General features: G+C 68.8%; 101 protein-coding genes and 1 pseudogene (1 of these 102 only partly in view). 51 read left to right on the top strand and 51 right to left on the bottom strand.

The features are described from left to right. A protein-coding gene (locus tag CEK29_RS12185; RefSeq protein WP_094800053.1) for a DedA family protein crosses the window boundary here: on the bottom strand, positions 1-152 show its start. 385 nt of this gene lie to the left of the window's left edge; only the first 152 of its 537 coding nucleotides appear in the window; the start codon lies at positions 150-152; its stop codon lies off the left edge, out of view. A gap of 242 nt (positions 153-394) precedes the next feature. Here CEK29_RS12185 and CEK29_RS12180 point away from each other — a divergent pair, with 242 nt between their 5' ends. Continuing rightward, on the top strand, positions 395-1,318 hold the full coding sequence (locus CEK29_RS12180) for an ADP-ribosylglycohydrolase family protein (RefSeq protein WP_094858247.1): 924 nt from the start codon (positions 395-397) through the stop codon (positions 1,316-1,318). A 130-nt stretch (positions 1,319-1,448) separates the two neighbouring features. Here CEK29_RS12180 and CEK29_RS12175 read toward each other — a convergent pair whose 3' ends face one another. From CEK29_RS12175 to CEK29_RS12155, 5 genes are all read right to left on the bottom strand, one after another. After that, complete coding sequence (locus CEK29_RS12175) at positions 1,449-2,717, bottom strand: M28 family peptidase (protein WP_094800055.1); 1,269 nt, start codon at positions 2,715-2,717, stop codon at positions 1,449-1,451. Between the two features lie 163 nt (positions 2,718-2,880). Further along, positions 2,881-3,870 carry a Bug family tripartite tricarboxylate transporter substrate binding protein gene (locus tag CEK29_RS12170; RefSeq protein WP_094800056.1) on the bottom strand — a complete coding sequence of 330 codons (990 nt, stop codon included), beginning with the start codon at positions 3,868-3,870 and terminating at the stop codon, positions 2,881-2,883. A gap of 164 nt (positions 3,871-4,034) precedes the next feature. Continuing rightward, a complete protein-coding gene (locus CEK29_RS12165; protein ID WP_094800057.1) occupies positions 4,035-4,958 on the bottom strand; it encodes a LysR substrate-binding domain-containing protein in 924 nt (307 codons plus the stop codon). 90 nt (positions 4,959-5,048) lie between these two features. Then, positions 5,049-6,167 (bottom strand): mechanosensitive ion channel family protein, encoded by a 1,119-nt coding sequence (locus tag CEK29_RS12160; RefSeq protein WP_094858246.1) that lies wholly within the window; start codon positions 6,165-6,167, stop codon positions 5,049-5,051. A 137-nt stretch (positions 6,168-6,304) separates the two neighbouring features. Then, positions 6,305-7,642 (bottom strand): NAD(P)/FAD-dependent oxidoreductase, encoded by a 1,338-nt coding sequence (locus tag CEK29_RS12155; RefSeq protein WP_094858245.1) that lies wholly within the window; start codon positions 7,640-7,642, stop codon positions 6,305-6,307. A 191-nt stretch (positions 7,643-7,833) separates the two neighbouring features. Here CEK29_RS12155 and CEK29_RS12150 point away from each other — a divergent pair, with 191 nt between their 5' ends. Continuing rightward, the gene (locus tag CEK29_RS12150; protein WP_094858244.1) at positions 7,834-8,457 is read left to right on the top strand and encodes a LysE/ArgO family amino acid transporter; all 624 of its coding nucleotides are present in this window, start codon (positions 7,834-7,836) and stop codon (positions 8,455-8,457) included. 21 nt (positions 8,458-8,478) lie between these two features. On the opposite strand, the gene CEK29_RS12145 is transcribed toward CEK29_RS12150, so the two are convergent. Beyond that, positions 8,479-9,369, bottom strand: a complete 891-nt coding sequence (locus tag CEK29_RS12145) for a LysR family transcriptional regulator (RefSeq protein WP_094858243.1) — start codon at positions 9,367-9,369, stop codon at positions 8,479-8,481. An 86-nt stretch (positions 9,370-9,455) separates the two neighbouring features. Between CEK29_RS12145 and CEK29_RS12140 the strand changes: the two genes are divergently transcribed. The 6 genes from CEK29_RS12140 (at position 9,456) to CEK29_RS12115 (ending at position 15,438) form a co-directional block, all read left to right on the top strand. Then, positions 9,456-10,286, top strand: coding sequence for an HpcH/HpaI aldolase/citrate lyase family protein (locus tag CEK29_RS12140; protein ID WP_094800062.1), 831 nt, complete (start codon positions 9,456-9,458; stop codon positions 10,284-10,286). 52 nt (positions 10,287-10,338) lie between these two features. Then, positions 10,339-11,559 (top strand): CaiB/BaiF CoA transferase family protein, encoded by a 1,221-nt coding sequence (locus CEK29_RS12135; RefSeq protein ID WP_094858242.1) that lies wholly within the window; start codon positions 10,339-10,341, stop codon positions 11,557-11,559. 95 nt (positions 11,560-11,654) lie between these two features. Further along, positions 11,655-12,659: a cyclase family protein gene (locus CEK29_RS12130; RefSeq protein WP_094858241.1), complete on the top strand. Its 1,005-nt coding sequence runs from the start codon at positions 11,655-11,657 to the stop codon at positions 12,657-12,659. A 97-nt stretch (positions 12,660-12,756) separates the two neighbouring features. After that, on the top strand, positions 12,757-13,731 hold the full coding sequence (locus tag CEK29_RS12125) for a tripartite tricarboxylate transporter substrate binding protein (protein ID WP_094800065.1): 975 nt from the start codon (positions 12,757-12,759) through the stop codon (positions 13,729-13,731). Between the two features lie 73 nt (positions 13,732-13,804). Beyond that, on the top strand, positions 13,805-14,254 hold the full coding sequence (locus CEK29_RS12120; protein ID WP_094858240.1) for a carboxymuconolactone decarboxylase family protein: 450 nt from the start codon (positions 13,805-13,807) through the stop codon (positions 14,252-14,254). A 209-nt stretch (positions 14,255-14,463) separates the two neighbouring features. Continuing rightward, positions 14,464-15,438 (top strand): threo-3-hydroxy-L-aspartate ammonia-lyase, encoded by a 975-nt coding sequence (locus tag CEK29_RS12115; RefSeq protein WP_094858239.1) that lies wholly within the window; start codon positions 14,464-14,466, stop codon positions 15,436-15,438. Between the two features lie 14 nt (positions 15,439-15,452). On the opposite strand, the gene CEK29_RS12110 is transcribed toward CEK29_RS12115, so the two are convergent. Together CEK29_RS12110 and CEK29_RS12105 are read right to left on the bottom strand one after the other, a co-directional pair. Continuing rightward, the gene (locus tag CEK29_RS12110) at positions 15,453-16,430 is read right to left on the bottom strand and encodes an ornithine cyclodeaminase family protein (protein WP_094858238.1); all 978 of its coding nucleotides are present in this window, start codon (positions 16,428-16,430) and stop codon (positions 15,453-15,455) included. Continuing rightward, a complete protein-coding gene (locus tag CEK29_RS12105) occupies positions 16,420-17,058 on the bottom strand; it encodes a helix-turn-helix transcriptional regulator (RefSeq protein WP_094858237.1) in 639 nt (212 codons plus the stop codon). The genes CEK29_RS12110 and CEK29_RS12105 overlap by 11 nt, the downstream gene beginning before the upstream one ends. 203 nt (positions 17,059-17,261) lie before the next feature. Here CEK29_RS12105 and CEK29_RS12100 point away from each other — a divergent pair, with 203 nt between their 5' ends. Both CEK29_RS12100 and CEK29_RS12095 read left to right on the top strand, forming a co-directional pair. Then, positions 17,262-17,543 carry a type II toxin-antitoxin system Phd/YefM family antitoxin gene (locus tag CEK29_RS12100; protein WP_094858236.1) on the top strand — a complete coding sequence of 94 codons (282 nt, stop codon included), beginning with the start codon at positions 17,262-17,264 and terminating at the stop codon, positions 17,541-17,543. After that, positions 17,540-17,878 (top strand): type II toxin-antitoxin system RelE/ParE family toxin, encoded by a 339-nt coding sequence (locus CEK29_RS12095; RefSeq protein WP_094858235.1) that lies wholly within the window; start codon positions 17,540-17,542, stop codon positions 17,876-17,878. The genes CEK29_RS12100 and CEK29_RS12095 overlap by 4 nt, the downstream gene beginning before the upstream one ends. Positions 17,879-17,908: 30 nt before the next feature. On the opposite strand, the gene CEK29_RS12090 is transcribed toward CEK29_RS12095, so the two are convergent. From CEK29_RS12090 to CEK29_RS12075, 4 genes are all read right to left on the bottom strand, one after another. Then, positions 17,909-18,661, bottom strand: a complete 753-nt coding sequence (locus CEK29_RS12090) for an amino acid ABC transporter ATP-binding protein (protein WP_094800268.1) — start codon at positions 18,659-18,661, stop codon at positions 17,909-17,911. Positions 18,662-18,689: 28 nt separating this feature from the next. After that, the gene (locus tag CEK29_RS12085) at positions 18,690-19,343 is read right to left on the bottom strand and encodes an amino acid ABC transporter permease (protein ID WP_094800073.1); all 654 of its coding nucleotides are present in this window, start codon (positions 19,341-19,343) and stop codon (positions 18,690-18,692) included. A gap of 80 nt (positions 19,344-19,423) precedes the next feature. Beyond that, positions 19,424-20,209, bottom strand: coding sequence for an amino acid ABC transporter substrate-binding protein (locus CEK29_RS12080; protein WP_094800074.1), 786 nt, complete (start codon positions 20,207-20,209; stop codon positions 19,424-19,426). Between the two features lie 293 nt (positions 20,210-20,502). Continuing rightward, the gene (locus CEK29_RS12075; RefSeq protein ID WP_094858234.1) at positions 20,503-21,102 is read right to left on the bottom strand and encodes a YceI family protein; all 600 of its coding nucleotides are present in this window, start codon (positions 21,100-21,102) and stop codon (positions 20,503-20,505) included. Between the two features lie 385 nt (positions 21,103-21,487). Here CEK29_RS12075 and CEK29_RS12070 point away from each other — a divergent pair, with 385 nt between their 5' ends. Further along, positions 21,488-22,414: a DMT family transporter gene (locus CEK29_RS12070; protein ID WP_255176144.1), complete on the top strand. Its 927-nt coding sequence runs from the start codon at positions 21,488-21,490 to the stop codon at positions 22,412-22,414. Positions 22,415-22,442: 28 nt separating this feature from the next. Here CEK29_RS12070 and CEK29_RS12065 read toward each other — a convergent pair whose 3' ends face one another. Then, the gene (locus CEK29_RS12065; RefSeq protein WP_176456891.1) at positions 22,443-23,552 is read right to left on the bottom strand and encodes a DNA-binding protein; all 1,110 of its coding nucleotides are present in this window, start codon (positions 23,550-23,552) and stop codon (positions 22,443-22,445) included. A gap of 370 nt (positions 23,553-23,922) precedes the next feature. Here CEK29_RS12065 and CEK29_RS12060 point away from each other — a divergent pair, with 370 nt between their 5' ends. Continuing rightward, positions 23,923-24,918, top strand: a complete 996-nt coding sequence (locus tag CEK29_RS12060) for a site-specific integrase (protein WP_094858363.1) — start codon at positions 23,923-23,925, stop codon at positions 24,916-24,918. Between the two features lie 146 nt (positions 24,919-25,064). Here the strand turns inward: CEK29_RS12060 and CEK29_RS12055 are convergent, their stop codons facing one another. Beyond that, positions 25,065-25,841 (bottom strand): alpha/beta fold hydrolase, encoded by a 777-nt coding sequence (locus CEK29_RS12055; RefSeq protein WP_094858232.1) that lies wholly within the window; start codon positions 25,839-25,841, stop codon positions 25,065-25,067. A 135-nt stretch (positions 25,842-25,976) separates the two neighbouring features. Between CEK29_RS12055 and CEK29_RS12050 the strand changes: the two genes are divergently transcribed. The 6 genes from CEK29_RS12050 to yddG all read left to right on the top strand — a co-directional run bounded on the left by CEK29_RS12050 (position 25,977) and on the right by yddG (position 33,705). Beyond that, positions 25,977-27,422, top strand: a complete 1,446-nt coding sequence (locus CEK29_RS12050) for an HD domain-containing phosphohydrolase (protein ID WP_094858231.1) — start codon at positions 25,977-25,979, stop codon at positions 27,420-27,422. Between the two features lie 297 nt (positions 27,423-27,719). Next, on the top strand, positions 27,720-29,138 hold the full coding sequence (locus tag CEK29_RS12045) for a c-type cytochrome (RefSeq protein ID WP_217903878.1): 1,419 nt from the start codon (positions 27,720-27,722) through the stop codon (positions 29,136-29,138). 2 nt (positions 29,139-29,140) lie between these two features. Beyond that, positions 29,141-29,725 (top strand): sugar dehydrogenase complex small subunit, encoded by a 585-nt coding sequence (locus CEK29_RS12040; RefSeq protein ID WP_094800080.1) that lies wholly within the window; start codon positions 29,141-29,143, stop codon positions 29,723-29,725. After that, on the top strand, positions 29,725-31,353 hold the full coding sequence (locus CEK29_RS12035) for a GMC family oxidoreductase (RefSeq protein ID WP_094800081.1): 1,629 nt from the start codon (positions 29,725-29,727) through the stop codon (positions 31,351-31,353). Before CEK29_RS12040 ends, CEK29_RS12035 begins: the two co-directional genes overlap by 1 nt. A 115-nt stretch (positions 31,354-31,468) precedes the next feature. After that, entirely contained in the window at positions 31,469-32,734 is a 1,266-nt protein-coding gene (locus CEK29_RS12030; protein WP_094858229.1) for an alpha/beta hydrolase, read from the top strand. A 56-nt stretch (positions 32,735-32,790) separates the two neighbouring features. After that, the gene (yddG, locus tag CEK29_RS12025) at positions 32,791-33,705 is read left to right on the top strand and encodes an aromatic amino acid DMT transporter YddG (RefSeq protein ID WP_094858362.1); all 915 of its coding nucleotides are present in this window, start codon (positions 32,791-32,793) and stop codon (positions 33,703-33,705) included. 12 nt (positions 33,706-33,717) lie between these two features. Here yddG and CEK29_RS12020 read toward each other — a convergent pair whose 3' ends face one another. After that, a complete protein-coding gene (locus CEK29_RS12020; protein WP_094858228.1) occupies positions 33,718-34,638 on the bottom strand; it encodes a LysR family transcriptional regulator in 921 nt (306 codons plus the stop codon). 180 nt (positions 34,639-34,818) lie between these two features. Here CEK29_RS12020 and CEK29_RS12015 point away from each other — a divergent pair, with 180 nt between their 5' ends. Together CEK29_RS12015 and CEK29_RS12010 are read left to right on the top strand one after the other, a co-directional pair. Next, positions 34,819-36,009: an MFS transporter gene (locus CEK29_RS12015; RefSeq protein WP_094858227.1), complete on the top strand. Its 1,191-nt coding sequence runs from the start codon at positions 34,819-34,821 to the stop codon at positions 36,007-36,009. 143 nt (positions 36,010-36,152) lie between these two features. Further along, positions 36,153-36,557: a sel1 repeat family protein gene (locus CEK29_RS12010; RefSeq protein WP_176456889.1), complete on the top strand. Its 405-nt coding sequence runs from the start codon at positions 36,153-36,155 to the stop codon at positions 36,555-36,557. Positions 36,558-36,578: 21 nt separating this feature from the next. Here CEK29_RS12010 and CEK29_RS12005 read toward each other — a convergent pair whose 3' ends face one another. From CEK29_RS12005 to galU, 4 genes are all read right to left on the bottom strand, one after another. Continuing rightward, positions 36,579-37,895 carry a cytochrome c gene (locus tag CEK29_RS12005; RefSeq protein WP_094858361.1) on the bottom strand — a complete coding sequence of 439 codons (1,317 nt, stop codon included), beginning with the start codon at positions 37,893-37,895 and terminating at the stop codon, positions 36,579-36,581. 14 nt (positions 37,896-37,909) lie between these two features. Then, positions 37,910-39,685: a GMC family oxidoreductase gene (locus CEK29_RS12000; RefSeq protein WP_094858226.1), complete on the bottom strand. Its 1,776-nt coding sequence runs from the start codon at positions 39,683-39,685 to the stop codon at positions 37,910-37,912. 3 nt (positions 39,686-39,688) lie between these two features. Continuing rightward, a complete protein-coding gene (locus CEK29_RS11995) occupies positions 39,689-40,408 on the bottom strand; it encodes a gluconate 2-dehydrogenase subunit 3 family protein (protein ID WP_094800087.1) in 720 nt (239 codons plus the stop codon). A 352-nt stretch (positions 40,409-40,760) separates the two neighbouring features. Then, complete coding sequence (galU, locus tag CEK29_RS11990; protein WP_094800276.1) at positions 40,761-41,606, bottom strand: UTP--glucose-1-phosphate uridylyltransferase GalU; 846 nt, start codon at positions 41,604-41,606, stop codon at positions 40,761-40,763. 247 nt (positions 41,607-41,853) lie between these two features. Between galU and CEK29_RS11985 the strand changes: the two genes are divergently transcribed. Next, positions 41,854-42,453 (top strand): DUF4142 domain-containing protein, encoded by a 600-nt coding sequence (locus CEK29_RS11985; protein WP_094800088.1) that lies wholly within the window; start codon positions 41,854-41,856, stop codon positions 42,451-42,453. A 68-nt stretch (positions 42,454-42,521) separates the two neighbouring features. On the opposite strand, the gene CEK29_RS11980 is transcribed toward CEK29_RS11985, so the two are convergent. The 6 genes from CEK29_RS11980 to CEK29_RS11955 all read right to left on the bottom strand — a co-directional run bounded on the left by CEK29_RS11980 (position 42,522) and on the right by CEK29_RS11955 (position 48,524). Beyond that, positions 42,522-42,791 (bottom strand): YunC family protein, encoded by a 270-nt coding sequence (locus CEK29_RS11980; protein ID WP_094858225.1) that lies wholly within the window; start codon positions 42,789-42,791, stop codon positions 42,522-42,524. A 94-nt stretch (positions 42,792-42,885) separates the two neighbouring features. Next, positions 42,886-45,207, bottom strand: a complete 2,322-nt coding sequence (locus CEK29_RS11975; protein ID WP_094858224.1) for a xanthine dehydrogenase family protein molybdopterin-binding subunit — start codon at positions 45,205-45,207, stop codon at positions 42,886-42,888. Between the two features lie 12 nt (positions 45,208-45,219). Further along, positions 45,220-45,849: an isochorismatase family protein gene (locus CEK29_RS11970; RefSeq protein ID WP_094858223.1), complete on the bottom strand. Its 630-nt coding sequence runs from the start codon at positions 45,847-45,849 to the stop codon at positions 45,220-45,222. A 46-nt stretch (positions 45,850-45,895) separates the two neighbouring features. Beyond that, the gene (locus CEK29_RS11965) at positions 45,896-46,927 is read right to left on the bottom strand and encodes a 2,5-dihydroxypyridine 5,6-dioxygenase (protein ID WP_094858222.1); all 1,032 of its coding nucleotides are present in this window, start codon (positions 46,925-46,927) and stop codon (positions 45,896-45,898) included. Between the two features lie 15 nt (positions 46,928-46,942). After that, the gene (locus CEK29_RS11960) at positions 46,943-47,761 is read right to left on the bottom strand and encodes an alpha/beta fold hydrolase (protein WP_094858221.1); all 819 of its coding nucleotides are present in this window, start codon (positions 47,759-47,761) and stop codon (positions 46,943-46,945) included. 10 nt (positions 47,762-47,771) lie between these two features. Continuing rightward, complete coding sequence (locus CEK29_RS11955; protein ID WP_094800278.1) at positions 47,772-48,524, bottom strand: maleate cis-trans isomerase family protein; 753 nt, start codon at positions 48,522-48,524, stop codon at positions 47,772-47,774. Positions 48,525-48,840: 316 nt separating this feature from the next. Here CEK29_RS11955 and CEK29_RS11950 point away from each other — a divergent pair, with 316 nt between their 5' ends. The 3 genes from CEK29_RS11950 to CEK29_RS11940 all read left to right on the top strand — a co-directional run bounded on the left by CEK29_RS11950 (position 48,841) and on the right by CEK29_RS11940 (position 53,547). Beyond that, positions 48,841-49,992, top strand: coding sequence for an FAD-dependent monooxygenase (locus tag CEK29_RS11950; protein WP_094800094.1), 1,152 nt, complete (start codon positions 48,841-48,843; stop codon positions 49,990-49,992). A gap of 130 nt (positions 49,993-50,122) precedes the next feature. Then, the gene (locus tag CEK29_RS11945) at positions 50,123-50,626 is read left to right on the top strand and encodes a (2Fe-2S)-binding protein (protein ID WP_094800095.1); all 504 of its coding nucleotides are present in this window, start codon (positions 50,123-50,125) and stop codon (positions 50,624-50,626) included. Then, the gene (locus tag CEK29_RS11940; RefSeq protein ID WP_094858220.1) at positions 50,623-53,547 is read left to right on the top strand and encodes a cytochrome c; all 2,925 of its coding nucleotides are present in this window, start codon (positions 50,623-50,625) and stop codon (positions 53,545-53,547) included. The genes CEK29_RS11945 and CEK29_RS11940 overlap by 4 nt, the downstream gene beginning before the upstream one ends. On the opposite strand, the gene CEK29_RS11935 is transcribed toward CEK29_RS11940, so the two are convergent. The 7 genes from CEK29_RS11935 to CEK29_RS11905 all read right to left on the bottom strand — a co-directional run bounded on the left by CEK29_RS11935 (position 53,493) and on the right by CEK29_RS11905 (position 60,726). After that, positions 53,493-53,927: a VOC family protein gene (locus CEK29_RS11935; protein ID WP_094800097.1), complete on the bottom strand. Its 435-nt coding sequence runs from the start codon at positions 53,925-53,927 to the stop codon at positions 53,493-53,495. The two genes, CEK29_RS11940 and CEK29_RS11935, sit on opposite strands and share 55 nt — an antisense overlap. 63 nt (positions 53,928-53,990) lie before the next feature. Further along, positions 53,991-54,812, bottom strand: coding sequence for an ABC transporter ATP-binding protein (locus CEK29_RS11930; protein WP_094800098.1), 822 nt, complete (start codon positions 54,810-54,812; stop codon positions 53,991-53,993). Next, positions 54,809-55,585 carry an ABC transporter ATP-binding protein gene (locus CEK29_RS11925; RefSeq protein WP_094800099.1) on the bottom strand — a complete coding sequence of 259 codons (777 nt, stop codon included), beginning with the start codon at positions 55,583-55,585 and terminating at the stop codon, positions 54,809-54,811. Before CEK29_RS11925 ends, CEK29_RS11930 begins: the two co-directional genes overlap by 4 nt. Beyond that, positions 55,582-57,537, bottom strand: coding sequence for an ABC transporter permease (locus tag CEK29_RS11920; RefSeq protein ID WP_094800100.1), 1,956 nt, complete (start codon positions 57,535-57,537; stop codon positions 55,582-55,584). The genes CEK29_RS11925 and CEK29_RS11920 overlap by 4 nt, the downstream gene beginning before the upstream one ends. Positions 57,538-57,634: 97 nt before the next feature. After that, positions 57,635-58,840, bottom strand: a complete 1,206-nt coding sequence (locus tag CEK29_RS11915; RefSeq protein WP_094800101.1) for an ABC transporter substrate-binding protein — start codon at positions 58,838-58,840, stop codon at positions 57,635-57,637. A gap of 324 nt (positions 58,841-59,164) precedes the next feature. Further along, on the bottom strand, positions 59,165-59,638 hold the full coding sequence (locus CEK29_RS11910; protein ID WP_094858219.1) for a MarR family winged helix-turn-helix transcriptional regulator: 474 nt from the start codon (positions 59,636-59,638) through the stop codon (positions 59,165-59,167). 77 nt (positions 59,639-59,715) lie between these two features. Further along, a complete protein-coding gene (locus CEK29_RS11905) occupies positions 59,716-60,726 on the bottom strand; it encodes an XdhC family protein (RefSeq protein ID WP_094800103.1) in 1,011 nt (336 codons plus the stop codon). Between the two features lie 123 nt (positions 60,727-60,849). Here CEK29_RS11905 and CEK29_RS11900 point away from each other — a divergent pair, with 123 nt between their 5' ends. Continuing rightward, positions 60,850-61,464 carry a nucleotidyltransferase family protein gene (locus tag CEK29_RS11900; RefSeq protein WP_094858218.1) on the top strand — a complete coding sequence of 205 codons (615 nt, stop codon included), beginning with the start codon at positions 60,850-60,852 and terminating at the stop codon, positions 61,462-61,464. 11 nt (positions 61,465-61,475) lie between these two features. On the opposite strand, the gene CEK29_RS11895 is transcribed toward CEK29_RS11900, so the two are convergent. Further along, positions 61,476-62,849: a DHA2 family efflux MFS transporter permease subunit gene (locus CEK29_RS11895; RefSeq protein ID WP_094800105.1), complete on the bottom strand. Its 1,374-nt coding sequence runs from the start codon at positions 62,847-62,849 to the stop codon at positions 61,476-61,478. A gap of 206 nt (positions 62,850-63,055) precedes the next feature. Between CEK29_RS11895 and CEK29_RS11890 the strand changes: the two genes are divergently transcribed. Continuing rightward, entirely contained in the window at positions 63,056-63,916 is an 861-nt protein-coding gene (locus CEK29_RS11890) for a LysR family transcriptional regulator (protein ID WP_094800106.1), read from the top strand. On the opposite strand, the gene CEK29_RS11885 is transcribed toward CEK29_RS11890, so the two are convergent. Further along, positions 63,913-66,204, bottom strand: a complete 2,292-nt coding sequence (locus CEK29_RS11885) for an ATP-dependent DNA helicase (RefSeq protein ID WP_094858217.1) — start codon at positions 66,202-66,204, stop codon at positions 63,913-63,915. The genes CEK29_RS11890 and CEK29_RS11885 overlap by 4 nt on opposite strands. After that, positions 66,201-67,955 carry a VRR-NUC domain-containing protein gene (locus tag CEK29_RS11880; protein ID WP_094858360.1) on the bottom strand — a complete coding sequence of 585 codons (1,755 nt, stop codon included), beginning with the start codon at positions 67,953-67,955 and terminating at the stop codon, positions 66,201-66,203. The genes CEK29_RS11885 and CEK29_RS11880 overlap by 4 nt, the downstream gene beginning before the upstream one ends. Before the next feature lie 372 nt (positions 67,956-68,327). On the opposite strand from CEK29_RS11880, the gene CEK29_RS11875 reads away from it, so the two are divergent. Beyond that, the gene (locus tag CEK29_RS11875) at positions 68,328-68,585 is read left to right on the top strand and encodes a hypothetical protein (protein ID WP_094800108.1); all 258 of its coding nucleotides are present in this window, start codon (positions 68,328-68,330) and stop codon (positions 68,583-68,585) included. Between the two features lie 6 nt (positions 68,586-68,591). Here the strand turns inward: CEK29_RS11875 and CEK29_RS11870 are convergent, their stop codons facing one another. Both CEK29_RS11870 and CEK29_RS11865 read right to left on the bottom strand, forming a co-directional pair. Beyond that, complete coding sequence (locus CEK29_RS11870; RefSeq protein ID WP_094858216.1) at positions 68,592-70,430, bottom strand: glycoside hydrolase family 15 protein; 1,839 nt, start codon at positions 70,428-70,430, stop codon at positions 68,592-68,594. Further along, positions 70,430-71,245, bottom strand: coding sequence for a glucose 1-dehydrogenase (locus CEK29_RS11865; protein WP_094858215.1), 816 nt, complete (start codon positions 71,243-71,245; stop codon positions 70,430-70,432). The genes CEK29_RS11870 and CEK29_RS11865 overlap by 1 nt, the downstream gene beginning before the upstream one ends. 303 nt (positions 71,246-71,548) lie before the next feature. On the opposite strand from CEK29_RS11865, the gene CEK29_RS11860 reads away from it, so the two are divergent. After that, positions 71,549-72,325: a 2-keto-4-pentenoate hydratase gene (locus CEK29_RS11860; RefSeq protein ID WP_094800111.1), complete on the top strand. Its 777-nt coding sequence runs from the start codon at positions 71,549-71,551 to the stop codon at positions 72,323-72,325. A gap of 67 nt (positions 72,326-72,392) precedes the next feature. Here the strand turns inward: CEK29_RS11860 and CEK29_RS11855 are convergent, their stop codons facing one another. Next, positions 72,393-73,301: a LysR substrate-binding domain-containing protein gene (locus tag CEK29_RS11855; RefSeq protein WP_094800112.1), complete on the bottom strand. Its 909-nt coding sequence runs from the start codon at positions 73,299-73,301 to the stop codon at positions 72,393-72,395. A gap of 150 nt (positions 73,302-73,451) precedes the next feature. On the opposite strand from CEK29_RS11855, the gene CEK29_RS11850 reads away from it, so the two are divergent. From CEK29_RS11850 to CEK29_RS11840, 3 genes are all read left to right on the top strand, one after another. Next, a complete protein-coding gene (locus CEK29_RS11850; protein ID WP_094858214.1) occupies positions 73,452-74,360 on the top strand; it encodes an NAD(P)-dependent oxidoreductase in 909 nt (302 codons plus the stop codon). Positions 74,361-74,428: 68 nt separating this feature from the next. Then, positions 74,429-75,394, top strand: coding sequence for a Bug family tripartite tricarboxylate transporter substrate binding protein (locus tag CEK29_RS11845; protein WP_094800114.1), 966 nt, complete (start codon positions 74,429-74,431; stop codon positions 75,392-75,394). Positions 75,395-75,418: 24 nt separating this feature from the next. Further along, positions 75,419-75,994, top strand: coding sequence for an amino acid synthesis family protein (locus CEK29_RS11840; protein WP_369597736.1), 576 nt, complete (start codon positions 75,419-75,421; stop codon positions 75,992-75,994). Between the two features lie 78 nt (positions 75,995-76,072). Here CEK29_RS11840 and CEK29_RS11835 read toward each other — a convergent pair whose 3' ends face one another. After that, positions 76,073-77,656, bottom strand: a complete 1,584-nt coding sequence (locus CEK29_RS11835) for a TerC family protein (RefSeq protein ID WP_094858213.1) — start codon at positions 77,654-77,656, stop codon at positions 76,073-76,075. 466 nt (positions 77,657-78,122) lie between these two features. Here CEK29_RS11835 and CEK29_RS24105 point away from each other — a divergent pair, with 466 nt between their 5' ends. After that, positions 78,123-78,758: an Hsp20/alpha crystallin family protein gene (locus tag CEK29_RS24105; protein ID WP_255176142.1), complete on the top strand. Its 636-nt coding sequence runs from the start codon at positions 78,123-78,125 to the stop codon at positions 78,756-78,758. Continuing rightward, complete coding sequence (gene lon, locus CEK29_RS11825; protein ID WP_094858211.1) at positions 78,755-81,157, top strand: endopeptidase La; 2,403 nt, start codon at positions 78,755-78,757, stop codon at positions 81,155-81,157. Before CEK29_RS24105 ends, lon begins: the two co-directional genes overlap by 4 nt. Positions 81,158-81,222: 65 nt before the next feature. On the opposite strand, the gene CEK29_RS11820 is transcribed toward lon, so the two are convergent. Further along, positions 81,223-82,878 carry a rhodanese-like domain-containing protein gene (locus CEK29_RS11820; protein WP_255176150.1) on the bottom strand — a complete coding sequence of 552 codons (1,656 nt, stop codon included), beginning with the start codon at positions 82,876-82,878 and terminating at the stop codon, positions 81,223-81,225. A gap of 78 nt (positions 82,879-82,956) precedes the next feature. Further along, positions 82,957-83,469: pseudogene (locus CEK29_RS24100) on the bottom strand (cysteine dioxygenase); the annotation flags it as partial. Between the two features lie 505 nt (positions 83,470-83,974). Between CEK29_RS24100 and CEK29_RS23690 the strand changes: the two are divergent. The 4 genes from CEK29_RS23690 to CEK29_RS11805 all read left to right on the top strand — a co-directional run bounded on the left by CEK29_RS23690 (position 83,975) and on the right by CEK29_RS11805 (position 86,625). Then, positions 83,975-84,274 carry a hypothetical protein gene (locus CEK29_RS23690; RefSeq protein WP_141217922.1) on the top strand — a complete coding sequence of 100 codons (300 nt, stop codon included), beginning with the start codon at positions 83,975-83,977 and terminating at the stop codon, positions 84,272-84,274. Further along, the gene (locus CEK29_RS11815) at positions 84,271-85,470 is read left to right on the top strand and encodes an EAL domain-containing response regulator (protein ID WP_094858209.1); all 1,200 of its coding nucleotides are present in this window, start codon (positions 84,271-84,273) and stop codon (positions 85,468-85,470) included. Before CEK29_RS23690 ends, CEK29_RS11815 begins: the two co-directional genes overlap by 4 nt. A 163-nt stretch (positions 85,471-85,633) precedes the next feature. Continuing rightward, positions 85,634-86,257: a response regulator transcription factor gene (locus tag CEK29_RS11810; protein WP_094800121.1), complete on the top strand. Its 624-nt coding sequence runs from the start codon at positions 85,634-85,636 to the stop codon at positions 86,255-86,257. A gap of 53 nt (positions 86,258-86,310) precedes the next feature. Beyond that, positions 86,311-86,625 (top strand): Hpt domain-containing protein, encoded by a 315-nt coding sequence (locus CEK29_RS11805; protein ID WP_176456888.1) that lies wholly within the window; start codon positions 86,311-86,313, stop codon positions 86,623-86,625. Between the two features lie 187 nt (positions 86,626-86,812). Here CEK29_RS11805 and CEK29_RS11800 read toward each other — a convergent pair whose 3' ends face one another. The 3 genes from CEK29_RS11800 to CEK29_RS11790 form a co-directional block, all read right to left on the bottom strand. Beyond that, positions 86,813-87,541, bottom strand: coding sequence for a TerC family protein (locus CEK29_RS11800; RefSeq protein ID WP_094800123.1), 729 nt, complete (start codon positions 87,539-87,541; stop codon positions 86,813-86,815). A gap of 109 nt (positions 87,542-87,650) precedes the next feature. Next, positions 87,651-88,442 carry an anti-sigma factor family protein gene (locus tag CEK29_RS11795; RefSeq protein WP_249279029.1) on the bottom strand — a complete coding sequence of 264 codons (792 nt, stop codon included), beginning with the start codon at positions 88,440-88,442 and terminating at the stop codon, positions 87,651-87,653. After that, on the bottom strand, positions 88,435-88,977 hold the full coding sequence (locus CEK29_RS11790) for a sigma-70 family RNA polymerase sigma factor (RefSeq protein ID WP_094800124.1): 543 nt from the start codon (positions 88,975-88,977) through the stop codon (positions 88,435-88,437). Before CEK29_RS11790 ends, CEK29_RS11795 begins: the two co-directional genes overlap by 8 nt. A 421-nt stretch (positions 88,978-89,398) precedes the next feature. On the opposite strand from CEK29_RS11790, the gene CEK29_RS11785 reads away from it, so the two are divergent. The 4 genes from CEK29_RS11785 to CEK29_RS11765 all read left to right on the top strand — a co-directional run bounded on the left by CEK29_RS11785 (position 89,399) and on the right by CEK29_RS11765 (position 95,850). Next, a complete protein-coding gene (locus tag CEK29_RS11785; RefSeq protein WP_094858359.1) occupies positions 89,399-91,174 on the top strand; it encodes an MFS transporter in 1,776 nt (591 codons plus the stop codon). Positions 91,175-91,759: 585 nt separating this feature from the next. Then, the gene (locus tag CEK29_RS11780) at positions 91,760-93,148 is read left to right on the top strand and encodes a glutamate decarboxylase (RefSeq protein WP_094858207.1); all 1,389 of its coding nucleotides are present in this window, start codon (positions 91,760-91,762) and stop codon (positions 93,146-93,148) included. 152 nt (positions 93,149-93,300) lie between these two features. Beyond that, the gene (locus tag CEK29_RS11775) at positions 93,301-94,989 is read left to right on the top strand and encodes an aspartate:alanine exchanger family transporter (protein WP_255176141.1); all 1,689 of its coding nucleotides are present in this window, start codon (positions 93,301-93,303) and stop codon (positions 94,987-94,989) included. Between the two features lie 393 nt (positions 94,990-95,382). Next, the gene (locus CEK29_RS11765; RefSeq protein ID WP_094800127.1) at positions 95,383-95,850 is read left to right on the top strand and encodes a hypothetical protein; all 468 of its coding nucleotides are present in this window, start codon (positions 95,383-95,385) and stop codon (positions 95,848-95,850) included. Positions 95,851-95,929: 79 nt separating this feature from the next. Here the strand turns inward: CEK29_RS11765 and CEK29_RS11760 are convergent, their stop codons facing one another. Genes CEK29_RS11760 through CEK29_RS11745 form a run of 4 tightly spaced genes read right to left on the bottom strand, consistent with a single transcriptional unit; the run spans position 95,930 to position 102,037 of the window. Then, a complete protein-coding gene (locus tag CEK29_RS11760; RefSeq protein WP_094800128.1) occupies positions 95,930-97,078 on the bottom strand; it encodes a hybrid sensor histidine kinase/response regulator in 1,149 nt (382 codons plus the stop codon). 20 nt (positions 97,079-97,098) lie between these two features. After that, positions 97,099-97,701: a chemotaxis protein CheB gene (locus tag CEK29_RS11755; RefSeq protein WP_094800129.1), complete on the bottom strand. Its 603-nt coding sequence runs from the start codon at positions 97,699-97,701 to the stop codon at positions 97,099-97,101. Beyond that, positions 97,701-98,540, bottom strand: coding sequence for a CheR family methyltransferase (locus tag CEK29_RS11750; RefSeq protein WP_094800130.1), 840 nt, complete (start codon positions 98,538-98,540; stop codon positions 97,701-97,703). Before CEK29_RS11750 ends, CEK29_RS11755 begins: the two co-directional genes overlap by 1 nt. 32 nt (positions 98,541-98,572) lie before the next feature. Further along, positions 98,573-102,037 (bottom strand): response regulator, encoded by a 3,465-nt coding sequence (locus CEK29_RS11745; protein WP_094858204.1) that lies wholly within the window; start codon positions 102,035-102,037, stop codon positions 98,573-98,575. Positions 102,038-102,486: 449 nt separating this feature from the next. On the opposite strand from CEK29_RS11745, the gene CEK29_RS11740 reads away from it, so the two are divergent. The 9 genes from CEK29_RS11740 (at position 102,487) to CEK29_RS11700 (ending at position 111,992) form a co-directional block, all read left to right on the top strand. Continuing rightward, a complete protein-coding gene (locus CEK29_RS11740; protein ID WP_094800132.1) occupies positions 102,487-103,221 on the top strand; it encodes a FadR/GntR family transcriptional regulator in 735 nt (244 codons plus the stop codon). 173 nt (positions 103,222-103,394) lie between these two features. After that, the gene (locus CEK29_RS11735; protein WP_094800133.1) at positions 103,395-104,381 is read left to right on the top strand and encodes a TRAP transporter substrate-binding protein; all 987 of its coding nucleotides are present in this window, start codon (positions 103,395-103,397) and stop codon (positions 104,379-104,381) included. After that, the gene (locus CEK29_RS11730; protein ID WP_094800134.1) at positions 104,381-104,854 is read left to right on the top strand and encodes a TRAP transporter small permease; all 474 of its coding nucleotides are present in this window, start codon (positions 104,381-104,383) and stop codon (positions 104,852-104,854) included. The genes CEK29_RS11735 and CEK29_RS11730 overlap by 1 nt, the downstream gene beginning before the upstream one ends. A 3-nt stretch (positions 104,855-104,857) precedes the next feature. Further along, positions 104,858-106,141 carry a TRAP transporter large permease gene (locus CEK29_RS11725; RefSeq protein WP_094858203.1) on the top strand — a complete coding sequence of 428 codons (1,284 nt, stop codon included), beginning with the start codon at positions 104,858-104,860 and terminating at the stop codon, positions 106,139-106,141. Beyond that, complete coding sequence (locus CEK29_RS11720; RefSeq protein ID WP_255176140.1) at positions 106,138-107,058, top strand: HpcH/HpaI aldolase/citrate lyase family protein; 921 nt, start codon at positions 106,138-106,140, stop codon at positions 107,056-107,058. The genes CEK29_RS11725 and CEK29_RS11720 overlap by 4 nt, the downstream gene beginning before the upstream one ends. Further along, complete coding sequence (locus tag CEK29_RS11715) at positions 107,055-108,761, top strand: thiamine pyrophosphate-binding protein (protein WP_094858202.1); 1,707 nt, start codon at positions 107,055-107,057, stop codon at positions 108,759-108,761. Before CEK29_RS11720 ends, CEK29_RS11715 begins: the two co-directional genes overlap by 4 nt. A 173-nt stretch (positions 108,762-108,934) precedes the next feature. Further along, on the top strand, positions 108,935-109,465 hold the full coding sequence (locus CEK29_RS11710; protein WP_249279031.1) for a hypothetical protein: 531 nt from the start codon (positions 108,935-108,937) through the stop codon (positions 109,463-109,465). Positions 109,466-109,612: 147 nt separating this feature from the next. Continuing rightward, complete coding sequence (gene asd / locus CEK29_RS11705; RefSeq protein WP_094858201.1) at positions 109,613-110,518, top strand: archaetidylserine decarboxylase; 906 nt, start codon at positions 109,613-109,615, stop codon at positions 110,516-110,518. 139 nt (positions 110,519-110,657) lie between these two features. Continuing rightward, entirely contained in the window at positions 110,658-111,992 is a 1,335-nt protein-coding gene (locus tag CEK29_RS11700; RefSeq protein ID WP_094858200.1) for an alpha-hydroxy acid oxidase, read from the top strand. Between the two features lie 16 nt (positions 111,993-112,008). Here CEK29_RS11700 and CEK29_RS11695 read toward each other — a convergent pair whose 3' ends face one another. Both CEK29_RS11695 and CEK29_RS11690 read right to left on the bottom strand, forming a co-directional pair. Then, complete coding sequence (locus CEK29_RS11695) at positions 112,009-112,761, bottom strand: MetQ/NlpA family ABC transporter substrate-binding protein (RefSeq protein ID WP_249279046.1); 753 nt, start codon at positions 112,759-112,761, stop codon at positions 112,009-112,011. Between the two features lie 152 nt (positions 112,762-112,913). After that, positions 112,914-113,480: a GNAT family N-acetyltransferase gene (locus CEK29_RS11690; RefSeq protein ID WP_094858199.1), complete on the bottom strand. Its 567-nt coding sequence runs from the start codon at positions 113,478-113,480 to the stop codon at positions 112,914-112,916. A 160-nt stretch (positions 113,481-113,640) separates the two neighbouring features. On the opposite strand from CEK29_RS11690, the gene CEK29_RS11685 reads away from it, so the two are divergent. Beyond that, positions 113,641-114,018 (top strand): DUF423 domain-containing protein, encoded by a 378-nt coding sequence (locus CEK29_RS11685; protein WP_094800141.1) that lies wholly within the window; start codon positions 113,641-113,643, stop codon positions 114,016-114,018. Positions 114,019-114,087 lie beyond the last annotated feature (69 nt).

Genomic DNA, 114,087 nt, shown 5'->3' with positions numbered 1-114,087 from the left:
AGTCCGAACAGGATCACGGTGGCCGGCAGCAGCAGCGACAGAAAAGCCAAGGATTCGCCGAAGGCGAGCAGAAGAACGATGCACGCCGCCCAGTTGGGATGCTGGGCGGTGGTGTCGAGCACCGTCTGGATGAAATTTTGCAGGTCTGGCATGGTCGGCCGCTAGCATACTCCGCCCGCGCGGCGCGGGGATCCGGCATTCGGTTTCGTCCGTCGTGCCGATTCGACAAGCGCGCCACGGACGCGCACAATGCCCCGGGCTCGGCACGCACGCGACGGCGCGCGGGTGCCAAGCAAACGCCGTTCCCGACGCGGCCTCGCGCCAGGTCCCGGATCGGATGGCCGCGCGCCGATGGCGTGCAGCCCGACCGCAACACGAACACCGAGTACATCGAATGACCCAACTTTCCCGTCGAGAGCGCCTGCGCGGCGGCCTGCTTGGCCTGCTGGTGGGCGACGCGCTGGGCGTGCCGTACGAATTCCACGATGCCGCGGCCATTCCCGCGGCCCACCTTATCGACATGACGCCGCCCAAGGGCTTCGCGCGGGCGCATGCCAGCGTGCCGCCGGGCACCTGGAGCGACGATGGCGCGCAGGCGCTGGCGCTGCTCGACGCGCTGCTGCAGGACCGCAAGCTCGATCTCGCCCACTTCGCCACCAATCTGCTCGCCTGGTATCGCCAGGGCGCCTACACGCCCGACGGCGTCGTCTTCGATGTCGGCATCCAGACGCGCGCCGCCCTCGACGCGCTCGCGGACGGCACGGCGGCGCCGCTCGCCGGCCCGGCCGGTGAACGGGACAACGGCAACGGTTCGCTGATGCGCTGCCTGCCCGCCGTGCTGGTCGCGGCCTCGTACGACGAAGCCGTGAGCCTGGCGCGGCGCCAGAGTCTGGTCACGCACGGTCATGCGCGCTCGCTGCTGACCTGCGCGCTCTACGCCCTGACCGCGATGCAATTGCTCGACGGCCGGGCCCCGGCCGACGCCGTGCGCGCCGCCGAAGACGAGCTGCTGGCGCGTTGCGACGGCACGACCGAGGAAGTCGAATTGAAGGTGGTGCTAGATGGCCGGTACGTCGCCCCGCAGGGTTCGGGCTATGTGGTCGACAGCTTCTGGTCGGCCATTCATTGCCTGCTTTCCACCGACACCTACGAGGCCTGCATGAAGCGGGCCGTGGCCCTGGGCAACGACACCGACACGACCGCGGCCATCGCCGGCGGCCTGGCCGGCCTCGCTTATGGCGAAGCCGCCCTGCCCGCTGCCTGGCTCGACGCCCTGCGCGGGCGCGGCCAGGTCGAACGCTGGCTCGTGCAACTCTGACCGGCAGCGGCCGCCGGCCGAGCCGCCGCGGATCGCGGGGCGGCCATCCGCGGGGCGGCTACTCGCGGGGCGGCGCTCTATGCGGCAAGACCCGCGGCAAACCCCGCGCCAAGACCCGCGCGTGAGCGCTTCAGCGCGCCGCCAGTCCGGCGAGGTCGGCGTCGCTCATCTTGAGCGCCACTTCGGCGAGCGCGCAGGTCACCGCCACGGCCTGACGCAGTTCGCGTTCTTCGATGATGCCCGGCACGTCGCCCGCCGACAGAATGCGGTTGACGCGCGACTCCGGCTTGCCGAAGCCGGCGGTCAGCCGCAGCGCCGGAATGCCATGACGCGCGAAGTTGGCGTGATCGGAGTTGGGCATGAGCGGCAGCCAGGTGCCCACAGGCACTGCGGCCGCGGCGCTGGCCTTGGCAACCACGCGCTCGAGCATCGGGAAGTCGCTGATCAAAGCCGTGAGCGACATGTCGCCCGCCACGGTGTCCAGGTTGATGTCGATCTTGATCCGCTCGCGTTCGGCCGGATCCATATCGGCGAGATAGCGCGCCGAACCGGTCAGTGCCCATTCCTCGGCGCAGAAGAAGCAGATCCGCAGGCTGGGCGTGTTGGGGCCCACGCGCTCGGCGAGGGCCCGCGCCGCGGCCAGCGCCGCCGCCACGCCGGTGGCGTTGTCCAGCGCGCTGGTGCCGAGGTCGTGGCCGTCCATGTGCGCGCTGATCACGACCACGCCGTCGCGGCCGCCCGGAATCTCGGCGATGCCCACGCTCGCCTGGGCACCGTCCAGCTCTTCGCCACGCAGCACGAGGCGCACACGCGCCTGTCCCTGCGCGCACGCGGCCGACAGACGCTGCGCGCTTTCGTAATCGGTATAGGCCGCCGGAATACCCACCGTGCCGCGCGCGCGGCCCGATGAACCGGACAGCACGCCCTGCCCCGGCACATTATTGGCGATCAGGAAACCCACCGCGCCGGCCTGCACCGCCGCGTCGTACTTGCGGCGGCGGTGCACGTGATCGCCGGTGAACGGAAACTCGTGGCGCACCAGCGCGATCTTGCCGCGCACCGCGTCGCCGACGCGCGCGAAGTCGTCGGGCCGGCCGCGCCCCAGATCGATCACCTCGGCCTCCAGCCCGCCATCAGGCGTGCTTTGCGAACGCAGCAGCGCGCGCACCGGCAAGGCCGTGTCGCCGAGCGCGAGCGTCGCCTCGAGACAGCGCCAGCCGTCATACGGCACATGCACGTGGCTGATGTGCGGCGCGATGGACCGCAGCCGGTCCAGCGCCCAGGCCATCGCGGCGTCGTCCTGGCCGCTGCCGGACATGCGGCCGCCAAAGGCGCAGAGGGTCTCGAAATCATTCATCAGGGCCGCGTCGGCGGCCGCGGCTTCCAGCCAGGCTTGCATCGTCTTGTCTCTCGATGGATGACGGGCGCTACTTGAGGCGCCCGTCGTATCGTCACTCAGGCACCGTGGCGAGCCACGGCGCCGGTATAAAAAAGCGTGTCTGGCGCAGGGTCAAACCGGCGGGGTAACTCCACGATGCCAGGCCACGCGGAAACGCATCGCGTCACTCGAACTTGATGTCGGCGCGCTTGACGACGTTTTCCCAGCGGGTGAAGTCTTCGGCGAGCAGGCCCTTGAGCGCGGCCGAGCTGGTGTCGGCGGGCGCGCTGACGCCCACGCTCACCAGCCGCTGCTGCACGGGCGCGGCCTGCATCACGGTTTTCATCGCGGCTTCGAGCTTGGCCTGCACGTCGCCCGGGGTGCCGGCCGGCGCCATCAGGCCCCACCACGTCTGCACCGTCATGTTGGGCACGCCCAGCTCCTGGAAGGTCGGCACGTTCGGCGTGTCCTTCATGCGCTCGGGCGAGGAGACCGCGATCGGCGTGATCTTGCCGCCCTGGAATAGCGCGGCGGCGGTCGGCATGGTCGTGAAGCTGACCTGAATCTGCCCGCCCGCCAGATCGTTCACCGAGGCCGAGGCGCCCTTGTACGGGATGTGCACCAGCTTGGTGGCCGTGTTCTGCATGAACAGCTCGGCCATCAGATGGGTCAGCGAGCCGTTGCCGCCCGAGCCGATCGAAATGCTGGCCGGCTTGTCCTTGGCGGCGGCGACCAGCGCCGGCACCGTCTTGGCCTCGAACGCCGGATTCACGAACAGGTACATGGGCGACACGCCGATCAGCGAAATCGGCGCGAAGTCCTTGCGGGCGTCGTACTTCACGCGGTCGGCATACAGGGCCGGCACGATGGTGAACGGCACGTCGGCCAGCAGCAGGGTGTAGCCATCGGGCGCCTCGTTCGCGACGTAGGCCGTCCCGATCATCGAGCCGGCACCGGCCCGGTTCTCCACCACCACGGGCTGACCGAGCTCTTTGGCGAGCTGATCGCTGATGCCGCGCGCCAGCACGTCGGAGCTGCCGCCGGCCGCGTACGGCACGATCACACGGATGGGCTTGTCGGGCCAGGCGGCCTGGGCCGGCGCGGCCGCGGCCAGCATCAGAGGGAACAGCGCCGGCAGCAGGCGCGTGGAGAGCGAGGTCTTGAGCTTGTGCATGAGAAGGGCCGATCAATTCGTAACTAGGTGCGACCATTCTGGCAAGCACCTCGGCGTCCGGCAAAGGAAGTTTTCGCATGCGCCATTCCGAACTGGAATATCGGCATGCTTGCGGCTCGCCCCTCCCGTCCGGCGGCGAGGCGCGGCGGACGCCCCGCGCCGGCTCAGCCCTGGGCCAGATGGGCCCGGACCGCCTCGTTGAGCGTCTGCGCGCGCTCGGTGACCCAGTCGCAGAACGCGTCGGCGTAGGCGCCGCCCACGTTGGGCCGCGGCTGCATCAGATAGTAGCCATGCCGGCTCTCGACGGTCTCGCCCAGCGGCCGCACGAGCGTGCCGTCGCGCAAGGCGTCCAGCACCATGCACAGCGGCACGATGGCCACGCCCAGCCCGTTCAGCACGGCCGGCATCAGCACCGAAAAGCCTTCGTACTCGGGCGCGGTCGCGGCCGGCCCGGACCACAGCGGCGCCACTTCCGCGCGCCACTCGTCCCAGCTGTACCCACGCTGCGCGCGCTTGAGCAGCGGCACGCCGTCGAGATCCTCGACCTGGCGCACCGGATGGCGCGCCAGCAGCCGCGGCGCGGCCACCAGCGTCATCTCCCGCCCGCACAGGTAATGGGCCGACATGCCCGCCACATGGCCGGAATGCAGCTGGATCTCGGCGTCGAAGCGCTCGCCCTGATCGCGGCCGTACAGCAGACGCGGCCGGATGTTCACGCGCACCTCGGGATGCTGCTCGAAAAACTCCGACAAGCCCGGGATCAGGCAGAACTGCGCGAAGGAAGGCGAGACCGCGATGTTGAGCGCCACGCGGCTCATGGGATGCGCGACCAGCGCGTCGGCCTCGTCGATCAGCCGCACCGCCGCGCTGATGCGCTCGTGATACAGCGCGCCGGCGTGGGTCAGGCGCAGGCCGTTGGGCAGGCGTTTGAACAGCGCGATGCCCAGCCGGGCCTCGAGCGCCCCGATGTGTTTGCTGACGGCGCTCTGCGTCAGGTGCAGGCTCTCGGCGCTGCGGCTGAAATTCAGGGTGCGCGCCGCGGCCAGGAAAATCCGTAACGTGATCAACGAGTTGCGCGAGCCCTTCATGACGTCGATACCCCTTTATCGTGCGATGCGCGGATCGTGGCGCCGCGTCGCGGGCAATGATAGCCCGGTCCGGCGCCGCGTCCGCCCCGCTCAGGGCGTCGGGCTGGTCAGTGCCTGTGCCGACGCGTCGGGCCGCGCGCCGGGCTTGCTCGGTTCGGTGCCGAGCTCGGCGCGCACGCGCGGCAGGCACTCGGGATAGTGCCGCTGGATGAAGTTCAGCAAGCCTTCGCGCACCTTGCAGCGCAGGTCCCAGGCCTGCCCGGAATCGCGCGCGCTGACCAGCGCGCGCAGCTGCATCGAACGTTCGCCCGCCTCGGTCACCTGAAGCACGCAGACGCGCTGGTCCCACTCGGGCGCCTCGCGCACCAGCCGGTCGAGCTCTTCGCGCAGGGGCGCGAGCGGCAGGCGGTAGTCCGACCACAGAAACACCGTGCCGATGATTTCCGCCGAGCGCCGGGTCCAGTTCTGAAACGGATTTTCGATGAACCACTGCAGCGGCACGATCAGGCGCCGCTCGTCCCAGATCCGCACGACCACATAGGTGCCGGTGATCTCTTCCACCCTGCCCCATTCGCCCTGCACGATCAACACATCGTCCAGCCGGATCGGCTGCGTCAGCGCGATCTGCAGGCCGGCGATGAGATTGCCCAGCACCGGGCGCGCCGCGAAGCCGGCCACCAGACCCATCAGGCCCGCCGAGGCCATCAGGCTCGCGCCGATCTGGCGCACCGCCGGAAACGTCATCAACATGGCGGCCAGGCCCACCATCACCACCGCCAGATTGACCACCCGCATCAGCACGCGGGTCTGGGTCTGGATGCGGCGGGCGCCCAGGTTGTCGGCCACGTCGGCCGGATTGAGCGCGACGATGCCCTCGCCCAGCCCGGTGCAGGCCCGCACCACCAGCCAGGTCGTCACCGCGATGAACACCAGCCGCAGCGCCTCGCGCGTGGCCAGGATGCCCGGCAGTGCGTTGGGCGCCGCCGCGGCGGCCACCGAGAGCACCAGCGCCAGCAGCACCCAGCGCCCTGGCGTGTAGGTGTAGCGCACGATCGAAGCCAGCAGCGGCCGGCGCCGGGTCAGCCGGGTCAGGATCATCGCCAGGACCCGGTGGGCCACCAGGGCGGTTGCCGCGGCGATCAGCGCCACCACGGCGGCGGCGATCCAGGGATGCCTGCCCTCGAAGAGCGAATACAGCGTGACGTCCATGCCAGCTCCAGCGGAAAAGTCTTCCGTGGTGCAGCAATTTCCGGACCTGGCCCCGTTTGCACGGGGCGCCGCCGCGCCGGGCGTCGATGCCCCGGGCGTCGATGCGCCGCTGCGCCCGGCGTCGAGCGGCGCCCGGCTCAGAAGCCCGCGTCGACCCGGATCGGCGTGCCGTCGAAAAACCGCGTCAGGCGGAACGCATGCGGGTCGACCAGCGGCGTGTCGTTCGCCACCAGGTCCGCCATCAGGTGGCCCGCGGCCGGCCCGATGCCGAAGCCATGACCCGAGAAGCCGGTGGCGATATAGAGACCGGGCACCCGCTCGGCCGGGCCGATCACCGGAATCGCGTCGGGCGTGACGTCCATGTAGCCCCCCCACTGCGTGGCGATGCGGGCGTCGGATAGTTGCGGCAGCAACTTGCGGAAGTTATCCAGGGGCGGCGCCACATAGCCCGGCAGGGCCTGCGGATCGAGCGTGCGCACGGCTTCGAACACCGTGGGCGCATCGAGATCCCAACGCCCGGGCCGGCGCCACTCGTCGATAAAGCGCCGCCCGACCGCCAGTTGCAGACTGCCCCAGGTGCTGCGCAGGGCCGGCACGAAGCGCATGAACTGTGTGAAGCAGTCGGGCGTGATCTCGGCATAGGTGCGCATGCCCCAGGCCAGCGTGTAGCCGCCGTCGGCGCGCTTGCGCAGCGCCACGCCGTGCGTGCTGACGCAGCCATCCGGCCCGCCCGCGAGCGGCTGAGTGTGCAGGACCGAGCCCCGCGTGAGCAACTGCGGCAGGTCGATGCCCAGGCTCTTGCAGAAATAGCGCGACCAGGCGCCGCCCGCCACGACCACCGCGCCGCAGGCGATACGGCCGCGCTCGGTGACGACGCCGGCGACGCGGCCGGCCTGCATGTCGATGCCGCGCACGGCGCAGCGTGTCAGCACATGGGCGCCCGGCAGGCCGGCCAACGCCCGCGCCATGGCCGGCACGGCCCGTTGCGGTTCGGCACAGCCATCGGTGGGGGTATGGATGCCGCCCGCGAAACGGCGCGAGAAACCCGGCACGCGAGCATCGACCTCGGCGCCGCTCAGGGATCGCGTCGGTACCTCGCCGAACTCGGCGCGCACGCGCTCGACCCAGGTCTCGAGCTCCTGCAGGCGCGCCGCATCGTCGGCGGTGTAGAGAATGCCGCATTCGCGGAAGCCGGTATCGATGCCCAGATCGCGGTCGATCGTGCGCCACAGCCGCAGGCTTTCGGCGGCCAGCGCGTACTCGCGCAGATCGCGCCGCGTGGTGCGCACCCAGCCCCAGTTGCGGCTCGACTGCTCGAGCGCCACCGCCCCCTTCTCGCACACAGCCACCGAATGGCCTCGCCGCGCCAGCGCGAGCGCGGTGCTCACGCCGATGATGCCGCCCCCGATGACCACCACGTCCACCGCCGCCGGCAGTGTTGCCGCGCCCTGCACCGCATCGACCTGCAAGTCCATGAACACCCGCTCCCGCGCGTCTCGGAAAGGCACCCATATTGCGACGGCGGCATCGGCTTGTAAAGCGAGCCGACGCCGTTGGCGCAACGGCATGGGCGCTAATGCCGCATTAGCAGATCGCGGTGGCGCGGCGGCACCAGAATCGCTAGGCTAGGCGCCCTTTCCGCACCATCATCGTCGTCGCATCCGCCATGTCCTTGTTCGCACCCGGCGTCGGCCCCGCCCTCATCGCCGGCTTTCTGCTGAGCCTGAGCCTCATTCTCGCCATCGGCGCGCAGAACGCCTTCGTGCTGCGCCAGGGCCTGCGACGCGAGCATGTGTTCGCGGTGTGCATCACCTGCGCGGTGTCGGACGCCGCGCTGATCGGCCTGGGCGTCTCGGGCTTCGGCCTGATCTCGACGCGCCTGCCCTGGATCGAACCCGTGATGCGCTACGGCGGCGCGCTGTTCCTGTTCGTCTATGCCGCGCGCAACCTGCGTCAGGCACTGCGCGCCCACGATGCGCTGCGCCCGGCCGAGACCGGCAGCGCCAGCCTGCGCGCCACGCTGCTCACCTGCCTGGCCCTGACCTGGCTCAACCCGCACGTCTATCTGGACACGGTCGTGCTGCTCGGCAGCATCGCCAGCCAATACGACGACCACCGGCGCGCGTTCGGCATCGGCGCGGCCTGCGCGTCGTTTCTGTTCTTCTTCGCGCTGGGTTACGGCGCGCGGCTGCTGCGCCCCTGGTTCGCGCGGCCGGCCGCCTGGCGCGTGCTCGACGGACTGGTCGCGCTCGTCATGACCGCGATCGGCGTCTCGCTGCTCTTGGGCTGAACCCCCGGCGCGCGCCGCGCGTCAGAGCGAGGGCGCGGGCAGCTTGCCGTACTCTTCCATCGCCGTATCGCGGAAGGCCTGGATCAGCGACACGCGCGACGAGCCGCGCGGCCAGATCAGGCCGAAGCGGCGCGGCTCGCACGGCGCGGGCAACGGGATCACCGCCAGGCCCATGCGCTGGATCGCGTCATTGGTCGACAGCGGCAGGATGGCCACGCCCAGGTCCCGGCTCACCATCACGGCGATCGCCTCGATCGCGTTGAGCTCGAACCGGTCGCGCGGCACGATGCCCACGCGCCGCAGATAATCGTCCACATGGCGCCCGCCCCAGTCGTTGCGCTGGTAGCGGATGAAGGGCTCGCTCGCCAGCAACGCATGCGGATCGCGGCCGGCCAGACGCGGCGCCACGGCCAGCACATAGGGTTCTTCGCGCAGCAACTGCCAGCCCAGGCTCTTGGCGAGGGGATACGGCGCCTCGAGCGCGATGGCCGCGTCGAGCTCCCCTGCCTCCACGGCCGGATAGAAGCGCGCCGAGTGTCCGGGCGTGAGCGCCACGTTTACGAGCGGGTGCCGTGCCACCAGCCGCTCCAGGATGGCCGGCACCACGGAATTCAGCGCGGTATTGCCCGCACCCAACCGCAGCTCACCCATCACCTCGCCCGAGCGGGCCAGATACCGGATCTGTTCCAGGCTGGCCAGCACCTCCTGCACGGGCGCCAGCAGTTCGCTCGCCTTGGCGGTGAGATGGACGGTGCGGCCGGCCCGCGCGACCAGCGGCGCGCCCAGCTCCTGCTCGAGCGCGCGGATCTGTTGCGCCACCGCGCCGTGCGTGAGGCCCAGCCGGCGCGCGGCCTCCGCCATCGAGCCGTGACGGGCCACGGCGACCAGAGTTTGAAGGAAATCGGTGTTCATGATGATAGATATTCTATCGTTTAATCGTAACCGAGCTCGCCCACGGTGCCGGCCTGGCACGCCACAATCCGGCCCAGGAGACACCTATGAAAAGCAAGCTGTTTGTTCCGGCATCGCGTCCGGAGCTCTTCGATAAGGCCATGGCCAGCGCCGCGGACGCGATTTCCTTCGATCTCGAAGACGCCGTCGCACCCGAGCGCAAGGCCGAGGCGCGCGCCACGCTCGCCGCCTGGCTGCGGCAGCAGACGCCCGGCCAGCATGCCAAGAAAATTATCGTCCGCATCAACGCCTCCGACACCCCGTTTTATCAGGACGATCTGGCCGAGCTCGGTCAGGTGCCGTTCGACATCCTCAACGTTCCCAAGACCGAAAGCGCCGCCTCCGTGCGCGACGCCGTGACGCGCGCCAGCGCCGCGGGTTTCACGGGCCGCTTTCTGGTGAACGTCGAGACGCCGCAGGGCCTGGCCCGCGCCGCCGAACTCGCCGCCGCGCATGAACGCGTCTGCGGTCTGCAGCTGGGCCTGGCCGACCTGTTCGAGCCGCTCGGCATCGCGCGTTACGACATGGACATCCTGCGTCCCATCCTGTTGGCGGTGCGTCTGGCCGCCGGTGCGTCGGGCAAGTTCGCGCTCGACGCGGCCTATGCCCGCGTGAAGGACACCGACGGTTTTCGCGCCGAAGCCCAGCTCGCGCGTTCGATCGGCTTCCTGGGCAAGTCCTGCATCCATCCGAGCCAGATCGCGATCGCCAACGAGACCTTCGGCTTCTCCGCCGAAGAAATCGAGGAAGCGCGCCGCGTGGTGGCCGCGAGCGAAGCGCATGCCGGCGTCGGCGCCTTCGTGCTCGACGGCCGCATGATCGACGCGCCGTTCGTGCGCCGCGCGCAGGACGTGTTGCTGGCCGCCGGTCCGGCCTGAGCCGCCCGCTGCGCCATTCCCAAGAATTTCCGCAAGACCGAGTTGACACCGCATGACGCAATCGCCTGACGCACCCCTCGCTTCTCCCCTGCCCCTGGACGGCATCAAAGTCCTGGACCTCAGCGCCTACATCGCCGGCCCGTATGGCTGCGCGCTGCTGGGCGACATGGGCGCCGAAGTCATCAAGATCGAGCCGCCCGAGGGGGACAATCTGCGCAAGTATCCGTCGACGCTGCCGACGGAGAGCCGCGCCTTTCTGGGCATCAACCGCAACAAGCGCGGCCTGTGCCTGAACCTGAAGGACGATGCCGGCTACGACGTGCTGGTGCGGCTGGTGCGCGAGGCCGATGTGCTGGTGCACAACTTCCGCCCCGGCGTGCCCGAGCGCCTGCGCATCGACTTCGCCACGCTGTCGGCGATCAATCCGCGTCTCGTGTATTGCGCCATGACGGGCTATGGCATGGCCGGCCCGATGGCGGGGCACGCCGGCTACGACCAGGTGCTGCAGTCGATGACCGGCATGTGCGCCTCGCAGGCCAAGGCCGATGGTCCGCCCGAGATCCTGTACGGCTCGGTCGTCGATTACTACGGCGCCGCGCTGATCTCCAACAGCGTCGCCGCCGCGCTCTATCAACGCGAAAAGACCGGCCGCGGCCAGGCCATCGAAGTGTCGCTGCTCGGCAGCGCGCTGGCGATGCAGTCCGCGCGACTGGTGTGGGCCGAGGGCGAACCGCGCAAGCTCGAACGCGACATGCGCTCGGGCGGCATCACCGGCATTCATCCCACGCAGGAAGGTCATCTCTACATCTCGGCCAACACGCCGCACTTCTGGCGTTCGCTGTGCGGCCATCTGGGCCTCGAAGCCTTGGCCGAGCACCCTGACTACGATACCGTCAAGAAACGCGCGGCACAGGCAGATGTGCTGATCCCGCTGGTACGCGAAGCGCTGGCCCGCAAGCCGGCCACCGAGTGGGCGGAGATCTTCGGTCAAAGCGTGCCGTGCGCCGTGGTCAACCGTGTCGAAGACATGTTCGATCACCCGCAGGTCCAGGCCATGGGATTCATGCAGCCACTGCACAACGCGCAGGCGGGCGACTATCTCGGCCTGGCCCAATGGGCGCACTTCGCGCCCGACGGCAAGGTGCGCGACACGGCGGCGCCGGCTCGCCAGGGAGCGCCGAGCCTCGGCGAACACAGCCGCGCCATCCTGGCCGACCTGGGCTATGCCCCGATCGAGATCGATGCATTGATGATCCGCGACGCGGTGCGCTAGACGCCGCTCGCACGAGACACCGGCCGCGCCCAGACGCGGCTGGCTACTAACAACAAACGGCGCCGGGCCAATCGGCGCCAGGAGACGATCAGGCCATGAGCCAGACGCCACGCTACACCCAGCGCCCCGAAGGCTCGAACTGGGGCGATTTCGGACCCGACGATCAGCTGGGTACCTTGAATCATCTGGACAAGGCCACGCGCCTGGCCGCCATCGCCGAAGTGCGCGAGGGCCTGTCTTTCTCGCTGAGCCTGCCGCTCACGGTGCCGCGCGCGCCGGTGCTCAACCCGCGCCGCAAGGGCCCCGTGATCCGCCCCGCCGAGAAAAACGGCGTGCCGGTGTACCGCTATCCGCTCGCCAACGACGTGCCGGGCGCGACCGACGTGATCAGCGACGACAGCATCACGCTGTCGCCGCAGTACTCGACCCAATGGGACGCGCTGGGTCACGTCGGCTCGCTCTACGACGCGCATGGCACCGGCGAGCCCGCCCCCACCGGCTACAACGGCTTCACGGTCAGCGAGCCCGGCGGCGAAGGGTTCACCGGCACGCGCGATCTCTCGATCGCACCGATGGCGCGCCATGGCATCCAGGGCCGCGGCGTGCTCGTCGACCTGCGCGCGCATTTCGGCGATGCGCAGCGCAAGATCGGCCTCGCCGATCTGCAGGCGGTGATGCAGGCCGACGGCGTGACGGTGCGCCCGGGCGATGTGCTGTGTCTGCACACCGGCCTGGCCGACCTCGCCCTGACGCTCGCCGACGACGAACAGCACCGGCTCAAAACCAGCTGCTGCACGCTCGACGGCGACGATGCCGCGCTGCTGGCGTGGATCAAAGAAAGCCGCATCGCGGCGATCGCGGCCGACAACCACGCCGTCGAGCTGCGCAACCACAGCCTCGCCGCCGAGCGCGGCGCGCTCCTGCCCTTGCACGAGCAATGCCTGTTCAAGCTGGGCCTGCCCCTGGGCGAGCTCTGGCACCTGACCCCGCTGGCGCATTGGCTGCGCCAGCACGGCCGGCATGCCTTCTTCCTGACCGCCGCACCCATGTATGTGCCCGGTCTAGTCGGCGCGCCGGTCAACCCCATCGCGACCGTCTGATTGCCCTGGCCTCGCGGCCAGACCCAGACAGTCGTGCGAAGCACGATTATTCCAACGAGTTTCAACCCCCCCCCCGCACGGGAGCAAGAGAGTAGACATGAAAACAAAATCGACCCTGATCCGCGCCGCTCTGGCCGCCACCTTCGGCTTCGCCGCACTGGGCAGCGCCCACGCCGCCGGCTTCCCGACGCAGCCCATCACCGTGGTCGTGCCCTACGCCGCCGGCGGTGGCGCCGACAACGCCGCGCGCATCATTGCGCAAGGCATGGCCGAAGTCTCGGGCCAGAGCGTGGTCATCGAAAACAAGGGCGGCGCAAGCGGCTCGATCGGCGCCGCCTACGTGGCCCGCGCCAAGGCCGACGGCTACACGGTGCTGTACGACGCCTCGGCCTTCGCGATCAACCCGGTGCTGCGCAAGCTGCCCTACGACGCGAAGAAGGATTTCATCCCCGTGTCGCAGGCCATCAGCGTGCCGAACATCCTGGTCGCCGCCCCCGGCTCGGCCTTCAACACCCTGCCCGACTTCATCCAGGCCGCCAAGGCCAACCCCAGCCGCTACACGTACGCCTCGTATGGTCCGGGCAGCCTGGCCCAGATGGCCGGTGAGCTGCTGAAGAAGGACGCCCAGATCGAAGCCGTGCACGTGCCCTACAAGGGCGGCGCACCCGCGATCGTGGACGTGATGGGCGGTCAGGTCGACGTCTATTTCGCCAACGCGGCCTCCAGCCTGAACTACGTCACGACCGGCAAGCTCAAGGCCCTGGCCGTGTCGTCGTCCAAGCGCATGCCCGAACTGCCGAACGTGCCTACCGTGGCCGAAGCCGGCATCAAGAACTTCGACGTGGTGGAATGGAACGGCTTCTTCCTGCCGGCCGGCACGCCGCCCGAGGTCGTGACGCAGCTGCAGGAAGTGATCCAGAAGACGCTGGCCCGTCCGGAAACCCGCGAAAAGCTGGGCAAGCTGGGTCTGACCGCCGTGGGCAGCAGCTCGGCCGACTTCACCAAGTTCGTCAACGACGAACAAGTGCGTTGGGGCGAACTGGTCAAGGCCAACAACATCAACGTGAACTGATCGGGCCTATCGACCCGATCGAGCGCCGGCCTTGGGGCAACCCGAATCCGGCGCTCAACCGACTGGACACACGATGAGCCGTCAAGACGATTTCGACAAAGGCCTGGCCAACCGCCGCGCCGTGCTGGGCGACGAATGGGTCGAGCGCTCGCTTTCGCGCGCCACCAGTTTCACCGCCGACTACCAGAACCTGATCACCCGCTATGCCTGGCACGACATCTGGAGCCGCGACGGCCTGCCGCGCAAACCGCGCCGCATGATGGTGCTGGCCGTGACGCTGTCGCTGGCCCGCTGGGAAGAATTCGAACTGCACGTGCGCGCCGCGCTGACGGCCACCGACGACTCGCGCCTGAGCCCCGCCGAGCTCAAGGAAGTGCTGCTGCAAAACGCGATCTACGCCGGCGTGCCGGCCGCCAACACGGCGTTCAACCTGGCACAGGGCATCCTGCGCGAAGTGGCCGATCAAATCGGTTATGTGTTCGAGGCTGGCGATCCGCGCGGCGCGGACCCCTTCCCCGGTTGAATCCACGCGGCCGCGGGGCGACACGCCGTTCGTCGCGGCATGATAAATCATCCGACCCCGGATTCTGCCCGCCTGCCGCGGGCCCGAGGGCTGGAACAAATGTCTATAATTAGATTGATAGTCTCAGCCAAGCGCCCGCGCGCCGGCACCGGCCGCCGCGCCCGCCAGCGAGCCACGCTCTCCGCCAACCGCCCTCTTTCGCAACCACCATGACGCAAGCCGCCCTGCCCACCTACGCCGATGTCGAAGCGGCCGCCGCCCGCCTGGCCGGCGTCGCCCACCGTACGCCGGTGCTGACTTCCCGCACGATCAACGAGCAGCTCGGCGCCGAGGTGTTCTTCAAGTTCGAAAGCCTGCAACGCATGGGCGCGTTCAAGTTCCGCGGGGCGTACAACGCGCTGGCGCAGTTCAATGCCGAGCAGCGCCGCGCAGGCGTCGTGGCATTTTCGTCGGGCAACCACGCTCAGGGCGTGGCGCTGGCCGCGCGCATCCTCGGCATTCCGGCCACCATCATCATGCCGGACGACGCGCCGGCCATGAAGGTCGCGGCCACTCGCGGCTACGGCGCCAAGGTGGTCACCTATGACCGCTACAAAGAAGATCGCGAGGCCATCGGTCGCAAGCTGGCCGAAGAAGGCGGCCTGACGCTCATCCCGCCCTACGACCACGCCGACGTGATCGCGGGCCAGGGCACGTCGGCCAAGGAGCTGTTCGAGGAAGTCGGCGCGCTCGACGCCCTCTTCATGCCGCTGGGCGGTGGCGGCCTGCTGTCGGGCTCGCTGCTGTCGGCCAAGGCGCTCGCGCCGGCCTGCCAGGTGTACGGCGTGGAGCCCGAAGCCGGCAACGACGGCCAGCAGTCGTTGCGCCAGGGCAGCATCGTGCGCATCGACACCCCCGTCACGCTGGCCGACGGCGCGCAGACGCAATACCTGGGCAAGATCACCTTCGCGATCATCCAGCGCGACGTGACCGACATCCTGACCGGCACCGATGCGCAGCTGGTCGAAGCGATGCGCTTCTTCGGCTCGCGCATGAAGCAGGTGGTGGAGCCCACCGGCGCCCTCGGCCTGGCCGGCCTGCAGAACATCGCGGACCAGTGGCGCGGCAAGCGCGTGGGCGTGATCGTGAGCGGCGGCAACGTCGACCTGGCGCGCTACGCCGAGCTGGTGGGCGCCGCCGCCTGAGGCTCGAACCTCGCTTACCAGTGCCAGGGCACGCGCGTGCCCACGCCCTGCGCCGCGGCTTCGCGCAGCAGGGCCTGCCCAACGGTGAGGTCCTGCAGCGCCAGCCCGGTCAGATCGAACACCGTGATCTCCGCGTCGCGGCGGGTGTAGGCCACGCCGCCGGTCAGCAGATCGCCGAGCTCCAGCGCCGCCACGGACGGCGCCCATTGCGCCTCGCCCAGCGAGCGCGCCTGCGCCAGATCGTCGACTACGAGCGTGGCCACCGCGAGCAGGCCTTCGGGCAGCTCGCGCTTGCCGCGGGTGTCGGCACCCACGGCGTTCACATGCGTGCCGGGCGTGACGGCGGCGGCGTCGAACAGGACCTGCCGGCCCGGCGTGGCCGTGATCACCACATCCGCATCCGCGACCGCGCGATTGGCGTCGGTGGCGTGGCGCACGGCCACGCCCATGTCCGCCAGCGCCGTCTCGAAGGCCGGCGCCGCAGCGCCCTGTGAACTGAGGTAGGTCACGTGTTCGATGCCGGGCAGCACGCGCAGCGCATGCTTGATCTGCACCCGCGCCTGCACGCCGGTGCCGAACACGCACAGGGTGCGGCTGTCGGGCCGCGCCAGCAGCGCCAGGCCCAACGCGCCCGCGGCGCCGGTGCGCTCGGTGGTGATGAGGTTGCCGTCTGCCAGACAGCGCGGGCGGCCCGTGGCGGGGTCGATCAGCATCACGGTGGCCTGATGCGGCTCGCCCCCGCGCGCGCGGTTGGCCGGCCAGAAACCCGCCGCCTTGAAGCCCAGCAAGGCCTCGCCCGGCACGTCGCCGGCCTTGATGCCGAAGACGCCCCCGGTGGCGAGCGCCTCGCGGATCACCGGAAACACCCTGCCCTGGCGCGCGGCATGCAGCGCGAAGGCGTGGCGCACGGCCTCGCTCACCATCTCGGGCTGAAGCAGCCGCGCCACGTCGGCATGGTCGAGTAGCAGCAGATCGTCTTGATTATTTGGCATCGTTGTACACCGTTGCGCGCGACACGCCGAGGTGCCCGGCGATCACGTCCATGGCCTTGCGCACTTCCAGGAACCCGCCCGCCTTGAGCTCCTGCAGCAACGCGCGGCGTTGATCGGCCTTGAGCGACTGCGCCGGCGTCGCGAGCGCGGCGGCGAACTGATCGATACGCTCGCGTATGCCCTCGGCGCCGACCGGATCCAGCGTTTCGCGCACGGCCGCGGGGCCGGTGCCGCAGAACAGATCCAGCATGCTCTGAAGCGTGCGCAGCACCGTGACGTCCACATTCAGGCACAGCGCGGCCACGTAGTGGCCCTCGGCATCCTTGATGCCGACCGATGTGCTCTTGGCGCGCCGGCCGTCGGCAAACTGATTCGCGTAGTTGCTCAGCACCTGCGGATAATCGTCGTCCGCGATGCGCGCCAGGCCCAGCTCGGTGGTGGGATCGCCCACGGCGCGGCCGGACAGATTGTTGTGGATCGCGAGGATCGCGTTGTCGGGCGTGCGCAGATCGTGCACCACCACCTCGCAGAACGGCGCGAAGGTTTCGCCCAGCCCCTGGGCGATGTGCTTGACCTGTTCGATGAGCGAGTCCTGCTCGTCCGAGGGCGGCGGCTTGGCTTTTTTCATGACTATACGATTTGTCTAGAATTAATCGTATTGTACAGGCGAGCCAGGGCGCAGCGCGCGCAGACAGAGAGGCGGCGTGGCGGCAGACGCGGCAATACGAGAGCACGCTCCGGCCCGTGAAGGCGGCAGGCCCAAACCACGGCTGGGGTATGGACTGAATTCGGACTAAAATCAGTCATACCCATACCCCGCCGGAGACCGCCGTGAAGTACTCCACCCAGGTCAAACCCATCAGCTACTTGAAAAGTCATGCCGCGGAGATCGTGAAAGAGCTCTCCGAGACGCGCGAGCCGATGCTGATCACGCAGAACGGCGAAGCCAAGCTCGTCGTCATGGACGTGCAGAGCTTCGAAGAGCAGGAGCAAACCATCGCCCTGCTGCAGCTTCTCGCCCATGGACGCCGCGAGATCGAAGAGGGTCGCGTGATTCCCGCCGCCGATGTCTTCGCGCGGATCGAAGCGCTGGACCGGGAAGACGCGGAATGAAGCGGAAGGTCGTCTTTCTGCAATCGGCGGCCGATGATCTGCACGAGATTCGCCGCTACGTCAGAAAGCACGTTTCACAGCCCGTCTGGCTGGATGCCTATGCGAAGATCAAGCAGGCCATCCTGCATCTCGAGTCGTTTCCGCAAGTGGGACATGCCCCGGCCGAACTGCCGGCCACCCATTTCCTCGAGATCATCGCGGCGAAAAACCGTGTCATCTACGAAGTCGTGGGCGACACGGTGTACATCCACATCATCTGCGACAGCCGCCAGGACTTCAACACCAGGCTGGCCCGTCGCCCGATCCGCACGCTCGGTGGGTCGGGGCGTGTCTGAAGCGCCCGGCGGCGCCGCCAGGCGCGCGGTCTAGAGCATCTGCCCCAGGAATGCCCGCGTGCGGGCGTGCTGCGGGGTGTTGAAGAAGGTGTCGGCCGGCGCCTCTTCGACGATCTTGCCCTGATCCATGAAGATCACGCGGTGGGCGACCTCGCGGGCAAAGCCCATCTCGTGCGTCACGACCAGCATGGTCATGTGCTCGTCGGCGAGTTGTCGCATGGTGCGCAGCACCTCGACGGTGAGCTCGGGGTCCAGCGCCGAGGTCGGCTCGTCGAACAGCATGATGTCCGGTTCCATGGCGAGCGCCCGGGCGATGGCCACGCGCTGCTTCTGCCCGCCCGACAGCCGGTTCGGGTAGTTGTCGCGCTTGTTGAGCAGCCCCACCTTGCGCAGCAGCTCTTCGGCCCGCGGCACGATCACGTCGCGCTTGATGCCCTTGACGGTCATGGGCGCTTCGATCACGTTCTGCAGCACCGTCATGTGCGGGAACAGATTGAACGACTGGAAGACCATGCCCATGCGGCGGCACAGGCGGCGCACCTCGGGCTCCGCCACGTAGCGGCTCGGCGCGCCCGGCACGGCCTCGGCGAGCAGGTCGCCCGCGATGTGCAGGCTGCCGCCGTCGATGATCTCGAGGTGGTTCAGGCAGCGCAGAAAGGTGCTCTTGCCCGAGCCCGACGGCCCGATCACGGCCACCACCTCGCCCCGGCCCAGCGTCAACGACACGTCGTCGAGGACGCGGTTTTCGCCGAACGCCTTCACGATGTGACGAGCCTCGATCATCACTTTGCGCGGCTCGCCGCGCGCGGGTTCATTGATCGTATTTGGCATAGCGTTTTTCCATGCGCTGGAAGAACCAGGTCAGCACCAGCGTCATGAGGAGATAGAAGGCGGCCGCCACCAGGAACGGCGTGGTCGAGAAATCGCGCTGCACCATGCCGCGCGCGGTGCGCAGGATGTCGTTGAGCGCCAGCACGTAGATGATGGACGTGTCCTTCACCAGGGTGATGGTCTCGTTGCTCATGGGCGGCAGCACCCGCTGCACCATCTGCGGCAGCACGACGCGGCGCAGGGTCTGCAGGTAGGTCATGCCCAGCACCTTGCTGCCCTCGTACTGCCCGCGGTCCACCGACTGAATGCCGGCGCGGAAGATCTCTGCGAAGTACGCGGCGTAGTTCAGCGCGAAGGCCACGATGGCCGCCGGGAAATCCGGCAGACGGATGCCGATCACCGGCACGAACGGCAAGGCGTAATAGATGAACAGCAGCTGCAGCATCAGCGGCGTGCCGCGCATCAGCCAGATGTAGCCATTGACGGCCTGGCTGGCCACGCGCCAGCGCGAGATCCGCACCAGCGCGAGCGCGAGGCCGAGCGGCACGGCCAGCACCAGCGTGATGAAAAAGAGCGTCAGCGTGACCTGAGCGCCCTGCGCCATCGGTCCCAGGAGGGAGAGTACGTAATCCATGGATCGGTGGGCCTCGGGCCGGAACGGGCGTTCCGGCGCCCGGGGCTGCGCTCAGGCGCGGCCCCGGGCGGGCGTCGTCTTTATTTGATGATGTCGGCGCCGAACCACTGGGTGGCGATCTTGGCCGAGGTGCCATCCTTCTTCATGGCGACCAGGGTGTCGTCGAGCTTCTTGAGCAGCTCGGTGTCTTCCTTGCGCAGGCCCACGCCGTAGTCTTCGGTGCCGAAGTTTTCGTCGAGCACGCGGTACTCGCCGGCGCGCTTGGCGGCCAGGTAACGGCCCACCACTTCGTCGACCACGACGGCGTCGAGGCGGCCGACCGAGAGGTCCATCAGGGCGGTCACGTTGTCGCCGAAGAGCTTGAGCTCCTTCAGGCTGCCGGCCACGGGCGCGTCTTTCTTGATGGCGTCGACGGCCGAGCTGCCGTCCTGGGCGCCGACCACGCGGCCCGACAGATCGGCCTTGGTCTTGATCGGCGAGGCGTTCGCCACCAGGATGATCTGGTGGTTTTCCATGTAGGGCGCGGTGAAGCCGATGTTCTTTTTACGCTCTTCGGTGATGGTCAGGCCGTTCCAGAGCATGTCGACGCGCTTGCCGTTGAGCTCGGCTTCCTTGGCGTTCCAGTCGATCGGCTTGAACTCCATGTCCAGGCCCATGCGCTTGCCCGCCTCGCGCGCCATGTCGATGTCGAAGCCGACGAGCTGGTTCTTCTCGTCGCGGAAACCCATCGGCGGGAAGTTGTCGTCCAGGCCCACCACGATCTTCTTGGCGGCCGCCGCGGCCGGCGCGGGCGCGTTGTCACCTTGACCGCAGGCCACGAGCAAGGCCGAAGCGGACACCATCAGAAGTGCAGTCAGTTTTTTCATGTTGCCAGTGCGCGTAGCACTCAGAGAGAGGGAAAGCGGATAGGCGCCTGCCACGGCGCCGGGCGTCAGGCACCGCGCGCGATGCGCACAGCGAGGCGCATCGGCCGACGCAGGGCGCGCCGAATCCGGGATTATATCGGCACTGGCAACCGATACGCTGGCAGCCCCCTGCCCGCGCGACGGGCGCGGGCGCAGCGGCGGGGCACGCCGCACGGCGGTCGGGCGAACCGCCGCGCGGCGCGACGCGGCACACCGCGCGGATCGCGGCCGCCGGGGCGTGCCCCCGCGGCAGGTCAGGGACGGCGCAGCGCCTCGACCTGGATCTTCAGCTCCACCTCGGGCTTGAAGCCCATGTCCAGGCCGAAGTTCATCCCGAAATCATTGCGTTTGAATTCGGTGGACACGTCCGCGCCGCACACTTCGCGCTTTTCCTGGAAGTGCTCCATGCACTTGAAGTCGTCGATGTCGAGCTTGACCTTGCGGGTCACGCCGCGTAGCGTCAGGTCGCCGGTCGCCTCTTCCGGCTTGTCGCCGTCGAACTTGGTAAACGTGCCCTTGAACGTGGCGGTGGGATATTTGGCTGCGTCGAAAATGTCGGGCGCGATCGCGTGCTTGTTCATCTCGTCGTGGCCGAAATCGACCGACTTGATGTCCACGATCACGTCGAGGGTGCCGGTCTTGGCGGCGCGATCCAGCACGATGACGCCGCTGCTCTTGTTGAACTTGCCGCGCCAGGTCGACAGTCCGCCCATGTGATCGGCCTCGAAGCTCGGGTACGTGTGCGACGGGTCGATGTCGTAGGTGACCGGCGCAGCGAAGGCGGGGGCGGCGGCCAGCGTCAAGGCGCCCAGGGCCGAACCGAACAGACAACGAACAGGCAGGGACAGCTTCATGGCAACTCCAGATCGTGAAGAGTGAGGGGCGGCATGCGTCGGCGTGGCCGATTCGGATTGGTCCGAGTCGACACGACAGACGCATACCCTACCTGATCAGTGACCCGACCCCGATTATTCAGTTCCACGTCAGACGCCGCTCGTCGCCTCTTTCGGTCGAAGTATCCGCCCCATATCAATCGTTTAGAAGCCACATCGATATTTCACTTTAAATGTGAAGCTTGAGGTGCTTCCCGCGTCTGCTTGGGCGAGCCCGGCCCGCAGGCTCGCCGTGACGCCCGCCGCTCACGGGCGCCGAGCCTTCCGCGGACCGATGCGCCCCATGCTGGTGCATTCCGGGCCGGATGCTGCGAGAATGCCGCCTTCGCCGCCTCGCGGCACCGCCTTGCCGCAACCCTCCGTGCAGCCCGCCACTTCGCCCTCTTCCTCCACCGCCTCGCGCGACCCCGGCACGATGTGGCCGCAACTGGTGCTGACCGGCATCACGATGATCTGGGGCGTCACGTTCCTCGTGGTGCAACAGGCGCTGCAATGGATCGGCCCCTACACGCTGGTCGGCGCGCGCTTTCTGCTCGCGGCGCTGATTCTGGCCGTGGTGCTGCGTGGCCGGCTGCGCGGCATCACCGCCGCGGAATGGCGCGCCGGCACGCTGATCGGCCTGGGGCTGTTCTTCGGTTACTCGCTTCAGACGGTCGGCCTGCAAACGATCGACAGCAGCAAATCGGCCTTCCTGACGGCGCTGTATGTGCCGCTGGTGCCGCTGCTGACGTGGGTGTTGCTGCGGCGCGCGCCCAGCCTGGCCGCCGGCGCCGGCATCGTGATGGCGTTCGCCGGCATGGTGATGCTGACCAACCCGGGCACGCTGGTCTTCACGCTCTCGCCCGGCGAGTTTTATACGGTGCTGGGCGCGGTGGCGATCGCGGCCGAGATCCTGCTGATCGGCCATTTCAGCCAACACTGCGATCCGCGGCGCGTGGCGTTCATCCAGCTGCTCGCCGTGGGCGTGGTGTCGCTGGCGACGGCGCTCGTGATGGGCGAGCGCTGGCCGGAATTCACCCCCGGCCTGATCGCCAGCGTGGCGGGCCTCGCCGCCGCGTCGGCGCTGATCCAGTTCTGCATGAACTGGGCGCAGCGCTACGTGAACGCGACCCGGGCCACGCTGATCTATGCCATGGAGCCGGTGTGGGCGGCCGCGGTCGGCGCCCTGGCGGGCGAGCGCCTTGGCCTGTGGGGGCTGGGCGGCGGCGCGATGATCGTCGCGGCCGTGCTGGTGAGCACGCTCGAGCGGCGTAAACCCACTACGAATCAGTAGCTTAGCCGCTCTTTTTAATGCCGTTTAATTAAAGTGGTTTCTTCGTCTTGGTGGTGGCTCGGGTGATGGCGTCGTTGCCCGCTTTCGTCGACTGCTCGCCGCCGGCCTGGCTGCCCAGCCACTGTTCGATCTGCCGGTCACGCGCCGCCAGCTGAGTCTGAAGCTGCAGCACCTGTGCCGCCAGGTCGTCGACGCGGGCCTGCGTCATGCCCTGCAGCGTCGAGGCCGACTCGCTGGCGCTGTGGGCCTGGCGCTCCATCTGCGTCGCGGCGCTCTGCGCGGCCGCGAGCTGGGCCTGCAGCGCGGTGCGCTCGGCCTGCCATTCAAGTTGTTGTTCGCGCGCCGCGGCGCGCGCGGCGCCCTGCGCCTGGGTCAGCGCATTCTCGCCGCGCTCGACCGCGGCCAGCGCCTCGGCGAGCTCCTTCCGGGTGGCCGAGTGCGCCGCCCGCGCGGTTTCGATTTCCTCTTGCGCCTTGCGCAGCGCCTGACGCTGGGCGTCCAGGTCGACCAGCCAGCGGCGTTCGTGCGCCGCGTGACGCTCCTGCTCGGCCGCCAAGGCCTGCGCATGGGAGACGGATTGCTCGTGCATCTGCTGGGCCAGCGCGGTGCGCTCGGCCTCGAGCGCCTGCTGACTCTGCGTGAGCGAGGCCCGCTCGATGCGCGCCTGCGTCAGGGCATCGCGCAGCTGGGACTGCGCCTCGGCCAGCCGCGCGTCGGCCGCCTGCGTGAGCGCCAGCGCATCGCGCGCACGGGCCTGCAGCTCTTCGGCCCGCGCCTGCAGCGTGAGCCGCTCCTGCAGCAGCTCGTGTTCGCGCTCATCCAGCGCCGAGCGCGCCTGCACCAGGGCCAGACGCTCCTCGGCCATGGTCTGCGCCCAGTGCGACTGCGCGGTTTCGAGCGCCATCGCCCACACCTGGGTCACCGCCTGCACTACCGGCTCCGGCGCATCGAACTGCTGCTGCTGGCCCGCCAGCCGCGCGCCGAGATTGCGAAACCAGGTCTTGAGCATCGGCCCGACCGTATTCGGCGAGCCGCGCCCCAGCTTCAGCCGCACGCGCTCGATCGTGGGCTGCTCGCCCTCCATCAACAGCGCATCGGCCGCCTGCCATACCTCTTGTTCCTGCACGCCTGAAGCCATCAATAAATCCTTGTCGTAGCGCGGCCACTCGAAACCGAAGCCTAACGGCATCGGGGCCGCGGTAAAGCGCCGAATTGCGGCATCAAGCGGGGCCTGGGGCACAGGCGCAACGCTCAAACGCCGTTTTGCTTGCCGGATAAAAATAAGCGCGGATAATTGAAGGTTATCCGAGCCTAATTCTTTAATACGTATTATTTGATATGTCTTACGTATTATTTACTACATTATGAGTAAAAACGACGTTTCCGTCGACGAAAATCCGCGTGGCGCGCCCGACGCGGATGCGGGTCACGGCCGGGCACTCGCCCCGCCCTGCCCCGAACGCGCCGCCTACGCCGCGCTGGCCCTGGCCACCCCGGGCGTGCGCGCGCTGCTGCGTGAAGGCGCGTCGGAGAACACGGCCTCCGCCTATCGCAGCGCGATTCAGTACTGGGCGGCGTGGCATCAGCTGCGCCTCGGCACCCCACTGACGTTGCCGGTCGCCACGGCCACGGTGCTCCGCTTCGTGGCCGATCATCTGGAGCACGCCGGCGCCGAGGGGCCGGTCCACGAATTGCCGGCGGAAATCGACGCCGCGCTCGTGGCGCAGCGCGTGAAGCGCCGCGCGGGCCCGCTGAGTCTGGCCACCGTGCGGCACCGCCTCGCCGTGCTGTCCGAGGCGCACGAGGCGCGCGCCCTGCCCAACCCCTGCCGCGACCGCGCCGTGCAGATCCTGATGACGCGCGCCCGCAACGCCTATGCGCGCCGCGGCGTCCAGCCGGCGCGCAAGGAAGCGCTCACGCGCGAGCCGCTCGAACGACTCCTCGCCACCTGCGACGACTCGCTGATCGGGCTGCGCGACCGCGCCCTGCTGCTGTTTGCCTGGGCCAGCGGCGGGCGGCGCCGCTCAGAAGTGGTGCGGGCCACGTTCGCCAACACCACGCGCACCAACGACGGCTGGCAATTTCATCTGGGCTACAGCAAGACCAACCAGGGCGGGCAGGCCCGCGCGGACGCGCTCAAGCCCGTGGTGGGCCGCGCCGCGCGCGCGCTCGACGCCTGGGTGGCCGCGGCCGGGATTTCAGAGGGGGCCGTGTTCAGGCGCGTGCTCAAGGGCGGACACGTGGGCGGTGCGCTATCGGCCGAGGCGGTGCGGCGCATCGTGCAGGCGCGCTGCGCGCAGGCCGGCCTGGAAGGCGACTATGCCGCGCACAGCCTGCGATCGGGCTTCGTGACCGAGGCGGGCCGCGCCGGCGTGCCGCTCGCGGATGTCATGGCCATGACCGGCCATGCCAGCGTGACCAGTGTGGTCGGCTATCACCGCGCCGGCGCCATGGCGGCCTCCCGGGCCGCCAGGCTGCTGGACGAGGACGACGAAGGCGCCTGAAGCGCCCCCGGGGACCAGGATCGTGGAGAACCGCTGATCGCCGGCGACGACCAAAAGCGATCCGCCGCACGGAGCGAGGCCGGCGGCGGATGACTCGGGCCACTCCAATCACGGCAGGGAGTGGATCGCGGCCCAGCCTGCCGCGCTCACTTCACGCTGGCGACCGCGTCCAGGATCACCTTGGCCACGTCATCCGGGCGCGACTGCTGCGGCACGTGGCTGGACGACACTTCAGTGACCTTGGCGCCGATCTTCTGCGCCATGCTGCGCTGGAGCGCGGGCAGAATCATCCGATCCTGGTTGGCCACGATGAACCACGAAGGCTTGGTCTTCCAGGCCGCCGTGCTCACCGGCTCGCCGAATGCCGAAGCCTTGATGGGGCCCTGGGTGGCGGCCATCACGCGGGCCTGCTCGGCGGGCACGTCCTGGGCGAAGTCGCGTGCCAGACCGGCCGGCGACAGGCTCAGCCAGCCGTGGCTGTCGGCCCCGATGCTGTCGTTACCGGGCGCGGCCGGCTGGCCCTTGGTCACGCTGGCCACCGACTGGCCCGCGTCCGGCGCGAAGGCCGCCACATACACCAGGCTCGCGACCTTGTCGTGCTTGCCGGCTTCGGTGATCACGGTGCCGCCCCACGAGTGGCCGACCAGCACCACCTTGCCGGGCTGATTGTCGATCGCGCGATTCGCGGCGGCGACATCGCCTGCCAGCGACTCGAGCGGGTTCTGCACCGCGGTCACCTGCACGCCCTTGGCCTGCAGGCGGGCCACGACCTTGGCCCAGTCCGAGCCGTCGGCGAACGCGCCGTGGACGATCACGACGCTGGGGCGCGCGCTGGCGCCCGACGACTGCGCGAAAGCGGGTTGGACCAGACCGCCCAACAGTCCGGCGGCAACGAAAGAGGCTGCGATAAGATGGCGTTTCATGAGTAATCTCCTTGGGAATATCGAGGTCAAGTCACGATGCGTGCTTGCTGGGCTCCAGTGTGTGGCGAGCCCCCCGCAGCCGGTATCGGATGATTGACCGATGCGTCCCGCACCGCCCGCCGCGCCTCCCTCCCCATGATCCCCGCCAGCACCCTCGCCCTCACCGACGCCATCCTTGCACTGGCCTTCGTCGGCGACCTGAGCATGGGCCGCGCCACCGATCATTCGCGCCGCACGGCGTGCCTGGCCGGCTGGCTCGCGCAGGCATCGGGAGGCGACGCCTCGGCGCAGAATCACGCCCGCGCGGTCGCGCTGCTGCGCTGGTCGGGCTGCACGGCCAACGCCAGCGGCTTCGCCGAGCTGCTGGGCGACGACATCGCCTCGCGCGAGGCCATGATGGCGCAGACCCTGCCTGCGCTCGACGCGCGCACCCAGTCGCTCATCGTGCCGCTGGCCGTCATCCATTGCGAGATTTCTGGCGACGTCGCGGTCAATCTGGGCATGCCGGCCACGGTCGTGGCGGGCCTGCGCCATGCCTTCGAACGCCATGACGGCACCGGCTCGCCGCAGGGTGTGGCCGGCGCCGCGATTCCGCACGCGGTCTATTGCGTCAATGCCGCCAGCGACCTCGAGATCCTCGCCCGCGCCCACGGCCTGGACCGCGCGCTGAGCTATCTGCGCTCCCAGGCCGACGCCAAATACCCTGCCGCGGTCGTGACGCTGGCGCTCGAGCATGGGCCGGGCTGGCTCGACGCGCTCGAGGCCGACCCGCCCGTCTGCACCGATTGGGACCTGGCGGGTCAGGCCGACGGTCCGCCGGCCGCGCTCACCCTGCTCGCGGATGTGACCGAACTCAAGCTGCCCTGGCTGGCCGGCTATTCGCGCCGCGTCGCGGCCCTGGCCGTGGGCTGCGCCGAGCGGCTGGGCCTGGAGCCCGCGGTGCAGGCGCAGCTGCAGGCGGCCGCGCTGGTGCACGGGATCGGGCGCGCCGCCACGCCCAACCATCTCTGGAACACGCCGGGCAAGCTCACCGCCGACCAATGGGAACAGGTGCGGCTGATGCCTTACTGGACCGCACGCGCGGCCCGTCAGATCCAGGGCCTGGCCGACGCGGCCGAGCTCGCCTCGCACGCGTACGAGCGGCTCGATGGCAGCGGCTACTTTCGTGGCAGCCCGGCCGCGGCGCTCGGGCCGGCGCAACGGGTGCTGTCGACCTGCGTGGCGCTGCAAGCACTGGTGGAAGCGCGGCCATGGCGCCCGGCCCACACCCCGCACGCCGCCGCCGCGATCCTGCGCGAGGCCGCGGCAGCCGGGCAGCACGATGCCGAGGTGGTCGAAGCCGCCCTTGCCACGCACAGTGGCGAACCGCCTCCGGCCCGACGGCTCGCGCACACGCTCTCGCAACGCGAGCTCGATGTGCTGCGCGAGATCAGCCTGGGCGCGAGCAACAAGGAAGCCGCCCGCACGCTCGACATCAGTCCGAGCACGGTGCGCACGCACGTCGAGAGCATCTTCCGCAAACTCGAGTGCACGACCCGCGCCGCCGCCACGCTCAAGGCCCTGACCGCCGGCCTGCTGTAGGCCCGGATTCGCGTTCGCGCCGGACCCCGTTTTTCGGCGCCACCCGCACGCAAGCCTTCACAAAATGGTTGCGCACGCAATCATTTCCCACTATCCGGGATAGACGCCCAAAAAACACCTCGCTGTTTACCCGGCTGTCAGTTTCCGCGTGCAACATAAACACAAGTATTAGGGACCGACACCATCTGCCGATTTCGATGATCGGCACGACCCCATACGCTTCACGTCAAGCCTGAAGCCGCGCCGCGAGCGCGCGCTTCGTCTCCGCCATTTTCATTACTCAGCACGATCCCTGTCATGTCCACAATGCTACGGCGACTGTTCCAGACGTCCTGTCTGATGCTCGCGTTCGCGGGGACCGCCCCGACCCAGGCCGCGCAGACCTCCCCAGCGGCGGCCACGCGCCACGCGCCCACCACGGGCGAATATCTCTCCATCGCCTCCGACTGCGTCGCGTGCCATACGGTGCCGGGCGGCAAGCCCTATGCGGGTAGCTATGCGATCGAATCGCCGATGGGCAAGATCTGGTCCACCAACATCACGCCCTCGCGCGAGTTCGGCATCGGCGACTACTCGCTCGCCGAGTTCAGCCGTGCCGTGCGCGAAGGGGTGGCCCGCGATGGCCATCACCTCTATCCCGCCATGCCGTACACGGCCTACGCCACGATGACGGACGCCGACGTCGAGGCGCTCTACACCTTCTTCATGAAGGAAGTGCAGCCCGTCGACACGCCCACGCCCAAGACGGCCCTGCCGTTTCCGTTCAGCGTGCGCGATTCCATGATCGTGTGGAACGCGATCAATCGCCCCTCCGGCCCGTTCAAGGCCGATCCCGCCAAGTCGGCCGAGATCAATCGCGGCGACTATCTCGTGAATACGCTGGCGCACTGCGCCGCCTGCCACACGCCGCGCGACTTCCTGTTGGCCGAGGATGGCGGCAAGGCCCTGTCGGGCGGCCCGCTCGGCGCCTGGTACGCGCCCAACATCACCTCCGATCCGGTGTCCGGCATCGGCGGCTGGAGCGATGCCGAGCTGTATGCCTACCTGCGCACTGGTCACGTGGCGGGCAAGGCCCAGGCCGCGGGCCCCATGGCGGAGGCCATCGAGCACAGCCTGCAGCATCTCACCGAGCCCGATCTGCATGCCATCGTGGCCTACCTGAAGCAGACCCGCCCGATCGCCGGCGGCGAGACGCGGCCGCGCTACGCTTTCGGCGGCCCCGACGACAGCGAAGCCCGGGAGCGCGGCAAGCACGTGCGCGACATGGATCCGGGCTGGCGCGTGTATTCCGCCACCTGCGCGACCTGCCACGGCGCGCGCGGTGAAGGCACGGCCTCGTATCCCTCGCTGTTCCATAACACCGCCACCGGCGCGCCGGATGCGTCGAACCTGATCGCCACCATCCTGTATGGCGTGCACCGCAAGATCGACGGCCACGAAGACATCTCGATGCCCGGCTTCGGCCCGCAGGCCTCGTACACCGAGCGCCTGTCGGATCAGCAGATCGCCGACGTGAGCAACTACGTGCTCGCCCACTACGGCCAGGCCGGCAACCGCATTACGCCGCAGGACGTCGAGCTGGCGCGCAACGGCGGCCCCGAGCCCGCCCTCATCCGTTTCACGCGCATCGCGCTGCCGGTGGGTGGCGTGGTGGCCGTGCTGCTGCTGATCGCGATTGTGTACCTGGTGGCACGCCGCCGTGCAAAGAAGGCCTGACCATGAAGACCCCGAATCCCGTTTCTCCATTCCCCGCGCCGGCGCTCGATAACCCGGCCCGCCGCACGCTGGTCAAGGGCGCGCTGGCCTGGACCGTGCTCGGCGCGGCGCTCGCGCCGCTGCCGATCCGCCGCGCACTCGCCGCCGTGCAGGATGGCGCCGCGGCCCCGGCCGCCCTGTCGCCCGCGCTGCAGGCCTTCCAGCGCGCCTCGGTGTTCCTGACCGGCAAGGAAGTCAGCGCCGTCATGGCGGCGCGCTGCCACGCGGCGCTCGCCAAGCGCATGCCGAACATCGATGCCGTGGCGAGCAACGTGAACGCGCTGATCGAGCAGAAGCAGCTCAAGCACATGGACGACTATCTGGCGCTGACGGACGTCGATCCCAAGCTCGATCACGACGCCAAGGAGATCGTGCGCGCCCTGTATCTGGGCGTGGTCGGCGACGACGCCGATGCGGAATTGTTCGCCTACGAAGAGGCGTTGATGTACGACCCCACGCGTGACGTGCTGGTCGTGCCGACCTACGGCCGTGGCTTCAACACCTGGGGTCCCAAGCCCGCCGACAGCACCATGAAGGTTGAAAAATAATGGAATACGACAGCGACGTAGTGATCATCGGTTCCGGCGTGATGGGCGCGCTGGTCGCCTCGAGGCTGGCCCGCGCCGGCAAATCCGTCACGATTCTGGAAGCGGGCCCGCGCGTCACGCGCCCCGAGATCGTCGAGCGCTTCCGCAATGCGCCGGTCAAGCTCTCGCTCACCAACATCAAGCTGCAGGGCGCCGGATCGCCGTTCCCCAATCCGCCGCACATCCCGTCGACCTACGGCGACTATCTGCAGCAGGTGGGCCCGGTGAAGTACCCCACCAAATATCTGCGCGTGGTCGGCGGCACCACCTGGCACTTCGGCTCGGCGCTCTGGCGCATGATTCCCAACGACTTCAAGACGCAGAGTCTGTATGGCCGTGGCCGCGACTGGCCCATGACGTACGAAGAGCTCGAGCCCTGGTACAACGAGGCCGAAGCCGAACTCGGCGTGTCGGGCATGGACGGCCAGGACGAAAGCGGCCAGGGCCTGCCGCATCAGTTTCCGCCGCGCTCCAAGCCCTTCCCGATGCCGGGTCTCGAAGTGCCGTATTTCATGCGGCGCCTGGCCGAGCAGCTGTCGGTGGGCGGCTACAACCCGATCTACGAACCGAACGGCCGCGCCACCCGCGAGTACAAAGACCGGCCGCTGTGCTCGGGCAACAACAACTGCAATCCGGTCTGTCCCAGCGGCGCCAAGTACGATGGCACGCGCCACGTCGACGATGCCGAGCGCCATGGCGCCCGCGTGCTCGACAACTCGGTGGTCTATCGCATCGAAGCCGATGACCAGGGCAAGATCGTGGCCGTGCACTACAAGAAGCCCGACGGCAGTACGCATCGCATGACCGGGCGCTACTTCGTGCTCGCCGCCTACGGCATCGAGAGCCCCAAGCTGCTGCTGATCTCGGCCACCGAGAAGTATCCGAACGGTATCGCCAACAGCTCCGACCAGGTCGGGCGCAACCTGATGGGCCACACCGGCATCGCGATGAACGTCATGGCCAGCGAAGACATGTGGCCGGGCCAGGGGCCCACCGAACTGCTGGTCTACATGAACTGGCGCGACGGCGCGTTCCGCAAGGACATCCCCAGCTACAAGACCAAGCTGCGCAACACCGTGCCGACCTCGTCGATCGCCAACGACCTGATGAACAAGGGCGTGTTCGGCTCGAAGCTCGACGCCGAGATCCGCCGCATCTCGGCGCGTTCGCTCAACTTCGCCGTGGACTTCGAGACCGAGCCCTTGCCGCAGAACCGCGTGACGCCGAGCAAGACCAAGGTCGACGCGCTGGGCATTCCGCTGCCGGACATCTATTACAGCGTGAACGACTACTGGAACGCCGGCCGCGACTTCGCCGTCAAGGACCTCAAGCGCATGGCACAGCTCATCAATGCCGACATCCTCAAGATGGACACGAGCCATCAGGATCGCCAGCACATCATGGGCACGACCATCATGGGCGCCGACCGGCGCGACTCCGTGGTGGACCGCGATGGCCGCTCGCACGACCATCCCAACCTGTTCATGGTCGGCACCAACGTCATGCCCGCCATGGGCTGCGTCAATCCCACGCTCACCGGCGCCGCCGTCTCGCTGCGCACCGCCGACGTGATGCTCCGGGAGGTGTGACGCCGGGGCGGCGTGCCAGCGTTGGCGATCTGATCGCCGGATATGGACGCCGCCGGTCCCGCGATGGCACTATCGTGCGGCGGCGCCCCTTCGCCGCCGCCCACCCTGCCTTCGCATGCCGCGTCCGTTTCTCTCCGCTCTCACGCGTTCCCGCCGGGCCCGTATCGGCCTGACCACCCTGTTCGCCCTCGCGCTGAGCGCCTGCTCGGCGCCGCGCGCGCCGCAGCCCGCCGAAAAGCCGCCGTCGTTTGCCGAGTATCAGCGCGCCACGCAGGCGCGGTTGCTCGAACGGCGCGCCTTCCAGACCGCCACGCCCGAGCAGGAAGTGGCCTGGAACAGCCCGCAGGAGTGGCGTCCGGAGGGTGCGGTGGGGAGCGACGGCGTCGAGCCGCATGGCGCCGGCTTGGGCGCCCGCGCGGCAAAAGGCATCCTGTTGATCCACGGCCTGGGCGATTCGCCGTGGTCCTTCACCGACGTGGCCCGCACGCTGGCGCAACAGGGCTTTCTGGTGCGCACCGTGCTATTGCCCGGCCACGGCACCCGCCCCGAAGATCTGCTAGACACGACGGCCGAACAGTGGCGCGCGGTCGTCCGTGCGCAGGCGATCGCGCTGCAGCGCGACGTGGACACGGTCTATCTGGGCGGCTTTTCCACCGGCGCCAACCTGGCGCTCGAGTATGCGTACGAGCACCCCGAGATCGCCGGCCTGGTGCTGTTCTCGCCCGGCTTCAAGTCGTCCAGCACGCTCGACTGGCTCGCCCCCTGGGTCACCTGGATCCGGCCATGGCTGCTTGCACCCGATGGCCACCGGCCCATGCAGAACGGCGTGCGCTATCTCACCGCGCCCACCAACGCCTTCGGCCAGTTCTACCTCACCAGCCGGACGGCGCGCCGTCTGATCCACGACCGGCCCTACGAGCGGCCCGTGTTCATGGTGCTGGCGCAGCACGACTCGGTGCTCGACACGCCCTATCTGCTCGATGTGTTTCAGCGCCGCTTCGTGCACGCGGCGAGCCGGCTGGTCTGGTACGGCGATCTGCCCGGCGCGCCGGCCGACGCCGGCCGCGTGCTGGTGCGGCCGGACCGGTTGCCCGCGCAACGAATCAGCCAGTTCTCGCACATGGGCATGCTGTTCGCGCCGGGCAATCCGCTCTACGGCGCGGCGGGCAGCCTGCGGATCTGCTGGAACGGCCAGGAGCCGGCGCAGACCGAAGCCTGCCTGCGGGGCGAGCCGGTCTGGTATTCGGATTGGGGCTACCGCGAGGCCGGCAAGGTACACGCCCGGCTGACGTACAACCCCTACTTCGACTGGCAGACCTCGGTCATGGCCGAGGTGTTGAAGGCGGCCGCCGCCGAGCCGGGCGCGGTCGCGCGCCGCTAGCGCCGGCCGCGGTACGATGGCGGCCGCATTCCGCCCGTTTTTTGTCGTACCCCGCCGTGACGCCACACACCCACACCCCCTCCCCGACCGACGCCGACACCCGGCGTGCCACGCTCATCGGCCTGTGCGCGGTGCTGTGCTGGAGCGCCATGGTCGGCCTCATGCGCAGCGTCACCGAGGCCCTCGGACCCGCGGGCGGCGGCGCGCTGCTGTTCACCACCAGCGCGCTGCTCGTGACGCTCGCACGCGGATGGCCGCGGCTGCGCGATTTTCATCCGGTGTACCTGCTAGGCGGCGGCGCGCTCTTCGTGGCCTACGAGGCCTGCCTCGCCCTGTCTATCGGCTATGCCCATACGCGCGCCCAGTCGCTCGAACTCGGGATGATCAATTATCTGTGGCCGTGCCTCACGCTGGTGCTGGCGGTGCTGTGCGGTCAGGCACGCGCCAGCGCGTGGATCTGGCCCGGCGCGCTGCTCTCGCTGGCCGGCATCGTCTGGGTGCTCAACGGCGACGGCTCCGCCTCGATCACGCGGTTTGTCGCCAACCTGCAGGACAACCCGGTGGCCTACACGCTGGCCTTCATCGCGGCCGGCCTGTGGGCCTGCTATTCGGTGCTCACCCGCCGCTACGGCCGCGGCCAGAATGGCGTTCCCGTGTTCCTCTGGGGCGCAGCCCTCGTGCTCTGGATCAAGTACGGCCTGAGCGCCGAGCCCGCGCTGCACATGACCCCCGGCGCGCTCGCGGAGGTCGCGCTGCTGAGTCTGCTCACGGCCACGGGCTACAGCTGCTGGAACCACGGCGTGCAGCACGGCAACATCGCCGTGATGGCCGCGGGCTCGTACTTCACGCCCGTGCTGTCGGTGCTGTTGGCGAGCCTCTGGTTGCGCACGCAACCCACGCTGGGCTTCTGGCAGGGCGTCATCATGGTCACCGTGGGCTCGCTCATCTGCTGGCGTGCCACCCGCCGCTGACCGCGCCCGACCTCAGAAGCAGCGCGGCGGCGGCACGCCCCCGCGCTTCGCCGGAAAGACATGCGCGCACAGGTGGTCGACCAGGGCCCGCACCTTGGGCGACGGGTGCTTGCTGGCCGGCCACAACACATAGAACACGCCGGTCCAGCTGACCTCGTCCGGCAACACCGCGCGCAGCTTGTCCTCGGCCAGCAGGTGCGCCACCGAAAAGTCCGGCAGGAACGCGATGCCGAGCCCCCGCTGCGCGAAGCACACGCGCGTCTCGAGATTGTTGGCGATCATCGTGGTCGGCAGGGCCAGCTCCAGGCCGGCCGCGGCGCCGACCGTCGGCCACGGCTCGAGCTTGCCGCTCGTGGAGTAGCGAAACTGCAGGCAACTATGACCGGCCAGCTCGGCGGCCGTGCGCGGCGTGCCGCGCCGGGCCAGATAGTCGGGAGAGGCCACCAGCACGGAGCGATACTCGCCCAGCTTGCGCGCCGATAGCCGCGAATCGCTGGGATGACCCGCGCGCACCACGGCATCGAAGCCCTCGTCGATGACGTCGACGATGCGGTCGGTGAAGTCGAGGTCGAGTTCGATGTCGGGATAGGCCCGCATGAAGTCGCCCAGCACCGGCAGCACCAGCGAACTGACCAGCGGCAGGCTCACCCGCAGGCGGCCGCGCGGCGCCGCCGCGCGCTGCGACAGCTCGTGTTCGGCGGCCTCGATCTCCGCCAGAATGCGGCGGCTGCGCTCCAGAAACAGCGTGCCTTCGGCGGTGAGGCTGACGCTGCGCGTGCTGCGATGAAACAGCCGCACGCCGAGCTTTTCTTCGAGCCGGGCCACGCTCTTGCCGACCGCCGAGGCCGACACGCCCAGTGCCCGCCCGGCGGCCACGAAGCTGCGCGCCTCGGCCACCTGAACGAACACCATGAAGCCGTTCAGGCTGTCGATGATGCGCCTCCATTACGGACACCAGTGTCCGTACAACGAGGAACTGTACCCTACTTTTTCTTTAATCCGTGGCTCTCTATCGTGACGGTCCTGATACACCGAACGAGGCTGCACCATGCACCATCCCCCGCATTTCCCGCGCGCCATCGCGTCCGACCTCCCCGCGCGCGAGGTCCGCCCATGAGCGCCGCGCCCGCCAATCGCCTGCCGTGGGGCGCCCTGCTCGCCATGGCCATGGGCGCCTTCGTCACCATCCTGACCGAGGCGCTGCCGGCCGGCCTGCTGCCGCAGATGGCGGCGGGCCTGGGTGTTTCCGAGGCCATGGCCGGACAGACGGTCACGATCTACGCCGTCGGATCGCTCGCCACCGCCATTCCGCTTACCGCAATGACGCAAGGCCTGCGCCGTCGTGGGCTGCTGCTGGCCGCGCTGGCCGGCTTCGCGATCGCCAACGGCATCACGACGGTGTCGCCCTGGTACGGACTCACCATGGTGGCGCGCTTCGTCGCGGGCGTGGCCGCCGGCTTGCTGTGGGCGCTGCTGGCAGGCTACGCGGCGCGCCTGGTCGCGCCTCACCTCAAGGGCCGCGCGATCGCGGTGGCCATGGTCGGCACGCCGCTCGCGCTCTCGCTCGGCGTGCCGGCCGGCGCGTGGCTGGGCACCCTGATCGGCTGGCGCGGCTGCTTCGCCATCATGAGCATCGTGGCCCTTGCCTTGATCGTCTGGGTGCGGCTCAGCGTGCCCGACTTCCCGGGGCAGACGCGGGGCGCGCGCGCCTCGCTGCGGGACGTGCTGCGCCTGCCGGCCGTGCGGCCCGTGCTGTCCGTGGTCCTCGCCTACGTGCTCGCCCACAACATCCTCTACACCTACATCGCGCCCTTCCTGGCCGACGCGGGCCTGCCGGGCCATACCGACCGGATCCTGCTGGTGTTCGGGCTCGCCTCGCTGCTGAGCATCTGGATCGTGGGCACGTGGATCGACGGCCGCCTGCGCATGCTCACGCTGGCCAGCACCCTGCTGTTCGCGGCCGCCACCCTCGCGCTGGGCGTGGCCGGGCGTGACCCAACGGTGATCTATGTCTCGGTGGCGCTGTGGGGACTGGCGTTCGGTGGGGTCGCGACCCTGCTGCAGACGGCGCTGGCGCTCGCGGCGGGCGAGCACGCCGACGTGGCGCAGTCGATGCTCGTGACCTCGTGGAACAGCGCCATCGCAGGCGGCGGCCTGGTGGGCGGCCTGCTGCTGAACCAATGGGGCGTGGCCGCGTTCCCGCCAGTGCTGCTGGTGTTGCTGGCCGCCGCGTTGGCCGCCATCGTGTTCGGCTGGCCGCGCGACCGCGCCACCGCCGCGGTCTGCGTCAACGCGCTGCATTGAGGCCGCGCCGTCGCACGGGCGGTCCGGCAGCGGGTCGCCGGTCCGGGCCCGGGGGGCCGGGGGGCCGGACAGCGGGGCCGTCACCGTCCCTCTGATATATTCTGCCGCCCGGCTGAACGCCGCCTGACTACGCTTGAGGCTCCATGTCCCGCAAGAACCTGCTCGTCTCGCTCGCCACGCTGTGCCTGTTCACCGTGCTCACCGCGCTCCTGTGGCGTCAGCACTTCGCATCGATGCCGCCGCTCTTGCGCGACTTCATGGGCGGCGAGCAGGATCCCAGCATCCATGTGATGGGCGACTCACCGCAGAAAGATGCCATCGCCATCCGGCAGATGGCGGCCGCGGCCGAGCGCGGCGATCCGGGCGCGCAGTTTCTGCATGCCCTCACGCTCGAGCCCGTGGACATGAAGGAAGCGCTGCGCTGGCACCGGGCTGCGGCGGACCAGGGGCACGAGATGGCCTTCGCCCGCCTGAAGGAAATCGAGGCGCTCGAAGCGAGCCGGGCGCAGGATGCGCAGGCGCCGGGCGGGCAGCCGGCCGGATCGTGATCCGCCCGGCCGCGCGCCGGCTCAGCGCACCGGGCCCGGCTTGGCGCCGACGTCCTTGCGCACCTTCGCCACGTCCGAGGCCTTGACCGGCGCCGCCTGGTTGCCCCAGCTGCTGCGCACGAAGGTGACCACCTCGGCCACCTCGGCATCGTTCAGGCGCCAGTCGAAACCGGGCATGCCGTAAGCCGTCGGTGCAGCCTGGGTGGCCGGCATCTGGCCGCCCTTGAGCACGATGTGAATGAGCGACGTGGGATCGCTGGAGTTCACGGTGGAGCTCAGCGCCAGCTGAGGGAAGGTCTCGGCGTAGCCCTTGCCCGTGCTGCGATGGCAGGCGGCGCAGTTGTTGAGGAATTGCATGGCGCCATTGCTGGTGTCGCCACCGGTGCGCAGCGCCTGCGCAGCCTTGTCGTCGTAGCTCGGCTTGCGGGTGTCCTTCGCGTCGACGGGCTTCAGGCTCTTGAGGTAGGCCGCCATCGCGTTGAGGTCTTCATCGCTCAGGTGCTGGGTGCTGTCGGCAACGACCTGCGCCATGCCGCCGAACGCAGCGGAGTGCGCGTTGCGACCGGTCTTGAGGAAGGCCACGATGTCTTGCTGCGACCAGCTGCCCAGGCCGTCCTTCGCGTCGCCGCGCAGGTTCTTGGCCAGCCAGCCTTCGATCACGCCACCCGACAGGAAGGCGGTGCCGTCGGCGTCGGTGAGGGCTTTTTCCTGGAGGCCCACGCCGCGCGGCGTGTGGCAGGCGCCGCAATGGCCCAGGCCTTCGATGAGGTACTTGCCCCGCAGCATCACCGCCTGGTCGCCGGCCGGGGCCGACGCGGGCACCGGATCCGCCGGCGTGCTGCTCTCGGCGACGTCCGGCGCGTAGACCCAGCGCCACATCGCCAGCGGCCACCGCATCGAGAGCGGCCAGACGATGTCGGTGTCGCGGTTTTCCTGGCGCACCGGCGCCACGCCCTGCATGAAGTACGCGTACAGTGCCTTCACGTCGTCGGGCGAGACCTTGGCGTACGAGGTGTACGGCATGGCCGGATACAGGGTGTGCCCGTCCTTCGCGACGCCGTGGCGCACGGCACGGTCGAAGTCCTCGAGCGTGTAGTTGCCGATGCCGGTGTCCTTGTCCGGCGTGATGTTGGTGGAATAGATCATGCCCAGCGGCGAATCCAGGCCCAGGCCGCCGGCGTAGGGCTTGCCGCCCTTCACCGTATGGCAGGCCACGCAGTCGCCGGCACGAGACAGGTATTCGCCGCGCTTGATGAGCGCCGCGTCGGCGCCGTCGGCGGCCCAGGCGGGCGCGCTCGCGGCCACGCAGGCCAGCGCGATGAGGGTATGTTTGATCATGTTGCGCATCCTCATCAGGCCTGGACCAGCGGGCCGGGGTTCTTCAGGTACTGCTCGCGGATGGCCTTGGCCGACCAGTACGCCAGCGCACCGACCAGGCCGGTGGGGTTGTAGCCCATGTTCTGCGGGAACACGCATGCGCCCATCACGAACACGTTGGACACGTCCCAGCTCTGCAGATACTTGTTGACCACGCTCTCGCGCGGGTTGGTGCCCATGATCGCGCCGCCGGTGTTGTGGGTGCTCTGATACAGCCGGGTGTCGTAATGCGCGCCCTTCTTGCGGGTGGCCACATACACCTTCTCGTGCTTGATGGCCTTGCCCACTTCCTCCATGCGCTTGCCCATGTAGTCCAGCATGTCGAACTCGTTGTCATGCCAGTCGAAGGTCATGCGCAGCAGCGGCTGGCCGTAGGCGTCCTTGTAGGTCGGGTCCAGCGACAGGTAGGCGTCGCGGTACGACATCACCGAGCCCGAGATGCCGATGGTCATGTAGCGCTGATAGGTGTCCTGCACGTTGGCTTTCCAGGCCGAGCCCCAGCTGGGCGTGCCCGGCGTGGTGGGGGTCTGCTTGATGGGCCGCCCGCCGTAGCGCACGTGCCGGATGCTGGCGCCGCCCAGAAAACCCAGCGGACCGTGGTCGAACTGGTCGCCGTTGAGGTCGTCCATCGAGACGCCGCCCGCGCCCGTGCCCACGAAGGGGTTGAGTTGCGTGCCCTTGGGCAGCAGCACGTTGACCGCGCCGTTCATCTGATAGGCGTAGTTTTTGCCGACGGTGCCCTCGCCCGTCTGCGGGTCGTAGGGCTTGCCGATGCCCGAGAGCAGCAGCAGGCGCACGTTATGCATCTGGTACGCGGTGAGGATCACGAGGTCGGCCGGCTGGTCGATCTCCTGACCCTTCTCGTCGATGTAGGTCACGCCCACGGCCTTTTTGCCGGTGGAATCGAGATTGACCTTGATGACGTGCGAGCGCGTGCGCAGTTCGAAGTTCGGTTTCTTGAGCAGCACCGGCAGGATGGTGGTCTGCGGCGAAGCCTTCGAATACATGTAGCAGCCGTAGTTCTCGCAGAAGCCGCAAAAATTACAGGGGCCCAGGCGCACGCCGTAGGGGTTGGTGTACGGACCCGAGGCGTTCGAGGCGGGCGCCGGATACGGATTGAAGCCCACCTCGCGCGCGGCCTTTTCGAACAGCTGCGCGCCCAGCGTGTTGGCCAGCGGCGCAAGCGGATACTCCTTGCTGCGCGCGCCCTCGTGCGGGTTGCCGCCCTCGACGATCTTGCCGTTGAGGTTGCCCGCCTTGCCCGAGGTGCCGCATACGTATTCGAAATGCGTGAAGTGCGGCTCGAGTTCGTCGTACGTGACGCCGAAATCCTGGATGGTCATGCCCTCGGGGATGAACTTCTTGCCGTAGCGCGTTTCGTAGCGCGTGCGCAGCTCGAGCTCTTCGGGCAGCGCACGGTAGTGCATGCCGTTCCAGTGGAAGCCCGCGCCGCCCACGCCATTGCCCAGCAGGAAAGAACCATGCTGCCGATACGGTACGGCGACATCGTTGACGCCGTGCCGTATCGTCACGGTCTCTTTGGAGAGATCCTGGTAGAGCTTGCCGCGCACCGAATAGGCCAGCTCGTCGAGCACCTTCGGGTATTCGGCATCGGTGGGCGTGTCCTGCATGCCGCCGCGCTCGAGCGCCAGCACGTGCATGCCCGCATCCGTGAGCTCCTGGCCCAGGATCGCGCCGGTCCAGCCGAACCCGACCAGCACCACATCGACTTTTTCTTTTTTGATTGCCATGATTCAGCCCTTTTCGCCGGAGATGGACACGGGGCCGTACGGATACTTGGCGTTGGGCTGGTCGGTCCAGTCCATGAAATCGCCGCGCGCGCCCGGAAAGCCCACGAGTTTCCAGCCCACCATGTGCTTGTTGCCGCCGTACATCGGGTCGGCGAAAAAGCCCTCTTTGGTGTTGCCCAGCAGCGTGCTGAAGAACGTGGTGGCGGGCACCTTCTCGAGCTTGATCTTGTTGCCCTGCAGGTCATGCAGGATCTGCTCCTGCACCGCGCGATCGAGTTCGGCAAAGACCTTGCCGTGCTTGTCGCGGCTCCAGGCGTTCAGGCTGGCGATGCCATTGCGGTAGATGTCGCGCGGGCTCTGGTCGAGCTGGTAGCCCATCTCGGGCCGCTGCTCGGTGTTGAACGGGCCCTGCATGTACCAGAGCTTGCCATGACCGTACGGCTCTTCCATCTGGCGGTCGATGAACTCCGGCACGCCGGCCGCGACGGCGCCGGGGCCGAGGTCGTCGGCGGGAATCAGATGATCGACAGCGGCGCCGATGAAAGCCCACTCCTCGGCATTGAAGTACGTGGGCTGATAGGGCTTGGCTTGTGCCGGGCGCGAACCCGTGTCGCTGCTACAGGCCGTTTGCGAGACCACCATGCCGCCCGCGAGGGTGGTGGCGGGCACGAGCGCCACCGCCTGCTGCAGAAAGCGCCTGCGCGGCCGCGTGTCTTGTGTCATGAGACTCCTCCGTGAGTATTCCTGGTTGTCACCGTCCGCATGGGACGCGCAATGCCGGAAACACGAACCGCCGAGCCGGTGACAACGAATGCGGCCTGCCGCCGCGCGGCCTCGCCGCGCCGCCTGCAGGCAGCCGCCTCCCTGAATGGAAGGCCGCTGCGATTATGCGCGCCGGAAACTGACGGAGTCCTTTATGCCATGTCGGCCCGATCGTTGCGCGCGCATCGAACCGCGCGTCGGACCGCGCAACGACGACCGCGCGCGCGTGCGCGCATCCGCGGCCACCAATGACTCGGGGCCGGCATGGCCGGCCCCGACGGATGCTGCGTTGCACGCCCTTGCGGGCGGCCTGTCATTCTTCCATGGTATCCAGGTTGTGGTACTTGCGGCCCAGCTCGACATTGGCGCGGTAAAAGCCCGCCTTGCTGCCGCAGTCGTAGCGTTCGCCTTCGTACTGATAACCGAACACGGAACGGTCGCGCATCATGGCCGCGATGGCGTCGGTGAGCTGGATCTCTCCCCCCACGCCGGCCTGCGTACGGCGCAGATACTTGAAGATCTGCGGCTCGAGCACATAACGGCCCACCACGCCCAGACGCGACGGTGCCTCGCTCGGCTTGGGCTTCTCGACGATGCCGCTCACGTCCATCAGGCGCTCGTCACGCATCCGGCCGGACACGATGCCGTAGCGGTCGGTGTGTTCCGGACGTACCGGCTGCACCGCCAGCACGCTGCCACCATGGCGGCGCGCCACTTCCACCATCTGCGCCGTGACCGGCGTGTCGGCATCGATCAGGTCGTCCGCCAGCAGCACGGCGAACGGCTCGTTGCCGACGATGGACTCGGCGCACAGCACGGCGTGGCCCAGGCCCAGCGGCGCGGACTGCCGCGTGTAGATGCAGTTCACATGATCGGGCAGCACATTGCGCACCGCTTCGAGCAACTCCGTTTTGTTTTTGGACTCGAGCGTGAGTTCGAGTTCGGGCACCCGGTCGAAGTGATCTTCGATGGCGCGCTTGTTGCGCCCCGTGACGAAGATGATTTCCGTGATGCCAGCCGCGACTGCCTCCTCGACCGCGTACTGGATCAGCGGCTTGTCGACGACAGGCAGCATCTCTTTCGGCATGGCTTTGGTGGCAGGCAGGAACCGCGTGCCCAACCCGGCTACCGGAAACACGGCCTTGCGCACCGGCGGCAGGGCCAAGGACGAGTTTGCGGCCGTAGCCGCGTTGGAACGATCCGTGGACATCGAAAACTCCTGAAGCGTTCATGGGAACGCCACGGCGACGAACGCGACGACTCGTGGCGATCGGCAGCGAATCCCGATGCGGGGCGCCGATGCGGCGGTATAGCAACTTCCGTGCCCGGGCATGGCGATTGCTCCAGGGGCGTGGTCGGCGACCGCGCGTCGCCCCCACTTTCGCCCTTTTCCTGGAGACAGCCTCATGACCCGTTCCTACTCGCGTTTCGCAAATCTGCGCACGCTGGCGCTCGGCGTGGCGGTCAGTTCGGCACTGACCCTGGCCCCGCAGGCCCATGCCCAATCGCAGAGCCAGCCCGCCTCGACCGGCGCCAGCGCCGCGCATGACAAGGCGGTCGGGCAACTGGCGGGCGCCGACAAGGACTTCCTGGAAAACGCCGCCCAGTCGGGCCATTTCGAACTCGAGGGCAGCAAGCTTGCGCTGACCAAGTCGTCCAATGCCGATGTGAAGGCGTTTGCCCAGAAGATGGTGGATGACCACGGCAAGGTCGGGGCCGAGCTCGCGGCGCTCGCGAGCAAGAAGGGTTACGAGGCCCCCACCGGCCCGTCTCTTATGCAACAGGCCAAGCTCAAGACGCTCGATATGAGCGACGACGGGTTCGACAAGCGCTATGCCGAGATGATCGCCGTCACCGCCCACGAAGACGCGGTCACCCTGTTCCGCAAGGCCAGCGAAGAGGCCAAGGATCCCGAGGTGAAGGCCTTCGCCGCCAAAGTGCTGCCGACGCTGAAGGAGCACCTGACGCAGGCGCAGGCACTGCAGAGCAAGGTCGGGGGCAAGTAAGCGGCGGCCGATGCAGGATCACGCCGGCCGGCGGGTACGCCGGCCGCCGGATTCGCCGAGTAAGCGGCTCAGACGAAGCGCTGCAGCGCCTCTTCCCCGGTCATGCCGGGCGTGACGCCCAGCGCCACCGCGGCCGGCAACACCGCCGAAATGACCGTCCCGCGCATGTCTTCGAACGACGACACGCCGGAGACAATCGCGATGGCCTCGCCCGTCTTCTCGAACGTGGCCGGGTTGAGATAGCCGCAGGCCAGCATGCCCTGGCTGCCCACCAGCATCAGCAGCGGACGCTTGAGTTCGATACGGACTTGCTGAAAAGCGGAAAGATCGACGGACATGAGGCGAGAGCTCCTGGGACGGCGTGCCGCGAAGGACGACACAGCCGGGATCATAAGCGACGAGAGGCCACGCCCCCGCGCCGGCGCCCTGCCCTTAACGCCCCAGGCCGGCGCGCAGCACGTCCGGCGTGAACGGCGGCGCGCGCCAGCGCAGCCCGGTGGCGTCGAACAGGGCATTGGCGACGGCGGCCGCGCCGGGCACCGACGCCGACTCCCCGCCGCCCATGGGCGGCTCGTCCTGACGCGGCATCAGCACCACCTCGATCGGCGGCACCTCGCTGAAGTCCAGGATCGGATACGCGCCCCACTCGCGGCTGCGCACGCCCTGCTCGTCGAACTGCACACGCTCCTTGAGCACGCGGCTGAGGGTCTGCAGCACATTGCCATGGATCTGATGCCGCACGCCGTCGGGGTTGACCATCATGCCGGTGTCCTGCCCCACCACCACGCGCTCGACGCGCACCCGCCCCCGCACCGGGTCGACCGCCAGGTCCACCACCCACGCCGACCACGCGGCGCCGAAGCCCGGAAAACGGCTGTGCACGTAGCGCGCATAGGCCACGCCGCGTCCGCGCAGGCGGCCATCGGCCTGTGCCGAGCCGCGCGATCCGGCCTCGCCGCGCCACCCGGCGTGCGCCGCCACCGCGGCCAGCAGCTCGCGCGCGCGGCTGTCGTCGAGATGGTCGAGGCGGTATTGCACCGGATCGGCCTGCGCCCGCTCGGCCAGCTCGTCGATGAAGCAATCATGGGCGAACGAATTCGGCAGGGCCGACACGCCCCGCAACCAGGCAGAACGCACGATCGCCGGCACATCATGGCATCCCACCCGCAGCGCCGGGTACCGGTACGGCGGTACGGCGGTGCGATCGCCCATCTCCAGCGTGCGCGGCCCCGCGTCGACCCTGCCGGTCAGCAGCAGGGCGAGCAGCGGCGCGTCGTTGGAGGGGTAGCGGGTGTCGAAATCGCAGGCCGCCAGGCGGCCTTCGGCGTCGATCGCGCCGCGCACCTGCATCAGCTGGGCGGCGCCCTTCGGCTCCCACGCATGCTCCTGCTCGCGCGATAGTTGCACGCGCACCGGTGCGCCCACGGCCCGGGCCAGCAGCGCCGCGTCGGCGCCCACGTCGTCGGCGCAATTACGGCCGTAGCAGCCGGCGGCCTCGAGCCGCACGATCTCGATCCGGTCCTCGCCGATCCCGAGCAGGCGGTCCAGGTCGATGCGCAGCATGTGGGGATTCTGCGTGCCGGACCAGACGGTCAGCCGGTCTTCGTCCCAGCGCGCCACCGCGCACGACGGCCCGATCGAGGCATGCATCTGGTACGGCCAGACGTAATCCGCTGCCAGCGTGCGAGCCGGGTCCGTGGCCGCGGCATTCAGCGCGGCATCGACATCGCCTTCGCTGCGCAGCGGCCGGTGCACGGCCGGAATGGCCCGCAGCGCCGCCGCCAGATCGTCCAGCGCCGGCGCGGGTGGCACCGGCGCCCATTGCACCCGCAGCGTCCGGGCGGCGCGCATGGCCTGCTCTTCGCGATCGGCCACCACGCCGACGAAGTCGCCCTGCACCACCACCTGCACGTGGCCGGGCAGATGCCGCACGGAGGCTTCGTCGACCTGCAGCAGGCTCTTGCCCACGAAGGCGCCCGCATCGCGTCCGGCATAGGGCGGCCGGATCACGCGGCCATGGCGCATGCCCGGCAGGCGCACGTCGTGGACGAAGCTGAGCACGCCGGTCGCCTTGGCCGGAATGTCGACCCGCGCCACGGCGCGGCCCACGACGCGGTGTTCGTGCGCGGGCTTGAGCGGCACCTCGATGTCGGGCGCGGCCACGCGCAGATGCGCGCCGCCGCCCGCCAGCACCTGCCAATAATCGGTGGTGACGCCGTCGGGCCCGCGCAGGACGCCGTCATCGACGCGCAGCGTGGCCGCCGCCACGCCCAGGCGTTCGGCCGCGCGGGCGACCAGCCAGGCGCGAGCCTGGGCCGCGGCACGCCGCAAGGGCACCGCGGAAATCTGAATGCTGGCGCTCGCAATGGTCGGCCCCTGGTTGGGCGCGGCATCGGTGTGGCCGAGCACCATTTCGACACGTTCGAACGCCACGTCCAGCTCTTCGGCCACCAGCTGGGCCAGCGCGGTCCGAATGCCGGTGCCGAGGTCGACGTGCCCATTGAAGGCCAGGACACGGCCATCGGCGCGGATCGCCACGAAGATATCGGGAAGCGTCGGAACGTAATCGGAAGCCGCGCCGGGCTGGCCCGGCGCCGGCCGGACGCCGGGCGCGGGATCGCGCAGCACCAGCAGCGCATCCGGGGCGCGCAGCAATGCCGCATGCAGGGCGCGCGGCGCGGGCAGCGCGCCCTGCTGCGCCGCCGCGTCGCGATCGCGCGTCGGCGTCGGCAGCGGTGGCGCGGGTCGGTCCATGGTCGCGCCCGCTCAGCGCGCCACGGCCGCCAGCGCCTCGGCCAGCGGCATGACGGCGGCATACTTCTGCCGCATGTCGAAGAGATTGGCGTCGTGCGGGCCGATCGCGCGATCTCCCACGCAATCGCTCACCACCAGCGGCCGGAAGCCCGCCGACATCGCGTCGACCACGCTGGCGCGCACGCAGCCGCTGGTGGTGCAACCGGCCACCAGCAGCGTCGCCACGCCGCGCTGCGCCAGCCAGGCCGCGAGCATGGTGCCGTAGAACGCCGAGGGCGTGCTCTTGCGCACCACATACTCTCCATGACGGGGCGCGAGCTGCGGCACGATCGCACTGGCCGGACTATGCTCCTTGAGCGTCAGCATGCCGGGCACCTTGAGACTGAAGATGTTGCCGTCGGCGTCGTCGTCGGCATACACGATGCGGCTGTGCGCCACCGCCCATCCGGACTGCCGCGCATGCGCCAGCAGACCCTCGGTGCGCGCGATGGCCTGCGGAATGTTGCCGCCCCCGAACTGCGCCGGATCGGCGAAGCCGTTGACGAAGTCCACGATCAGCAGCCCGAACGGCGCCACGAGCGGGAGATCGCTGCCAAAGCCCTGGCGGGCATACGACTCGATGTCGCTGGCGGGTTGGTTCATGATTTTCCCCGAAAGCCGGTCTGCGCCGGCGAGTTGTCAGAATAGATCAATCCAGGACTTTGCCGTCGCGCACCACTTCCGTGCCGTCGAGCCGCACGGTGCAACGGCGCAGCGGGATGTCGATATGGCAGGCGGTGGTGCGGTCGCCGCCCGCCTCGTTGTTGGGCCCCAGCGAAAACAGAAAATTGCCCTCGAACGCCCGGGCATCCATGCCGATCGTGGCCTCGCGGTCGTACAGGCCGAGCGTGGTCCAGTGCGCGCGCGGCTGCAGGCCCCAGCCGATATGCGAGATCGCATATGCCTCGGGATCCTTGAACGACGCCACATACTCGCTGAGCAGCTCGGCATCGACGCCGCCCTCGATCCGGGTGGCATAGCCGTTCTCGACCGTCAGCACGATGGGTTGCGACACGTAGCGCTTCTGCGGCAAGAGGATGTCGCCCGCGTCGATCACGATGGTGCCGCGCGCCCCGCCTTCGTTGGGCCACGTCAGCGCAAAGCCACTGGGCCAGTGATCCCAGCGGCCCGGCTCGTCGACGAAGCCATATTCGCTGATGGCCGGAAACTCGCCCATCGGGCAACGCAGATCGGTGCCGCCCGGCGAGGTCACGTGCATCTCGCGCGCGGCGGTGATGCGGGCGGCGGCCGCCTTGACGCGTTCGCGGTCGGCCTCGGTGGGCACCAGCCGCGCCAGCACCTCGGGCGGTTCCACGGCCAGCAGGATCTTGGTACCGGTCTGCAGAATGTCGTGCTGCTCGGGCGAGAACAGCAGCGTCATCAGGTCGAGCACCAGATCGCTTTCCTTGAGCGCGGCGATCGCGGCCTTGTTGCCCGTGAGCGGCGTCGTGCCCAGGTAGGCCAGGGCATCGCGCGAGAGCGCCTTCTCGCCGTTGACGGGCGGCAGGTCGAGGCGGTTCACGATCGCGCCCATCGACTGCGTGGCGATCAGGGCCGTGGACAGCGTCTGCGGATGCGTCGCGGCGCTGGTGAGGATGGTCACCGTCTGCCCGGCCTCCAGGCGCGACAGGCGCAGCACTTCCTGCCACGCGCGGACCATTTCGAAATCGCTTACCGGCATTGTGGTTCTCCTCGTTCAGGCGGGCAGGCGCGCACCCAGAAAGTCGCCAAAGGCAGCATAAAAGCCGGACTCGTTATCCCACGGGATCATGTGGCCGGCCGCCGGCACGCGGGTGTGCAGCGTGCCCGGCGCCAGCCGCTGGATCTCGGCCACGTCGTCATCGAGCACGACGTCGCCGCGCTCGGCCGTCATCAGCAGGCGCGGCACCCGCACCTGGGGCAGATCGGCGTGGACATCGGTGCTGTGGAACTCGTCGAAGCTCTGCAGAATGGCGCGTTCGTCGCAGGTGTGCAGCCACTCGGCGCGCAACTGCCGCTGCTCGAGCGTCCAGCTCGGGCAGTAGGCCAGCATCTCGTCGGCCGACATGCCGCGGCGTGCCGCCGCCATCGAATCCACGTACCAGGGCAGCTTCGCCGGATACGCGCGCCGGCCCGGCCCCGACACCGGGGGATCCACCATGACGAGGCGCGCCAGACCCGCCGGCTGGCCGCGCGCGGCCCGGATACCGATGCGCGCGCCCATCGAATGGCCCACGACGCTGTAGCGCTCGAGCCCCAGGGCCCGGGCGAACGCGATCAAGTCGGCCGCCTGCGCGTCGAGTCCGTAGTCCAGTTCGGCGCCGGCCTGCGACAGCCCGCGGCCGCGCACGTCCAGCACATAGGTGTCGAACACCTTGCCGAAGCGCTCCGCCACGAAGCCCCAGGTGATGGCCGGGCTGGTGATGCCCGGCACGATGATGACGGGGTCGCCTGTGGCGTGGTCTCCGCCATAACGCAGGTAATGCTGCCGGATGCCGTTGGCGTGCACGTTACCGCCATGCAGGAAGGTGCTCATCGCTCGCTCCTCAGTAGGCGCCGGACAGCAGCGCGCCGGCGCCCGGCACCACCGGGTCGAGCCGCAGCGATTTAAGGATGGCGTAGGTGGTCGCGGCCGCGGCCGTGATCACGGGCTTGCCCGTCATGGCCTCGACCTGCGCGATGGCCGCCAGCGACGGCATCTGCACGCAGGCCGACAGCACGATCACATCGGCGTCGGCCACGTTCATCTGCGCCACGATCGCGGGCAGCCGGGCCGGGTCATGGCGCCCCACCTCGAGATTGTCGGGAATTTCGAGCGCGCGGTGGTCCACCACCTCGTAGCCCTCGTTGCGGATGTAGTCCACCACCAGTTCCGTGAGCGGCTTCATGTAGGGCGCGACCACGGCCACGCGGCGCGCGCCCATCACCTTGAGCGCATCGACCAGCGCGCCGGCGCTCGTGATGACCGGCGCATCGGCGCCATTGGCGGCGGTGTGGGCCTGCAGCCGCTTTTCGGAGACGCGGTGATACCCGTGGCCCATGGCCATGATGGCGACGAGGCAGGCATAACCGAGCACGTCCACGCGCGCATCGCTCAGCTCGACGGCGCAGCGGTCGGACTCGGCGTCCATGGCCGCCAGCTCTTCCTTGACGACCTTCTTCATGCGCATGCGGCTCGAATGGAAGGTGAAGCGTTCGGGCCGGATCTGCAGGCGCGCGTTGAGCATCGCCGGAATCTCGGTCTCCATGGTGGTGTTGGAACTCGGCACGATCTGGCCGATGCGGTAGGGTCGGTTCAAGGCCATTGCTCCTCGAGGGCACACAACAGGAACGGGTCGGGCGGCATACGAGAGACCGCCGCTTATTCAATGTATACGCTCTATTCTTGCAGCTTGAGCCGGACCACGCAAGGCCCGCGAAAGACGCGGCGCCAAACGCTCACTCATCTAGGGTAAACCCTGGATATCTAGCACTTTATTCGTGCATCGCGTGCACGCTTACGGGGCATATTGCAGTGCGCCAACAAAGCTTGTTTACCGCCAATATTTGAGCGTGTACACTTTTTCTCCCATGAGCGCGATCCACCGCGGAACCGCCCCATCCAGGAGAATCAACGTGCAAGGCAAACCCAGAATCGCTATCGTCGGCGCCGGGCTCGGCGGCACCGCGGGCGCGGCGCTCATGGCGCGCGCCGGTTTCAATGTCCGCCTCTACGAACAGGCCCCGGGCTTCTCGCGCCTGGGCGCGGGCATCCACCTCGGGCCGAACGTCATGAAGATCATGCGGCGTATCGGCATCGAAGACGAGCTCAACCGCCAGGGTTCGCACCCCGACGCCTGGTACAGCCGCGACTGGCAGACCGGCGAAGAACTCGCCCGCATTCCGCTCGGCGACTACGCTGTCTCGCACTATGGCGCCACCTATCTCACCGTGCACCGGGGCGACTTCCATGCCCTCATGACCGCGGCCCTGCCGCCGGGCGTGCTCCACTTCGGCAAACGCCTCACGCAGGTCGAGGACACCGGCGATTGCGTGCGCCTGAGCTTCGCCGACGGCAGCACCGACGAGGCCGACATCGTGATCGGCGCCGACGGCGTCAACTCGCGGCTGCGCGAACATCTGCTCGGCGCGGAGTTGCCGAAGTACACCGGTTATGTCGCGCATCGCGCGGTCTTTCCCACGCCCATCGACAGCGGCACCCTGCCCTTCGACATGTGCGTGAAATGGTGGTCCGACGACCGCCACATGATGGTGTATTTCGTCACGAGCAAGCGCGACGAGATCTACTACGTCACCGGCGTGCCCGAAGACCAGTGGGACATGAGCAAGAGCTGGGTGCCCAGCAGCAAGGCCGAGATGCGCGAGGCTTTCGCCGGCTGGCATCCCACGGTGCAGGCGCTGATCGAGGCCACCCCCGAAGTGTCCAAGTGGCCGCTGCTCGAACGCGATCCGCTCCCGCTCTGGAGCCGCGGCCGCATCGTCCTGCTGGGCGATGCCTGCCACCCCATGAAGCCGCATATGGCGCAAGGCGCGGCGATGGCGATCGAGGATGCCGCCATGCTGACGCGGATCTTCGAGCAGACTGGCCTGGACGACCACGCGGCCGCGTTCCGGCTCTACGAAGACAATCGCGCGGCCCGCGCCAGCCGGGTGCAGCTCGTCTCGCACAACAACACCTGGCTGCGCACCAACGAGAATCCCGATTGGTGCTTCGGCTACGACGTGTTCGAGGTGCCGCTGTCCGAAGGCAAGCGCGCCGCGGCATGAGGCTCCGCGCCGCCGGGCGCGCACCCGACCCAGGGCTAACCCCTGTGGCCGCGCGCCCGGCAGCCCGGATAATTTCCGGCGGCGCCCGTGTCCGGCGCGCCCGCCACCCGAGCAGCCCGTCTTCCACGCCGTGACCGATCCCACCCCCGCCCTGGATCTCGCCATCAACGCCTCCGCCTGCACGACGGAGGCGACGCCCGACACGCCGCTGCTGTACGTGCTGCGCAACGACCTGTGCCTGAACGGGCCCAAGTTCGGCTGCGGCCTCGGCGAGTGCGGCGCCTGTACCGTGCTGATCGACGGCGTGGCGGCGCGCAGCTGCGTGGTGCCGGTGGCCGCGGTACGCCACCATCACGTGACGACGCTCGAAGGACTCGGCACGCCGGACGCGCCCGGCCCAGTGCAGCGCGCATTCATCGATGCCCAGGCCGCGCAGTGCGGCTATTGCATGAACGGCATGATCCTGACCATCCATGCGCTGCTGCTGCGCAACCCGGCGCCCACCGACGCCGACATCCGCCGCGAGCTGCGCCACAACCTCTGCCGCTGCGGCACGCATCTCGAGATCCTGCAGGCGGCGCATCTGGCGGTGCGCTACTGGGCCGAGGATGCCGCGGCGAGGACGTCCGCATGAGCCTGCGCCTCACGTCCACGACGGACCTCGCGCCGCCCGACGGACCCGCGCTCGCGCACGGCGTGCTGCTGCTGCCGCCCCACCCCACCTGGGACGCCAGACGCTACACCGGACCGCGTGCGGGCGACCCCGATGCCAGTGCGCTGCGAGGCCTGCCGGGCATGCCCCGGCTCATACAGCATCACAATCTGGTGGCCGTGATCGCCACGCGGCCCAACCACGCGCGCGCGGCGGCCGCGCGGCTCGCGGTGCCGTGGCGCACGCCCGGCGCCGCGCCGCAGCGAGCGCGAGCCGAGGACGACGTCCGCGAGGGGCCGGCGCCGCTTGCCGAAGCGCACTACCGCTGGCCGCTGGCCGGCGCGGACCACGCCGCCTGCTGGGCCATCGCGTGCCCCGGCCCCGAGGGCCTGACGGTGTGGTCCTCCTGCCCGGCCGACCGCTTGCGCACCGAGCTGACGGCCCTGCTCGACCTGCCCGCCACCCGCCTGCGCCTGCTCCCCAATGGCGTCCGCCAGGATCCCGGTGCCAACGACAGCGTGGCGCTCGACGCCGCCGCCGTGGCCGCCCTGCTGTCGTTGCATGCGCAACAGCCGGTGCGCGTGGACGGCGCGGACCTGTGGCTGCCGCACGCGAGCGCCGTCGGCGTGAGCGCACGGCTCGAGCGCGGCGCGGGCGACGCGCCGGGCCCGCTGATTCTGCACACCGACGGCGCGGCGACGCCGCGGCCCTCGCTGGCGCGCCTGCTCGCCCACGATATCGCGGGCGCGCCGCCCGGCGACGCGCCGCCCTACCGCGGCGGCGGCGTCGCGCCGCTCACCGGGCCGGTGTCGCTCGGCAGTCTTGCCGATGCCCGCGGCGCCTTGCGGGCCGCGCAGGTGTTCGCGCAGGAGTCGCTGCAGGATGAAGCGGCGGACGCGTCTCGTGCCGACCCGGTGGCCTGGCGGCTGGCACAGCTCGACGACCCGCGCGGCGCCGCGCTGATCCGCAGCGTGGCCGAACGCGCCGGATGGCAAGGCGGCCAGCCGCGTGCGTGGGCAGCCGGTCCGCGGCAGGGCCGTGGCTTCGCCTATGCCAGCGTCATCGACGACAGTACCGAACCGCCCACGCGCAACTGGGCGGCCTGGGTCGCCGACGTGACCGTCGATCCCAGCGACGGCGCCGTGGCCCTCACGCGCGTCGTTGTGGGCCACGACACCGACACGCTGCACGTCCCGGCCGTCGCCGCCGACCGCATCACCACCGACATCCACGACCAGACGCAGCGGCTACTGCGCGCGCCCGCGGGATTCGACCAGCCCGAGGGCGCGAGCCCGTTGGCATCCGTCGACCCGAAGGCGCACGCGCTGGCCGCGCCGCGCATCGATCTGGTCGGCGGCGCCGGCACGCTGGCGCCGCCGCGCGACCTGCAGTGGTCCGACGCGGCCGCCCTGCCCGCCGCCGCCGCGGTGGCCAATGCGGTGTATGCCGCCACCGGCGTGCGGCTGCGTGAACCGCCCTTCAACGGGCCGGCCGCACGCGCCCAGCTCGCGGCGCCCCACGCATCGCGTTCGGCGCGCCGCGCCACCACGGCCTGGCTGGGCGGCATCGCCGCGGCAGCATGCGGCCTGGTGGCGATGGCGTGGCCCTGGAAGGCCGCCATCGCGCCGGTCGACGCCCCCGACCTCTCGCTCTATTCGTCGGCCGCCATCGAGCGCGGCCGGCTGGTTGCCGCCGCCGGCGACTGCATCGTGTGCCACACCGCCCCGGGCGGTCAGCCCAACACGGGCGGGCTGGCCCTCGATACGCCGTTCGGCACGATCTACACCACCAACATCACGCCCGACCGCGAGACCGGCATCGGCGCCTGGTCGTATGCGGCGTTCGAGCGGGCCATGCGCCAGGGGGTGCACCGCGACGGCCGCCAGCTTTATCCGGCCTTTCCCTACACCGCGTTCGCGCGCCTCACCGACGGCGACATGCAGGCGCTCTACGCCTATCTGATGTCGCAGCCGCCGGTGGCGCACGTCCCGCCGCCCACCGAACTGGCGTTTCCGTACAACCTGCGTCCGCTGGTGGCGGGCTGGAACGCCCTGTATCACGACGCGGGCGTGTATCAGCCCGATCCGACCCAGACCCTGCAATGGAATCGGGGCGCCTACCTGGTGCAGGGCGCGGGCCATTGCGGCGCCTGCCACACGCCGCGCAACGCGCTCGGCGCCGAACGCACCGGCGCGGCCTACCTCTCGGGTGGCGTCGCCGAAGGCTGGGAGGCGCCCGCGCTCAATGCCTTGTCACGGGCGCCGGTGCCCTGGAACGAACAATCGCTGTATGCCTATCTGCGCACGGGCGCCTCGGCCGAGCATGGCGTCGCCGCGGGCCCGATGGCGCCGGTGATCCATGGCCTGTCGGCCCTGCCCGACAGCGACGTGCGGGCGATCTCGGTGTACCTGGCCTCGCTGCAGGCACCCGCCGAGGCGGCGGCCTTGCCCGATGCCGCGCAGCGGATCGCGCGCCTCGAGCAGGCGAGCGCCGCCGACGCGCGCATGTTTCCGGAGAACGGCGAACGTCTGTATCAGGGCGCCTGCGCGGCCTGCCACGAGACCCGCGATGCGCCCGCCCTGTTCGGCGCCCGCCCCTCGCTCACGCTCAATACCAATCTGCACAGCGCACGGCCGGACAATCTGGTGCAGGTGATTCTGAACGGCATCGCCGAGCCGGCCGATGCGGCGCTGGGCACGATGCCGGGCTTTCGCGACAGCCTCGATGATGCGCAGGTGGCCGATCTGGTGGCCTATCTGCGTGCGCGCCACGCGCCCGATCAGCCGGCCTGGGAAGACGTGGCCGCCACCAGCCGGCGGCTGCGCGCCACGCACGACGGCGCGGCGGCTCAGGCGTCGAACGTCACCTCGACGGACGCGGCGCTGCGGCGCGCGGGCCCGTGAAACACGGCTTCGATATTGTTGCCGTCGGGATCGAGCACGAAGGCGCCGTAGTAGCCCGGGTGGTAGGGCCGCTCGCCGGGCGCGCCGTTGTCTTTGCCGCCGGCGGCAAGCGCCGCCTGGTGAAAGGCCTGCACCATGGCTTCGTCACGCGCCTGAAAGGCCAGATGATGGCGGCCGGTGAGCTGGCCGCAGGCGGCCTGACTGTCGGCGCTGGAGACGAATAGCTCGTCGACCCAGAAATAGTCGTCGCCCTCGCCGCCCCAGGGCACCTCGAGCGCCTGAAACACGGCTTCGTAGAAGGCTCGGCTGGCCGCCAGATCTCGCACCACGAGCTGGATGTGGTCGATCAGACGGCCGCGATGCAACGAGAGGGTTTCCATGGTCGGTCTCCGTAGGGAATGCGCGCCTGCTCCGCGCCGGCGCGCCTACGGACCATCGTAACCTCAGACCGTGAGGTAGGCGCGCCGGACCTGTTCGTTGTCGGCGAGCTCGGCCATGGAGCCGGTGTACCGGATCTGGCCTTTCTCGAGCACATAGACGCGGTCGGACACGAGCTCGGCGAAGTGCACGTTCTGCTCGGACAGCAGAATGCTCGCGCCCTGCGCCTTGAGCTCCAGAATCATCTGCGCCATCTGCTCCACGATCACCGGCGCCACCCCCTCGGACGGCTCGTCGAGCAGCACCAGGAACGGATTGCCCATCAGCGTGCGCGCGACGGTCAGCATCTGCTGCTCGCCCCCGCTCATCTGCCCGCCCGGCCGGTCCTGCATCGCGCCCAGGTTCGGGAACAGCGTGTAAAGCGCCTCGGGCTGCCAGTGCCGCGCGGGCGAGCCGTCGGGCCAGGTGCGCGGCGGTTGCCGCCCGACCTCGAGGTTTTCGGTCACGCTCAGGTCGGTGAAGATGCGGCGGTCTTCGGGCACGAAGCCCAGCCCGAGCCGCGCGATTTCGTAAGGCTGCAGGCCGGCGATGTCGCGGCCCATGAACGTGACCTCGCCGCGCCGGCGCGCCAGCAGGCCCATGATGGCCTTGAACGAGGTGGACTTGCCCGCCCCGTTGCGGCCCATGAGCGCGACGACCTCGCCACGGCGCACGTCGAGATCGACGTCGAACAGGATGTGGGCGGCGCCGTACCACGCGTTCAGACCACGCACGGACAGCAGCGGTTCGGCCGCGGTGGCGACAGCCGCGGTATCGACCGCCGCGGTGGCGACCGCCCCTGCCACGGGCGCGGACACGGCTTGCGGGGATTCGGCGACGGCACTCATGCGGCGGCTCCTGCGGCGGTTTTCTCGAAGGTCTTGCCGGTGCCGAAATACACTTCCTGCACCTTGGGATGATTGCGGATCTCCTGGGCCCCGCCCTCGGCGATCAGCCGGCCGCGCGCCAGTACGATCATGCGATCGGCATAGGCGAACACCACATCCATGCTGTGTTCGGTGAAGAGCACGGCCATGCCGCGATCGACCACCAGCTGCTTGGTCAGCGCCATCAGTTCGTTGCGCTCCTTCGGCGCCATGCCGGCCGTGGGCTCGTCCATCAGCAGCAGCTTGGGATCGTTGGCCAGACCCATCGCCAGCTCGACGCGTTTGACGTCGCCGTAGGCCAGCTCGCTGCACGGCCGCTCGGCCTGGTCGCGCATGCCCACCTGCGCCAGCAGGTCGAGCGCCTCGTCGCGATACTGCCGCCCGGCGCTGCTGCCGATCGAAAACACGCGGCGATGATGCGACAGCAACGCCATCTGCACATTCTCGACCACCGTCAACGAGGCGAACGTGGCCGCGATCTGGAAGGTGCGGCCCACGCCCAGCCGCCAGATGTCGCGCGGCTTCATGCCCACGAGCTCATGGCCGCCCAGGCGCACCGAACCGGCGGTGGCGGGCAATTGGCCGCCCACCATATTGAAGGTGGTCGACTTGCCGGCGCCGTTCGGCCCGATCAGTGCCAGCAGCTCGCCGGCGGCCAGATCGAAGCTGATGTCGTCCACGGCCTTGACGCCGCCGAAGGCCTTGCTCAGGTTTCTGACTTGCAAAAGACTCATGCCTGCTTCTCCCGCGGACCACCGACGAACGCGCCGCCCTTGCCCTTGCCCGAATCGCCGCGCGGGGCACGGCGCGCGTCCCACGCCTGCGCCACCTGGCGGCAGAAGCCCGCGATGCCTTGCGGGAACACCAGCACCAGCAGCAGGATTACGCCGCCAAAGAGCGCACGCCAGTATTCGGTGGCGCGCATCACGTAGTCTTGCAGCAGATTGAAGGTCGCCGCGCCCACGATCGGACCGACCAGGGTCTGGATGCCGCCGAGCAGCACCATCACCAGACCATCGACGGACTTGCTCACCGCCATCGCATCCGGCGAAATGCTGCCCTTCGAGAACACGAACAGCGCCCCGGCCAGCCCGGCGAAGAGCCCCGACATCACGAAGGCCATCCATTGCACGCGCTTGACGTCGATACCGATCGCATCCGCGCGCAGGGCCGAGTCGCGGCCGGCACGCAAGGCATAGCCGAATGGAGAAAACAGCACGCGCCGGATCGCCACGACCGCCAGCGCCACCAGCACCAGCGCCGCGTAATAGAACGCGTTGCCCGACAGCCATTCGGCCGGCCAGACGCCGATGATGCCGTTCGAGCCACCGGTGAAGTCGTCCCACTGGAACACGACCGACCACACGATCTGCGAAAACGCGAGCGTGAGCATGGCCAGATACACGCCGGAGAGCCGCACGCAGAACCAGCCGAACACCAGCGCCCCCAGCCCGGCGGCGAGCGGCGCGAACAGCAGCGCGGCCTCCATGGGCAGGGACGCGGCCTTCAGCAGCAGCGCCGCGCCATAGGCGCCCAGCCCGAAATACGCCGCGTGCCCGAAGGAATGCATGCCGCCCGGCCCCATCAGGAAATGCAGGCTCACGGCAAACAGCACGGCGATCAGGATGTCTTGCGTAAGCACCACGGCATAGGGCAGCACGTGGTCCAGCAGCGGCAATACCGCCAGCGCGATCAGCAGCGCCACGGCCCAGCCGCGCAGACCGCGGCCCGCGGGCCGCAGCGGCGCCTCGACCGGCGCGGAGTTGCGGCTCGCGCCCTGCGGCCGTCCGAACAGGCCCCACGGCCGGAACACCAGCACCAGCGCCATGAAGAGGAACTCGACCACCAGCGTGAGCTTGGAGAACGAAATGGTGATGCCGAAGATCGACACCGTGCCGATGAAAATGCACAAGGCCTTGATCTCGGCCACGATCAGCGCCGCGACATAGGCTCCCGGTATCGAGCCCATGCCGCCCACCACCACGATGACGAAGGCATCGCCGATGACGCGCAGATCGAGCCCCAGACTGGCCGGTTCGCGTGGCAATTGCAGCGCGCCGCCGAGGCCCGCCAGCATCGCGCCGAGCGCGAACACGCCGGTGAAGAGCCAGGCCTGGTTCACGCCCAGCGCGCCGAGCATCTCGCGGTCTTGCGTGGCGGCACGCACCAGCGTGCCCCAGCGCGTGCGAGTGAGCATGAGCCAGAGCAGCCCCAGCACCACCGGCCCGATCACGATCAGCACGAGGTTATAGACGGGGTATTGCCGGCCGAACAGGCTGATGGCGCCCGTGAGGCCCGGGGCACGCCGGCCCAACAGGTCTTCGGCGCCCCAGATCCAGAGCGCCGCGTCGTTGATCACCAGCACCAGGGCGAAGGTGGCGAGCAGCTGGAACAGCTCGGGCGCCTTGTAGATGCGCCGCAGCAGCACCACCTCGATGGCCGCGCCGATCGCGCCCACGGCCAGCGCCGACGCCATCAGGCCGAACCAGAAGCCGAGCGCGGTACCCCCCACCCGCTCGACCACCGAATACGCCACATAGACGCCCAGCATATAGAGCGACCCGTGGGCGAAGTTGACGATGCGCGTTACGCCGAAGATCAGCGACAGACCCGCCGCGACCAGAAACAGCGACGACGCTTCGGCCAGGCCGTTGAGCAACTGCGCCAGAAAACCCGTGAGATCCATGACACCGACACCTGTGATGAACGCGCGCCGCCATGACCGCGATCGAGCGCGGCTCATGCAAGCAGCAGATCCGGCCCGCGCGGCGGGCCGGCCAGACTCACTGCGCCCGGCGCAGCTTGCGGACTTCGTCGTCGCTGGGCTGGGCCTTGGCGCCATCCACGTAGCGGATGTCGGTCATGATGCCCTTGCCATCCTTGGAGCCCAGCTTGCCGACATACGCGCCCATGGTCGACTGATTGTCGATGGCGCGGTACTCGATGTCGCCGAACGGGATCGTGAGCTTGAGGCCCGAGAAGGCCTTGATCATCGCCTCGGTATCGGTCGAGCCGGCCTTCTTGATGCCCTCGGCGAGCGACTTGATCGCGCTGTAGCCCACCACCGAGCCCAGGCGCGGGTAGTCGTTGAACTTGCCCTGGTACGCCTTCAGGAAGGCCTGATGCTCGGGCGTGTCGATGAACTGCCACGGATAGCCCGTGACGATCCAGCCTTCGGGGGTCTCGTCGCGGAAGGTGTCGAGATACTCCGGCTCGCCGGTTAAGACGCTCACCACCGGCGTGCTCTTGAACAGGCCGCGGGTATTGCCTTCGCGCACGAACTTGGTCACGTCGGCCGCGAACAGCACGTTGAAGATGGCATCGGGCTTGGAATCGGCCAGCGCCTGCACCACGCTGCCGGCATCGACCTTGCCGAGCGGCGCGGCCTGCTCGGTCACGAACTCGACGTCGGGTTGCGCCGCCTTCATCAGCGTCTTGAAGGTCGAGACCGCCGACTGGCCGTACTCGTAGTTGGGATACACGATGGCCCAACGCTTCTTGTTGAGCTTGACCGCCTCGGGCACCAGCATCGCCACCTGCATATAGGTCGAGGTGCGCAGGCGATACGTGTAGCGATTGCCATCCTGCCAGACGATCTTGTCGGTGAGCGGCTCGCTCGCCAGGAAGAACACCTTCTTCTGCTTGGCGTAGTCGGTAAGGGCCAGGCCGATGTGCGACAGGAACGAGCCCGTCAGCATGTCGACGCGTTCGCGCGAGATCAGCTCTTCGGCCGCGCGCACGGCGTCGCCCGGGTTGGCGTTGTCGTCGCGGATCACGAGCTCGAGCTTCTTGCCGTTCACGCCGCCGGCGGCGTTGACCTCGTCGAGCGCGAGCTGCATGCCCTTCTTGTACGGCTCGAGAAACGCGGGCTGCGCCTTGTAGCTATTGATCTCGCCGATCTTGATGGTGCCCTGCGCCCAGGCGGAAGCGGAAACCAGCGCCGCGCATGCCGCGCCGAGCCACTGGGTATAGCGAATGCGACCGTTCATGTTTTCCCCTTGCATAGTCGATGATGGTCACTGCGGGTGAGTCCTGCCATGCGAATTCGTGGAACCTCGGCGAGCCTCGTCGGACTCGCATTCTTTTTAAAGCGTACACACTCGAAGTCTGCACGCAAACCGCGCACCCGCACGGTATAACCACAATTTAAGAATGGATATTCCAAAACCCCCAGGGAATACCCGAATAACGTCACAAAATCAGTGCATTAACGCACCACTCCAGGCACCAGAAGTGCGCGCATGAGCTCGATTCACGTGGCGGACTGCCCTCTGGGCCGGCTCAGAATATCGAGCGTCATCGCTTGAATTGACCTAGGACTTTCCCGTAGTCGCCTCGGCGTCGGCATCGTCGAACTCACACATCTTGCGCAGCAGATACACCACCGCCACCCGTTCGGCGGGGTTCAGCTCGCCGAACGTCGCCTCGGTGATGTCGCGCGCGAACGGCACCATTTCGCCCACCAGCGCCGCGCCGGCCTCGGTCAGCGAGACCAGCACCTTGCGGCGATCCGCCGGATCATGCGAGACCGTAATGAGTTCGCGGGCCTTGAGGCGATCGATCACGCCCCGCACCGTCGCCTGATCGATGGCCGTGTGCTTGACGATCTCGATCAGCGAGCACGCCCCCTGGTCGCGCACGGCGCACAGCACGACGAACTGCGCCGCCGTCAGCTGCGAATCGGGAATGGTTTGCTGGAAGAGCGCCACATGGCGCTGATAGGCGCGGCGCAGCAGGTGGCCGACCTGCTCCGAGAATTGATAGGGTTGCTTCGGGTCTTTCACGATGAGCCTGTGCCTGCGGGGATGGGGGCATCGGAACGATGGGCGCGATACATGGCCGCAGTATACCGACCCCCTCCGCGTCAGTCGCAGGCTTTGCGCCCCGCCGTCAGGGTCTCGCGGCCCTGCCCGCCCGCCGCCGGCAGGCGTTCGGCGCCGAGCGTGTTGCGCACCCAGACCAGCTCGGCGGCGATCGCCACCGCGATCTCGGCCGGGGTGCGGCTCGCGATATCCAGGCCGATCGGACCGTGCAGCCGCGCGATCTGGGGGTCGGTGAGATCGAGCAGGCGCAGGCGTTCGCGGCGCTTGGCCTGATTGCCACGCGAGCCCAACGCACCCACATAGAACGCGGGCGAGCGCAGCGCCTCCATCAACGCCATGTCGTCCAGCTTGGGATCGTGGGTGACCGCGACGATCGCCGTGCGCGCGTCGGTGCCGATCTCGAGCACCGCGTCGTCCGGCATGCCGTCGACATAGCGCGCCGCGTCGCAGTGCCAGACGGCGCGCGCCTCGGGCCGCGGATCACAGACCAGCACATCGAAATCCAGCGTCGCTGCCAGGGGCGCGAGCACCTGCGCCGTGGCATTGGCGCCGATGATGAGCAGGCGCCAGCGCGGCCCATACACCGCGCGCAGCACCGTGCCGTCGAAATCGGGACCGTCGATCGGCTCGGCCGGCGCCAGCGTCATCGCGCCGGTGCGCAGGTCCAGCGTGCGCCGCACGAGTCGATGCTCGGCCACCTCCGCGAGCACGTGCTCGATCCACGCGCCGTCGGCGAGCGGTTCGACCACCAGCCGCAAGGTGCCGCCGCACGGCAAGCCGAACTGCGCGGCCTCGTCGCTCGTGACGCCGTAGGTCAGACGCTCCGGCACCGCCGGCAGACGGCCCTCGCGCGCGCGCTGCATCACATCGTCTTCGATGCATCCGCCCGACACCGAGCCACAGGCGACGCCATCGCCGCGCACCACCAGCGTGGCGCCCGCCTGGCGCGGCGCGGAGCCCCAGGTCTGCGCAACGGTGAGGAGGTGCACCGTGTGGCCGGCGGCGAGCCAGTCACGGGCGTGACGCAATACATCGAGGTCGAGAGCATTCATGAGCGATCAGCAGTAAATAACCAGGCGAAAGGCAGGCCAGAGGCAGGCAAGACCCGCATGAGCAAGCCGCGCGCCCGCGCCGCCTCTCTATACTGAGGCCCCTGCCCCGCGATCCGGCACGCCATGCCTTCCAACCCTGTGTATACCCCAGACCTCTCCGCCTGTGTTGGCATACTGCTTGCCGCCGGTGCGGGCTCGCGCTATCGCCAGGCCGGCGGGGCCACCCATAAATTGCAGGCCCCGCTGCCCAGCGGGCAGACGGTCGCCGTGCAGAGCGCCCTGCGCCTGCGCGAGGCCACCGGGCAGGTGTTGGCGATGGTAGCCGCCGACGACGCGCTGCTGTCGGCTCAGTTGGCCGCGTCGGGCTGCACCGTCGCCGCGGCGCCGCCGGTCGAAGCCGGCATGGGCGCCACATTGGCCGCGGCGGCGGCGTGGCTGCTGGCCCATGCGCCGCAGGCGAGCCACGCCGTGGTCGCGCTCGCGGACATGCCCTGGATTGCGCCGCAGACCCTGCTGAGCGTGGCCCGCGCCGACGCGGCCCACCTCATCGTCGCGCCCGTTCACGCCGGACGCAGGGGCCATCCGGTGCGCTTCGCCAGGTCGCTGTGGCCGGAGCTTGCCGCGCTGAGCGGCGATACCGGCGCCCGTGGCGTGCTGGCGCGCCACCGCGCGCATGAGATCGAGGTCGGCGATCCCGGCGTGCTGCGCGACGTGGACCTGCCGACCGATCTGGGCTGAGCGGCCCGCGCTCAGGCGGGCTGGGGCTGCGGGGCGCCCGGCACATCGATGCGGCGGAACACCAGGGCCGAGGCCAGCGTGACCATCCCGACCACCACGAACGCGATGCGGAAGGCGTGGCCCGCGTCGCCGCCGGCGGCAAAGAGCGACACGAGGCCGCCGCCGATCGACACGCCCAGGCCCATGGCCAGCATCTGCACCATCGAGAACAGGCTGTTGCCGCTGCCCGCGTCGCGCGGCGAGAGCTCCTTGAGCGTGACGCCGTTCATGGCGGCGAACTGCATCGAGTTGCTGGCGCCGAACACACACATCACCAGGATCTCGATCCACAGCGGCGTCACGGCCGAGAACGTGGCGAACGCCACGATCGATGCACCGACGATCACCGTGTTCCAGACCAGGAACGCGCTGTAGCCGTGGCGGCGCAGCAGCGGCGCGATCCAGCCCTTGGCGAAGGTGCCCGCGATCGCCGCCGGCAACAGCATCAGGCCCGAATGCAGCGGGCTGTAGCCCAGCTGCAGCTGCATCAAGAGCGGCAGCAGAAACGGCACCGCGCTCGAGCCCACGCGACAGACCAGGTTGCCGAGCAGGCCCACGCTGAAGTTGGGCGTCTGGAACAGACTCAGGCGGAACAGCGGATCGGGGCGGCGGCGGGCATGCGCCACGTAGGCGCACACCGCGAGGATGCTGACGGCGACCAGCGTGCCCGAGACCAGCAGGCGATTCGACTGGACCGGGCTCTCGAGGGCCAGCGAGAACGACACCATGCAGAGCGACAGCAGACCGCCGCCCACCCAGTCGAAGCGCGGGGCTTCGGGCAGGCTGTCGTCGGGCATGAACTTCCAGACGCCGATCAGACCGAGGATGCCGACCGGCACGTTGATCAGGAAGATGGCGTGCCAGGTCATCGACTGCACGAACCAGCCGCCCAGCGTGGGCCCCAGAATCGGACCCACCTGCCCCGCGATCGAGATCATCGCGAGCGCCGCCACGTAGGCCTCGCCGCGCACCGTGCGCAACACCGCCAGACGCCCCACCGGCAGCAGCATCGCGCCGCCCACGCCCTGCACCACGCGCGCGGCCACCAGTTGCGGCAGCGACTGCGCGGCGGCACAGAAGATCGAGCCGAGCACGAACAGCAGGATGGAAACGAAGTAGACGCGGCGCGATCCGAAACGGTCGGAGAGCCAACCCGACGCGGGCGTCAGCAGCGCCATCGTGAGGGTGTAGGCAACCACCACCGGATGCATCTCGAGCGCCGACACGCCCAGACTGCGGGCAATCGAAGGCAAGGCGGTGTTGACGATGGTGGTATCGAGCGCCTGCATGAAAAAACCGCCGGCTACGGTCCATAGCATGGCGGTGTGGGCGGATGACTTCGGCATAAAAACGGCTTTTCTTTCAGGGCTTTGCGGGAGGTGCCCGACAAGCCGGCCTGCCCGCCGCGCGCCGCATGAAATCGCTTCATCCGGGGCGGACCGGCCTGGTTCGGGACACGATGGAAGCATTCTAGTAAGCTGGTGCCTATCGTGAACCCCACTCAGCGCGCTCACTGCTATCGATTTTTTCGATAAGCACGGCCGGCCTGCCCATGCTCAATCCCGTCTGGCTTCATACCTTCGCCACCGTCGCGTCCGTCCAGGGCTTTTCTCAGGCGGGCCGCGAGCTGGGGCTGACCCAGTCCACCGTCAGCGAACACATCCGGCGCCTCGAAGAAACGGTCGGGCGTCGCCTGCTCACGCGCGACACGCATGCCGTTGCGCTCACGTCCGACGGCGAGGCCATGCTGGCGCATGCCCGCCATATTCTCGAGGCCATGGCGCATGCCGAATCGCAGTTCCGCTCGCCGCGGCTGCGCGGCCGCGTCAGGCTGGGCTGCTCGGACGACATCGCGCTGGGCCCGCTGCCCGCGATTCTCGCGGCCTTTCGTAACGCCCACCCCGACGTGGAGCTGCAGATCACCATCGCGATGACCGGCCGGCTGCACGAGCTGCTCGATGGCGGCGCCATCGATCTGCTGGTCTGCAAGCGGCGCAAAGGCGAGGCGCGCGGCACGCGGCTCTTCACGAGCCATCTGCAATGGATCGCGCGGGCCGGCACCGAGGTCGATCTGCGTCAGCCGCTGCCGCTGGTGCTCGCCGCCGAGCCCAGCATCACGCGCGCCGTGGTGCTCGACGCGCTGGCCGTCGCGGGCGCGAGCTGGCGCATCGTCTGTACCAGCAGCTCGCTGGCCGGCAGCAGCGCTGCCGCGCGCGGCGGCCTGGGCCTGACCGTCAGGCCGCAGTTCATGACCGGCCGCGGACTGGCGCCGCCGGTGAACGCCGCTGCCCTGCCCGCGCTGCCCGACGTGGACTACGTGGCGGTCGGTGCGCCCCACCTGAGCCGCCCCGCCGAAACGCTGCTGCAGATCCTGATCGACAGCGAATTGCGCGGCGACTGGACGACGGTCTAGCGCGCCCGCATCTCGGTCACGCGCCACCAGCCCGGCAGGAGCGCGCGCACCTTGTGCCGGCGGAAGCGATCGTCGATCAGATGCACGGTGCCGGTATCGGTCTCGCTGCGGATCACGCGGCCGGCCGCCTGCACCACCTTCTGCAGGCCCGGATAGAGATAGGTGTAGTCGTAGGCCGCGTCGTCGCCGAAGCGCGCACGCATCGTGGCCATGATCTGCTCGTTGACCGGGTTGACCTGCGGCAGGCCCAGCGTGGCGACGAAGGCGCCGATGAGCCTGCGGCCCGGCAGGTCGACCCCCTCGGCAAAGGCGCCGCCCAGCACGGCGAATCCCACGCCCCGCCCCGACTCGGTGAAGCGCGCGAGGAATGCCGCGCGCGCGGCCTCGTCCATGCCGGGCGACTGCTCCCACACGGGCACCTGCGGATGACGCTGGCGCATCAGCGCCGTGACCTGCGCCAGATAATCGAAGCTGCTCAGAAAACCGAGATAGTTGCCCGGCTGCTCGGCATACTGCGCGGCGATGAGATCGGCGATCGGCTCGAGCGAGCCGGCCCGGTCGCGCCAGCGCGTCGACACGTCGCCCACGACACGCACGCGCAGTTGCTCGGCGGAAAACGGCGCCTCCACATCGAGCCAGGTGGTGGCGGGCGGCAGGCCCAGCGTATCGAGATAGAAGCCGGCCGGGCTGAACGTGCCCGAAAACAGCACCGTGCTGCGCGCCGCCGCGTGACGGGCCGCGAGGTACGGGGCCGGCACGACGTTGCGGATGCAGGCGTCCGAATCCGGCTTGCCGTACTCCAGGCCGCGCGTGTGGCGCGTCATGTCGAACAGGGCATGACTGCCGAAGCTTTCCGCCAGCCGGCCGAATTGCAGCAGCGCGAAGTACAGGCCCAGCAGCGGGTCGTCGGGCGCGGCGGGGCCGCTGGCGTAGTGATCGGCGAAGGCCGTCGCCGCGCGCTGGACCGCCTCGCGCAGATTGCCCGGCACCATCTCGTGCGCCGCGTAATCGCCCTCCTGCTTCTTGAGCACCGCGCGCCACGAACGCAGCAGGCCGTCGAGCGGCTTGCGCAGCGCCGCCGGCGCCAGGCCGCGGGCCGCCCGCACGGCGCCCATCGACAGCGACGCGCTGTACATGCGGCGGGCCCGCTCGAGCAGATTGTGCGCCTCGTCGACCGCCACGGCCACGCGCCATTGATGCACCTGCGTGAGGGCATACAACATGGCGCTCGAATCGAACCAGTAGTTGTAGTCGCCCACGACCACATCGGCCCAGCGCGCGAGCTCCTGCGCCAGGTAGTACGGACACACCTCGTGCGCGTCGGCCGCCGCGCGCACCGCGGCGCGGTCCAGCGTGGCGTCGGGCGCCGCGAGGGCCTGCGCGCGCGCACCCGGCAGGCGGTCGTAGAAGCCGCGGGCGCGCGGGCACGCGTCGCCGTGACAGGCGCGGTCGGGATGCACGCAGGCCTTGTCGCGCGCCACCAGCTCGACCACGCGCAGCGGCAAGGGCGCGTCGCGGCCCGCGCGCAGTTGCGCCAGCGCATCGAGCGCGAGCGCATGACCGGGCCCCTTGGCCGACAGGAAAAACACCTTGTCCAGCCCCTGCGCCGCGCAGGCCTTGAGCAGCGGAAACAGCGTGCCGAGGGTCTTGCCGACCCCGGTGGGCGCCTGCGCCATCACCGGATGCCCGTCGCGCGCCGCGCGATACACGGCCACGGCGAGCTGACGCTGCCCCGCCCGCATCGCGCCGTACGGAAACGCCAGAGACTCGAAGGCCGCGTCGCGGGCGAGCCGGTGGGCCCGTTCGCGCGCGGCCCACTCGGCATAGCGGGTGCAGAGATCGGCAAACACCGCCTGCAGCTCGGCGGCCGTGAGGGTCTCGGCCTCGGCCGTCTCGAGCTCGGTATCGAGATTGAAATACACCACCGCGACGGTGATCCGCTCCAGCCCGCGCGACTCGCACAGCATATGACCGTAGACCCGGGCCTGAGCTCGATGCAGGGCGCGCTGATTGGCCCGCAGGCTGGCCAGATCGCCGCGATAGGTCTTCACTTCTTCGACGCGCCGGGCCTCGGCATCGAAGCCATCGGCGCGGCCGCGCACCGTCAGGCCGGCATGGGTGGCGCCGAGCCGGACCTCATGTTCGAACGCCGCTCCCCGCCGCGCCGCGATGACGGCGTGGCCCGCCATGCCTTCGAGCGCGGTGGGCGCCGGCGTGAAGCGGGAATCCAGATCGCCCGCGCGCGCGGTGAAATCGCACAGCGTGCGCACCGCCACGTCGAGATTCATGCGGCCTCCTGCAGAGGCTCGTTTGGTGGCGTGCCGTCCGGCGGGGTGGCGACCAGCGCCACGGCCGTGGGCGAGATCGTGCCGCTCGCCTGCGCGCTCGCCAGCGTTTCGTCCCAGCGCACATGACACACCCGCACCGGCAAGCCATGCCGCGCCGCATAGGCCAGCCAGCGCACCTGGTTGTCCTGCAGGCGGTCGCCCGGGCCTTTCACCTCGATCAGTTCGTAGCGCGCCTCGGCGGGCCAGAACCGCACCAGATCCGGCAGGCCGGAACGATTGGTCTCGATGTCGTCGAGCAGGCGCGCGAACCACAGCGCGAGATGCTCGGGTGCGATGCACGCGAGCGCGGCCTCGAGCAGGTCGCGGCTCAGCATGCCCCAGAAAACGAACGGCGACTGCACCCCGGCCTTGGCTTCGTAGCACGCGAGAATGCGCTCGCGGTGCGTGCCGTCGGCCAGTGCGCCCAGGCAGGCATCGAAGGCGGCCGCGCGGCGCGCGCGAAAGCCGGCATCGTGCAGATCGGCCGGGCCGCGCTGAAACGGATGGAAGAACGCGCCGGACACCGGCTCGAAGATCGCGCGCCAGCACAACAGCCCGAACAGCGAATTGATCAGGCCGTTTTCGACGTAATACGCCGGCGCTTCGCTGGTGCCGAGGTGATCGCGCACCACGAACTCGACACGCCGTGCCGGCTCCGGGCGCGGCAACACCAGCTCGAATGGCGCCGTCGTGGCGCGTCGCGTGGGCGCCGGCGCGGGCAGGCCGGCATGGCGGGCCAGCCGCGGCAACATGCGCGCTACCAGCTGCAGCTCGGCTTCGCTGCCGGGCGCGGAGAGGGTGTCGCGGGCGAGCGCATGCGCGTCTTCATAACGCGCCTGCCGCTCGATCACGCGTATCAGGCGCTGGCGTGCGCCCGGATGGCGCGACGCGCGATAGGCCGCCTCGGCGGCGTCCCAGGCCCCTGCCCGTTCGCACCACTGCCCCAGGCGGAACCACACCTTGGCCTGGCGGCGCGCGAGCCACGGCACCTCGCTGGCGCAGGCTTCGATCTCCGCGTGCAGGGCCGGCGCCTCATCGGGCGTCGCGCTGTCCAGCCGCTCGCGTACGGCGTGCAGGGCCAGGTAGGTATCGATGGCGCGCGCATGCGGAAAGGCGCGTGTATGGCTGTCGAGCGCCACCGGTTCATACTGAAAAACACCGAGGTCGGCGAGCACGAACTCCGACCAGCTCTGATGCAGATTGCCGAAGAACATCAGGCGCAGGCGCTCGGCGAGCGCGCCGATCTCGACGGACCAGATGGCCTCGTCCGGCCCCGCGCCCCACGCGCTGCAGGCACGTACGTCCGCGCCGCCCAGGTGCTCACGCAGCGTGGCCAGGAGCTCCGCCTTGCGCCACGACGCGCGCGCGCCGGCCTGCGGATAGCGCCGCGCGAGTTCGTCTTTGGTATGCAGCGCGGCCCACTCGGTCCAGTCGAGCGCCGGATCGGCCTGCAACCAGCCCAAGGCCAGCAACGGCGCGGCCGCGGTGGGGATGCAGCCGATTTCTTCGTAGTGCAGACACTCGGCTCGATAGACACGGCGCGTGCGCATCAGCAGGCGCACCGCGAGCGCGCGCGAGGCCTGCGGCAAGCGGGCGAAGTCGTGCACGAAGGCCCGCTCGGCCGGCGCGAACAGATCGTCGTAGCGCGCGGCCAGCCAGTCCAGCGCCTGCTGAAAATTGTGCAGATAGTAGTAACGGTGCGGGGCGAACATGCGGGCAACGGGATCCGGGGCATCCATCCATGGCGGGCGCCACACCGGCCCCTGACTGGATATCCATCCAGCATCATAGCAGCCCTGGCCGCGCGCCCCGGCCTGCCGCCGCTGCGGCCGGCCGCCCGTGCTCCTCGTGCGCCCGCCGACCGCGGCTTGACACGCGTTTTCCGAAATTTAGTGCCGGATCACGTCAAGATCGCGCCATTTGCGCACGCAACGATTAATCGACCTGCGAGTCGCCCGCCGCGAGCGCCTCCGTGTGTGCCGTACACGCCACAAAAAGCCCTGTTTTTCCGCGTTATTTTCACGCCGCCGACGCAGGCTTGCGGGTAAGCTTTCAGCCCGGTCTCAGGTAAATCAGGAAATGACATGAGCAGAGAGAACGTCCGCAAACTCCTCTCGATGACCGCCGGCGACACGGAGCTGCGCGAACGCGTGGAACGCCTGTGCGATGGCAACACCATCGGCTCCGCCGCGCGCGTGGTGCGCCTGGCCGAAGACCTCGGCATTTCTTTCCATATCGAGCCGTTTCTGGCGGAGATGCACGAGCGCGTCGAAGCCGCGCGCGCCAAGGCCGTGGCCGACGGCCGCGCCCCGGAGAGCGCGGCCCGCTGGCGTTTTCACTGAGCCGGCTCAGTCCTGCGGCGCTTCGCGGCTGGCGCGCTGCTTCGCCGGCCCCTCGGCCTGGTTGAGGTTGTAGGCAGTGTTGACCAATCCGATGTGCGAGAAGCCCTGCGGGAAATTCCCGACCAGGCGGCCGTGCACCACGTCGTACTCCTCGGCCAGCAGCCCGAGGTCGTTGCGCAGGCCGAGCAGCTTGTCGAACAGCCGATTGGCATCTTCCAGCCGCCCCTGCATCGCGTAGGCATCGGCCAGCCAGAAGCTGCACGCGAGAAACGCGCCCTCCTCGCCTTCGAGGCCATCGTCGGTCTTGGCCATGCTGTAGCGCCGCAGCAGCCCGCCCTGCAACAGGTCTTCCTCGATGGCGCGGATCGTGCCGTGCACCCGCTCATCGTCCGGCGGCAGAAAGCCCACCTGCGGAATCAACAGCAGGCTCGCATCGAGCGCCGTCCCGCCGTAATACTGCACGAAGGTATTGCGCTGCGCGTCGTAGCCGTGCGTGAGGATGTCGTCGCGGATGCGCTCGCGCAGCGCGCGCCAGCGATCCAGCGGCCCGGCCAGACCGAACTGTTCGCATGACTTGATCGCGCGATCGAACGCCACCCAGCACATCAGGCGCGAATGCGTAAAGGCCTGCTTGGGCCCGCGCACTTCCCAGATGCCGTGGTCGAGCGAATCCCAGATCTCCTCCAGGGGCTTGAGAAACACGTTCTGCAGGCGCCACGCCTCGGCCATCGGCGCCAGGCCGGCCGCCCGTGCCGCGTGCAGCGTTTCGATCAGCTCGCCATAGACGTCGAGCTGGATCTGGCCGAAGGCGCCATTGCCCACCCGCACCGGCTTGCTGCCGGCGTAACCGGGCAGCCAGGGCACGTCGTGTTCCGGCAGCCAGCGCTCGCCCGCAATGCCGTACATGATGTGCAATTGATCGGGATGCCCGGCGGTGGCGCGCAGCAGCCACTGGCGCCACGCCTCGGCCTCTTCGCGATAACCGGCGTTGAGCAGCGCATAGAGGGTGAGCGCCGAATCCCGCAGCCAGCAATAGCGGTAGTCCCAGTTGCGCTCGCCGCCCACGTGCTCGGGCAAGGAGGTGGTGGGCGCGGCGACGATACCGCCCGTCGGCGAAAACGTCAGCAGCTTCAGCGTGATGAGCGAACGCACCACGGCCTGGCGGCGCGGGCCGTCGGGCCCCTCCCAGTGGCAACGATGCGCCCATTGTTGCCACCAGCTGATCGTGCGTTCCAGGCTCTCCAGGCGGTCGGCCACGAAGTGCGGCGTCTTGTGCGAGCGATGGTACGAGAGCGTGAACGGCACGACTTCGCCCTGCCGCACCGTGAATTCGGCGGTGCTGATCATGTCGTGCCCGTCGAGCGCGACCGGCGTGTGCAGCTCCACGGCGTCGGGGCCGGCGATCGCACTCAGGCCGTAATCCCGCCGCCTGACCCACGGCACGGCCTGACCATAATTGAAGCGCAGCACGAGCTCCATGTTCATGTCGACGCTGCCATGCAGGCCGCGCACCACGCGCACCAGATCGACCTTCTCCTCGTCTTCCGAGAGCGGCATGAAGTCATGCACGAGGACCGTGCCGGTGCTGGTGTCGATGCGCGTCTCGAGCACCGCGGTGTCGGGCACATAGCTGCGCGTGACGCGGGCCTCGGGGTCGGCGCCGCTCAGCCGCCAGCGGCCGTGCGAGGCGTCGCCCAGCAGCGCGGCGAAGCAGGCCGGCGAGTCGAAATGCGGAAGGCAGAGCCAGTCGATCGAGCCGTCGCGCGCCACGAGTGCCGCCGACAGCATGTTGCCGATCAGCCCGTAATCCTCGATCGGCTTGGGGTAGGTGCTGGCACTGCGCATCAGCCCGCCCCCCGGAACTCGGGATATAAGGTCATGCCGCCATCGACGAACAAGGTGGTGCCGGTCACGTAATCCGAATCGTCGCTCGCCAGCCACACGGCCGCGCGACCGATGTCATCGGGCTCGCCGATGCGGCCATACGGAATCAGTTTGAGCAGATCGGCCAGGGCCTCGGGCGTGTCCCAGGCTTCGTGATTGATGGGCGTCCGGATCGCACCGGGCGCGATGCTGTTCACGCGGATGCGACGCGGCGCCAGCTCCTGCGCGAGCGAGCGCATCAGCAGATTGATGCCGCCCTTCGACGCCGCGTAGTTGGCCTGGAACGCCCACGGGATGACCTCGTGCACCGAGCTCATGAAGATCATGGTGCCGCGGGCGCGCCGTTCGCCCTCGGGCGCCTCGCGCGCCAGAAAATGGCGTGCTGCCTCGCGCGCGCACAGAAATTGACCGGTGAGATTGACGTCGATCACGCGGCGCCATTGATCGAGCGTCATCTGCTCGATCGGCGAAGGCTGTTCGATGCCCGCGTTGTTGACCAGAATGTCGAGCGGCCCGAAGGCCGCCTCGGTCTGCGCATAGAGCTGCGCGACCTCGTCTTCGCGGCTGACGTCCGCCTGCACCGCGATCGCGGTGCCGCCGTCGCGCGCGATGTCGTCGACCACCTTCTGCGCACGCGCGGCCGACTCGCCACCGCTGCTGTGATTGACGGCCACCCGCGCGCCCGCCTGCGCCAGCGCCACGGCGACCGCCTGACCGATCCCTGACGATGCGCCGGTCACGATCGCACAACGCCCATCCAACACCTTCAAAGGCATGCCTGTCTCCTTAGGACAACGGCCGGCGCGTTCACGCCGGCGAATGGCAGCCTCCCCTATTTTTTTACACAGCTTAGCGGGGCGCGCGCCGCGCGACAACCATTGCGCGTGAGGCCGCGCCAGGCATGGCGCTTGCCCCCGCGCGGGTTTGCAAAGCCCTGCGCAACGTCCGCCGGCACGCGTCAAACCTTGCGATCGGCTGAACACGAGCCCTTTCGACTTTACATACACTATGGCTCCCGCCGGCCCGGTCTCGCGCATCGCTGAAGCGCCACCAGGCCGTTGCATGTTGGAGTCTGCATCATGGAAGTCCGTATCGAACCTTATCCCGGCTGCGACGAGGCCGCGCATTATCTGCTCGCCGCGCGTCAACGCGGCGAGCCCGGCCCGCGGCTGCCCGACCACTGCCGTCCCGCCACCCTGGGGCAGGCCTTCGCCGTACAGATGCGCACCGCCGAACTGCAGCAGGCCCAGGGCGCGCCGATCGCCGCCTGGAAAAGCGCGGTGCCCACGCCGGAGAAGTTCGCGGTCGCCCCCATCTACGCACCGGCGGTGCATCTGAGCGAACACGGCAGCGCGCCGGCCGCCGACGCGCTGGTGCGCATCGAGCCGGAGATCGCCTTCGAACTCGCGCGCGATCTGCCGCCACGCGCCGCCCGCTACACCCGTGCCGATGTCGACGCCGCGGTCGGCCGAAGCCGGCTCGCGCTCGAAGTGCTGGGCTGCCGCTACAGCGCGCCGCAGCACGCCAGCCTGCCCGAGCTGCTGGCCGACCACATGTTCAACCAGGGCCTCGTGCTCGGGCCCGAGATCCACCAGGACGCGCCCGCGCGCCTGCCGATCACGGTGCATGTGGACGACGCGCTGCAGGAAGATCACGACGGCGTGCACCCCAACGACGAACCGCGCGCCGGCCTGTATTGGCTGGCCGAGTTCCTGCGCGCACAAGGCCTGGGCCTGCGCGCCGGCCAGCACGTCATCACCGGCTCATATGCCGGCTACATCGACGTGCCCGCCAACCGCGCCGTGCGCGTGGGCTTCGGCGACCTGGGCGAGATGGCGCTGCGCTTCGTGCGCTGACGAGATCGGGCGGCGCACGCGCGCCGCCCCACCACGCCGCGCGACGGGCGCCGTGCAGCCACGGCCCTCAGCGCACGCCCCCCGACTCGCGCGCCCGCGCGTAGTCCTTCAAGAGCCGCATGAAGCGCTGCACATGACGGCTCGGGCGCTCGAAGCCGGAGCGCACCAGGCTGAGTTGCAGCGGAATCGACTCCTGCAGCGGCCGCACTTCGATGCCGGGCCAACCGGCCTGCTGGACCGAAAATTCATCCACGATGGCCACGCCGACGCCCGCGCGCACCAGCGCGCAGGCGAGCTCGGCGCGCACGATGTCGGCCGTGGCGTGCCAGCTCACGTCGGCGCGCTGAAAGGCCGCCGCCACCAGCTGACCGAACGGAATCGAACGGCTGTACAGCACGAGCGGATACGCGGCCAGCTCGGCGAGGCTGACCGCCCGGCGCGACGTCAGCGCGTGACCGGTCGGCATGATGCAGACCATCTGCCCCGTGGCGAAGGGCTCCACGACCAGATTGGGATGATCGATCGGCAGCACGGACACCGCCAGCTCCGCCTTGCGGCCCAGCAGCTCGTGCGCCATGTCGGACAGCAAGGTGGTGTGGTACTTGAGCCGGACGTTCGGATACTGCGCGAGAAAGCGCGCGACCACGGTCGGCACGAAGTTCAGCGCGAGGCTGGGGCTCGAGCACAGCGCGAGCGCGCCGTCCGGGCGCAGCGCCAGGTCGCGCGCCAGCTCGTCGATGCGCACCGCCTCGTCGAACAGCGGCCCGACTTCCTCGAACAGCCGCAGCGCCTCGGCCGTGGGCGTGAGCTTGCCGCGATCGCGCTCGAACAGCGCGAGCCCCAGCGATTGCTCGGTGTGCGCGATCAGGCGGCTCACCGCGGGCTGCGAGACGAACAGCAGCTTGGCCGCGCCATTCATCGAGCCCGTGAGCATCACCGCCCGGAACACTTCCATCTGTCGCAGCTTGAATCGCATCGCCCCCTCCCGGCGGCACTCTTCCGATAATCGAATGTTATACCCCCCTGCCAACTGCGCATAAGGCGAATCCGCGGGTTTTCGGTAGGATTTTCCGCAGGCGGGCTCTGCCAAGCCGGCCTTCCGAAGTTGATTCGATAAGGATTCTGCATGACGCTGAAACTGGGATTCGTGGGCCTGGGCATGATGGGCCTGCCCATGCTCGAAAATCTGGCCCGCGCCGAGGGCCTGGACATCCTCGCGCACGATCGTGCCGAGGCGCCGTTCGAACGCCTGGCGCGCCATCCGGCCTGGCAGCGTTCGCTACACCGGGCATCCGATCTGGCCGCGCTGGCCGACCGCGAGCTCATCATCACGATGCTGCCCAACAGCACGATCACCAACGCGGTGATCGCGGGGCCGGGCGGCCTGGCCGAACGCCTTGCGCGCGGCGCCACCGTCGTCGACATGGGCTCCTCCAATCCGGCCGACACCCGGCAGCTCGCCGCGCAGCTGGCCGAACGCGGCATCGGCCTGATCGACGCGCCCGTCTCCGGCGCGGTCGCCAAGGCCGCCACCGGCACGCTCGCGATCATGGTGGGCGCCGCGGCGCCCGATCTCGAGCGCGTGCGGCCGGTGCTCGCACACATGGGCACCACCATCATCCATACCGGCGCGGTGTCGTCGGCCCACGCCATGAAGGCGCTCAACAATTACGTGTACGCGGCAGGGCTGCTCGCCGCGTCGGAAGCCCTGCTCATCGCCGAGCGCATGGACCTGGACCTCGGCATCTTCACCGAAGTGCTGAACGCCTCCAGCGGGCGCAACGTGGCCACCGAAACCAAGCTGCGCCAGTTCATCGTGCCCGGCACGTTCAACGGCGGCTTCGCGCTCGGCCTGATGGCCAAAGACCTCGGCACGGCCGACAGCCTGCAGGCGCTGGCCGGCGTCCAGACCGAGCAGTTGGCGCTCTGCACGCGCCTGTGGCGCGAGGCGCGCGAGCAACTGCCCGCCACCGCCGACAACACCGAGATCTATCGCTATCTGCGCGAACGGGCCAGCGAGAACGCCCCGGCCTGACGCACGCCCACGCAAGACGGACGGCACCGCACGACGGCGCCGCCGACACCGACAACAGGAGACAATCCATGCAGCCCCTTCTTCGCCGCCTCGCGCTGGCCGGCGCCGTCTGCGCGTTTGCCGCCGGCAGCGCGCTCGCCGCCTATCCCGACCGCCCGATCCGCCTGGTCGTGCCCTTCCCGCCCGGCAGCATCACCGATGTGGTGGCGCGCACGCTGGCCAAGGACATGGCCGACGACCTGGGCCAGCCCATCGTGGTGGAAAACAAGCCCGGCGCCAACGGCATCATCGGCACGCACGACGTGGCGCGGGCCAAGCCGGACGGCTACACGCTCGTGATCGTGGGGGTGTCCACCGCCGCCAGCGGCGTGAGCCTCTTCAAGGATCTGCCCTACCACCCGGCGCGCGACCTCACCGCCATCGGCGCGATCGCCGAGACGCCCTATCTGCTGGTGGGCTCGCACGACATGCCCGGCACGACGGTCGCCGACCTGTTCGCCTACGGCAAGAAGAATCCCGGCAAGCTCACCTATGCCTATGGCTCGGGCAGCGCGCAGGTGTTCGGCGCGAAGCTGGCCACCATGGGCGGCATCAACGTCACGCCGGTGCCCTACCGCGGCGGCCCGCAGGCCCTCACCGACGTGATCGGCGGTACCGTGGACATGACCTTCACCGATCTCGCCAACGGCCTGCAGCAGGCGCGCGCCGGCAAGGTGAAGGTGTATGGCGTGAGCACGCCGCAACGTTTCGCGCTGACGCCCGACGTTCCCACCCTGAACGAGACCGGCGCGCCCGGCTTCGACCTCACCGTGTGGTTCGGGCTGATGGGGCCGGCCAATCTGCCGGCCGACCTCACGCAGCGGCTGTCGCGCTCGCTCACGCAGGCGCTCGCCCGCCCCGAGCTCCAGGAAACCTACGCGCGCCAGGGTCTGTCGCCGCTGCGACAGGGCCCCGCCCAGTTCGGCGCGTATGTCTCGAGCGAGATCGACAAGTGGGCCGCCATCGTCAAGGAAACCGGCATCCCGCCGCAATAAACCAACAGGGAGATTCGTATGTCATTGATCGAAATCCGCAAACGCGCGCTGCTGAAAGAGACCACGTATCACGAGAACGGCCCCGCGCCGGACCAGCCGCTGATCCTCGCAGCCGCGTGCGCCGTGATTCGTAACCCCTACGCAGGCCGCTACGAGCCGGACCTGATGCCCTTCATGGCGGAACTGCGCACGCTCGGCACCGAGCTCGCCACCGAGCTGGTCGATACGCTCGGCGGCAAGGACAACGTCGAGGTCTACAGCAAGGCCGCGATCGTCGGGATCGATGGCGAGATGGAGCATGGCGCCGTCTGGCACGAGGCCGGCGGCTGGGCCATGCGTACCGTGCTGGGCGAACCCAAGGCCATGGTGCCCGCCGTGAAGGCGGTGGCCAGCGCGGGCTATCGCGTCATGGTGCCGGTGCACTACATCCATGCCTCGTACGTGCGCAGCCATTTCAACAGCATCGAGATCGGCATCCAGGACGCGCCGCGTCCGCGCGAGATCCTGTTCGCGCTGGTGATGGGCACGGGCGGCCGCGTCCATTCGCGCCTGGGCGGGCTCACCAAGGAAGCGGTCAAGGTGCACGACGGCCAGCGCTGAGACCGGCATCGCCAAAAAAACGGCCGCGGGGATCGCTCCCCGCGGCCGTTTTCATGGTGCGCGCGATGCGCGGACCGATCAGGCCTCGTCGGCCTCCTGCGGCACCATGTGCACCGCACGAACCTGGGCGATGCGGCGGCCTTCGACGCGCATGACCTCGAAGCGCCAGTCGCGCCACGACACCACCGTGCCGACCGCGGGCAAGGTGCCCGAGGCGCGCAGCAGGCAGCCTGCCAGCGTCGCGTCGTCGGGATAGTCGCTGGCCAGCTCGTAGGCATCGAGCATGCGGGCGACCTCGGTGGTCTCCAGGCGGCCGTCGAACACCCACGCGCCATCGGCCATGCGGGCAGCGCCCGGCGTGGCATCGTCGGCGTGGTCGGGCAGATCGCCGGCCACGGCGGTCAGCAGATCCATCGGCGTCACGAGGCCTTCGCACACGCCGTGCTCGTCGACCACGATCAGCAGGTGTTCGCGCGACTCGCGCATGGCTTCGACCAGCTTGAGCACCGGCATCGTTTCCGCAACGTAGTGCGGCTCGTGCGCCAACTCGATCAGATCGACCGGGCCCGGCGCGCGCAGCGGCTCCATCACATCCTTGAAGTGCAGCACGCCGATCACGTTGGAAGGGTCGCCGTTGCACAGGGGCAGACGCGAGTGACCGCGCGCGAACTTCTCCAGCACCACGTCGGCGCTGTCCTTGACGTCGAGCCAGACCATCTCGCCACGCGGCACCATGATGGCGCGCATGTCGCGGCTACCCATGGACAGCACGCGCTCGATCATGGAGCTCTCTTCCGGCGCGAAGGCGGGCTCTTCCGAGTCCGGATCGCCGGCATGCGCGGGTTCGGGCGCGCCATGCGCATCGCCGTCGTGGCGATCGGCACGCAGGAGGCGCAGCACGGCGCGCGCCGTACGTTCGCGACGGCCCAGGCCGTGCACATCACGCGTGGTGTTGCGGCGGGCCAGCTGGTTGAACAGCTCGATCAGGATCGAGAAACCGATGGCCGCGTACAGATAACCCTTGGGGATGTCGAAGCCCAGGCCTTCGGCCACCAGGCTGAAACCGATCATCAGCAGCAGGCCCAGACACAGGATGACCACGGTCGGGTGACGGCCCACGAAGGACATCAACGGACGGCTGGCCAGCATCATCACGATCATGGCCACGATCACGGCCGTCATCATGATGCTCAGTTCCTGCACCATACCCACGGCGGTGATCACCGAGTCGAGCGAGAACACGGCGTCCAGCACCACGATCTGCAGGATCACCTGCCAGAACACGGCGTGCTGCGCGCGCTTGCCACCGCCGCCATGCGCGCGCCCTTCGACGCGCTCGTGCAGCTCCATGGTGCCCTTGAACAGCAGGAACATACCGCCCAGGATCAGGATCAGGTCACGGCCGGAGATCTCCGCGCCGAACACCGTGAAGAGCGGCGCGGTGAGCGTCACCACCCACGCGATACTGGCCAGCAGGCCCAGGCGCATGATGAGCGCGAGCGACAGACCGACCAGGCGAGCCTGGTTGCGCTGATGCGGCGGCAGTTTGTCCGCCAGGATCGCGATAAACACCAGGTTATCGATGCCGAGCACGATCTCCAGCACGATCAGTGTCGCCAGGCCCAACCACGCAGTGGGGTCGGCCATCCAGTCAAATATCATCTGAGGTCCTCAGGAACAAGAAGCAGGAATGCGCGGCGCACGCCACGATGGGCGTGCGCTCGGCGCGTAGACAGGGGAAGCAAAGCGAAGCGCCACGCGCGCGGGGCGCGGCATGGCGTATAGGCGTGAAGCGGGGCGACGTGGCCGCACGCGAGGCGGGGCCGGGGGTCGGAAGCCGACGTGCGAAGGCGCGGCCGCGGGGGCGGCGCGAGACGTGGGCGGATGGCGCAGCGAACGCTGCGCACGGCATGATCGGGTTGGCCGGCGGCGTGGCTTTCACGGCGCCGACCCTACTAGGAGGCTCGTCTTTCATAAAGGCGGTTTACCGTCTGGATCAGGCCACGCCGCGGAGGGCGAAACCGCCATCATCAGGATGGCGGCTTGTGCTGGCAAGACGCACGCCATGAGGGCGACGCATCTGACCGGGGCCTGCCCGGGCCGCACCGCGCATAGGCGCCGTGCCGGCATGGGACTGGACGGATTCCCGCAGTACTCTCTTTCTTACAGGACTCTGAATATTACCTCAAAAATCCTGCAGGTCCATGGCAGCGCGCACGCGCGGCCCGCCGCCATCCGCCCCGCCCCTTACGCATCGCGGCCGGCGGTGCGAACATCAGGCATGGCGGATGCGGGCGCCTCGCGCTTGAAATCGGTGTCCACACCACCATCTACCTCCCATGGTCAAGAGGGCGAGTTCATGAGATCGCGCGATTTTTCTACCTGGGTCTGGGGCGACGCGCTGGCGCTGCTTCAGCATGCGGAGCGAATGCAGCGTCAACTGCTTCGCTGCACCGATGATGCGCACTGCTGGGAACCCGCAGTGGACATCATCGAAACCGACACCGACATCACGGTCATCCTGGCCGTGCCGGGTGTGTCGAGCGACAACATCGTCGTTCGGTTCGACCCGGACGGCATCACCATTTCCGGCCTGCGGCCCTTTCCGGCCGCCTACCGCTCCCGCATCCATCGTCTGGAGATTCCGTATGGCCGCTTCGCGCGCCGTATCCGGCTCTCGCTGCATGCGCTCGAGCCAGTCACCCCGCAACTGCGGGACGGCTGCCTGATCCTTACCCTGAACAAACTGAGGGAGGCCCCATGACGGACCTGCGTACCCTGCCCGACGATGCCCGCATCATCATTCCGTTGCGCGACGCCGTGTTGTTTCCCGGCGTGCTGTCGCCCGTTACCGTGAGCCGCGGCATCTCCGTGGCCGCGGCCCAGGAAGCCGTAAAGGCCGAGCGCCCGGTCGGCTTCCTGCTGCAACGCGATCCTCAGAAAGACGTGGTGACGCCCGACGACCTCTATTGGGTCGGCACCGAGGGGCCGATCGCCCGCTACATCACGGGCCAGGACGGCGCGCATCATCTGCTCGTGCAAGGGCAGGCGCGCTTTCGCGTGCTCGAGTTCCTCGAAGGCTGGCCCTTCATGGTGGCGCGCGTGGCGCTCATCGAGGCGGCCGCCGACAGCGACAGCGAGATCGAGGCGCGCTTCCTGCAGCTCAAGCGCCAGGCGGCCGATGCGATCGCCCTGCTGCCCAATGTGCCCGACGAGCTCGCGGCCGTGGTGCAGGGCATCGAATCGCCCGCCCTGCTGGCCGACATGGTCACCAATCTGATCGACATCAAGTCGGACATCAAGCAAGACATCCTCGAGACCTTCGATCTCGCGCGCCGCCTCGACAAGGTGATCACGCAGCTCGGCGCCCGCCTCGAGGTGCTGCGGCTGTCCAAAGAGATCGGCGAGCGCACGCGCGCGCAGTTCGACGAACGTCAGCGCGAGACGGTGCTGCGCGAACAGCTGCGCCAGATCCAGAAGGAGCTGGGCGACGCGGGCGACAACAGCGCGGAGCTCGAGCAGCTCCAGGAGGCCATCGACAAGGCCGGCATGCCCGAAGACGTGCTCAAGCACACGCGCAAGGAGCTCGCGCGCCTGCAGCGCATGGGCGACACGAGCGGCGAGTACGCGATGCTGCGCACTTATCTCGAGTGGCTGACCGAGGTGCCCTGGAAGCCCGCGCCGCAGGAGCCCATCGATCTGGCGCAGGCGCGTGCCGTGCTCGATAAAGACCACTTCGGCCTCGACAAGATCAAGCGGCGCATCGTGGAGTATCTGGCGGTGCGCAAGCTCAATCCCTCGGGCCGCAGCCCGATCCTGTGCTTCGCGGGCCCGCCGGGCGTGGGCAAGACCTCGCTGGGTCAATCGATTGCGCGCGCAACCGGACGCGAGTTCCAGCGCGTGGCGCTGGGCGGCGTGCACGACGAAGCCGAGATCCGCGGCCATCGTCGCACCTATCTCGGCGCCCTGCCCGGCAACATCATCCAGGCGATGCGGCGCGCCGGCACGCGCAATGTCGTGCTGATGCTCGACGAAATCGACAAGCTCGGCGCGGGCGGCTTTCATGGCGACCCGGGCAGCGCGTTGCTGGAGGTGCTCGATCCCGAGCAGAACCACAAGTTCCGCGACAACTACCTCGGCGTGGACTACGACCTCTCGCAGGTGATGTTCATCTGCACGGCCAATGCGCTCGACACCATTCCGGGGCCGCTGCGCGACCGCATGGAGATCATCCAGCTGCCGGGCTATACCGAAGAAGAGAAGATCCAGATCGCACGCCGCTATCTGGTGGCGCGGCAGCGCGAGGCCAACGGCCTGAAGCCCGAGCAGGCCACGGTGACCGAGGCGGCCCTGGCCGGCATCGTGGGCGATTACACCCGCGAGGCCGGCGTGCGCAATCTCGAACGCGAGCTGGGCGCCGTGTTGCGCCACGCTGCCGTGGAGATCGCCGAAGGCAAGGCCACCGAGGTCACCATCGACGCGCCGGACCTGCCCGCCATTCTGGGCCCGCAGCGCTTCGAAAATGAAGTCGCGCTGCGCACCGCCGTGCCCGGCGTGGCGACGGGACTGGCCTGGACGCCGGTGGGTGGCGACATCCTCTTCATCGAAGCGAGCAAGACGCCCGGCAATGGCCGATTGATTCTGACGGGCCAGTTGGGCGACGTGATGAAGGAATCCGCCCAGGCCGCGCTCACGCTGGCCAAGACCTGGAGCGGCGACGCGATGGACAAGATCGACGTCCACATCCACGTGCCGGCGGGCGCCACGCCCAAGGACGGTCCGAGCGCCGGGGTGGCGATGTTCGTCGCGCTCGCTTCGCTGCTGTCGGATCGGCCCGTGAGCGCCAACGTGGCCATGACGGGCGAGGTCAGTCTGCGCGGCCTCGTCCTGCCGATCGGCGGCGTCAAGGAAAAGACCCTGGCCGCACTGCGGGCCGGCATCACGACCGTGATGCTGCCGCGGCGCAACGCCAAGGATCTGGACGACGTGCCCGCCGAAGCCCGCGCCAAGCTGCGCTTCGTGTTGCTGGATCGGGTCGAGGACGCCTTGCGCTGCGCCATCGATGGCGAGTGCGCGCCGGCGCCGGGCACGGCACCGGACGGCGCGGCGGCGGCGGCGCGTCAGCCCGAGCCCGCCGAGGCCCAGGCGCCCAAGCCGCACTGAAGCGCGCGGCGCCGCGGCCCGCCAGCATGGCGGCCCCTGCCCTCGTGGCCGGGGCCGCCTTTTATTTACACCACCCGGAACCCGTGCGTGGCGTCGCGCGCGAGCTGGTCGACCAGCCCGTATTCCCAATCGAGATAGCCTTGCATGGCTTCGACCGGGTTGTCGGTGCCTTCGTACGGCCGGCGATAGCGATCGTCGGCCGGCGAGCGCCAGACCTGCGGTTCGCTGACCAGCGCGCCCCCCTGGGCGGTCCACGCATCGGTGCCGCCCTCGAGGATCGCCACCGGCACATCGATGGCATGGCGCGCCAGCGCGGCCGTGAGATCGGCCCAGGCATAGGCCGCCAACCGGCCGTCGCCGGAGGTCAGCACGACGCGCGTGGCTTGCGCCAGCCCCGGCGCGAGCGCGTCGAAGCCCGAACGCAGCGCGAACTCGGCCTGGGCGATATGCCCCTTGCGATACGTCAGGCTGGGCGCGAGATCGAGCAGGACGGTGCCCGGCTGCATCAGCCAGTCGCGCAATTGATCCGGCGCGATGCGCGCCCGCGTGGCGCCCTCGGGCTCGGGCGGCAGCGTCTGCGCCGGCGCGCCCACCGCGAGCGTCACGCCCGCGCGCTGCGCGTCGGCCGCGTCGAGCACATAGACATCCCAACCCATCTGCGCGAGCCACGATGCCGTCATGTCGGCGCGCACGCCCGCGTCTTCGTCGATGCCGTCCGTCAGCACGATGCGGGCGCCGCGGACGGGCACCACGTGATCGGTTTCCTGCACGAGCTGACCGCCCGGCGCGTTCGCGAAGCCGGGCAGATGGCCGGCTTCGTACAGCTCGGGCTGGCGCACGTCGAGTAAATAAAGGCCGCGGGCCGGGTCGCGCAGGGTGTCGAGCTCCGCCCAGGTCACGCGCTTCACGCCGGCGCGGTCGGCCACCTCGCGCGCGCGCAGGCGCGCCGTGTTGCGGTGGCCCGCATCGACCTCGGCGGGATGACGGCGCGATTGGCCGTGCTCGAGCGTGAGCCCGGCCAGCGTCCAGCCGATCGTGCCGTTGCGCAGCGCGAACACCGGATTGGGCAGACCGGCATTCACCAGCGACTGGGTGCCGATGATGCTGCGGGTGCGGCCCGCGCAATTCACGATCACCGTGGTGGCCGGATCCGGCGCGAGCTCGCGCACGCGCAGCACGAGCTCGGCGCCCGGCACGCTGGTGCTGCCCGGAATGTTCATCGTGTGATATTCGTCGTAGCGGCGCGCGTCGACCACCACCACGTCGGCGCCGCGCTCGAGCAGCGCGTGGACCTCCGGCGCGGGCAACGAAGGCGTGTGCCGGTGCGCCTCGACCAGTTCGCCGAACGACTTGCTCGGCACGTTGACGTCGCAGAACAGCTCGCCGCCGTCCGCCGCCCAGCCGGCCAGGCCGCCCGCCAGCAGACTGACTTCGGTGTAGCCCAGCTCGCGCAGACGCCGGGCGGCGCGGCGGGCCAGGCCCTCGCCGTTGTCGTAGACCACCACGGGCGTGTCCCGACGCGGAATGCGGCGCCAGGCCTGCAGCTCGATCTGCGAGTACGGCAGGTTGGCCGCGAACAGCGGATGCGACACCGCGAACGGCGCCTCTTCGCGCACGTCGAGCAGCGCGACCTCGCGGCCCGCGATCAGATCGGCCCGCACCGCCTGGGTGGCGCGCTGCGGGAACGCCCCCGGCTGCGCCGCGCCCCAGAGATTGGGCAGCGGGGCATCGCTGTAGCCCGAGATGAACGGCTTGATCTCGCCGGACTCGGTATAGACCGAGCGCCGGATGCTGCCGATATCGGCGCCGTACACATGGATGCTGATCGAGACCTGGTCGTTGTGCACATTGCTCACGCGGTGCACGTCGTGCCCGGGCGGCCAGACGGCCTCGACCTGACCGGGCACGAGCACCACGGGCGCGCCGTCCGCGATCCAGTTGCCTTGCGCGTCGCGCGCATAGCGTTGCGAGCGCTCGGCGCCGCGCAGCATGCCGATCAGGCCCCAGACCGTGTGATCGTGGACCGGCGTGGCCTGCCCCGGGCCCCAGACGAAGCTCACCACCGAAAAGCGCCCGCCCGGATCGGCATACAGCAGATATTGCGCGTAGCGATCGGGCTGCGGTTGGGCGTAGGCGTCGGGCAACCAGTCGTCGTGGCGCACCAGGTCGCGCAGCAGCGCGGCGCCCTGCGTCAGGGCGGCGTCGCGGTCCGCGCCCCCGGCAAGCAGATCCGAGAGGTCGGAGACGAAATCGCGCAGGCGGTCCAGGCGCGGGGCCGGCGCGGCGGCGCCTTCGGTGGGGTTCGCTGACATATCTGGAGCTAGAGAGAGTGGAATTCGGTGAGAAAAAACCGTCCGAACCAGGTCTGTCCCGTAAAAAAACTGGAATGACCCCGGAAAAATGGCTCTTATTCGAGCATTAATCCCAAAGCCCGGCCCTTATATTCAGGCCAGCGCTGTCCGGCGGCGCGATCCTGACAGTATGCCAAACCATGGCAGCCATTCCTGCCCAGGGTCGCCCGATTATCGTCATATCGATATACCGTGCCTGCCGCCCGCCGCTTTGCGACCGGGCCGAGCGGGCCGGCCGGGCCTGCCCCATCCGTTGACCCGGGACGCCAGGCCCTCTGGCGCCCAGCCCTGTGTAGTTTGCGAGGAAAGCGTTGTGAGAAGGTATGCGTTGCCCCGTGCGGCCGGGAAACCGGCCTCGCGGCCTGCGGCATTCAGCCGTCTTTCAGTCCTGCCCGCGCCCGCGCGCGCCCTGACACGCCACGCGCTGTCCTGACTCCACACGCCAGCCTCGCGCGCAGATCCCGACATGAAAATAGTTGCGCTTAATTTGACTGCGGTGCATGCCATCGCCGCGGCCCCCGGGTCGCTCGGATTGGCAAAGTTTCTCTGTACCTTTCTTGCACGCCTGCGTGAACGCATCCAGTCGCTGATATTCGACTGGTTCGCGCGCTTGGAGATTCGCGCCCGACCGGATATAAATCTGGCAAAAGCCGCGCCCAGCCAGGCGCCACGCCATTCCAGCCCGGTTTCCGCCCTGGCTCAGGCGCGATCCTGCCGCTGGCCGGCCTATCGCGGTCACCGTATCGCACTCGGCGACAACACATGAACCGGCCCGCCATCCTCGTTCTCGAAGACCATCCCGTGCAGCGGCTGGTCATGGTGCGCGCCCTCGAGACGCTCGGACACTCGCGCATTCTCCAGGCCACGGAAGGCGAACAGGCGCTCGCCCGCCTCGCCGAACACGGCCCCGTCGACATCGTCATCTGTGACATCAAGCTGCCCGGCATGGACGGCACCGCCTTTCTGCGCGAGTCCAGCAAGCGCGGCCTGGTCAAATCGGTGATTCTGAGCAGCGACGTCAGCAGCGACCTCACGGCCGCCGTGCTGCACATGGCCAGCCTGTTCGGCATCCGCGTGCTGGGCGACCTCGGCAAGCCGCTCAAGCTCACCCGCCTCGAAACGCTGCTGCGTCGCTACGAGTCCGACGCGGACCAGCTGCCCGGCCAGGCCCCCGCCGCGCCGGTGTTCGTCCCCACCGCCGCCGACATTCAGGGCGGCCTCGGTCGGGGCGAGTTCATCCCCTACTTCCAGCCCAAATTCGACATCCGCACGCTCCAGCCCGCGGGCGCCGAGGTGTTGGCGCGCTGGAACCACCCCGAACACGGCATTCTGGGCCCGGGCGTCTTTCTCAATCAGGTCAAGGAGTGCGACGAGCTCGACCGCCTGACCTGGGCGCTGAGCGAGTCCGCCATGGCCCTGGCGGCGCGCGCGGTGATGAAGGGCCGCCCCGCCAGCCTGGCCATCAACGTCGAGACCAGTCAGCTGGCCTCGACCACGCTGCTGCCCACGCTCGAAGACTCGCTGTTGCGCCATGCCCTGCCGGCCACCGCGCTCACGATCGAAGTGACCGAGACGGGCCTGCTAGCCGCGCAGGCCACGACGCTCGAGACCCTCGTGCGGCTGCGCCTGCTGGGTTGCACCGTGGCGATCGACGATTTCGGTACGGGCTTCTCCTCGATGGAGCGGCTCTGCAACCTGCCCTTCAATCAGCTCAAGATCGACGCCTCGTTCGTGCGCCGGCTGCCCGGCGACTCGCGCAGCGAGAGCGTGATCGCGGCGACGCTGTCGCTGGCCGAAAGCCTGGGCATCGATGTGGTCGCCGAGGGCATCGAAACCGCGGAGCAGCGCCATGCCCTGCTCGACATGCGTTGCGCGCTGGGTCAGGGCTATTGGTATGCCCGGCCGATGTCCAGCGCCGACTATGAGTCCTGGCTGTTCAATCCCATGGCCGCCTGGACCTGATCGGCATACGGGCCGCCGGCCGACGCCGGCGGCCCGCGCTACTGGGGGGTGAAAAGTCAAACATCTCTCTGACATTGCTCGTGACGGGCCACCGCTCGGCGCTATCGTTACGTGTTGCCCGCGCTTCGCGCGCCGGCGTATCCGATCCGCCCCTCCCCCCGGCATGCACAACATCCTCATCATCGATGACCACCCCGTCACGCGTTACGCGCTGGGCGCCCTCCTTGCCCGCGAAGGCTATCTCGTCGCCGGCGAAGCCGCCGAGGGCCGCCACGGTCTGCAACTCGCCCACGAGCTCAAGCCCGATCTGGTTCTCGTCGATCTCGGCCTGCCGGGGCTCGACGGCCTCGAAGTGATCGCCCGGCTGCGGGCCCACGGCGCCACGCCCCGCATCCTGGTGCTGAGCTCGCTGCCCGCCGCCACTTACGCGCGCCGCTGCCTGCAGGCGGGCGCGCACGGCTTCGTCTCCAAAGAAGCCGACACCCGCGACCTGATCGCCGCGGTCCAGGCCATTCTTTGCGGGTACTGCTTTTTCCCGTCCGAGGCACTGTCCGCCGCCACCCTCGACCCGGTCCCCGACGACGCCAGTCTGCTCGCCCAGTTGTCCAACCGCGAGCTGGCCGTGCTCAAGCAGATCGCCCAGGGCGCCTCCAACAAAACCATCGCCGAAGCCCTGTGCCTGAGCAACAAGACCGTCAGCACCTACAAGGCGCGGCTGCTGGCCAAGCTCAACGCCAGCACGGCCTTCGAGCTGATGGAATTCGCGCAACGCACCGGGGTGAGCTGAGCATGCGCGCCGCACCGGTCCCCCTCGTCTTCGACCGCCGCCAGATACTGTCCTTGAGCGACGGCGACAAGGCGTTCACGCGCACCCTGCTCACGCGCCTGATGCAGACCAACCGGTCCGACATCCGCGCACTGCTCGCCTCGCACGCCGCGGGGTCCGCCCCGGCGGTGGCCGCGCGCGCGCACCGGATCCGGGGAGGCTGCTCCATCGTCGGCGCGGGCCGGGTCGCGGCCCAGGCCCTGGTGCTGGAATCCCACCTCGAAGCCCACGGGCTCGACGCCCGCAGCGGCCGCGCCGCCTGGCGCCTCGCGCGTCGCATCCTCGAGCTCGAGCGCGCCTTGCTGGCGTGGCTCGCGTCCTTACGCTAGGCCGCGCCGCGCGGGCATTGCCGCCGTCCGCACGCCGCCAGCGCCCCATCGCTCACATCGCGCCGCTCTAACCCCGCCGCTCGCGCGGCGCCGACCCACAAAAAAAGAGAGGCGGTGCTGTGCGCACCGCCTCTCTTCATCGTCGATCCGTGCGCCCCGGCACCGTGCCGGGGCGTGTCTCAGATCATCAGACGCCTTCGCGGGCCGGCACGGCCTGCGCCTGACGCGCCAGCTTGCGCGAGGCAAACCACTTGCCCAGGCCGATCACGATGATGACACCGGCCACTTCGGCGGCCAGCTTGGCCATGGTCGGGATTTCGCCGAAGCGGTTGGTGATGACCACGTCGGTGACCAGCATGCCGCCGGCAATCCAGCCCAGCAGACCGGCGCCGATCGTCACGACCATCGGGAAGCGATCGATCAGCTTCAGCACGATGGTGCTGCCCCAGATGATGATGGGCACGCTCACGACCAGACCGAAGATCACCAGGCCGAGCTGGTGGGCTTCGTCGGCGCCCTGCGCGGCGCCGGCAATGGCGATCACGTTGTCCAGGCTCATCACGAAGTCGGCCACGATGATGGTCTTGACCGCGGCCAGCACCGAGGTGCCGCCCTTGATGTTGCTATGCGCATCACCCTCGGGAATCAGCAGCTTCACACCGACCCACAGCAGCAGCAGCGCGCCCACGACCTTGAGGAACGGAATGGTCAGCAGCGTGAGAGCGAAGCCGATCAGCAGCACGCGCAGGCCGATGGCGCCGGCGGTGCCCCACAGGATCCCCTTCATGCGTTGCTTGGGTTCGAGGTTGCGGCAGGCCAGCGCGATCACCACCGCGTTGTCGCCGCCCAGCAGGATATCGATCAGGATGATCTGGAAAACAGCCGCCCAACTGAGCGTTTGCAAAAACTCAAGCACGTGAAAACTCCTGTGAACAGAGAACAAAAACAAAAACCCGACACGCCCGGCGGGAAACCGCCCCGCGAAACGCGCGTTTCAACCCCGTCGGGGCAGCGGGCGGGGTTGCCTACATCGGACGCACCAAGGCAAGCGAAAGCTGCCCGGCGACCTGCGCAAGATCGGTCTGGGGTTGATCGGTGGTGACGGCATAGGCCCATTCGCCCTGCTGCCAATAGGCGACGCCGGCCACACCGGCCTCCGTCACCCGCGACACGACGGGCGGCTGGTCCTCGCGGACCTCGGCCGCCTTGCCGGCAAAAATCGACAGCACGCCCAGGCCGCCGGCCTCGAGCGCGACTTCCACGCCGGGGCCGCTGCGCGACGGAAACACCTGCACGTCGCGCACTTGCCAGTCGTGCGGCAGCGCCGGCAGGCGAATGCCCGTGGTGCGCAGAATCTCGTCGGCATCCAGATAGGTGATGCGCGGCTGCGAATGCATGGTGGCGCGCATCTGCGCCGTGCGATGCGCGATCAGTGCGTCTTCGACGAAAGTGGGCACGTTCTGCGCCACCGCGAACCGCATGTCCGGATGCCACGCCCCATAGGCCATGTGGCCGGCCCAGCCGATCGCGAGCAGGATCGCGGCCACCGCGATATAACGCAGCCGCTCGACCCAGGCCAGGCGGTCCAGCCCCTGTTGCAGGTCGAGGGCGGTGCGCTCGCAGCGCATCGGCGTGTCGGCGGGCGGCGGCAAGGCGCAGCGCAGCGCGTCACGCACGCGCAGGTCGGCCATCACGCGCATGGCCTCTTCCGGGTTGTGCGACAGAAATTCCTCGACCTCGATCCGGCGTACCGGATCGAGCTGGTCGTCGACGTAGGCGTCGAGATCCAGATCGGTGATCGGCAAGGTTTCAGACATCGGTCCCTCCCACGACGCGCAGGCGGCGGGCGGTCTGGCCCGTGGCCTCGAACTCGCGCAAGGCGGCACGCGCCCGGCCCAGCCGGGACATCAAGGTGCCGACCGGCACATCCAGCACGCGCGCCGCTTCCTGATACGACAGGCCTTCGAGCGTGACCAGGTGCAGCGCCTCGCGCTGATCCAGCGGCAACTGATCGAAGGCGCGGCGGATCTGCTGCAGGCGAACGTGATGCTCCTGCGGCGCGGCCACGGCGGCGCTCTCGCTTTCCTCGCCGCTCCAGGACTCGACGTGCGCGGCCGCGTTGCGGGCCCGCCGCCATTCGCTCACGAACACGTTGTGCAGAATCGACATGAGCCACGCGCGCGGATTGCCGTTGCCCTCGGCGCGCCAGGTGTGCCGCCGCTCGTAAGCGCGGGCCAGCGCCTCCTGCACGAGGTCATCGGCATCGTGCGGATTGCGGGTCAGCGTGCGCGCATACGCCCGCAGGGCGGGCAGTTGGGCGGACACGGAGAATTCGGTCTGGGGCGCGGTCATATAGTCGTAGACGCCTGGCAAACGGCTTTAATCCGCTTTCAATCGCCTTTCTTACAATTTTCTGAATTCTAGCTGACTTCAGAGCGGGAAGTCGTCCGACGAAGGCCCTAAAATGCACCACTTTGGTGCATTTCGGCGTGAATCGACCCGCGTCAGGCCCGTCGGTTGAAAGCTTGGCGGCCCGGCCACCGTCGGCTTGACAGGCCGGCCCGCTCGGACCAAGGTAGGGTCTCCCCCAATCCCCGCCCCTGCCGCCATGCTGCAAGCGCCTGTCGCCCCGCCCGTCCCTCCCGTCTCGAGCGCGTCGTCCGCGCCCGATCCCCAGGCCGGCACCGCGGCGCGAGCGCCCGGCGGCGCCCAGGAAGCGGCCGCCGCCGCCCAGGCCGGCGGCGCGGGCCCGGGCGGCGTTCCTCCCACCGACATGCCCCCTGGCAGCACGTCGTCGGGCGGTTCCGACCCGGGCGGCGTGATGGGGCCATTCCAGTTCGCCGCGTTCCGGATGATCTGGATCGCCAATCTGTTCGCCAACTTCGGCGTCTGGGCCCAATCGGTGGCGGCCGCCTGGGTGATCACCGACGCCCCCGATACCAGCGCCGTGCTGGTGGCGATGATTCAGGTCGCGGCCGCCGTGCCGCTGGTCGTGCTCTCGATCGTGACGGGCGTGCTGGCCGACAACTACGACCGGCGCCGCATCATGCTGCTCGGCATGAGCGTGGAACTGGTGATCGGTCTGTCCATCACCGTGCTGGCCTTCCTCGGCCGTCTCGAGCCCGTGACGCTGATCGTGGCCACCTTCATCGTCTCCATTGGTGGCGCGGTCGTCACGCCGGCCTGGCAGGCGGCCGTGGGCGAGCAGGTGCCCAAGTCGTTCGTCGGACGCGCCGTCCTGCTCAACAGCGTCAACTACAACGTGGCCCGCGCCCTGGGCCCGGCCCTCGGCGGCGTGATGCTGGGCACCTTGGGCGCCCCCTGGGTGTTTCTGTTCAACTGCATCTGCTACGCGGCGCTGATCTGGGCGATCTGGCGCTGGCGCCGTGAGCTGCCGCGCCGCTCGCTGCCGCCCGAACGCATCGTCGAGGGCGTGGTCGCCGCGCTGCGTTTCACCGAGTTCTCCACGGTGACGCGCCTGGTCATGATGCGGGCCTTCATGTTCGGGATCTCGGCCAGCGCGCTATGGGCGTTGCTGCCCCTGCTGGCGCATGCGCACCCCGACGGCAGCGCATCGCTGTATGGCTACATGCTGGGCGCCCTGGGCGTGGGCGCCATCGGCGGCAGCGTGCTCATCGGACGGGTGCAACGCCGCGTCGGCGTGTCGCGGCTGGTGAGCGGCGCGGCCGCGCTGTTCGCGCTGTGTCTGATGCTGATGGGCCTGACCGACAACCTGGCCCTGGTGTTTCCGGCCCTGCTGGCGAGCGGCAGCTGCTGGATCGCGGTGCTGGCCACCTACAACACGACCGTGCAGCTGCTGGTGCCCGATTGGGTCAAGGCGCGCGCCCTGGCCCTCTATCAGACCGCCATCTTCGGCGGCCTGGCGCTGGGCTCGTTTGCCTGGGGCCACTTCGCCGGCACGATGGGGGTGCAGGGCGCCATGGGGGCCGCCGGCATCGCCCTGCTGGTGACCGTGCTGCTGCTGTATCGCTCGCGTCTGCCCGACCAGGCCGACGCGCGCACCCTGACCACTCTGCCCTCGACGCGCCCCGACGCCCCCGCCGACTTCGACCCGCATCACGGCGCGGTGCTGCTCACCATCGAGTATCAGGTCGAGCCCGGACGCGTGCCGGGCTTCGTCGCCGCGGCACGTTCGCTGCGGCTGATGCGGCTGCGCAATGGCGCCGACCAATGGCAGCTGTTTCGCGACCTCGAACAAGCCGGCGTCTGGCGCGAGGTGTTCGTGATCGGCTCGTGGATCCAGTATCTGCGCATGAACGACCGCATGACCCTGGCCGACCGCATGGTGCTCGATGCGGCGCAGGCTTTCCATGCCGGGCCGCAGCCTCCGCGCGTGACCCATGGGGTGAGCTATCTGGCCCTGGCGGCCATGCCGCAGGCCGGCCTGCGCGCCACGCCGATCCCGGTGGATGCGGAAGGCGGCTCGATACCGACACACACCGGCAGCCCGCTGACCGACTCGCCGCCGCCGGGGCCGGAGACCCCGGACGACGGCACGCCGGCCCAGCCCCGACCCGCGGGCGTCTGACGCCGGCGGGCTGCCCCCGCCTCGAGGCTGGCTACCGCGCAAGGCCGGAGGCCGTGCCGCGCGGCGCGCGGCTAGTGGCGCACGGCTAGTGGCGCACGGCTAGTGGCGCGCTCTCACTTACTCGCGCCGGGCGCTCACGGCAATCGCACTTTTGCGATGAAGTATTGCCGATTTATCGAACATCATGCATGATCGGCATTCGTTGGCCCGCGTCTTTTCCGCCGTGCCCACGCCCGCAAGACGACGCGTCTCCCGCGTCCAGATGTTCAGGTTTGGTCGGTTTGTCCGCCCCCGCGATACGGGTTTCGGATTGCATAAATCCTTCGGTTTTTATGTGAGCACCAAGATGGCCTGCATTCTGTTGCGCTTTGCCCCCCTGCCCGTTTGTGCCGCTCGCCGCGTTCGCCGCGGCCGCCCTCGCACGTCCGTCGCACCCGTTCGCTGACCGCGTTTTCCCGCCGGCGCCCTCCTCGCGGGCGCCGGTCCGTGTGCGCGCGGCCACCGCGGCCGCGCATCCGTTCGTGGATCCCGCGCCACCGGCGCGCGCGTCCGCCGTTGCAAGCATGCCCTTTCGGAGAAGCAAGCATGAGCCAGCCGCACGATGTTCAGCTCCAGACGCCCTACGACCAGTTCAATATCCACGTGCCGGAGAACGAGTTCCCGCGCAATGGCATCAGCGCGCGGGCCGCGCAGGCCCTGGTGCTGAGCGACGAGTGGACCGACACCAATCCGATGCTCAACATGTCGTCGTTCGTCACCACCTTCGCCGAGCCCGAGGCGCAGGCGGTGGCGCACAAGAACATGTTCAAGAACTACATCGACCACGACATGTACCCGCAGCTCTTCGCCATGGAGCAGCGCATGGTGCGCTGGCTGCACGAGCTCTGGAACGGCCCGAAAAGCGTGGAACCCTACGGCACGGCCACCGTGGGCTCGTCGGAGGCGTGCATGCTGGCGGGCCTCGCGCACAAATGGAACTGGCGTCAGGCGCGCGAGAAGGCGGGCAAGGACGCGACCCGCCCCAATATGGTGACGGGCGGCAACGTGCAGATCGTCTGGAAGAAGTTCCTGCGGTACTTCGACGTCGAGCCGCGCATCGTGCCGCTCAAGCCCGGCCAATACACGCTCACCGCCGAGCAGCTCGACGAATACGTGGACGAGAACACGATCGCGGTGGTGGCCATCGCGGGCCAGACCTTCACCGGCGAGGACGACGACATCCAGGGCATCCACGACTGGCTCGACGCCTACGAAGCCCGTACCGGGATTTCGATTCCGATGCACATCGATGGCGCCTCGGGCGGCTTCGTGAACCCCTTCCTGTACCCCGACTACAAGTGGGATTTCCGCCTGCCGCGCGTGATGTCGATCAACGCGTCGGGCCATAAATATGGACTGACGCCGCCGGGGCTGGGCTGGGTGGTGTTCCGCGAGCGCAAGATCTTCAACGAGGATCTGGTGTTCTACGTGAACTACCTCGGGGGCGAGATGCCCACGGCCACGCTCAACTTCAGCCGCAATTCATTCCAGGTGGCGGTGCAGTACTACCAGTTCCTGCGGCTGGGCTTCGATGGGTTCCGGCGCGTGATGCAGCGCACGCTGGACAACGCGGTGGCGCTGCGGCAAAAGCTGGTGGACAGCGGCTACTTCACCATCATGAACGACACGCAGCGCATCCCGGTGGTGGCGGTGACGCTGCACGACAAGTACAAGAATTTCAACGAGTTCGACGTGTCGGCCAAGGTGCGCGAAAAAGGCTGGGTGATCTCGGCCTACAGCATGCCGCCCGACGCCGAGGAGGTGCGCAGCCTGCGCGTGGTACTGCGTCCGCACATCAACTACAACGTGTCGATGCTGCTGGCCAACGACATCATCAAGGCCTGCCAGTACCTCGAGCAACACGGGGGCTCGGCCACGCCGCCCGAGCTGCACGGGCACCACGACGAACTCAAGACCAGCCCGGCCAAGTGCTGAGTCCGTACGACGTGGCACCCGCGTGCCGCGATCGATGAGCAAGCGGGCGCGCCGGCATGCGCGCGCCCGCTTGCGCATCGCCGGTTCCGCGTGGCGGCCTTCAGGCGAACGCCGCTCGACCCTCGACGCAAGGAGTTTTCATGACAGGGTTCATGCAATTCCTGGGGAACAACCCCTACATCCTGCTCTTCTTCACGATCGGCCTGTCGGTCTGGGTCGGCAAGTTTTCTTTCAAGGGCTATGGCCTCGGCTCGGTGGCCGCGGCCATCATCGTGGGCTGCCTGCTGGCCACCGTCGGCTCCACGTACGGCGTGAAGTTTCACCTCGATGACTTCGCCAAGTCGCTGCTCTACTACCTCTTCATGTATGGCGTGGGTCTGCGCGTGGGACCGTCGTTTCTCAATGCCCTCAACAAGGATTCGATCAACTACGTGATCCTGGCCGTGATCGCCCCGGTGCTGGGCCTGGGCATCGTCGTCTGGGGCGCGGGCTTCTTCGGTCTGCCGCAGGGCGCGGCCGGCGGCATGCTGGCCGGGTCGCAGACCATGTCGGCGGCGATCGGGTCCGCCGAACAGGCCATCACGTCCGGCGCGCTGGCGCTGCAGCAGGGCATGACGCGCGAGCAGGTCGACGCGATGATCGCCCTCTCCTACGGCATCACCTACATCTGGGGCACGGTCGGCATCATTCTGCTGTGCAAATACCTGCCGCGCATCTGGGGCGTGGACGCCCGCAAGGCCGCCATCGAGTTCGAGAAATCGCATGGCGTGCCCAACGTCGACGATGCCGGCCTGACGGCCTTTCACCCCTTCGACGTGCGCGCCTACCGCGTCACCAACCCGGAGACGGCGGGCAAGACGATCAAGGCGTTCCGCGCACGCTTTCCGGAATACCAAGTGATCAACGTGGAGCGCGGCGAGGCCCTGCTGGGCGCCGACGAAACGCTCGTGCTGCAGACGGGCGACATCATCGCGCTGGGCGGCCGGCTCGAGTCGATGACGGCGAATATGGGCGTGGTCGGCCCCGAAGTGCCGGAGGCGCGCGCGCTCAACATCCCGCTCGACCAGGCCGAAATCCTGGTCATGAACAAGGCGGTGATCGACGTGCCGCTGAAGAACTTCCGCAACGGACCGCTGGCCGGCCAGATCCAGCTGCAGCGCATCGAGCGCGGCGGCGTGCCGTTGCCGATCGGCCTGGAGACCACGCTGCACAAGCGCGACGTGCTGTTCGTCAATGGCCTCAAGCCCGCGGTGGACAAGGCGGGTTCGATGTTCGGCGTGATCGCGCGGCACAGCACGGCCACCGACCTGCTCACGCTGTCGGCCGGCATGATCCTGGGCTTCCTGATCGGCCTGATCGAGTTCCCCGCCTTCGGCGCGATGGTGGGCCTGGGCAACGCGGGCGGTCTGCTGCTCTCGGGCATCATCGTGTCGTCGCTGTCCTCGCGGCTGCGCTTCTTCGGCAACACGCCGAACGCGGCCCGCAACATCCTCGAAGACCTCGGGCTGATCGGCTTCGTGGCCATCGTGGGCATCAACGCCGGCGCCGAGCTGCTCACCCAGCTGACCGGCATGATCGCGCTGAAGATCTTCGTGGTGGGCTTCCTGGCGTCGACCATTCCGCCCATCATCGTGTGGGCCATCGGCTTTCACATCATGAAGATCAACCCGGCCCTGCTGATGGGCGCCACGGCCGGCGCGCGCAGCCATTCGGGCCCGGCGCGCGAGGCCGCCAAGGAAGTGGGCTCGAGCGTGCCGTGGTTGAGCTTCCCGGTCGGCTATGCCGTCTCGGGCGTGCTGCTGACCGTGTTCGGCTACTTCGCCATGATGCTGTCGCACTGAGCGGCCGGCCGGGGCGGCGCGCGACGTGCCACCCCGGCCCGCGGCACGATCGAGCCGGCAACCCCCGGCGCGATCCGCGCCAGGGCACTGTCGTACCACCGCGCCAGCGCCCGCCCCCCCCCTGCGCCGACCACGATCCGCGCTGCTTCCGCCCCCCTCCCTGCGCCGATCACGATCCTCGCCGCTTCTGCCATTTCCCGTCCGTCGCCGCGACCCGCTAAGATCAGGCTGTGTTACCGTGCGGACCGGCACACCGGCGCAACGGCGCACCGGCGCACCGGCGCAACGGCGCATCGGCGCGACGCGCGACGACGCAGCGTGCCACCGATCGAACCCCCCGATCACCGCTTCCGAACACCCGCCGCCCACGCGGCATCTCTAAGCAGGCCCGGCATGGAACTGAAACTGCCCTATCCGCCCACTCCCGAACACGCCCCCGATCTCGCGGGCGTGGTCGTCAACGTGGTCCGGAATATCGAAGGCGTGACCCTGGATTTCACGCCGGCCTCGCTGCGCGTGATCGACGGCCTGATCCAGGATTTTCATGCGAGCGGCAATAGCGCCGCGGCCGTGCGCAATACGGTGTTTTTGTTCGGCTGTTATGCCGGCGAAGTGATCGTGCGCCATCTGCATGCGCGCTGGGCCCACGCGTCCACCTCGCCGCTGGGCAAGGGCGAGGCCAGCGGCGGCGTGCCGCTGGTGCTGCAGATGCCGGGCGGCACCTGGATCAGCCCCATCGCGAAGGCCTACAGCCAGCTCGCCAATGGCGCCGAAGACAATCTCTCGTTCTTCTACCACGTGCTCGCCGCCGAGAGCGGCCAGGCCGAGCCGCTGCGCGCCCGCCGCATTCGTCCGTCCTGAACCTGGCGAGGGGCGGTCCAACGGGCCGTCCCTTTCTGCCAAGGCGCCTTGCCTGCGACCCCGCGTCGGCGGCGGTTCTTTAAAGCACCGCCTTGCGCGTGCCCGGCGCCACCTCGCGCGGCAGCTCCACGCGGAACGACGTGATGCCGTCGCGCGAGCCCGCTTCGATGCAGCCCCCGTGCGTGATCACGATCTGCTGCGCGATGAACAGACCCAATCCCAGACCCTGATGCTCGCCCGGGCGGCGCTCGCCGCCGCGGAACGGGTTGAACAGGTGTGGCAGCAGGTCGGGCGGGATGGTGCCGCCGTTGCTGACCGTCACCGTGACCCGGTCGATCGCGCCGCCATCGATCTGCACCCGTACAGGCACGGCCGGATCGCCGTGATGGATCGCGTTGCCCACCAGATTCGCCAGCACCTGGCACATGCGCTCGCCGTCCCAGGTACCGAGCGGATTGCCGTCGAGGTGCATTTCGATGAGCCGGTCCGGATGCCCGGTCTGGACTTCATCGAGGGTGCGCTGCACCAGCGTCTGCATGCTCAGGCGCGTGGGGGTGACCGTCAGGCCACCGGTCTGGCGGATGCGGGTCACGTCCAGCAGGTCCTCGATCATGCGCGCCATGCGTTCGCTGCTCTGAAGCATGCGTCCGGCGATGCTGCTCACGCGCGCCGCGTCGATCTGGCGCTGCAGCAGCGTCGCCGCGATCGTGATGGACTGCAGCGGCGTGCGCAGGTCGTGACTCAGCACGGCCATGAACATTTCATTGACCCGCAGCGCCTCGGTGCGCTCCTGCAGTTGCTGCGCCAGGGCGCGCTTGCGCTCGTGCAGCTCGAAAAACACGTTCGCCTTGGTGCTCAACATGTACGGATCGATGGGCTTGTACAGAAAGTCCACCGCGCCGGTCTCGTAACCGCGGAACTGCCAGTTGTGCTCGCGCGAACCCGCCGTCATGAAAATGAGCGGGATATGACGGGTGCGCTCGCTGCCGCGGATCAGCTCGGCCAGCTCGAAGCCGTTCATCTCGGGCATCTGCACATCGAGCAGCGCCAGCGCCACATCACCGTGGTTGAGCAGCAGCTCGAGCGCTTCGGATCCCGACTGCGCCTTCAGCACCTGCACCCGGTCGTTCTCGAGCAGGGCCTGCAGCGCGACCAGGTTTTCCGGGACGTCGTCGACCAGCAGGCACTTGATGCGGTCGTCGGTGGTCGTGTCGGGCGAAGAGATCATGGTTCCGGTTAAGCGTGGGTTCACAGCAAACGCTGCGCATGGCGTTGCGCGAGCAGCGTGGCGATGTCGGGGGGAGGCAGCACATGGTGCGCACGCAGGCGGGCCAGCGCGGCGTCGGGCATGGCGGGCATCGAAGCGCTCGCCGGGGTCTGCACCACGGTGAGACCGCCCGCCGCGTCGATGGCGGCCAGACCGCGGGCGCCGTCTTCATTGGCGCCGGACAACAGAATGCCGATCAGGCGGTCGCCATAGCATTCGGCCGCGGTCTCGAACAGCACGTCGATCGAGGGGCGCGAAAAGTGCACCGGCGGATCGATGGACAGCGACAGGCGCGGGCCGGCGTCGACCAGCAGGTGGTAATCGGGCGCGGCGAAATACACATGCCCCGGCTCGATCGGCATCTGGTCCTCGGCCTCGACGGCGGGCAAGGCGCAGCGCTGGCCAAAGATCTCGACCAGCAGGCTGCGCCGGTGGCGCGGCAGATGCAGCACCACCAGCACGGCGGCCCGCAGCCCCGCCGGCAGCGCCGGCAGGATATCCATCAACGCGTCGATGGCCCCCGAGGAGCCGCCCATCACGATGGCGTCGTGGGCGTTGGCGGCGGGCGTGTCGGTACGCGGCATCAACGGCCCGCCTTCTTGCGGTAGATGCGGTCTTCGAGCACGAAATCGTCGAAGGCGTTGGCCTGGCCCGAGAAGCGCAACGACTCCTTCGCACCCAGGCCCAGAAAGCCGCGATGGCACAGGGCATCGTGAAACAGGCCCAGCGCGCGGTCCTGGAGGTCGCGCTCGAAATAGATCAGCACGTTGCGGCACGAGATCAGATGCATCTCGGCGAACACGCTGTCGGTGGCGAGGCTGTGATCCGAGAACACCATGTGTTCGCGCAGGCCCTTGTCGAACATCACGCGGCCGTAGCGGGCCGTGTAGTAATCCGACAGGGAGCTGCGTCCGCCGGCGCGGGCATGGTTTTCGGTGAATGCGGCCGCCCGATCCAGGTCGAACACGCCCTGCTCCGCCGCGCGCAAGGCATGCGGGTTGATGTCGGTGGCATAGATCAGCGTGCGATCCAGCAGCCCTTCCTCGTGCAGCAGGATGGCGAGCGAGTACACCTCTTCGCCTGCGCTGCAGCCCGCCACCCAGACCTTGATCGAGGGATAGGTGCGCAGGATCGGGATCACCTCCTGGCGCAACGACAGGAAGTAGCTCGGATCGCGAAACATGTCGCTGACCTGCACCGTGAGGTACTGAAGCAGCGCGGTGAACACCGAGGGCTCGTGCAGCACTCTATCCTGCAGCTGCGACAAGGTCTTGCATCCGAACTGACTGAGGGCGGTATGCAGGCGCCGCTTGAGCGAGGCCTGCGCATACCCCCGGAAATCGTAGTGGTACCGATGAAAAATGGCATCGATCAGCAAGCGCTGCTCGATGTCGGCGGTACGGATCTTGGCGGGCTGGGACATGGTGTGCTTCAACGGCTATGCAGGCTCGGGACCTATTTGGGCATCCACACGCGGACCAGCGACAGCAGTTTTTCCACGTCGAGCGGCTTCGCAATGTAGTCGTTCGCGCCGGCCGCCAGGCACTTCTCCTGGTCGTCTTTCATGGCCTTGGCCGTCAGTGCGATGATCGGCAGGCGGCGCCACTCGGGCCGGTTGCGGATCTCGCGCATGGCGGTGTAGCCGTCCATCTCGGGCATCATGATGTCCATCAGCACCAGGTCCACGGCGGGATGACCGGCCGTGCCGGCGCGCGCCAGCGCCTCGAGCGCCTCGCGGCCGTTGCGGGCGATCTCGACCTGCATGCCGGTCGGCTCGAGAATGCTCGACAGGGCGAACACGTTGCGCACGTCGTCCTCCACGATCAGGACCGTGCGGCCCTCCAGCGCCGTGTCGCGGCTGCGGGCGAGCTCCAGCATCTGGCGCTGCTCGAGCGGCAGCTCGGCTTCCACCTGATGCAGGAACAGCGTCACTTCGTCGAGCAGGCGTTCGGGCGAGCGCGCGTCCTTGATGATGATGGAACGCGAGAAACGACGCAGTTCCTGCTCTTCGTCGCGCGAGAGCGCGCGGCCGGTATAGACGATCACCGGCGGGAACGACACGCCCTCCTGCTCCGTCATCTGCTGCAACAGCTCATAGCCGCTGATATCGGGCAGGTTCAGGTCCATCACCACGCAGTCGAAGGTCGCGCCGCGCAGCAGCTCCAGCGCGGCGGCGGCCGTATCGGCGCACACGATCTCGACATCATTGCGGGCCAGCAACTCGCGCACGCTTTCGCGCTGGCGGTCGTCGTCCTCGACGATCAGGACGCGGCGCAGATCCTGCGTGAACTTGGCCTCGAGGCGCTGCAGCGCCAGCACCAGCTCATCGCGCTTGACCGGCTTGAGCGCGTAGCCGACCGCGCCGCGGCCCATGGCCTCCTGCGTGTAGTCGGCCACCGAGACCACATGCACCGGGATATGGCGCGTGTAAGGATTGCGCTTGAGCTGATCGAGCACGCCCAGACCCGAGAAATCGGGCAGGTTGATGTCGAGCACGATCGCGTTCGGACGGTACTTCTCGGCGTAAGCCAGGCCCTCGGCCGCGGTATGCGCCAGATGGCAATGAAAATCCATTTCCTCGGCCAGATCGGCCAGGATGCCGGCGAAGCGCTTGTCGTCCTCGATCACCAGAATGCGGCGGCCACCGGGCGGCGGCGCGGCAGGTGCCTGCGCGGCCTCGCCCTGAGCCGGCGGCGCGGCGGGGGCCGGCGCGGGCGCCAGGGTCCGCGGGGCGTCGGAGACGGGCGGCGCCGACGGACGCGCGGCGCGGAAGTCCGCGCTCGACGTCGTCCCGGGCCGGACATCCGCGCCCCCTTCGATGCTCACCGGCAGCACCAGCGTGAACACGCTGCCCTGCCCCGGCGCGCTCGAGACCGAAATGCTGCCGCCCAGCAGGGCAGCCAGATCGCGCGAAATCGACAGACCCAGCCCGGTGCCGCCGTACTTGCGGTGCGTGCTGCCGTCGGCCTGACGGAAGGCTTCGAAAATCAGTTGTTGCTGGTCTTGGGCGATGCCGATGCCGGTGTCCTGCACGGCGAACGACAGCATGCCTTGCGGCGTGCGCGTCACGCGCAGATGGATCGAGCCCTGCTCGGTGAACTTCAGCGCGTTCGACAGCAGGTTCTTGATCACCTGCCCCAGACGGCCGGCGTCGGTATCCATGCGCGCGGGCACGCCCGGATCGATCTCCAGCGTCAGGGCCACGCCCTTTTCTTCGGCGATCGGGCGCAGCGGATCGATGAGCCGCTGCATGGCCTGCTCGATCACCACCGGCTCCACCGACACCGTGGCCTGGCCGGATTCGATCTTGGCCAGATCCAGGATGTCATTGATGAGCGTGAGCAGGTCGGTGCCCGCGGCGTGGATCGTCTGCGCGTATTTCACCTGCTCCGGACTCAGGTTGCCGGTGCGGTTATCGCCCAGCAGCTTGGCCAGAATCAGGGTGGAATTCAGCGGCGTGCGCAGCTCATGGCTCATATTGGCCAGGAACTCGCTCTTGTAATGGCTGGCCTGCTCCAGCTCGCGTGCCTTGTCGGTCAGGGCGCTCTGGGCCCGCAGCAACTGCTCGCGCTGGTGCTCGAGCTGCTGCGTCTGCTCTTCGAGGTTGGCGTTGGTCTGCTCGAGCTCGGTCTGCTGCAGTTCCATGCGCGCCTGCGACTCCTGCAGGATGCGGCTTTGCTGCTCCAGCTCTTCGTTGCTGACCCGCAGTTCCTCCTGCTGGGTCTGCAGCTCTTCGGACTGGCGCTGGGTCTCTTCGAGCAGCGCTTCCAGGCGGCTGCGGTCGATGCCGGCGCGGATCGCCACGGCCAGCGACTCGGATGCGCCCTGCAGCAGCTCGCGCTCGGCCTCGCCCACCTGGTGGTTGAAGCCCAGCTCGATCACGGCGTAGACCCGGCCATTCTGCATCGCGGGCGCCAGAATGAGCTCGGCCGGATTGGAGCTGCCCGTGGCCGACGACACCGGCAGGTGTCCCGCCGGCACATTGCGCACGTGCAGCAGCTTGCGCGAGCTCACGGCCTGGCCTGCCAGGCCTTCGCCCGGCTGCACCTTGTTCTCGAGCCGCTCGCGCGCCAGGCCGTAGCCGCCGAACAGCTGCAACTCGCCGCCCACGCGCTCGACCACGTAGCCCGCGCCCACGTCCGCCTTGACGTAGTCGGCCAGGAATTCCAGCGTTCGTTGGCCGATCTCCTCCAGCCGGTGGTCGCCCTGCAGCTTCAGGCTCAGGCCCGACAGGCCCGCCTGCACCCATTGCTGGCGCGACTTGGCACGGTGCTCGCGGATGGTCATGCCGGCGGACGCCAGGATCAGCACCAGCAGCACCAGCGAACCGCCCCAGGAGTAGTACGCGGACAGGGTCGCGGCGTCGGACCAGATCTCGCGGCGCTCTTCGATGTTGCGCATCATCCGGGTGTACAGGTCGGCCACCTGGTCGCGCAGGCGATCCATGGCCTCCTTGCCCGCATCGGTGCGCACGACCGCCATCGCGCCCTCGACGTCGCCCGCGCGGCGCATATCGATCGTGCTCTGCAGCTCGACCAGCTTCTGGCGCGTGATGCCCTCGATGTCGTTGACGATGCGCCGTTCCTCGGAATTGTGCGAGGCGGCTTCTTTCACCACCGCGAGGCGTTGCTCGATCAGGCTGAGCGAGCGCAGATACGGCTGGAGATAGCTGATGTCGCCCGTCAGGAGGTAGCCGCGCTGACCCAGCTCGGCGTCTTTCATGGCCGAATTGAACAGGCTGAGCTGGCGCAGCGCCTCGGTACTCTTGTCCATCGCTTCGACGGCCTGCACGCGGGTTTCCGCGGAGCGCACATTCACGAAGGCGATGACGAGGGTGGCGAGCGCGGCGGTGATGAAGCCGAGTAGCAGACTACGGGGAAACGCATAGCTACTGGCAGAGCGCGAGGCGGATTGGGGCATGCGTCAGGATTCCCGGCGGAGGCACGCGGAGGGCGCACCAGCGTTGGCGTGATTCGTTGAAAGGTAGGAATGACCTCTCTGCCTATAGTAAGAATACGTGAGAGAGGCCCATGGACTATACCGGTTTTGTTGCATATCGCGCGCAGAGATCACCGTTTGTTCCGTTCTATGGCGACAAATTGTCATGTTTGGAGGCGTTTGACCGCCGTGCCGGCCGCTCTCGCGGCGCTGCCACGGACCACTTACCCGCGACGGCGGCGCCCTCAGCAAGTCTCGTGCCCGGACTCACAAGCTGTCACACGACCGCGCCGACGCCCTAGTGGTTTTCCCTTGAAAGCGCCTTGGTCGGCGCTCAGCCCATTCCGAGGCAGCCGGCCGTCCGGTATATTTCGGTCAGTGGCCTGACCACTGAGCCACCAGAACACCAGACAGTTTTTACAGGACCTCGCATGGCCGCTTTCCAGGCAGTCGCCTCCACCCGTCTGTACCGCATGATCGCGGACCAGATTGCCGGGCGCATCCGTGCCGGCGACTTTCCGGCCGGCGGACGCCTGCCGGCCGAGCGGGAGCTGGCCGAACAGCTTCAGGTGAGCCGTGCCTCCGTGCGCGAGGCCCTGATCGCCCTGGAAATCGAAGGCTATGTCGAGGTGCGCGTGGGCACCGGCGTGTTCGTCTGCGCGCCGCGCGACGATGGCCAATACGGCGCACCCGCCCTGCCCGCCGCGCCGGCGGGTGGCGCCGAAGCCACCGACATCGGCCCCTTCGATCTGCTCGAGACGCGCCTGCTGATGGAGCCCGAGTGCGCCGCGCTGGCCGCCCAGAAGGCCTCGCCCGCGCAGATCGGCGCGATCCGCGCCGCGCACGAAGCGATGTCGCTCACCGATGGCCCGGCCGAACACGACCGCGCCTTCCACAGCGCCATTGCCAACGGCTGCGGCAACGCGGCGCTGGCGGCCGCGATCTCGCACATCTGGCAGCTGTCCTCGACCAGCCCGGTGTTTCACCGCCTGGAAGAGCACTTCGTCACGACCAACGTCTGGGTCGAAGCTCAAAAGGAACACGAACGCATTCTCGCGGCCATTACCGACCGCGACCCGATCCGCGCGCGCCATGCGATGCACGACCACCTGGTCGGCATCATGGCGCGCCTGCGCGAAGACTTCGGCAGCGGTGGCATCCGATGAGCTCCTGATGCCGCGCTGACCCGGCTGCGCGCCGGCCTTTCCCGATTCCAATGCCCTTCAGGCTGGCGCCGCGCGCGCCCGGCCGGGGCCCGTTCATGCCGCGGTTCCGGCGTGCCGTGACACCGACGGACTCGGTGCAAGACAGGCACGAACAGTTGCCCAAGGGGAAAACAATGCAGCTCAACCGTACGCTCACCCGCCTGCTCGCCGCCGCGGGCTTCACGCTCGCGCTGGCGCCCGCCGCCCACGCGCTCGACATCAAGCTGGGCCACGTGCTCGCGCCCAGCCACAGCTGGAACAAGGCCGCCGAAGGCTTCGCGGCGGAGGTCAAGGAAAAGACCGCCGGCCGCGTGAACTTCATCCTGTTCCCGAGCGGCCAGCTCGGCAACGAGAAGACCATGCTCGAAGGCCTGCAGATCGGCAGCCAGGGCGCCGCCATCATCGGCTCGGGCTCGCTGCAACCGCTCGAGCCCAAGTTCGGCGTGGTCGAACTGCCCTACACCTGGACCTCGTCGGCACAGGCCTACAAGGCCTACGACGGCGAACTGGGCCAGGCGCTCGCCAAGCTGGCCGAGAAGAAGAATCTGATGGTCATCTCGTGGTGGGAGAACGGCTTTCGCCACGTGACCAACAATCGCGGCCCGGTCAACAAGCCGGCCGACCTCGCCGGCCTGAAGACCCGCGTCACGCCCGACAAGATGCGCCTGGACACCTTCACGGCGCTGGGCGCGAACCCCGCGCCGCTGGCCTTCGGCGAGCTGTACTCCGCGCTCCAGCAGAAGGTGTTCGATGCCCAGGAAAATCCCCTGTCCATCATCTACACCTCGTCGTTCTTCGAAGTGCAGAAGTACCTGTCGCTCACCGGCCATGTCTGGGGTCCGGCCAACCTGATCATCTCCAAGCCGGTCTGGAACAAGCTGTCCGCCGAGGACCGCAAGGTGGTGCAGGCGGCCGCCGACAAGTGGCGCGATGAACAGCGCAAGATGATCACCGACGGCGACCAGCAGTTCGTCGAGCAGCTCAAGGCCAAGGGCATGCAGGTCAACGAGGTCGACAAGGCCGCCTTCGCCGCCGCCGTCGCGCCCGTCTGGAAGACCTACGAGCCCGTGTACGGCGCCGAGCTGATGAACCTCGTTCAGAAGTACCGCGAGGCCAAGTGATGCTCAGCCGCGTGTCCGCCATTCTGTCGGGCATCAGCAAGGCCTTCGCCGCCCTGGCGGTGGCCTTGCTGGCGATCCTGATCACCTACGTGGTTTTTGCCCGTTTCGTCACGCACACCACGCCGCACTGGGCCGAGGAACTGCCGCGGCTCGTGCTGGTGTGGTCCGCCTTCATCGGCGGCGTCGTCTGCAGCTTCGAGCGCTCGCACCTGATGGCAGGCCTGCTGCCGTTCTTCGTGCGCAACGCCCGCGTGCTCGCCTTCGTCGAACGCGCCAACCACGTCCTCATCATCATCGGCCTGCTCGCCCTGGGTTACGCCGGCTGGCAACTCGCCGAGCTCACCATGGACCAGACCCTGCCCGCGCTCGACGTGTCGGCCGGCACCGTCTACCTGGCCCTGCCGTTCGCCTGCGTCATCACGGCCATCGTGCACGTGGCCCAACTGTTCGAGCCGAGCGCCGCAAAGGATTAATCGATGTCTTCGGGTGCCCTCTTCCTGATGGGCGTGTTCACGATCACGGTGTTGATCGACATGCCCATCGCCTTCGGTCTGGTGCTGTCCTGCCTGGCCTACCTGGCGATCTACGACGCCGCGCCCATGATGGTCGCGGCGCAGCAGTACGTGGTGGGTCTGGACAGCTTCACGCTGCTGGCCATTCCTCTGTTCATCCTCGCCGCGCAGCTCATGAACGGCGCCGGCCTGACCCAGCGCATCGTGCGCCTGTGCGCCGCCATCGTCGGCGACATCAAGGGCGGCCTGGCGGTGGTGGCCGTGCTGGCCTGCCTGATGTTCGGCGCGCTGTCGGGCTCCGGGGTGGCCGACGTGGTCGCCATCGGCAGCCTGCTGCTTCCGGCCATGGCGCGCGCCGGCTACGACAAGGGCTTTTCGTGCGCCCTGGTCGGCAGTGCCGGCGCCACCTCCACCATCATCCCGCCCAGCATCGTCCTGATCGTGTACGGCACGATCACCGACACCTCGGTGGGCAAGCTGTTTCTGGCCGGGATCATCCCGGGCATTCTGCTGGGCGCCGCGCTCATCGCCGTGGCTATCTGGCAGTCGCGCAAGCATGGCTGGTCGGGCGGACAACCCTTCTCCTGGGCAGAGCTGCGCGCCGCCGCGATCGATGCACTGCCCGCGCTGATGGTGCCGGTGCTCATCATCGGCGGCATCCGCTTCGGCATCTTCACCGCCACCGAGGCGGCCTCGAGCGCCATCGTCTACGCCCTGCTGATCGGCTTCTTCTGGTACCGCACGCTCAGCCTGCGCGCGATCTGGGACAGCCTCAAGTCGACCGGCGAAGGCAGCGCCTCCATCCTGCTGATCATCGGCGCGTCCGGCCTCTTCGCCTGGGTGCTGGTGGCCGAACAGGTGCCGCAGGCTCTGTCCAGCCTGCTGGTCAACTGGACCGACAGCAAGACGGCCGTGCTGCTGGTGCTCACGGTGGTGTTGCTGCTCCTCGGCACCTTCATGGAAGCGATCCCGGTGATCATCATCGTGGCGCCCGTGGTGATGCCCGTGCTCGCGCACTACAACATCGACCCGGTGCACTTCGGCATCCTGCTGTCGATCAACATGGCGATCGGGGCCAATACGCCGCCCGTGGGGGTGGACTTGATGGCCGCGTGCAAGATCGGCGGCATCAACATGATGCAGACCCTGCGTCCGCTCAGCTGGATGATGCTGGCCATGACCGCGGTCATGCTGCTGCTCACGTTCGTGCCCGAACTGGTGCTGTTCCTACCGAGGCACGTCCAATGAGCGCCCGCCGTCCCCCCGCGCTGCGCCGCAGCTGGATGTTCGTGCCCGGGCTGAACGCCGAAGCCCAACGCGCCGCCCTCGCCGCGGGCCCCGATGCCCTGGTGGCCGATCTCGAGGAATTCACCGCGCCCGCCGACCGGCCCGCGGCGCGCGAGCGCATCGTGGCGCTGTTCGACGAATGCCGCGCTCAGGGCGTGGTGGCTGCCACGCGCATCAACAAACTCGAAGACTGCGGCCTCGAAGACCTGGCCGGCGTGATGCCCGGCGCCCCGGACGCGGTGTTCCTGCCGCACGCCGAGAGCGCCGAGCAGATCGCCGCGCTGGACCGCGCCATCACGGCGCACGAAACCGCGCTCGGCCTGCCCCTGGGCAGCACCGAGATCGTGCCCACGCTGGAATCGGCGCTGGGCGTGGTGCGCGCGCTCGCCATCCTGAGCGCCAGCCCCCGGGTCTCGTCCTGCCTGCTGGCCGCCGAAGACCTGAGCGCGAACCTCGGCGCCGAGCGCGCGCCCGACGGCATCGAGCTGCACGCGCTGCGCGCCCGCTTCCTGGTGGACTGCGTGGCCGCCGATTGCGTGGCGATCGACTGCCCGTTCAACTTCCGCGATAGCGCCGCCCTCGAAGCAGACCTGCGCTGGGCCCGGCGCCTGGGCCTGAAATCGAAGTGCGCCACCTTCGCCGGCCAGATCGAAACCATCCACGCCGTGTTCACACCCGCTCCCGACGAGGTGGCGCGGGCCACCGCGACGGTGGCGGGCTACGAGGCCGAACGGCGCGGCGAGGCGCCCGCCGCCGGCGCCGCCCCCATCGACCCGCCCGTGTACAACACCGCGCGGCGCCTGCTGGCGCGCCACGCGGCATTCGAACAATGGACGGCGCAAGCGCCCGTCCGCACCCTCAAGGGAGACGCCGCATGACCGCCACTCCGACTCCGGCCGAACGCAACGGCGGCCAGATCCTCATGCAGCAGCTGCGCATTCACGGCGCGCGCCGCATCTTCATGATCCCCGGCGAAAGCTACCTGCCCTGCATCGATGCGCTCAACGAGCACGTGGGCGCCATCGAGCCCATCGTGTGCCGCCAGGAAAGCGGCGCCGCGTACATGGCCGAGGCCTATGGCAAGCTGACCGGCGAGCCGGGCATCTGTTTCGTCACGCGTGGCCCCGGCGCCACCAACGCCAGCATCGGCGTGCACACGGCGTTTCAGGACTCGACGCCCATGATTCTGTTCGTGGGTCAGGTCGGCAACGACTTCATCGAGCGCGAGGCATTCCAGGAAATCGACTACCGCCGCATGTTCGGCCAGATGGCCAAGTGGGTGGCGCAGATCGACCGCACGGACCGGATCCCCGAGTTCATCGCGCGCGCCTACGCGGTCGCCACCAGCGGCCGCCCGGGCCCGGTGGTGCTGGCGCTGCCCGAGGACACCCTGTGGGGCCGCGCCACCGTGGCCGACCTGCCGCGCTACCAGCGCACGCACAGCCACCCGGGCGCGACCGACCTGGCGCGCATGGTGCAGCTGCTCGACCAGGCCGAGCGGCCCTTCCTGCTCGTGGGCGGCAGCGGCTGGACGTCCAACGCCATCGACCAGATCGCCGGCTTCGCCAAGCGCTTCGAACTGCCGGTGGGGACCGCCTGGCGCCGTCTGGAGTGCTTCGACCAGCGTCATCCGAACGCGGCCGGCCACGTGGGCTGGGCCATGACGCCGGCGCTGCGCGACCGCATCCGCGACGCCGATCTGGTGCTGGCGGTGGGCACCCGGATGGGCGAAGCCACGACCGAGGGCTACACCCTGATCGAAAGCCCGCGGCCGCGCCAGCGCCTGATTCATGTGTATCCCGACGCCAATGAACTGGGCCGCGTGTTCGCCCCGACCCAGGGCATCGTGGCCGACGTGGCGAGCTTCGCGGCGGCCGCGGCACAGCTCAAGCCCGGTCACGCGGTACCGCGCGGCGAGGCCGTGATCCAGGCGCGGCGCGAATACGAGGAAAGCCTGCGGCCGCTGCCCTCGCCCGGGCCGCTGTGCCTGGACGAGGCCGCGTCGTATGTGGATGCGCATCTGCCGCAGGATGCCTGCATTACGGTGGGCGCGGGCAATTACGCGCTGTACCCGCATCGCTACCGGCGGTTCGCGGGCCTGGGCACCAGTCTCGCGCCCACGGTCGGTTCGATGGGCTACGGCCTGCCCGCCGCGATCTCGGCCAAGCTCGAGCACCCCGATCGTGCCGCAGTCTGCTACGCCGGCGACGGCTGCTTCCAGATGAATCTGCAGGAGCTCGGCGTGGCACTGCAGTACCGGCTCGGCATCGTGGTGCTGGTGTTCAACAACGGCATGTGGGGCACGATCCGCGCGCACCAGGAACGCGAGTTCCCGGCCCGCACGATCGCGCTCACCTTCCAGAACCCCGACTTCACGCAGCTGATCAAGAGCTACGGCGGTCATGGCGAGGCGGTCGAGCGGACGGCGGACTTCGGTCCGGCCTTCGAGCGCGCGCTCGCCTTCGCGCAGCGCGAAAACCTCCCCGCGCTGCTCGAAATCCGCTACGACGCGGATGGCATCGCCCCCGGTCAGACCCTGTCGGCGATCCGGGCCGACGCGCTGGCCCGACTCGGCACCTGACGCCGGACTGAAGGCAGCAGACCGCCGCGCTGTCATATACGCGCCGAAGCCGGGAAATAAGACACGAATCTCGTCTTTTTCCCGGTTTTTGCCATTTCATTACCAAGTATTTCAAAGCGCGCCGCGACACGGTAGAATGCGTGCGTCCTACGAATCGCACGACCCATCCAGGCATGTCGCAAACTCCGTCTTCCTACCCCACGATTTACCTTTACACCGAAGAACAGCGGGGTAACCAGCTCGTCGAATCCGAAGTGATCGGCATGTTTTCCGACATCTCGGGCGCGGACAAGCTCATCGTGGTCAAGGATCCCGCCAGCGGGATCAAGTTCGTGTATCGCGTCGAACACGACGTCACCAATCTGGATGCCGCCGCCATCACGGACCTGGATGCCGCGAAATTCAACGGCAAGAACAGCACGCTGATCAACGGCATGAACTACAAGCTCGGCACCGCCGAGTCCGCGTTCAAGCTGTTGCGCGGCAAAACGACCTGGATTCAGGACAAGGGCGCCGTGCTGTCGGTGCTGCTGCAAAACGCCGCCGCCCGCAGCGCGCGTTTCAGCGTGATCCGCATTCAGCGCGATCGCATCACCAAGGTGCCCGCGGGCACCGCGGTCGAGACCCTGGCGCAAGCGCGCGCAGCCGCCCTGGCACGCGCCGCGGCCGGCGCCGACGACGCCGCGCCGCCTCCCGCGCTCTGACCTGCCGCCCCGTCTCGCACACGCGCTTACATCAGACGTAGGGCCGGGGCGCGATAAGCAGTTACACTCCCGCGTTGCGACCCATCCGAGGGCGCGCCGCCGCGCACGGTTATCGTGTGCTCAACGCGCCCCGCCTGCCGGCCACCTATGACATTAAAAGAACGACTCTTCCTCGCCAGCCAATACGCGGCGCCCCACCATCTCGTGTCGCGCGCCATGGGCCGCTTCGCCGATTGCCGGGCGCCCGAGGTCAAAAACTGGATGATTTCGCGCTTCGTGAAGCGCTACCAGGTCGACATGCGCGAGGCATTGGTCGAGGATCCGCTGGCCTACGGGTCGTTCAACGAGTTTTTCACCCGCGCGCTCAAGCCCGATGCGCGCCCGCTCGATCAGGCGCACGGCGCGGTGCTGTCGCCGGCCGATGGCGCCATCAGCCAGTTGGGCCCGATCGAGCACGGCCGGATTTTCCAGGCCAAAGGCCACAGCTACGGCCTGAATGAATTGCTGGGCGGCGACGCCGCGCGCGCCGAGCCCTTCATGGGCGGCGACTTCGCCACCATCTACCTCTCGCCGCGCGACTATCACCGCGTTCACATGCCGGTCGCCGGCACGTTGCGCGAGATGGTGCATGTGCCCGGGCGGCTGTTTTCGGTCAACCCGCTGACCGCCGGCCACGTGCCCGCGCTGTTCGCCCGCAACGAACGCGTGGTCTGCATTTTCGACACCGAGCATGGTCCGATGGCGCTGGTCCTGGTCGGCGCCATGATCGTGGCCTCGGTCGAAACCGTCTGGGCCGGTCTGGTGACGCCGCACAAGCGTCAGGTGCGCACCACGCGCTACGACGAGTCGGCGCGTGGTCCCATTCATCTCGCCAAAGGCGCCGAAATGGGCCGCTTCCTGCTGGGATCCACGGTCATCGTGCTGTTTGGCCGCGATCGCATCCGCTGGCTCGACACGCCGTCGGTGCGTGGTCCGATCCGGATGGGCGAGACGCTCGCGCAACCGGCCGATCAGGTGCCCTCGCACGGCCTCGACACCCTGCCGGCGCTCTAAGCGCACCGGCACATAGCGAAGATAAGCGAATAAACGTCTTCTGTTTTATTCGCTATCAGGCGTAACTACCCCGCGGTAGATTTGAATTGGCGGGCCACCTCGAGCGGCCCGCCTCGAACCTATTGCGCGGAGTTGCCCTATGTCCACCCTGCCCCCGTCCGCGGTCCTGTCCGCGGTCTCCGTCACCGCCGGCGCGCCGGCTGCCTCCGGCCGAACGCATGACGACGTCGCGCGGGCGAACCCCGGCCCTGGCGCCGCACCGGCGCAGCGCGGCGCCGTGCCGCAGGCCGCCCCGGTCGCCACACCGCTGCCGCGCGCGCTGCGCGGCATTCTGAGCCTGGACGACTTCGAGGCCGCCGCGCGCCGCCGCCTGCCGCGGCCGATCTTCGGCTACGTTGCCGGCGCCGCCGAGAACAACCAGAGCCGCGACGACAACCGCGCGGCCTTCGCCGAACACGGCTTCGCGCCCCGCGTGCTGGTGGACGTGTCGGCGCGGGACACCTCGGTCGAGCTGTTCGGCCGGCGCTACGCGGCGCCCTTCGGTCTGGCGCCGATGGGCATCAGCGCGCTGTCCGCGTATCGCGGCGACATCGCGCTGGCCCGTGCCGCGCACGCGGCCGGCGTGGTCGCCATCATGAGCGGATCGTCGCTCATCCCGCTCGAAGACGTGCACTCGGCGGCGCCCGGCACCTGGTTCCAGGCCTACCTGCCCGGCGACCCCGCACGCATCGATGCGCTCGTCGAACGGGTGGCCCGCGCCGGCTACGAGACGCTGGTCCTGACCGTGGACATTCCGGTGTCCGCCAACCGCGAAAACAACGTTCGTACCGGCTTCTCGACCCCGTTGCGGCCGAGCCTGCGGCTGGCCTGGGACGGGCTCACGCATCCGCGCTGGCTGGCGGGCACCTTCCTGCGCACGCTGGTCCGCCACGGCATGCCGCATTTCGAGAATTCGTTCGCCACCCGTGGCGCGCCCATTCTGTCGGCCAACGTGCTGCGTGACTTCAGCGCCCGCGATCACCTCAACTGGGCCCACGTGGCCCGCATCCGCGCCGCCTGGAAGGGCCAGCTGGTGATCAAGGGCATCATGAATCCCGCCGACGCGGCCGTCGCGCGCCGCCACGGCGTGGACGGCGTCATCGTGTCGAACCACGGCGGGCGCCAGCTGGACGGCACGGTGTCGCCGCTGCGCGTGCTGCCCGATGTGGCGCACGAGGCGGGCGACATGGTCGTGATGATGGACAGCGGCATCCGCCGCGGCAGCGACGTGCTCAAGGCACTGGCGCTGGGCGCGCGCTACGTGTTCGTGGGCCGGCCGATGAACTACGCCGCCGCCGTGGGCGGCGAGGCGGGTGTGGCGCACGGCATCCGGCTGCTGCGCGACGAGGTCGATCGCAACATGGCCATGCTGGGCGTGCTGTCGTGCGAAGAGGTCAACCGCCGCCTGCTGCGGGCGATGGGCCCGGCGCGCTGACGCCGGGCCGGCGCGATCACCAGGGGAAGTCGATCAGCTCGCCGTACAGGCGGCGCAGCGTGCTCTTGACCTCGGGCGACTGCTGGTAGATCTCGATGAAGCGCAGCAGACGCGGGTCTTGCGCCTTCTGGGGCGTGGTGACCCAGCGAATCGCGTAGCGGCGCACCGCCTCGGGATCTTTGTTGTCGAACGCCAGACCGTCTTTCTCGTCGATGCCGGCGTGTTTGGCGAAGGTCGTGTACGTGACCGACGCCGTCACGTCGTCGAAGGTGCGCGCCGACTGCGAGCCTTCGATCTGCACCAGCTTGATCTTGCGCGGATTGTCGGTGATGTCGTCGAGGCGGGCCTGATGACCCACGCCGGGCTTCAGACCGATCAGGCCGATGCGCTGCAGCAGCAGCAAGGCGCGGCCGGTGTTGACCGGATCGTTCGGCACCGCGATGGTGGCGCCCTGCGGAATCTCGTCGCCCTTCTTCAGCTTCTTGCTGAACAGGCCGATCGTGGTCGAGTAGCCGTAGGCGATCGGGGTGAGCGAGGTGCCGCGACGCTGGTTGAACAAGGCCAGAAACGGCTCGTGCTGGAAGAAGTTGGCGTCGATGGAGCCATCGGCCACCGCGATGTTCGGCAGCACCCAGTCGTTGAACTCGACCAGCTTGACCGCCAGGCCCTCTTTGCGCGCCTGCGCGATCGCGATCTCGGTGGCCTCGTTGGCCACGCTCGGGATCACGCCGATGGTGAGCGGCTTCGCGGCGCCCGGGTCGGCGGCCATCGCGGGCGGGGCGGCCACGGCGGCCAGGACCAGCGCCGCGGCGCTGCGCAAAAACTGACGGCGATACGAAAAGGACATGACGAATCCACGAACATGCGCCCCGGCGGATGCGGGGCAATCCCGCATTGTGCCCGAGCCGGGCGGGCGCGCCCTCATTCCCGTGCGGCGGGCAAGGACAAGTCGCGTTCGCGCATCCGGTACAGCACATGCGGGGCGAGCGCATCGTCCGCGGGCAGTTGCGGGTGGAGGAAGTCGCCCGTCACGTCGCGCCGCATTCCGATACGCCGCATCACGGCCTGTGAGCGCAGATTGCCACGCGCGGTGAACGACACGATCTCGTCCAGCCCCGCCTCCTGAAAGCCATAGGCCAGCGCGGCACGCGCGCCCTCGCTGGCGAACCCATGCCCCCAGAACGGCTGCGCGAGCCGCCAGCCGATCTCCACGCAGGGCGTGAACGCGGCGCAAAAGCGCGGCCGGGCCAGGCCGACGAAGCCGATGAACGGCGACCCGCCGCGCACCTCGACCGCCCAGAGACCGTAGCCCTGCTCGTCCATCGCGGCACGGATCCGCGCGGCCAGCGCATCGCTGGCCGCGCGATCGAGCACGTTCGGAAAGTGCGCCATCACGCGCGGGTCGGCATTGAGCTCGGCGAAGGCCGGCAGATCGGCGTCGCGCCAGGGTCGCAGCAGCAGGCGCGGCGTGGTGAGCGTGGGAGGCATGAGGACGAACGATTCCGGCGCGAGGCGAACCCGGTCGAATGCCGGGTCCGAGGCGCGGATCGTAGAGCAACTGGCCCGAATTCGCCAGCGTGACTCAGGGCAAACCCGCACAGGCGAGCTATCATAGGCGCTCCTCAATCCCGCCCGCTCCGGAGCCACCATGACCGACCGCCACCTGATCATCCTCGCCGCCATCAACATGATCGTGGCCGTGGGCGCAGGGGCCTTCGGCGCGCACGGGCTCAAGCGCATGATCACGCCCGACATGCTGGCGGTCTGGCAGACCGGCGTGCTCTACCACCTCATCCACGCGCTCGGCCTGTTCGTCATCGCGTTTCTCGGCACCCGCTTCGCCTCGCCGCAGCTCACCGCGGCCGGCTGGTTGATGTTCATCGGCATCATTCTGTTCTCCGGCAGCCTCTACGCCCTCACGCTGACCGGCACCCGGATTCTCGGCGTGATCACGCCGCTCGGCGGCACGGCGTTCCTGGCCGCGTGGGCGCTCGTGGCCTGGGCCGCCTGGCGCGGCCCGGCCTGACGCGGCCCGGCCTGCGGGGCGCGGCCTGCGGGGCGCGGCCTGCGCGGCGCGGCCTGCGCGGCGCGGCAA

Source organism: Bordetella genomosp. 5 (assembly GCF_002261475.1).
Taxonomy (GTDB): domain Bacteria; phylum Pseudomonadota; class Gammaproteobacteria; order Burkholderiales; family Burkholderiaceae_B; genus Bordetella.
The sequence above is the reverse complement of the archived record's forward strand: the minus strand, read 5'-3'. Positions and strand labels throughout refer to the sequence as shown.

Bases quoted from the DNA above. Each gene is read 5' to 3' on its own strand.
- CEK29_RS12180 (WP_094858247.1), top strand. From the start codon at position 395: ATGACCCAACTTTCCCGTCGAGAGCGCCTGCGCGGCGGCCTGCTTGGC.
- CEK29_RS12175 (WP_094800055.1), bottom strand. From the start codon at position 2,717: ATGCAAGCCTGGCTGGAAGCCGCGGCCGCCGACGCGGCCCTGATGAAT.
- CEK29_RS12170 (WP_094800056.1), bottom strand. From the start codon at position 3,870: ATGCACAAGCTCAAGACCTCGCTCTCCACGCGCCTGCTGCCGGCGCTG.
- CEK29_RS12165 (WP_094800057.1), bottom strand. From the start codon at position 4,958: ATGAAGGGCTCGCGCAACTCGTTGATCACGTTACGGATTTTCCTGGCC.
- CEK29_RS12160 (WP_094858246.1), bottom strand. From the start codon at position 6,167: ATGGACGTCACGCTGTATTCGCTCTTCGAGGGCAGGCATCCCTGGATC.
- CEK29_RS12155 (WP_094858245.1), bottom strand. From the start codon at position 7,642: ATGGACTTGCAGGTCGATGCGGTGCAGGGCGCGGCAACACTGCCGGCG.
- CEK29_RS12150 (WP_094858244.1), top strand. From the start codon at position 7,834: ATGTCCTTGTTCGCACCCGGCGTCGGCCCCGCCCTCATCGCCGGCTTT.
- CEK29_RS12145 (WP_094858243.1), bottom strand. From the start codon at position 9,369: ATGAACACCGATTTCCTTCAAACTCTGGTCGCCGTGGCCCGTCACGGC.
- CEK29_RS12140 (WP_094800062.1), top strand. From the start codon at position 9,456: ATGAAAAGCAAGCTGTTTGTTCCGGCATCGCGTCCGGAGCTCTTCGAT.
- CEK29_RS12135 (WP_094858242.1), top strand. From the start codon at position 10,339: ATGACGCAATCGCCTGACGCACCCCTCGCTTCTCCCCTGCCCCTGGAC.
- CEK29_RS12130 (WP_094858241.1), top strand. From the start codon at position 11,655: ATGAGCCAGACGCCACGCTACACCCAGCGCCCCGAAGGCTCGAACTGG.
- CEK29_RS12125 (WP_094800065.1), top strand. From the start codon at position 12,757: ATGAAAACAAAATCGACCCTGATCCGCGCCGCTCTGGCCGCCACCTTC.
- CEK29_RS12120 (WP_094858240.1), top strand. From the start codon at position 13,805: ATGAGCCGTCAAGACGATTTCGACAAAGGCCTGGCCAACCGCCGCGCC.
- CEK29_RS12115 (WP_094858239.1), top strand. From the start codon at position 14,464: ATGACGCAAGCCGCCCTGCCCACCTACGCCGATGTCGAAGCGGCCGCC.
- CEK29_RS12110 (WP_094858238.1), bottom strand. From the start codon at position 16,430: ATGCCAAATAATCAAGACGATCTGCTGCTACTCGACCATGCCGACGTG.
- CEK29_RS12105 (WP_094858237.1), bottom strand. From the start codon at position 17,058: ATGAAAAAAGCCAAGCCGCCGCCCTCGGACGAGCAGGACTCGCTCATC.
- CEK29_RS12095 (WP_094858235.1), top strand. From the start codon at position 17,540: ATGAAGCGGAAGGTCGTCTTTCTGCAATCGGCGGCCGATGATCTGCAC.
- CEK29_RS12090 (WP_094800268.1), bottom strand. From the start codon at position 18,661: ATGATCGAGGCTCGTCACATCGTGAAGGCGTTCGGCGAAAACCGCGTC.
- CEK29_RS12085 (WP_094800073.1), bottom strand. From the start codon at position 19,343: ATGGATTACGTACTCTCCCTCCTGGGACCGATGGCGCAGGGCGCTCAG.
- CEK29_RS12080 (WP_094800074.1), bottom strand. From the start codon at position 20,209: ATGAAAAAACTGACTGCACTTCTGATGGTGTCCGCTTCGGCCTTGCTC.
- CEK29_RS12075 (WP_094858234.1), bottom strand. From the start codon at position 21,102: ATGAAGCTGTCCCTGCCTGTTCGTTGTCTGTTCGGTTCGGCCCTGGGC.
- CEK29_RS12065 (WP_176456891.1), bottom strand. From the start codon at position 23,552: ATGGCTTCAGGCGTGCAGGAACAAGAGGTATGGCAGGCGGCCGATGCG.
- CEK29_RS12055 (WP_094858232.1), bottom strand. From the start codon at position 25,841: ATGAAACGCCATCTTATCGCAGCCTCTTTCGTTGCCGCCGGACTGTTG.
- CEK29_RS12050 (WP_094858231.1), top strand. From the start codon at position 25,977: ATGATCCCCGCCAGCACCCTCGCCCTCACCGACGCCATCCTTGCACTG.
- CEK29_RS12045 (WP_217903878.1), top strand. From the start codon at position 27,720: ATGTCCACAATGCTACGGCGACTGTTCCAGACGTCCTGTCTGATGCTC.
- CEK29_RS12040 (WP_094800080.1), top strand. From the start codon at position 29,141: ATGAAGACCCCGAATCCCGTTTCTCCATTCCCCGCGCCGGCGCTCGAT.
- CEK29_RS12035 (WP_094800081.1), top strand. From the start codon at position 29,725: ATGGAATACGACAGCGACGTAGTGATCATCGGTTCCGGCGTGATGGGC.
- CEK29_RS12030 (WP_094858229.1), top strand. From the start codon at position 31,469: ATGCCGCGTCCGTTTCTCTCCGCTCTCACGCGTTCCCGCCGGGCCCGT.
- CEK29_RS12015 (WP_094858227.1), top strand. From the start codon at position 34,819: ATGAGCGCCGCGCCCGCCAATCGCCTGCCGTGGGGCGCCCTGCTCGCC.
- CEK29_RS12010 (WP_176456889.1), top strand. From the start codon at position 36,153: ATGTCCCGCAAGAACCTGCTCGTCTCGCTCGCCACGCTGTGCCTGTTC.
- CEK29_RS12005 (WP_094858361.1), bottom strand. From the start codon at position 37,895: ATGATCAAACATACCCTCATCGCGCTGGCCTGCGTGGCCGCGAGCGCG.
- CEK29_RS12000 (WP_094858226.1), bottom strand. From the start codon at position 39,685: ATGGCAATCAAAAAAGAAAAAGTCGATGTGGTGCTGGTCGGGTTCGGC.
- CEK29_RS11995 (WP_094800087.1), bottom strand. From the start codon at position 40,408: ATGACACAAGACACGCGGCCGCGCAGGCGCTTTCTGCAGCAGGCGGTG.
- CEK29_RS11985 (WP_094800088.1), top strand. From the start codon at position 41,854: ATGACCCGTTCCTACTCGCGTTTCGCAAATCTGCGCACGCTGGCGCTC.
- CEK29_RS11980 (WP_094858225.1), bottom strand. From the start codon at position 42,791: ATGTCCGTCGATCTTTCCGCTTTTCAGCAAGTCCGTATCGAACTCAAG.
- CEK29_RS11975 (WP_094858224.1), bottom strand. From the start codon at position 45,207: ATGGACCGACCCGCGCCACCGCTGCCGACGCCGACGCGCGATCGCGAC.
- CEK29_RS11970 (WP_094858223.1), bottom strand. From the start codon at position 45,849: ATGAACCAACCCGCCAGCGACATCGAGTCGTATGCCCGCCAGGGCTTT.
- CEK29_RS11965 (WP_094858222.1), bottom strand. From the start codon at position 46,927: ATGCCGGTAAGCGATTTCGAAATGGTCCGCGCGTGGCAGGAAGTGCTG.
- CEK29_RS11960 (WP_094858221.1), bottom strand. From the start codon at position 47,761: ATGAGCACCTTCCTGCATGGCGGTAACGTGCACGCCAACGGCATCCGG.
- CEK29_RS11940 (WP_094858220.1), top strand. From the start codon at position 50,623: ATGAGCCTGCGCCTCACGTCCACGACGGACCTCGCGCCGCCCGACGGA.
- CEK29_RS11935 (WP_094800097.1), bottom strand. From the start codon at position 53,927: ATGGAAACCCTCTCGTTGCATCGCGGCCGTCTGATCGACCACATCCAG.
- CEK29_RS11930 (WP_094800098.1), bottom strand. From the start codon at position 54,812: ATGAGTGCCGTCGCCGAATCCCCGCAAGCCGTGTCCGCGCCCGTGGCA.
- CEK29_RS11925 (WP_094800099.1), bottom strand. From the start codon at position 55,585: ATGAGTCTTTTGCAAGTCAGAAACCTGAGCAAGGCCTTCGGCGGCGTC.
- CEK29_RS11920 (WP_094800100.1), bottom strand. From the start codon at position 57,537: ATGGATCTCACGGGTTTTCTGGCGCAGTTGCTCAACGGCCTGGCCGAA.
- CEK29_RS11915 (WP_094800101.1), bottom strand. From the start codon at position 58,840: ATGAACGGTCGCATTCGCTATACCCAGTGGCTCGGCGCGGCATGCGCG.
- CEK29_RS11905 (WP_094800103.1), bottom strand. From the start codon at position 60,726: ATGAATGCTCTCGACCTCGATGTATTGCGTCACGCCCGTGACTGGCTC.
- CEK29_RS11900 (WP_094858218.1), top strand. From the start codon at position 60,850: ATGCCTTCCAACCCTGTGTATACCCCAGACCTCTCCGCCTGTGTTGGC.
- CEK29_RS11895 (WP_094800105.1), bottom strand. From the start codon at position 62,849: ATGCCGAAGTCATCCGCCCACACCGCCATGCTATGGACCGTAGCCGGC.
- CEK29_RS11890 (WP_094800106.1), top strand. From the start codon at position 63,056: ATGCTCAATCCCGTCTGGCTTCATACCTTCGCCACCGTCGCGTCCGTC.
- CEK29_RS11885 (WP_094858217.1), bottom strand. From the start codon at position 66,204: ATGAATCTCGACGTGGCGGTGCGCACGCTGTGCGATTTCACCGCGCGC.
- CEK29_RS11880 (WP_094858360.1), bottom strand. From the start codon at position 67,955: ATGTTCGCCCCGCACCGTTACTACTATCTGCACAATTTTCAGCAGGCG.
- CEK29_RS11875 (WP_094800108.1), top strand. From the start codon at position 68,328: ATGAGCAGAGAGAACGTCCGCAAACTCCTCTCGATGACCGCCGGCGAC.
- CEK29_RS11870 (WP_094858216.1), bottom strand. From the start codon at position 70,430: ATGCGCAGTGCCAGCACCTACCCCAAGCCGATCGAGGATTACGGGCTG.
- CEK29_RS11865 (WP_094858215.1), bottom strand. From the start codon at position 71,245: ATGCCTTTGAAGGTGTTGGATGGGCGTTGTGCGATCGTGACCGGCGCA.
- CEK29_RS11860 (WP_094800111.1), top strand. From the start codon at position 71,549: ATGGAAGTCCGTATCGAACCTTATCCCGGCTGCGACGAGGCCGCGCAT.
- CEK29_RS11855 (WP_094800112.1), bottom strand. From the start codon at position 73,301: ATGCGATTCAAGCTGCGACAGATGGAAGTGTTCCGGGCGGTGATGCTC.
- CEK29_RS11850 (WP_094858214.1), top strand. From the start codon at position 73,452: ATGACGCTGAAACTGGGATTCGTGGGCCTGGGCATGATGGGCCTGCCC.
- CEK29_RS11845 (WP_094800114.1), top strand. From the start codon at position 74,429: ATGCAGCCCCTTCTTCGCCGCCTCGCGCTGGCCGGCGCCGTCTGCGCG.
- CEK29_RS11835 (WP_094858213.1), bottom strand. From the start codon at position 77,656: ATGATATTTGACTGGATGGCCGACCCCACTGCGTGGTTGGGCCTGGCG.
- CEK29_RS24105 (WP_255176142.1), top strand. From the start codon at position 78,123: ATGGGACTGGACGGATTCCCGCAGTACTCTCTTTCTTACAGGACTCTG.
- lon (WP_094858211.1), top strand. From the start codon at position 78,755: ATGACGGACCTGCGTACCCTGCCCGACGATGCCCGCATCATCATTCCG.
- CEK29_RS23690 (WP_141217922.1), top strand. From the start codon at position 83,975: ATGAAAATAGTTGCGCTTAATTTGACTGCGGTGCATGCCATCGCCGCG.
- CEK29_RS11815 (WP_094858209.1), top strand. From the start codon at position 84,271: ATGAACCGGCCCGCCATCCTCGTTCTCGAAGACCATCCCGTGCAGCGG.
- CEK29_RS11810 (WP_094800121.1), top strand. From the start codon at position 85,634: ATGCACAACATCCTCATCATCGATGACCACCCCGTCACGCGTTACGCG.
- CEK29_RS11795 (WP_249279029.1), bottom strand. From the start codon at position 88,442: ATGTCTGAAACCTTGCCGATCACCGATCTGGATCTCGACGCCTACGTC.
- CEK29_RS11790 (WP_094800124.1), bottom strand. From the start codon at position 88,977: ATGACCGCGCCCCAGACCGAATTCTCCGTGTCCGCCCAACTGCCCGCC.
- CEK29_RS11785 (WP_094858359.1), top strand. From the start codon at position 89,399: ATGCCCCCTGGCAGCACGTCGTCGGGCGGTTCCGACCCGGGCGGCGTG.
- CEK29_RS11780 (WP_094858207.1), top strand. From the start codon at position 91,760: ATGAGCCAGCCGCACGATGTTCAGCTCCAGACGCCCTACGACCAGTTC.
- CEK29_RS11775 (WP_255176141.1), top strand. From the start codon at position 93,301: ATGCAATTCCTGGGGAACAACCCCTACATCCTGCTCTTCTTCACGATC.
- CEK29_RS11765 (WP_094800127.1), top strand. From the start codon at position 95,383: ATGGAACTGAAACTGCCCTATCCGCCCACTCCCGAACACGCCCCCGAT.
- CEK29_RS11760 (WP_094800128.1), bottom strand. From the start codon at position 97,078: ATGATCTCTTCGCCCGACACGACCACCGACGACCGCATCAAGTGCCTG.
- CEK29_RS11755 (WP_094800129.1), bottom strand. From the start codon at position 97,701: ATGCCGCGTACCGACACGCCCGCCGCCAACGCCCACGACGCCATCGTG.
- CEK29_RS11750 (WP_094800130.1), bottom strand. From the start codon at position 98,540: ATGTCCCAGCCCGCCAAGATCCGTACCGCCGACATCGAGCAGCGCTTG.
- CEK29_RS11745 (WP_094858204.1), bottom strand. From the start codon at position 102,037: ATGCCCCAATCCGCCTCGCGCTCTGCCAGTAGCTATGCGTTTCCCCGT.
- CEK29_RS11740 (WP_094800132.1), top strand. From the start codon at position 102,487: ATGGCCGCTTTCCAGGCAGTCGCCTCCACCCGTCTGTACCGCATGATC.
- CEK29_RS11735 (WP_094800133.1), top strand. From the start codon at position 103,395: ATGCAGCTCAACCGTACGCTCACCCGCCTGCTCGCCGCCGCGGGCTTC.
- CEK29_RS11730 (WP_094800134.1), top strand. From the start codon at position 104,381: ATGCTCAGCCGCGTGTCCGCCATTCTGTCGGGCATCAGCAAGGCCTTC.
- CEK29_RS11725 (WP_094858203.1), top strand. From the start codon at position 104,858: ATGTCTTCGGGTGCCCTCTTCCTGATGGGCGTGTTCACGATCACGGTG.
- CEK29_RS11720 (WP_255176140.1), top strand. From the start codon at position 106,138: ATGAGCGCCCGCCGTCCCCCCGCGCTGCGCCGCAGCTGGATGTTCGTG.
- CEK29_RS11715 (WP_094858202.1), top strand. From the start codon at position 107,055: ATGACCGCCACTCCGACTCCGGCCGAACGCAACGGCGGCCAGATCCTC.
- CEK29_RS11710 (WP_249279031.1), top strand. From the start codon at position 108,935: ATGTCGCAAACTCCGTCTTCCTACCCCACGATTTACCTTTACACCGAA.
- asd (WP_094858201.1), top strand. From the start codon at position 109,613: ATGACATTAAAAGAACGACTCTTCCTCGCCAGCCAATACGCGGCGCCC.
- CEK29_RS11700 (WP_094858200.1), top strand. From the start codon at position 110,658: ATGTCCACCCTGCCCCCGTCCGCGGTCCTGTCCGCGGTCTCCGTCACC.
- CEK29_RS11695 (WP_249279046.1), bottom strand. From the start codon at position 112,761: ATGGCCGCCGACCCGGGCGCCGCGAAGCCGCTCACCATCGGCGTGATC.
- CEK29_RS11690 (WP_094858199.1), bottom strand. From the start codon at position 113,480: ATGCCTCCCACGCTCACCACGCCGCGCCTGCTGCTGCGACCCTGGCGC.
- CEK29_RS11685 (WP_094800141.1), top strand. From the start codon at position 113,641: ATGACCGACCGCCACCTGATCATCCTCGCCGCCATCAACATGATCGTG.